Source organism: Novosphingobium sp. NPDC080210, assembly GCF_050281025.1.
Classification (GTDB): Bacteria; Pseudomonadota; Alphaproteobacteria; order Sphingomonadales; family Sphingomonadaceae; genus Novosphingobium.
In genome coordinates, this window is record NZ_JBNNWL010000004.1 from 167,751 (window position 1) to 281,605 (window position 113,855).

Below are 113,855 nucleotides of genomic sequence, written 5' to 3' on the forward strand. Positions count from 1 at the left end.
GCCGCTGACCGGCTATGACGATACCTTCTTCGGCTCACCCCGGATCAACCATTCGGAAGTGACCGCGCATCTGGTCCACGGGCGGATCGACCACGCCTTTTCGGACAGCCTGAAGGCCAACCTCAGCCTCCAATTTGCCGACTACGACAAGTTCTATGGCAACGTCTATGCCAGCAGCGCGGTCAGCGCGGCGAACACCGTTACGCTCGCCGGCTATGACAGCAGCACCGACCGCCAGAACCTGATTGGCCAGGGCAACCTGATCTGGACCGGCAATACCGGCAGCCTGGGCCACACCCTGCTGCTGGGCTTCGAAGCGGGCGATCAGTCGACTCTGGCGGACCGCCACACCGCGACTTTCCCCGCCGGTGCGACAGTGACCCTGGCCGAGCGGATCGTCGTCCCCGCCGTCGCATTCCCGACCACGCCGAACAGCAAGAGCCAGTCCGACGTGACCTTCTGGTCCGCCTATGCCCAGGACCAGATCGACCTGGGCGACCTCGTGAAGATCGTCGGCGGAATCCGCTTTGACCGCTTCACCATCAGCTCGACCAACCTGGTTTCGGGTTTCGCGGGCAAGCGCAGCGACAGCAAGTGGTCGCCGCGCCTGGGCCTGATCCTCAAGCCGCGCGAGAACGTCTCGCTCTACACCAGCTATGCCAAGAGCTTCCTGCCGCAATCGGGCGACCAGTTCGCCGTGCTTGACGCGACCAGCGCGGCACTCGCTCCCGAAGAGTTCCAGAACCTGGAAGCGGGCGTGAAGTGGGACATCACCGATGCCCTGGCCTTCACCGGAGCGGTTTACCGCCTGGACCGCAACAACACCCGCGCCACCGATCCGATCACCGGCAACACCGTGCTGAGCGGCAAGAGCCGGACCGAAGGGGTTGAATTCTCGCTGGTGGGCCGGGTTACGGACAGCCTTGACGTCTCGCTCGGCTATGCCCTGCAAGACGGCGAAATCCGCGCCACGACCACGGCGGCCCCGGCAGGCCGCAAGCTGGCGCAACTGCCGCGCCACCAGGCTTCGGCCTGGGCGCGCTACAACTTCTCGAAGTCGTTCGGACTGGGCCTGGGCGTGATCCACCAGTCCAGCCAGTTCGCCACGATCAGCAACCATGTGCGCCTGCCCGCCTTCACCCGGATCGACGCCGCCGCCTACTACGACCTGACCCGCGATGTGACCCTGCAGCTGAATGTCGAGAACCTGACCGACACGGACTATTTCCCGTCGGCCCATACCGACAACAACATCTCGACCGGCCGCCCGCTCAATGCAAAGCTGACGCTGCGGGTGAAGTTCTAAGCGCCGACGACCGCCTGGCTTGAGTCTGTCGGAGCTGGCTAAACCGCCTTCGACAAGCTCAGGCTGAGCGTAGTTTTTGAGTAGTTCGCAAACTCACGCCCGCTCAGGCTGAGCTTGTCGAAGCCGTTTTTGATGCCCATCCGCCTGGTTAGATTTCGCGCAGAGCGCGCAGAGAACGCCGAGGGATAGTCTCTGCGTCCTCTGCGCTCTCTGCGCGAACCCCATTACAGTTACAGTTCTTCAAAAACCCGACTCAAACCCCCGCTCAGGCTGAGCCTGTCGAAGCCGGTTCTCGCAAACCCCGTTCACCCTGAGGGCCGTCTCGAAGGCGCCCTTCCCTCAATCAGCCTTCAGCGCCGGAACCGCCTGCGCCGCGTCCTGCGGGGAAATGCCCGGTGCGGGGGCGGCGCTGATCGTTTCGATCCGGCGCATCACCCGCCCGGCGCGCTGGACCGCGCGGACCAGGCGGGGATAGACGCCGCAGCGGCACAGGTTGGGCACGGCAGCGGCAATGTCCTCTGCCGTGGGATCGGCATTGCGCGCCAGCAGGGCCGCTGCGGACATCGCGATGCCAGGGGTGCAGAACCCGCACTGGATCGCCTGCTCAGCCACCAGCGCCTGTTGCACCGGGTGTGAACGGTCCGGCGACAACCCTTCGATCGTGGTGACGCTCCGCCCCTCCACCTCGGCCAGGGTGACCAGGCACGACCGCAGCGCCTCGCCATCGATCAGGACCATGCAGGCCCCGCAATCGCCCGCACCGCAGCCATATTTGGTGCCGGTCAGGTTGGCCGCATCGCGCAGCGCCCACAGCAGCGGGGTCTGGCTATCAAGCTTGAACTCGACCGGGCGGCCGTTGACGGTGAGGCGGGGCACAGGTCAGCGCTGAATTAGTCGCGCCATGACCGGTCGACGCGGTCCACCGCCCGGACCCAGGCGTCAAAGTCCGCCGCGCCCGGCAGGGTTCCCGGCACGTTCGCCTGGCTCAGGTCGCGCTGGTGCACCGCAACAACCTCATCCGGCACGACCACCGGCTTGCCCGCCGCCATGGTGGCCAGCTGGATCTCGCAAGCGCGCTGCAGCGACCAGTGCGTGATGAAGATTTCCGGGATCGACCGGCCCAGGATTACCGGGCCGTGATTGCGCAGCATCAGGATGCGCTTGTCGCCCAGGTTCTTCAGCAGCCGCTCACCCTCTTCCTCGCGGACGGTGATGCCTTCGAAATCGTGATAGCCGATCCGGCCGACAAAGTTGCAGGCATAGAAATTGGTCGGTTGCAGCCCGCCTTCCAGGCTGCTGACCGCCATGGTCGCCGTGGTGTGGGTGTGGCAGATCGCATGGGCCCAGGGCACGTGAGCATGGAAATAGGAATGCTGCACGAACCCGGCCTTGTTCACCGGATAGGGGCTGCCATCCAGCGTGTTCCCCTCAATGTCGATCTTGACCAGGTTGCTGGCGCAGACTTCGGAATAGAGCAGCCCGAACGGGTTGATCAGGAACGCGCCTTCCTCACCCGGCACCTTGACCGAGATGTGATTGTAGATCGATTCCGACCAGCCAAGGTGATCGAACACGCGGTAACAGGCGGCCAGTTGCTGGCGGGCCTGCCACTCTTCCTCGCTGCAATCCAGGTTGCGGCTGTGGTTGCTCAACTTGGTGGCCATGGCGCTCTCCGATTTCGTTGTTTCGGAAGGCACCTTAGGCAAGTCAGCGGCCGAAGGAAATCCGCAATCCGGCCCAGACCGTGCGCGGCGCGGCCAGGTCGATGGAGCCGCCCTGGTTGCGCGTCACGATCCGCGCTTCGGTCAGGTTCTCGGCCCGCAGAACCAGGCTGGCACGCTCGCCCAGCGGCACAGTCGCCACGGCATCCAGCGTGGTCACCGCCGGCAAACGGTCGGTTTCCAGATCGTCCTCGAACTGCGCGCCGACATGGCGCAGCGTTGCCGCGACCAGCCACCCTTCGGCAGGACGCCAGGCCAGCGTGGTGCTGGCGGCGAACTTGGGCACCTGGGCCGGGCGCTTGCCATCCGGGCCAAGCGACGGGCCGCTGCCTTCCACTTGTGCGTCGATAAAGCTGGCCGCGCCGTCCCATTCGAACTGAGCTAGCTTTGCTTTGGCCAGCAGTTCCACACCCCGCGAATGGACCGCGTCGACATTGCGCCGCTGCCGCAGGTTGGTGCCGATGGTGACATTGGCAATCGCGCCCTTCACCTTGTTGTCAAAGGCAGTGGCGGAAAATTCCAGCCCGTCCAGCTTCAGGTCGAACCCGCCTTCAAATCCGAACAGCTCCTCGTTCTCCAGCGCGGCATTGGCCCGCGTGGTGACCGGAAAGACCACGAAGGGGCGGTAAAGCTCGTTCAAGGTTGGCTGGCGCAGCCCGTTGTAGATGGACCCGCGCAGCGCCAGCCCTTCGGCCAGGTCCATCAGGGCGCCGCCGCGCAGCGACAGGTCCCAGCCGGAGCGGTCGGCAAAGCGGGCTTCCGTCGTCACCACGCCAGCGGCGCTGGTCTCGATAAAGCGCCCGTCGCGCACCGACCACCGGTCCACCCGCGCCGATCCGGTCAGGCGCAGCGGGCCAAGCTGCCGGTCATGCTCGGCATAAAAGCCCAGATCGTCGTTGGTACCGCCCGCACGCCGCCGCGCCGTGACCGCGCCGGTTACTCCGCTGAAGGCCACTTCGCGCATCTCGCCGCTGGCCCGGCGCCAGTCCACGCCCAGCCGCAGCGAATGGGCCGCATCGACCGGCGGGCGCAGTTCGATCTTGCCGCCCAGCCCGGTCGAGGGAGTCGCCTGCTGGTCCAGCGTCTTGCGATAGGTGGTCGATGAAATGACCACGTTGGAATAGTCGCGCGCCTGGACATAGCCCAGAACGTCAAACTGCCACGCGCCCCGGCCTACCAGCCGCAGCGAGGCATCCTGCCCGCCCTGAAAACTGTCCGCCCCGGCAAAACGCAGGGTGCGGTGATCCTGAAAGACCAGGCCGCGCGCCTGCAATTCCACCTCCGGTGCAAGCGGCGCCACGCCGCGCAGCGAGGTCGACCAGCTATCGAACCGGGCCCGCACACTGGCTGGAACACGCTGCTCGACCGGCGTGGTCCAGAACCCCTGCCCGCGATCCCACCGCCCGCTGATCACGCCGTAACCCGCGCCAAGCTGCGGCGCCAAGGTGGCGGAAAGCTCGCTCTCGCCCCGGTCGTTCGCGATCAGCCGCGCTTCGCCCAGCGGCAGGTCGGCAGGATTGGCGCTGACCAGATCGACCGTGCCCGCCACGGCACCGGCCCCGAAGGCCCCCGTGCCGCCGCCGCGAATCACGCTGATCCGGCCCAGCCGATCCAGCGGCAGGGCGGAAAACGGCACATGGCCAAAGAACGGATCGGTGACCGGCACCCCGTCCAGCAGCACCAGGGTCCGGCTGGAGGCATTGCCCCCCAGCCCGCGCTGCGTAACCCCCTGCGCCGTGGGATTGGCCGAACGGCTGTCTGACCGGCGGAACTGCTGGAAACCCGCCGCCCCCGTCAGCACGTCCTCCAGCCGCCCCGAAGCGGACAGCGCACTGCGCTCCGCATCCAGCGTCACGACCGAATAGGCCTGGAGCAACGGCGAAGGATCGAGGCCCCGCCCAGTCACGACGATGTCCTGAGCAACCTGCGCGTCGTCCTTGTCCTGCGCCCAGGCAGGCGAAGACACCGCTGGCAGCGCCAGGGCAATCAGGGACCGGGAGAGGATGGCGCGGAAACGAAGCCGCTTAGATGCTAGTCTCACCTCCCCCTATCACCATGAAACGTACTTAATCGGAAGAGCAATTATTTGAACCATGGCACACTCGGTGCGCTGCACTTGACCCGCAGGAGTTCATGCCGAGCCGAGCACGCGTGCAAATCAAATTTTGCCTGCCAAGCATCTGAATTTTTGTATTTAAATTAGATCAGATTGCGCAAAATAAGTGCATCAAATGCGCTTCCCGGATGGTCGAAATGAAGAAACTCCTCATCGCCCTTTTGCTAGGGCTCGCAATTTTACCCTTCGCGGCCTCCGGACAAAGCCAAGGACAAGTAACATATCGAAAATGGGGAGTCTTCGGGGGCTATAAGGATAAGCAAACGGGACCGAATGCTTGGCGAGTTTGGACTGGCGTTAATGGTGCGGCCCCGGAAGGGAGTGCTTCTTGGATTGCACTCTACCGCGCTGCCGAACTGGCCAATCTGGCTGGCTTTCGTTTCTTTCAGATCGTCTATCAGAAGAGCCAGTTAACTTATCTGCGCATCGGAAATGGAGACTTTGATCTCACCGGGCCTGGAGGAGCTGAGCTTGAGATCATAGCAACAAATGACCCTGCGCCTCCGTCGATTTGCCGTGCTGCTAAACCTGAATACTGCATGACCCTGGATGCCAAAATGACAATGGATCAAATCGCTCCCCGTCTGAAGTTTCCGAAACGCAAATCAGACTAATATTGACGGGATACGGCCTTGCAATGAGGTCAGTAACTTGTTCTGATCACCGGCTTAAGGGCAGATGGCAAAAATAAGCAAATGCCCCCGCCTGCATTCAGGCAGCTTTATATGGGCGCAAGGAAGGGGTTGCGGCGTAGCTATCCGGAGCACCTGAAAGCATCCAATCAGCCCGCCAGGGAAACTCGCTGCGGAGTTGCACTAGTCACACGATTGCGCGGAAACATGCCTAGCGAAAAATCTAGGGAATGCACCTTAAGGAAGGTGGTGCCGCTTACGTGACTCGAACACGTGACCCCATCATTACGAATGATGTGCTCTACCAACTGAGCTAAAGCGGCATACCAATCAAGTTCTCTGGAGGCCCGAGCCGGAATCGAACCGGCGTAAACGGATTTGCAATCCGGTGCGTAACCACTCCGCCATCGGGCCTCTCAAGAGCGTGCGCCACTAGCTTAGCCTGCGCGGCGGTGCAACTCGATTCATGCTTGGCGGGCAAAGCGGACTTCGCGGCGGGTGGGATCGGCCGATTCCAGGCGGACGCGGATGCGGTCTCCGGGCTGGACGCGGTGGGCCGTGGTGCGGGCGACGACGGGCAGTTCGCACAGCTGGAAACGCGCGCCGCTTTCGCCCTGGTCGGTCACCACGGCTTCGAATTGCTCACCTTCGCGCCCGGTGAGGATCGCCGCTTCGGCCAGATCGACGACGGCACGCTCGATCTGGCTGCTGCGGGCCTGAGCGCGGTCCATCACCGGGCCGAGCCGCTGGAACGCAGAGGAGGCGCTTTCCGGCACCTCCTGCCCGTTCGCCACGGCCATGGCGGCGCGGATGACATAGCGGTCGGCCAGGCGGCGCAGCGGCGCGGTCATGTGGCAATAGGTGGCGGCCATGGCCGCGTGCCAGGGAATCACGCCAGGCTGATACGGTACATAGCTGGCTCCGTTGCCGGCGCGGCGCACCGCGAGCATGAAGGCGGCGGCGCGCGGGTCCGCCGGATCGAGCAGGCGCTCAAACTGGGCCAGGCTGGCTTCCTGCGGCCAGGCCAGGCCAAAGGCTTCGGCAGTATGGCGCAAGCGTCCTTCGGCCTCGCGGCTGGGACGCTCCATCACCCGGAACAGGCCGGTTCCGGCGCGGTGGAGCGCATCGGCCACGGCCAGGTTCGTTGCCAGCGACAGCGCGGCGTTGTGCCGTTCGGCCCAGGCCATCGGGCGCAGGCGCAAGGTGAAATGGCCCGACGAATCGCGCTCTACCTCCTGCTCCGGCGGATCGACGCGGGTCGCGCCGCGGGCATTGTCGGCTTCGGCCAGGCGGCGCGCGACTTCGCCGAACCCGGCGGGCAGGTCTTCTGGCCGGACCGCTTCATAGCCCAGCTTGGCGCGGCTGCGAATCACCGCGCGCTCCACCCGCTCCAGCACGGCCTTGCCGTTCGCGTCGATCCGGCTGGTGAACACCACTGCAGGGCGCGGACCATCGGGCAGCAGGCTCGCTGCGCTTTCACTCAGCGCGCGGGGATAGAGCGCGGCCTTGCCATCGGGCAGGTAAAGCGTCTCCCCCCGCGCCCAGGCTTCCTGGTCGACCGGATCGCCATCGGTCACGAACCAGTCGATATCGGCAATCGCATAGTGCAGCAGCCAGTCACCACCCGCTGGCTCCAGCGCAAAGGCCTGGTCGAGGTCGGTCGCGCTGGCGGGATCGAGCGTGACGAAGGGCATGGCGGTGCGGTCCGCATGGTCGCTCAGCGGCTTGCGCGCGGCTTGCGCTGCGGCGCTTTCAACCTGCGGCGGAAAGCCAGCAGGCACCCGGAATTGCGCGCGAATGGCGTCAAGTCCCTGGGCCAGCAGGCAATCGGGATCGCGGATCGCTTTCATCCCACAGGGCTAACCCGGTGACACGTGCTTGCCAAGCGGCGCGTCAGGCGGCACGAAGCGCGCAGATCACATTCCAGCGTGTTTCGCCCGGCTCGTTCCGGACGGCATGTTCCGGACAGGAGAGAGAAATTCCATGAAGACCCGCGCCGCAGTCGCCTTTGCCCCCAAGCAGCCGCTGGAAATTGTCGAGCTTGACCTGGAAGGCCCCAAGGCCGGTGAAGTTCTGGTCGAAATCATGGCGACCGGCGTGTGCCATACCGATGCCTACACCCTGGACGGGTTCGACAGCGAGGGCATCTTCCCTTCGGTTCTGGGCCACGAAGGTGCCGGGATCGTGCGCGAAGTCGGCGCGGGCGTGACCAGCGTGAAGCCGGGCGACCACGTGATCCCGCTCTACACCCCGGAATGCCGCCAGTGTAAGTCGTGCCTCAGCGGCAAGACCAACCTGTGCACCGCGATCCGCGCCACCCAGGGCAAGGGCCTGATGCCCGATGGCACCAGCCGGTTCAGCTACAAGGGGCAGACGATCTATCACTACATGGGCTGTTCGACTTTCTCGAACTTCACCGTGCTGCCGGAAATCGCCGTCGCCAAGATCCGCGAGGACGCGCCGTTCCAGACCAGCTGCTACATCGGCTGCGGGGTGACCACGGGCGTGGGTGCGGTGATCAACACGGCCAAGGTCCAGGTTGGCGACAACGTGGTGGTGTTCGGCCTGGGGGGCATCGGCCTGAACGTGATCCAGGGCGCGCGGCTGGCTGGCGCGAACAAGATCATCGGCGTCGACATCAATCCGGACCGCGAGGAATGGGGCCGCAAGTTCGGCATGACCGACTTCCTCAATACCCGGGGCATGAGCCGCGAGGACATCGTCGCCAAGATCGTGATGATGACCGACGACGGCGCGGACTATACCTTTGACGCGACCGGCAACACCGAAGTGATGCGCACCGCGCTGGAAGCCTGCCACCGCGGCTGGGGTACCTCGATCATCATCGGTGTGGCCGAAGCGGGCAAGGAAATCGCCACCCGCCCGTTCCAGCTGGTAACGGGGCGCAACTGGCGCGGCACGGCCTTCGGCGGGGCCAAGGGCCGCACCGACGTGCCGAAGATCGTCGACATGTATATGCAGGGCAAGATCGAGATCGACCCGATGATCACCCACGTCATGGGTCTGGAAGAGATCAACACCGCCTTCGACCTGATGCACGCGGGCAAGTCGATCCGCAGCGTGATCGTGTTCTGATCAGTGCAGTCATCCCGGCGCAGGCCGGGACCCGCGGCGCAGGCCGGGACCCGTTCTTGCGTCATCCCGGCGTAGGCCGGGACCCAGTCCTTTAAGCAAGCGCCGCCGCTTGCGGCGACCCATTGATCGGGCTGGGCCCCGGCCTTCGCCGGGGTGACGTAGGTTGTGTTTGCCGGGATGACGGGAAGGTAACGCGGGTTCAGCGCGCCGTTTACGGATCGACGTATTCGGCCTTGCGCTTCTGCATCTGGCTGGTGACGGCTTCGATCTGGTTGCGCGAACCGATCAGGGCCTGCTGCTCCACGCTTTCGGCCATCAGGATTTCATCGACGCCGACTTCGAGATAGCGGTTGAACAGCCGCTTGGCCGCGCGCTGGGCGTGGGGGTTGCGGTTGGCAATGTCTGCCGCGATTGCCGTGGCGCGGGCCAGGGGATCGCTGTCGACATAGGTGGCAAAGCCCAGTTCCTTCGCCTCCGCCCCGGAAAACTCGCGGTTGGTATAGGTCAGTTCGCGCAGCACGTCGTCGCGCACCAGGCCCTTCCACAGGGCATAGCCGCCCATGTCGGGAACCAGGCCCCACTTCAGTTCCATCACCGCCATGCGCGCCGCCGGATCGACCACGCGGATGTCCGCACCGCTGGCCACCTGCAAGCCGCCACCGAAGCAGACGCCGTGGACTGCCGCGATCACCGGCACCGGCAGCTTGCGCCATTGCATCGCGACCTGCTGGGCGTGGTTGGCATTGCCGTGGGTGCGATCGGTCAGCGGCACCCGGTCATGGCGGCCGGTATTGGCCATCGAGGTCAGGTCCAGGCCCGCGCAGAAGCTGCGCCCCTCGCCCGAAAGGACCACGGCGCGCAGGCCTTTCAGGTCGTGCAGCACGCGGCCCGCATCGATCAGGGCGGCGAACATGTCGGGATCGAGCGCGTTCATCTTGTCCGCGCGGATCAACCGCACCTGCGCTACGCCGTCTTCACCCAGCGTGATGCTGACCCGCCCTGCCGGGTTTACTTCCAATGCCATTCTCTCCGCTCCTGTTGTCCGCTCAATTACAGCGATGATGCCGCGACGGCGTATTCCTTGCCCATCCGCAGGTATCCGTCCAGACCCAAATCGTGCGCGCCGCCAATCGCGGGGCGGTGCAAGGGGGCCAGGCGATAGCCGCCTTCGGGCAGGGTTTCGATCAAGCCGTCGATCCCCGCCAGCCGCAGCTTGGCCCGCAGGCGGCTGACATGGACGGCCAGGCTGTTGGTCTCTGGCCGGAAGGACAGCCGCCACACGTCGCTCAGCAATTCGTGCGGCGTCACCGCCTCGCCCGGAGTGTCGGACAGCCGCCACAGCAGCGCGAATTCACGTGGGTGCAGGCCCAGGGCGCGGCCCGCGACAAAGCCCTCGCGCGCCAGCAGGTCGATCCGCAGCGCGCCGTAATGGCGATAGCGCGGCAGGGATTCGGCAAAATGCGCGAGGCGCTGGACGCGGTACTCCAGCTCTTCCAGCGAAGCGCCGAAATCGATCGCGTCGCCAAAGCCCATCCGCAGCATCCGCGCCCGCTCTGCCGAATCCGCCACCTCCAGCAGCATGATCCACTTGCGCTGCGGCAGGCTGCTGCCCGACAGGCTGAGCCACTGCGGCAAGGGCAACTGCCGCGGCAGGCCCAGCAGGACGTGGGCCGGATCGTGCGCCTGGCCGGTGCCCGACGACAAGTCACCGAGCAATTCCCAGCCCAGACGGCGCAAATCATAGTCGACGGGAACCGGTCCCGCCGAAAACCAGCGAAACTGCCGCACGGATGCCCTCTCAAAAGGCTAAACTGCCCTTGCGCCGCGCTGCACGCTTTGCAGCACCGGCGCAAGGAACCAAACCTTTAGAGTACAGTGACTTGCTTGTTAAGCCGCCGTCGTATTGACGCCCATCGATTGCAGATAGCGGCGGATATTGCGCGCCGCCTGGCGCAGGCGCTGCTCGTTTTCGACCATGGCGATGCGGACGAAACCTTCGCCGTCCTCGCCATAGCCGACCCCGGGAGCGACCGCGACTTCGGCATGGGTCAGCAGCTGCTTGGAAAATTCCAGGCTGCCCATGTCCTTCAGCGCAGGCGGGAGCGGTGCCCAGGCGAACATCGAGGCCTTGGGGCTGGGGATTTCCCACCCGGCGCGGCCAAAGCTTTCGACCATGACGTCACGGCGCTTCTGATAAAGCGTGCGGTTCGCCTCGACGATGTCCTGCGGGCCGTTCAGCGCGGCACAGGCTGCCGCCTGGATCGGGGTGAAAGCGCCGTAATCGAGATAGCTCTTCACCCGCTTCAGCGCGGCGATCAGGCGCGGGTTGCCCACGGCAAAGCCGACGCGCCAACCGGCCATCGAGAAGGTCTTGGACATCGAGGTGAATTCCACCGCCACGTCCTTGGCCCCCGGAACCTGCAGGATCGACGGAGTCGGGTTACCGTCGAAATAGAGCTCGGAATAGGCCAGGTCCGACAGGATCCAGACCTTGTTCTCCTTGGCCCAGGCGACCAGCCGCTCATAAAAGGCCAGGTCGACCGTTTCAGCAGTCGGGTTCGATGGATAGTTGACGATCAGGATCGACGGGCGCGGCACGGTGAAGGCCATGGCCCGCTCCAGCGAGGCGAAATAGGCCTCGTCCGGGGTAGTCGGGACCGAACGGATCGTCGCCCCGGCAATGATGAAGCCAAACGTATGGATCGGATAGCTGGGATTGGGCGCCAGCACCACGTCGCCCGGTGCGGTGATCGCGGTTGCCAGGCTGGCCAGGCCTTCCTTGCTGCCCATGGTCATGACCACTTCGGTTTCGGGATCGAGGTCCACGCCGAACCGGCGGCCATAGTAATTGGCCTGGGCCTTGCGCAGGCCGGGAATGCCCGACGATGCGGAATAGCCGTGCGCGTCCGGCTTTTGCGCCACTTCGCACAGCTTGTCGATCACGTGCTGGGGCGGCGGCAGGTCCGGGTTGCCCATGCCCAGGTCGATAATGTCCCGTCCGGCCGCTCGCGCCGCTGCCCGCATGCCGTTGACTTCGGCGATGACATAGGGCGGCAGTCGCTTGATGCGGTAGAATTCTTCGGACATGGGACCTTTCCTGGTTTGAGCGCGCATGGCCGCAGCGGGCGGCAGCGCGGGGGGCCTTATCGGGGATTGCGCGCGTTTGCGCCAGTATCTTTGCGAAAAATTGCGATGCGCGCAGCAAAAGCGCGCGCACCCGGCCCCGTCCTGTAACATTTCACCCTTATGCTGGGCACGGAATCTCGCTCCGCCCCTTTCAAGCCCTCGATTTACTGATACTATCCCGCCGCAAAGCACGCAGATGCAGGATGATATGACCCAGCCCAAGGACCCGATGGAATTGCTTGGCACCCTGCTGACCGCGCCGCAGCAGTTGTTCAGCCAGTTCACGCCCGATGCCCAGGCGATCGGCGCGCCCGACCTGGCGCAATGGGCCGACATTTCGCAGCGGCTCCAGGCCCTGTGGCTGGAATTCCAGAGCGAGCAGGCCACCGGAGTCATGGCCCAGCTTCCCGCCCTGATGGCCGACCCCGCCGGTTTCGCCGCAATCATGCAGGGCTGGCTGAAAGCCCTGCCGCTGACCAATCCCGATACCCAGAAGAAGCTGTGGGAAGACAGCCTGGCCCTGTGGGAGACGGTGCTGGGCCAGTACGGCATCGGCCCCAAGACCGCCCAGCCCGAATCCGATGAACCGCAACTGCCACGCAAGGACCGCCGCTTTGCCGATCCCAAATGGCGCGAGCAGCCGTTCTATGCCCTGGTCCACCAGACCTACCTGCTGCTGGCAGAGCAAGTCATGGCCATGGCCGAAGCGGCCAATCCCGGCGACCTGGCCAAGCACGAGCAACTGAAATTCGCCGCCCGTACGCTGGTCGAAGCACTCAGCCCCGCGCATTTCCCGATGCTCAACCCGCTGGTCATGGAAAAGGCGCTGGAGACCAAGGGCGAAAGCCTGGTCAAAGGGTTCGAACACTTGCTGGCCGATCTCAAGCGCGGGCAGCTGACCCACGTCGATCCGCAGGCCTTCCGCCTGGGCGAGAACCTGGCCACGACCCCCGGCAAGGTGGTGCACGAAACCCCTCTCTACCAGCTGATCCAGTACAGCCCGACGACCGACAGCGTGCTGGAAGTCCCGCTGGTGATCTTCCCGCCGTGGATCAACCGGTTCTACATCCTCGACCTCACCCCGCAGAAAAGCTTCATCCGCTGGGCGGCGGAACAGGGCCTCACCGTCTTTGTCGTCTCGTGGAAGTCGGCCGATGCCAGCATGGCGGACCTGGTCTGGGACGATTACATCCGCGCCCAGATCGACGCGATCGACACGGTCCGCGCGCGCCTGAAGGTCAAGGCCGTCCACGCCATCGGCTATTGCGTCGCTGGCACCACGCTCGCCGCCACGCTGGCCGTGCTGGCCCGGCGCGGGCAGGCGGACAAGGTGAAAAGCGCGACCTTCTTCACCGCCCAGGTCGATTTCGCCCAGGCGGGCGAACTGAAAGTGTTCATCGACGACCAGCAGCTTGAGGCGCTCGAAAAGCTGTCGGCAGAAACCGGCTATCTCGACGGGCGCTACATGGCCGCGACCTTCAACCTGCTGCGCGGCAATGACCTGATCTGGAACTACGTGGTCAACAACTACCTGCTCGGCGGCGACTATCCGGCCTTCGACCTGCTCCACTGGAACGGCGACGTGACCAACCTGCCGGCCAAATGGCACATGAGCTATCTGAAGGACCTCTACCGCAACAACAAGCTGGTCGTGCCCGAGGCGCTCAGCGCAGATGGCACCCCAATCGACCTGACCCGGATCGAAACCCCCGCCTTCATCCAGGCAGGCCGCGAAGACCACATCGCCCCCGCCGCCAGCGTCTGGCAACTGATGCACCACCTGCGCGGACCCAAGACTTTCCTGCTCGCCGGATCAGGCCACATCGCCGGCGTGGTCAACCCGCCCGCCGCTAAGAAATACCAGTACTGGACCAACCCCCAGCCGGTAGAAAGCTTCGCTGAATTCGTCGCCGGAGCCACCGAAACGCCGGGCAGCTGGTGGCCGCACTGGATCGACTGGATTCACGCGCAGGACAGCACGACCGTTCCGGCAAAGGGCAAACGCGTGCCGGGTGGCAAGGGCGACAAGGTGATCGAGGACGCCCCTGGCAGCTATGTGAAGGCGCGTTGATTCGGTGACCCGTCGGTTCGGTGCAGGCTGAGCAACCCGGCTTCGACAGGCTCAGCCTGAGCGGGGTGTTTGATCGCAGGGCTGGCCCCCAAAACCCGCTCACCCTGAGCTTGTCGAAGGGTGTCGCGTCATTCCCTAACGGCAGCGGGAATAGTTTCGCGCAGAGAGCGCAGAGAACGCGGAGCCCACACCCGTCACTCCGGCGCAGGCCGGAGCCCAGCCCCTATAGAAACGCCGCCGCGTGCGGCGACTTTGATGGCCGGACTAGGTCCCGGCCTTCGCCGGGATGACGCAGGGCAGCTTCGGTTACTGGCATCTCTGCGGCGTCTGCGTTCTCTGCGCGAACCGTTATCGGGCGGCGTGCAGATCAGGCTCCGCCCGGTTTTCCTACTCTGCCGCCGCCTGCTAAATTCGCGGCGGCTCTTTGCAATTGACGATCTCTCATGCCCGCTGTTCGCGCAGCGGAGACCTGCGCGCAGCGCTCTGCTTTTTTGTTCTCCCCGCGTGAACAATTTTACGAAAAGGCGCGGAAAGCCCAGCAATTCCTTCAGTTCTAGCCTGTTGGAAGAAGTGGACAGGGTGTCAACTGTGTCAACCTGGGCGTGCAAGCCAAAAACCCTCCGCGCCTCTCCTTTCTTCTCCGCGCCTTTGCGTGAACCCATCCGGCCAATCCGGCTTCGACAAGCTCAGCCCGAGCGGAGTGTATGGTGCGCTCCAAGCCCCGCTCACCCTGAACTTGTCGAAGGGTGTCGCTTCATGTCGGTACTTTGGCGGAAATTGTTTCGCGCAGAGGACGCAAAGACCCAAACCGTCACCCCGGCACAGGCCGGGGTGACGCGCCATTGATCAATCGACCGTGACAGTCACCGCGCGGCGGTTGCGGGCCCAGCTTTCCTCGTCGCTGCCCAAGGCGATCGGGCGTTCCTTGCCATAGGAAACCGTGGTGATGCGGCCGGCATCGACGCCCAGGCTGACCAGGTAGTTCTTGGCCGCATTGGCGCGGCGTTCACCCAGGGCGAGGTTGTATTCGCGGGTGCCGCGCTCGTCAGCATGGCCTTCGACCGTCAGGCGCTTGGCCGGATACTTCATCAGCCACTGGGCCTGCGCGGCGAGAGCGGCCTGGTCGGTCGAATCGATATTGAACTTGTCGGTATCGAAATAGATCGTGTCCTGGCCCATCATCTGCGCGACGAAATCGGCCTGGCTACCCGGGGTCGGTGCGCCAGAGGGGGCGGTTTCGGTCTGGCTGGGCGTGCCCGGATCGGGCGGCAGAACCTGCGGCGCCTTCTTGGCACAAGCGGAAACGGTAAGGCCTGCTGCGAGCAGCAAGGTCATGGTAAGGCGCTTGTTCATGGGCATCTCCTTCAACGTATGATCTTGGGTGACCCTGCCAGAGAGTCAACACAGGTTAGGGACGAAGCGGGCCCCAGGCGGGATCGCTGCCATCGACCGGGGTTTCCAGGCGGCGTTCGTTGCGCCCGGTCAGGTCGACCTGCCACAGCGAGGTCTTGCCGCTGGTCTTGGCCGTGCGGAAGAACTGGACCACGCGGCCATTGGGGGCCCAGGTGGGGGCCTCGTCCTGCCAGCTGTCCGTCAGGTACCGCAGGTTGCCGCCTGAAGGGTCCATCACTGCGATGCGCAGGTTGCCGACGATGTGGGTAAAGGCAATCTGGTCGCCGCGCGGGCTCCATTCCGGCGTGGCCGCGCGCCCGCCGAAAAAGCTGATCCGGCGCTGGTTGGTGCCATCGGCATTCATCACATAGACCTGCTGGCTGCCCGAACGGTCGCTTTCGAACACGATCCGGCTGCCATCGGGCGAGAATGAGCCGCCGATGTCGATCCCCGGCGCATCGGTCAGCTTGACCGGCGTGCCGCCAGCGGCGGGAATCTTGTAAATGTCGGTATTGCCGCCGGTGGCCATCGAATAGAGTACCCAGCGCCCATCGGGCGACCAGCGCGGCGCGAACAGCGGGTTGCTGGCGCTCAGCAACAGGCGCTGCGCCTTGGTCTGCGGGTCGATGATGTAAATCCGCGGCTGCCCGTTGGTATAGCTCAGATACATGATCTGCTTGTAATCGGGCGAATAGCGCGGGGTCAGCGCAATGGTCTGCCCCGTGGTCAGGAAGGTGTGGTTCGCTCCGTCCGAATCCATGATCGCCAGCCGCTTCATCCGGCGGTCCTTGGGGCCGGTTTCGGCGATATAGGCGATCCGGCTGTCAAAGAACGGGTTCTCGCCAGAGAGTGTGGAATAGACCAGGTCCGCGCACTTGTGCGCGGCGCGGCGCCAGTCGCCCGGAGCGACCGTCCAGCCGGCCTTCACCCGCTGCTGGCCCAGCGCCACGTCATAGAGATAGCAGCCCACGGTGATGTTGCCACCTGCCTCGGCGCGGACATAGCCCTGCACCAGCATGTCGGCCCCGCGCGCACGCCAGCCGCCATAGTCCGGCGCCTGCACCTGGGCCAGGGCCGGGCGCGGCAGGCTGCTGGGGCCGGTCGGCTGGAACAGGCCATTGTTGCGCAGGTCGGCAAAGATCACGTTGGCGACCGAAAAGCCCAGGGTCGAGGTGCTGCCCGCGCTGGTCTGGGTCGGCACATCGGCATTGGTGGCAAAGGCCGGAATGGCGATCTTGGCGTCGTTGTCCAGGCTGCCGACCACGTCTTCCTCAACCTCTTCGGGCTGGATCGTGGGGGCAGGCGCCGGTGCGGTCTGGGCGAGCAAGGCCGAGGCGGGCAAGACCGCCGCCAGCAAGAAGGGCATGATCTTCTTCATGGGGGCTTGTTCCTACTCTTTCCTGAAGTTGAGGCGGCGGTTCTTCCACTGGTCATGGAATTCCGGCGGGAGGCCCGCGAAAGGCGCGGCAAGGCGGATCGCGCGGACGGCGCAGTCCTTGAATGGCTTGACCTGCGGGCGGTTGGCCTCGGTCACGCCGGTAACGTCAAAGTCCTCGATGGACTGGACCCGTCCGGTCTTGTCCAGCGTGAAGCGCACCGAGGCACGCAGCTTGCCCACGTCCAGCCCGCTGACCGGGCAGGAATTCCATGGACCGCGCACCTTGGAATTGATCGAGGACGACCACGAGGCGACCTGCTGCGCCGAAGCCTGCGAGGCGGCGGGGGTCTGGTCGCGGCCCGTGATGCTGCCGCCGGGTATCCCCTTGGCAAAGGCCTGATCGAAACTGCTCGCCCCGGCTTTGGCGGGCGTCGCCTTGGCCTGGACTGCCTTGGTCGGCGCAGCCTTGGCCGGTTGCGGCTTGGCCTGCGGCTTTGGCGCGGGGGCCTTTTGCGGCGGCGCAGCGGCGGGTTTGGGAGCCGGTGCCTTTTGCGGTGCGGGAACTGGCGCGGGCTGCGGCTGCGGCTTCGGCACAGGCGGAGCCGGCACGGCTTCCTCAACCGGAGCTGGTTCGCCCAGTTCAGGGCCCTTGTCAGCCATCGGATCTGACTGCGGATTGGGCGCGGTCGACACCGGGCCCATTTCATCGCTCAGCGTCACGCTCACCCGGTCGACCGGCGGCAGCGGTTCGGGCGCAGGTGCAGTGACCAGCACCCAGACCAGCGCCACGTGGCCCAGGGCGGCAAGGCCCAGGCCCAACGCCTCCTCCCGCGAAAGCCCGGCCCGCGTCACACCTGTCCCCCAATGACGAGCGTTTTGAACATGATCACAGCGCTAGGGGCTTGGAACTGAACCTGTGGTGACCAGCGAAATCGCTGTGAAGCCAGCACGATTCAGTTCGCCCATGACCGCCATGACGCGCCCATAGTCCAGGTTGCGGTCGGCCCGCAGCACCACTTGCGGCGGCTTGCCATCGGGCGCGGGCGGCACTTCGGCGAGGCGCTGGGCAAAGGTGCCCGGCTCAAGCGGAGCATCGCCCAGGTAGATCACCCCATTGCCGTCCAGCGAAATGCTGATTTCCACCGGGTTCTGGTCCAGCGGCTTGGCATTGGCATCGGGCAGGTTGACCGGCACCCCGGCGCTCAGCATCGGGGCGGTGACCATGAAGATGATCAGCAGCACCAGCATGACGTCGACCAGCGGGGTGACGTTGATGTCCGCCATGGGCGCGCGGCCGCGCCGCTTGCTGCCTCGCGAGGAAGGAGAACCCATCGCCATCAGAGCGCGTCCAGCTCGCGGCTGAGGCTGGCGTGGAAGCGGTCGGCAAAGCGCTGCAGGCGCGCTTCAAGCTGGTCGACCCGGTGCGAAAAGCGGTTGTAGGCAATCACCGCCGGAATGGCCGCGAACAGGCCGATGGCCGTGGCGAACAGCGCTTCGGAAATGCCCGGAGCCACGACGGCGAGCGACGAGTTCTGCTGCTGCCCGATCTGGAAGAACGAGTTCATGATCCCCCAGACTGTCCCGAACAGCCCGACGAAGGGCGCGACGGAACCGACCGTGGCAAGGAAATTGAGCCGCTCGGAAAGCTGCTCCGCCTCTACCGCAATCGCGCTGTCCATGGCCTGGGCCAGCCGCTGGCGCGCGCCATCGCGGTCCAGGTTCTTGCCCTTGGTCGAGCGGCGCCATTCGGCAATCGCGGCAGCAGCCACGCGCGCGGAGGGAACATCGCCGCCGCCGCGCTGGGCCTGGAACGCGTCGATGTCCGACGCATTCCAGAAGTCCTGTTCATAGGACCGGCTCGCCGCGCTGAGCTTGCGATAGCGCAGGCTGAACCCGGCAATGATCGTCCAGACCCAGACCGAGGCCAGGACGAGGCCGGCCATCACCACCTGCACGACAATATCGGCCTGGAGGAACAGGGCCACCGGATCGAGATGCTTGGGCGCTGCCGCAGCGGCGGACAGCAGGGAAAGATCGGTCATGGGTTTCCTTCGGACAGGATCGGGGCAAAGGCCGCGCGCCAGCCATCGGGCATGCGGCGCGGTTTGCCTTGGGGAGAGACAAAGCCGACGCGGAAAGTCGCTTCGGCCAGCAGCAGGCCGTCTTCGCGCACCGCCTTCTGGTGCATCCGGCACGAAGCCGCACCCAGTTCGGTGCAGCGCGTTTCGATCACCACGCCGTCATCCAGCCGGGCCGGGGCGGCATAGCGGATCGCCAGGTCGGCCACGGCAAAGGCGCCAATTCCGGCTTCGTTCACCGCGCGCTGATCAATCCCCAGCAGGCGGACGAAATCGGACCGGGCGCGTTCGAACCAGCGCAGGTAATTGGCGTGATAGACCACGCCCGACAGGTCCGTATCCTCGAAATAGGCGCGCACGGCAAAGCGGTGCAGCGGACCGTCGATCTGGCCGGAGGGAAAGGCGGGCTGTGCCGTCATACCGAAACAGCCTTAGCAACAGCGCGAGTCGCAGGGCAAGGGGCAGCTATCCGCTTACCCCGCCTTGCGAACGGTTCGTCACCGCGCCAGCATCGGCCCCAACGGCCTGCCGGCAAAGACATGTACATGAAGATGCGGGACTTCCTGGTGCCCGTGCCCGCCGATGTTGGCGAGCAGGCGATAGCCCGGTTCGACCAGCCCAGCTTCGCGCGCGACATGGCCGACGGCACGGATGAAGCCCGCGATCTCTTCGGCAGGGGCCTTGGCCGAGAAATCGTCCCAGCTGACATATGGCCCCTTGGGGATCACCAGCACGTGCAGCGGCGCCTGCGGGTTGATGTCGTGGAAAGCCAGCGCCCATTCGTCTTCATAGACGGTCTTGTTCGGGATTTCCCCGCGCAGGATCTTCGCAAAGACGTTCTGGTCGTCATAGGGCTGGGTGGCGTCGATCGGCATTACTGACCTCTTGCTGCTTTCTCGGCGATGCCGCTGGTGCCTTCGCGGCGGTCCAGTTCGGCCATGACTTCGTCCAGCGCCACGCCCTTGGCATCGAGCAGGACGAGCAGGTGGAACAGGGTGTCCGCCGCTTCGCCGATCAGTTCCTCACGGCTGCCGGACAGGGCGGCGATCACGGTTTCGACCGCTTCCTCGCCCAGCTTGCGGGCGATGACGGGAACGCCGCGCGCATTCAGCTTGGCGACCCAGCTCGTTTCCGGGTCGGCACCGCGGCGAGCGGCAATCGTGGCGGCGAGGCGGGATAGCGTATCCATGTTGCGGCCATGCGGCTGGCCACCCGCAAGGTCAAGAGGCAGCGCGCCAGATCGGATATTGCACCAGCCGCCCCTGCACGCCCAGCAAGGCATCCGCCGCGCGCACCGGTTGCAGCGCGGCGATGATCGCGGGATCGGCGGCGTCCATCCCGCCGGTCAGCGCGCCGAAAGCGGGCAGGATCAGCTTGCGCTCGCTCGCCACGGCACAAGGCCGGATGATAGCGCGCCCGCGCGCCCTGACCTTCAGCTTGGGGTGGAAATGCCCGGACAGTTCGGGCCGCGTCTCGCCCTTCAGCGCCTCGTGCCGCAGCATCACGCCCGACACCTCGATCTCGTCCACCGCGGTACCTGCCGGGACAGCCCCCTGATCGTGGTTGCCAGACACCCAGACCCAGTCCGTCGCCCGCGTCAGCGCGTCGAGCATCCCCGCCGCGTGAGGCTCCAGCCGCTCGGCCCCGGCGCGGTCGTGGAAATTGTCGCCCAGGCAGAACACCCGCCGCGCCCCGGTCTGCCGGACGGCATCGGCCACCCGCGCCAGCGTTTCGCGGCTGTCATAGGGGGGCAGCATCTGGCCAAAGCGGGCGAAGAAGCTGGCTTTCTCCAGATGGAGGTCGGCCACCAGCAGCGCTCGTTCACGCGGCCAATAGACCGCCAGGCCGCCCGCCAGGGCCATTTCCTCACCAGCGAACGAAAAGGGAACCATGGCTTTCCCTTGCCGGATGCGGATTCGCTTGGCAAGGGCGGAGCATGACTGACTGGACCCCGATGACCGCCCGCGCCCGCGCCTGGTTTGAAAGCCTGCGCGACCGTATCTGTGCCGAGTTCGAGCAGATCGAGGCAGAGGCCGGCAGTCCCGCCCGTTTCGAATATCTCACCTGGAACCGCGAGGAGGAAGGCAATCCCAATCCCGGCGGCGGTACGCGCGGGGTGATGAAGGGCCGCATTTTCGAGAAGGTCGGCGTCAACGTCTCCACCGTCCACGGCCAGTTCGCGCCCGAATTCGCCAAGACGATCCACGGCGCGGACCAGGACAACCCCGGCTTTACCGCCACCGGCATCAGCCTGGTTGCCCATATGGCCAATCCGCACGTTCCCGCCGTGCACATGAACACCCGCTTCCTGACCACCAGCAAGGCCTGGTTCGGCGGCGGCGGCGACCTGAATCCGCCGATCCCCTATGCCGAGGATACGGCAGAGTTTCACGCGGCCTTCCAGGCGGCCTGCGATGCGCATGATCCGGCGTACTATCCGCGCTTCAAGCAGTGGGCCGACGAATATTTCTTCATCCCCCACCGCAATGTCGCGCGCGGCGTGGGCGGGATCTTCTACGACCACCTGGACTGCGCCGATGATGCGGCTTTCGAAGCCAACTTCGCCTTTACCCGCGACGTGGGAGAAGCGTTCCTCGAGGTGTTCCCGCGCCTGGTCCGCCGCCGCATGAACATGGCATTCACCGACCAGGACAAACGCCAGCAGCTGGAATGGCGGGGCCGCTATGCCGAATTCAACCTGGTCTATGACCGGGGCACGCTGTTCGGGCTGAAGACCGGCGGCAATGTCGATGCGATCCTGATGAGCCTGCCGCCCGAGGCGACCTGGAGCTGATCGGGCCGCGCGAACCTCTGGGACGGGCCTTTTTGCGCTTGCCCTAAACCCCGTTTGCCAGCCATTTAGGGCACAGATGCTACGCCAGTACGAACTTGTTGAGCGGGTGCTCGCCTACGATCCCGAAGCGGACGAGGCGATGCTGAACCGCGCCTATGTCTATACCGTGCAAAAGCATGGCACGCAAAAGCGCGCCAGCGGCGATCCCTATTTCTCGCACCCGGTCGAAGTGGCAGGCCTGATGACCGAGCTGAAGCTCGATCAGGAAACGATCATCACCGCCCTGCTGCACGACACGGTCGAAGATACCCTGGCCACGACCGAAGAGATCGAAAGGCTGTTCGGACCCGAAGTCGCGCGGCTGGTCGACGGGGTGACCAAGCTGTCCAAAATCGAGGCGATGAGCGAGAGCGAGCGCGCCGCCGAAAACCTGCGCAAGTTCCTGCTGGCGATGAGCGAGGACATCCGCGTCCTGCTGGTCAAGCTGGCTGACCGCCTGCACAACATGCGCACGCTGCACTTCATCAAGAGCGAGGAAAAGCGCCGCCGCATCGCCCGCGAAACGATGGATATCTATGCCCCGCTGGCCGAGCGCGTGGGCATGTACGAATATATGCGGGAAATGCAGTTGCTCGCCTTCGAGCAGCTGGAGCCGGAAGCCTATGCCATGATCACCGGTCGGCTCGCACAGATCCGCAGCAGCGAAGGCGGCCAGGTCGATGCCATTGCCCTGTCGATCAAGCAGGCCCTGGCCGAGGCCGGGTTGAAGGTCGAAGTGTCGGGCCGCGAAAAGCACCCCTATTCGATCTGGAAGAAGATGGCCGAACGGCACGTCAGCTTTGAACAGATCACCGACATCATGGCCTTCCGCGTCCTGACCGACACGACCGAGGACTGCTACCGGGCGCTGGGCATCCTGCACACGCACTGGCAAATGATTCCGGGCCGGTTCAAGGACTATATCTCGACCCCCAAGTCGAACGGCTATCGCAGCCTGCACACCAGCCTGATCTTCGAAAATTCAATGCGCATGGAAGTGCAGATCCGCACCCGCGAAATGCACGAATTGAACGAATTCGGGCTGGCCGCGCACTGGGCCTACAAGCAGGGCGACAAGCCCGATGGCCAGGTCGGCTGGCTGCGCGACCTGATCGAAATCGTCGATGCCAGCCACGATGCCGAGGAACTGCTCGAACATACCAAGCTGGCGATCTATCAGGACCGCATCTTCGCTTTCACGCCAAAGGGCGCGCTGCACCAGCTGCCCAAGGGCTCCACTCCGGTCGACTTTGCCTATTCGGTCCATTCGGACCTGGGCAACTTTGCCGTCGGGGCCAAGATCAACGGCCGTCACATGCCGCTGCGCACCCCGCTGAACAACGGCGACGTGGTGGAGATCATCAAGAGCAAGAGCGCGTCGCCCCAGCTGTCCTGGCTGGGCTTTGTCGTCACCGGCAAGGCCCGCGCCGCAATCCGCCGCGCCGTCCGCGCCAAGGAACGCGCCGAAGTGGCCGCGATTGGGCGCAAGCTGTTCGAACAGATTGCCGAACGCCTGCCCAGCAAGATCGGCAAGAAGGCGGTGAAGGACGCGGTCAAGCGCCTGGGCCTGGCTAGCGAGGAAGAGCTGATGGCCCAGATCGGCACGGCCAAGCTGGAAGACCGCGTGGTGATGGAAGCGCTGGTCCCAGGCTCCACTGCCGGACTGCCGGAACCGGAAAACTGGCCCAAGCAGGAACGCGCCATCTCGATCCGCGGCCTGACTGCGGGCATGGCTTTCCAGCTCGCCGATTGCTGCCACCCGGTCCCCGGCGACCGCATCGTCGGCATCCGCCAGGCAGGCAAGGGGATCGAGGTCCACGCGATCGACTGCATGACCCTGGCCAGCGGCGTCGATGCCGACTGGCTGGACTTATCCTGGGGTGAGCGCAGTTCGGGCGCGGTCGGGCGGCTGCGGCTGGTGCTCTACAACCGCCCCGGCACTCTGGCCGAAGCAACGGGTATCTTCGCGGGCAACCGCGCCAATATCGTGCAACTGGCGATGACGGGCCGTGACGAACTTTTCGGCAATTACGAAGTCGATCTGGAAGTCACCGACCTGGCCCACCTCACCCGCATCGTCAGCGCCCTGCGCGCCAGCGATGCCGTGGCCGAAGCGCAGCGGATCTAACGCCTAAACCTCAAGCACCACGGCGACCTGGTCCCCCTCGGCCAGGTCCTCCGCCTTGCGCACGCTGGCCTTGACCGGAAGCATCCAGCCCACTGTCTTGCTCGGGAAAAGCGAGGTGCGAAAGCGCGTGTCCCCGATCTGCGCCGTGACTTTCAGCGAACCGAAGCCGCCAATCGTCCGCTCCATCCGCCGCATCAGCGCCGTAGCCGAAAGCGCCTCCCCCGCTTCGCCATCAATCGTCAGGAAATGCCACGAGCCGCCATTCCCGCCAGTCCAGCGCCACAGCAGTCCGGTGTGCTTCAGAATCTCCCGCTCTCCCTGAGCTTGTCGAAGGGTCATATGGGTTCACACGAAGACATGAAGATGTAGCACCGAGCCGAAGGCTCTTTGATCCATCCACGCTGCGCCATCGGCGAGGTTCGCATGGATAGGCGGCTTCGCCGTTTGCAGAACCTCTTCATGTCTTCGTGTCTTCGTGTGAACCATCCTAAGGCACCCGCCGCACCGGAACGGGAACGTTGCAGATATCCGCGCCGCCCGCCGGACGGATGAAGAACGCATCGCGGCGGTTGGCCCGGGCGTCAGCGTAGCGCGCAAAGCTCCCGCTCTCGGTGGAGAGATATTCGTAAGCGGGCAGCCCCGGAACCTCCTCGCCCAAGCGGATCGACTTGATCCCGGTCCGCTGTTCCGGCTTTTCATAAAACCCCATTCCAGCCGTTCCGCGCGGCAGGCTGGACAAGTGTTCAATGCCCTCGATCACGCGGCCCACCAGCGCAATATTGCGGTCCAGATGGCGCGGCGCGTGGCCGATCACGACGTAAAGCTCTGCCCCGCTCCCGGTGTTGGGGGAGAGATCCCGGCCCACGCCCACCATGCCATAGCAGTGGACCGGCCACTGGCTGGTGCGGTCATAACCAACGGGCCAACCGTCACGGTGGTAAAGACCCGGAGCATAAGCATCGCCCCGATGCCCCCGGCCCGCCGCCTCCGCGCGCTCATAAAGATCGCCAGCCGGTGAAACGTATTCGCTTTCGGGCGGCGACGCCAAACCGGCCGGCAGCGGCTTTGCCTTGGCGGCATCCTCGGCATTCCCGTCGCCCCATTGGACGACGTAATTGTCCTGGACCCGGTTGATGCTCAGCCCGTCCCACCAATGGGCGGCAGCCAGCTTGCGGATATTGCCGGTCCAACCGGTGCTGAACGGCGGCGGCATCAACTGGATCACCACCCGCCGCTCCGCGCCCTGGGCGTCAGGGACCAGGTCCATGACCAGCAGGTCCGCCGGCGCAATCGCGATCCAGTCCGCCTTTGGCGCAGCGGCGACTATCTCGCCCGGAGCAAGCGGGGATGGCTTGTTCTGGCCGGCAACCAGCCTGGCCGAAGCCTGTGCCTGGACGGGAGACGCCTGACCCACCGGGATCAGGGCAAGGGCAACAAGGGGGAGAAGCTTCTTCATGCCCCGCACAGTGCCAGCCGCGCGCCCGATGTCAAACCGCCGTCACGCCTCTTCTTCCAGCGCGTCGATGTCCTCGTCCGACAGGCCGAAGTGGTGCCCGACCTCGTGGATCACGACGTGGGCGACCAAATGCTCCAGCGTTTCATCCCCGCGCGCGATCCATTCGTCCAGGATCGGAGAGCGGAACAGCCGGATCCGGTCGGGCATGGTGCCCGATGCGTTGTGCTTTTCCCCCACCGGCACGCCTTCGTAGATTCCGGTCAGTTCGAACGGATCGGCAATGCCCATGGCCGCCAGTGTTTCTTCGTCAGCGAAATCCTCGACCATCAGCACAAGCCCCTCCAGATGCGCGGCAAACGGCTCCGGCAACCGCTGCAAGGCCGCTCGGGCCAGGGCTTCGATCTCGATCAGCGACGGGGCAAGGCCAATGGTCCGGGTCATGCCGGAGAACATAGTCGCAAAGCCGACGCCCGCAACGCTTGCACGATCGCCCGCCGGGCGCTAGGGCGCGCTCTTCCAGTGCACGCGGAGCGGTGGCCGAGTGGTCGAAGGCGCTCGCCTGGAAAGTGAGTATACGTCAAAAGCGTATCGAGGGTTCGAATCCCTCCCGCTCCGCCATTTAAACCATTGGAATCATTCTATTCTTTGGGTTTGGCGCAAAAAATCCCCTGCATTTCAAGGGTTGTAGGTAGCAACCTCTCCACTGCCCATCTGCGGCGTAGGGGCATCTTTGCTCTCTTAGGCCCGATATTCTCCAAAGCTCTCGACCGGACCTGTTTTAGTGGATGAGCATATCGGCTTGGAAATGCGTGCTTTTTTAACAGTGCCGAAATGGCCGTTGGATGCTGGTAGAACCTCAAGATTCTACTCGGATCGAACCCGCCAGAACCCCGAAACGACGAAGGCGGCAGAGTTGAACTCCGCCGCCTTTCGTTTTGCCAGGGCTTGGTGTGGATGCTGCTCAGGGCTCGAGATTGACCGGCAGCTTGATCTTGGGCTTCCGCTGCTGCGAAGCCATGGAGAGGTTCACCTTTGCCGAGATCACCCTGATGGTCGCTGTCCGATGGTGGAAGGCCTTAAAAGCCGAAGCAATCGCCGGGTCGGCGAAGGTAGTGGTTGTCTGCTGGTTCTGCGGCGCCGTTAGGATGCCGGTCGGGATCACTTCGTGCCAGCCGCGCGCTTCGCGGAACATCGCGATCAACGTGCCAAACGGCCAGTGGGCATGGTCGAGATGGGCTTCGTCGATCGTGATCAACTGCCCGGTGATGTCACAGGGCACCCGTCCCTGTGCATCCCCATGCGACTTGAAATGGCGCAGCTTGGCAGCGCGCAGATCGCTGGCGACCACGCCGCGGCAGGCATCTGCGAACTCCTGCGATTGCGGCTTGGGTTTTGCGCTGATCGCCGTCGGGAAGCTGAAGTCGGTCCATGAACCGTCAGCCCGCTCCACCCAGAACCCCGGGGTCGCAAATCCGGCTCCGAAGTTGAGCCGCCTTTCGAAGCGAACAATGCCCGTGCCGATTTTCGACGGGGTATCCGTGATAGCGTCATCATAGCGCTCCAGCAGCGCGACAAGGCCGCTGTGGTGCGCAGCATCGATAATTTCGTCCCCGTCTGCATAAGCATGCAGGATCCCCCTGAAGTGCACTGTGGCAGCCTTCTGGCTCAAAAACTCGCGTCCGTTACTCAGCTTCACAGCTTTGGCCATGCTTATACCTCCATTGAAAAATGCCGGCGCTGCGATGCCCACTCTACGGGGAACGGCTCGGCCAGCGTGGTCAGATTGATCCCTTGGCCCTGTCGGCCGTCGAGGATCGCGTCGATGATGTCCGGGGCGAGCAGCGTCATGCGAAGTACCCGGGTCAGGTAGCTCATCCCGATGTTCTCCTTCTCGGCCAGTTCAGTGACCGAGGAGTACGCGCCCTTTTCCAACAAGCGCTTCCAGCGGAAGGCTCTGGCCAACGCCTTGACCACGGTGTTATCCATGCGGGACCGCTGCAACTGACCGCCCGGAGGCAGCACCATTTCCTTACGGCCACCCCGTTTCCTGATCTGGAAAGGAATATGGATCGTGACGGTCTGGGTTTCGCTGGAGGCCCTCATGCTGCCGCCTCCAGTGCGGGGGCCCGCAGTTCGCGGACCAGGGTGCCAATGCCATCAACCCGGACCTTTACATCGAGGCCCGCGCTGCCAACGATGACCTTGTCGATCAGCAGCTGAACAATGCGCGCCTGTTCGGCCGGAAATAGCTCCTCCCAAAGCGGATCAAGGCTCGTAAGTGCCTCCCGGGCCTCTTCCTCCGGTACGGTGGGGCAATTCTTGACTGCGCTTTTCCAAGCCCCCACGATTGCTTCGGGTTGGCGAAATACGGACCGAAGCTGCTCGACCACCGTGCCTTCAACTTCCGCTGCCGAGATGCGGCCCATTGTGCATGCCCCCGCGCCTTGCCGAAGCAAGGTCTGGCTGACGTAATAGCGGTAAAGCTTGCCGTTCTTGCGCGTGTGGCTCGGTGAAAACGCAGCCCCATTTGACCCCCAGAGCAGCCCCTTCAGCAACGCAGGGGTGTTAGCGCGCGAGCGATTGGCACGAACGCGGGGGCTCTCCTTGAGGATAGTGCGAACGGCATACCAGAGCTCGCGATCAATGATTGCGTCATGCTCCCCAGGATAGCTCGTGCCCTTGTGGACTGCTTCGCCGAGATAGGCCCGGTTGTTCAGCATGCGATAGAGGAAGCCCTTGGTGATCGGCTTTCCCTGGCGGGTCGTAATGCCGCGCTGAGCGAGTTCGCGCAGAAGGGTTGTGCCTGATCCAATCTCGACGAACCGCTTGAAGATGAACCGGACGTTCGCCGCGGCATCATCGTTCACGATCAGCTTGCGGGCCTTCACATCGTAACCCATCGGCGGCACCCCGCCCATGAAGATCCCTTTGGCGCGGCTAGCGGCGAACTTGTCGCGGATGCGCTCAGCGGTGACCTCGCGTTCGAACTGGGCGAATGACAGCAAGACATTGAGCGTCAGCCGGCCCATGCTGGTGGTGGTGTTGAACGACTGGGTGACCGAGACGAACGTCACCTGATTGCGGTCGAACACCTCAACCAGCTTTGCGAAGTCCATAAGCGAGCGCGACAGACGGTCGATCTTGTAGACCACGACCACATCGACCAGCCCATCTTCGATGTCAGCTAGCAGGCGCTGCAGCGCGGGGCGCTCCAGCGTGCCGCCGGAAATCCCGCCGTCATCATAGTGATCCCGGACGGGGACCCAACCTTCCGAACGCTGGCTGGCGATGTAGGCTTCGCAGGCTTCGCGCTGGGCATCGAGCGAGTTGAACTCCTGCTCGAGTCCTTCTTCGGACGACTTGCGGGTATAAACTGCGCAGCGCAGCTTGCTGATGCTAGTGTTGTTCATGCTGCCCTCCGGTTGTCCTTGAGGCCGAAGAAGACCCACCCGTTCCAGCGCGACCCAGTGATTGCGCGGGCAATTGCAGAGAGTGACTGGAAAGGGCGGCCCTGCCATTCGAAGCCGTCCAGGGTGACGGTGACGGTGTGCTCGACACCTTGCCATTCGCGGATCAGCCTGGTGCCGACGATCGGCTTAAGGTTGGCCCGCACGCGACGCGTGGTGATATTGCCGCCATCAAGCTGCTCACCCAGCTGCTGGAGCCGCTTCACCGTTGCGGGTTTCAGTCCACCGTAAGCCAGTTCCTGCACGCGGTAGGCCAAGCGGCTCTCAAGGTAGCGCCGGTTGAAGGCGGGCGGCTCCTCGCAGAACAATTCACGCCACTGCGCTTTGAGCTCGGCGATCGAGGCAGCCTTCAAGGCAGCCAGTCGGGTAAGGACGGGATCAGTCTTCATTGTGCGGTTCTCCGGTTGTTGCACCGGCACTACCGCTCTGTTCGGGCGTGAAGTGTAGCGGAATTTCTCTATCTTCTTCAGATAGTTGGAGGCGCTTACGCTCATGCAGGCGGACAAGGCCTGCACCGAGTAGCGCGTACAATTCCGCGCGCCGGGCTGCCGGGGTCATCTGGTCAGGGTGGAGCGGATTTGGGCGCTTCACTTGGGGTTCTCCGTCTATCGCTCGACAGGATCGAGCGGTGGTGCTGAGACGGAAAAGCCAGTTGGCCTCGGCCAACGGGACAGGGGCAACAGGTCGAAAGGCCAGCACGTAATGTAGCCCAGCCCGCTGACCTTCAAACCTGCACAGACCTCGGGAATGGAAGGATGGTTGCGGCTTGGCCAATCTGCAGAACCTCAACGGAAGCGCGACCCGGGCTGTCCGCAGGCCACCGAAAAATTGCTGTAATCAAGATACAGCGCGTTTAGCATTGACAAGACCGGCGATTCGGAAATATCTCTCTGTACATAGCTCTACAGCAGGATTTGAAATGCGCCTCATTGACCTTTGCCATTTTCAAACTGGGTTCACGGCGCGTCGCCGGCTCGAGCCTTCGTTTGGCGACGGCCAGCTCGCGCTGCAGCTTCGAGACCTCCGCGAAGATGGCTCGATTGATATGCAAGGTCTTCAGCGGTTTGATTTAGGCCTTCTGCCGGCTCGGTATGCGGTCAAGCCGGGGGATGTTGTCTTTCGCTCGCGGGGGCAGTCGACCATTGCTTATTTGGTGCCTGAGGTGATGACTGAGCCCGTCGTGGCTCTTCTTCCCCTGATCATCCTTCGCCCGCGACCGGAAATCGTGACGCCTGAGTATCTCGTTTGGGTGATCAACCAGCCGGGCGCCCAGCGTCAGATCGATGCTGAAGCTCAGGGCACAAGTTTGCGTATGATCCCTAAAACCAGCCTCGAAGGAATTCTGGTGCCCGTCCCTGATCTCGGCACCCAGCGTCTAGTGGTTGAAGTAGCACGACTATCCGCGAGGGAAACTTCGCTGCTTCGCGACCTCGCCGACATCACAAAGATCCACACAAGCCAGGTTCTCGCTAGCCTGGTCCAGACTGGCGCCAAGCTTAAAGGAGCCCACCAATGACCGATCAACTGACCCAACAGCAGGTCAACCAGACTGCCTGGGCTGCCTGCGATACCTTCCGCGGCGTCGTCGATGCCGGGCAGTATAAAGACTACATCCTCGTGATGCTGTTCCTGAAGTACATCTCGGACCTCTGGAACGATCACGTTGACACCTACCGTAAGCAGTTCGGTGACGACGAGGCGCGCATCCGCCGCCGGCTGGAACGCGAGCGCTTTGTCCTGCCCGAGGGGGCCAGCTTCTATGACCTCTACGACAGGCGCAACGAGGCCAATATCGGCGAGCTGATCAACATTGCGCTCGAGAAGATCGAGGATACCAACCGCAGCAAGCTTGAAGGCGTCTTCCGCAACATCGACTTCAACTCAGAAGCTAACCTCGGCAAAGTCAAGGATCGCAATCGGCGACTCAAGAACCTGTTGGAGGACTTTGCCAAGCCGGCGCTCGACTTGCGCCCGTCTCGGGTGACCGAGGACATCATCGGTGAATGCTACATCTACCTGATTTCCCGCTTTGCCTCGGATGCGGGTAAGAAGGCCGGTGAATTCTACACGCCCACGGCCGTCTCTGGCCTGCTCGCTAAGCTGGCCGGCGCGAAGGCCGGAGACACTATCTGTGACCCGGCTTGCGGATCTGGCTCGCTGCTGATCCAGGCAGCGCAGGAAGTGGGCTCGGACAACTTCGCCCTGTTCGGGCAGGAAGTGAACGGCGCTACATGGGCGCTCGCCCGCATGAACATGTTCCTGCATTCCAAGGATGCCGCGCGCATCGAATGGTGTGACACGCTGAACAGCCCCGCGCTCGTTGAGGGCGATCATCTCATGAAGTTCGACGTCGTCGTCGCCAACCCGCCATTTAGTCTCGACAAGTGGGGTGCCGAGCATGCCGACAGCGATCAGTTCAATCGCTACTGGCGCGGCATTCCGCCCAAGTCGAAGGGCGATTACGCCTTCATCACGCACATGATCGAGATCGCCAAGCGGCAGAGCGGGCGCGTGGCAGTGATCGTGCCGCACGGCGTGCTCTTCCGCGGCGCAGCAGAGGGGCGGATCCGTCAGGCCCTCATCGAGGAAAACCTGCTCGATGCGGTGATCGGCTTGCCTGCCAACCTGTTCACCACCACTGGCATTCCGGTTGCCATCCTGATCTTTGACCGGTCGCGCGAGCAAGGCGGGGCGAACGAAGCGCGCAAGGACGTGCTGTTCATCGACGCGAGCAAAGAGTTCACGCCGGGCAAGACCCAGAACGTGATGAGCGAAGAGCACATCGCAAAGGTTCTGGAAACCTACTGCAACCGGACGGAAATCGAGAAGTATTCCCACCTCGCCGCGCCGGCGGAGATTGCCGAGAACGACTTTAACCTCAACATCCCGCGCTATGTCGACACCTTCGAGGCCGAAGAGGAAATCGACGTTGCGGCCCTGCAGCAGGACATCAACCGCATCGAGGCCGAACTGATCGAGGTGCGCGCGAAGATGGCCAGCTATCTGAAGGAGCTTGGCGTCGATGTCTGAGGGTGATCTGATCCTTTACACCACCGTTGACGGGGCCGCGCAGATCCAGCTTCGTGCGGTGAATGGCACGGCCTGGCTGACCCAGCGCCAGATGGCCGACTTGTTCGACAAAGATGTACGCACCATCAACGAGCACATCCAGAATGTGTTTGCCGACGGTGAGTGCGATCCAGTGGCAACCATCCGGAAATTCCGGATAGTTCAAACCGAGGGCGCACGCGAGGTTTCACGCGAGGTTGATGCCTATAACCTCGATGTGATCCTGTCCGTCGGCTACCGCGTGCGCTCGCCGCGCGGCACCCAGTTCCGCCGCTGGGCAACGACGGTCCTGCGGGAATACCTGATCAAGGGCTTCGTCATGGACGACGCGCGGCTGAAGGATTCCGCTTACGACTATTTCGACGAGCTGCTGGAACGCATTCGCGATATCCGGGCGTCGGAAGCGCGGTTTTACCAGAAGATCCGCGATATCTTGGCGCTGAGCGAGGATTACGATCCCAAATCGGGCGCCGCGCAGGAATTTTACGCGACGATCCAGAACAAGATGCTGTTCGCGGTTGCCGGTGGCACCGCGGCCGAACTGATCAAGTCTCGCGCCAACCCCGATGCGCCCAACATGGGGCTGACAACCTGGAAGGGCGCCGTCGTGCGAAAGGGCGACGTCACCACCGCCAAGAACTATTTGGGCGAAGCGGAAATCAAGGAACTCAACCTGATCGTCACCATGTTCCTTGATACGGCGGAACTACGCGCCAGCCGGCGGCAGACGATGCGGCTGGCGGAATGGGAAGGCGTGCTCGATACCTTCATCACGTCCAACGAGCTGCCGCTGCTGCGCAATGCCGGCAGTATCTCGGCGAAGAAGGCCGAGCAGATTGCCCATGCGCGCTATGCGGAATTCGAGGGCAAGCGCCGGGAGTCCGAGCAGCTCGCCGCACAGCAGACCGATGATCTGGCCGAGCTGGAGCGGATTGCTAAGGCCTCCAAGGGACGGAAGAAGGGGGCCGGAAATGCCTGAGCAACGAAACGAAAAATCGGCGTTTACCCGATCTCTTTTTGATGGCGACTTGCCAAGGGACTGGCAACTTGTGCCGGTGGGAGCCGCATTGCTTGGCACACAGTACGGTCTAAGCGAACCCGGCGATGCGGAAGGCAACACTCCTATTGTGGGGATGAGCGACCTGAAGGGCGGATATGTTAATCTGACGGATTTGGCTACTGTGGATGACGCTGGAAACGATTGGACAGGCATGCAGCTTCGGCAGGGGGATTTGCTCCTCAACCGAACAAACAGCCCGGATCTCGTCGGTAAGGTCGGAATTGTCAGGGAAGACACGCAGGCAGTTTTTGCGTCCTACCTGGTCAGGCTCAATGTTGACCGGAAGCAGGCTGAACCTGAATTCGTAAACTTCTGGCTGAATACAACCATCGCGCAAACAGCGCTCAAGCGCCTTTCAACTCGCGGTGTGAGCCAAGCGAACATCAATCCCACGGAGTTCCGCAAGCACTGTCCACTGCCACTCCCCCCACTTCCTGAACAGCGCAAGATCGCCGAAATCCTGCGCACATGGGACGAGGCGATCGAGAAGCTGGAGGCGCTGCGGGCGGCGAAGTTGCAGCGGCATCGCGCTCTGACACATTCACTTGTCTTCGGGACACGGCAACTCGACCGATTTCACACAACGGACGAAGTAACGCCACGCCGATGGTTTACACTTCCTGCGTCCTGGACGTCTAAGCCCATCGGCAAGCTGGCCAAGGAGATTTCCGAACGCAACGCAGACGGAACGGCACATGAGGTCCTGTCATGCTCAAAATACGAAGGGTTCGTCCGTTCGCTTGAGTATTTCAAGAAGCAGGTCTTCAGCGCTGATCTTTCGGGCTACAAGAAGATCTGGCGCGGCGATTTCGGCTTTCCCAGCAACCATGTCGAGGAAGGCTCGATCGGACTTCAGAACCTGACCGATGTGGGCGTCGTCAGCCCGATCTACACAGTTTTCCGTTTCGCATCCGACAAAGTCGATAATGCTTATGCCTATGCCGTCCTCAAGACCGGCCTCTATCGGCACATCTTTGAGGTCAGCACCAGCGCATCGGTCGACCGGCGCGGCAGTCTGCGCTGGAGCGAATTCTCGAAATTGCCCTTCCCGCTGCCTCCGTTGGCCGAACAGCAAGCCATCGCGGAGGTGCTGGGTACCGCACAGAGCGACCTCGACGCCCTGAACAACGAAATTAATCTCCTCACCCGCCAGAAGCGCGGCCTGATGCAGAAGCTCCTGACGGGCGAATGGCGTGTGCAACTGGAGGAAGCCGCATGAGCTTCAACGCCGCCGAGAAGTTCCAGTCGCAGATCCCGGCGCTGCAAATGCTGGTTGCGCTGGGCTTTCAGCCGCTGAGCCAGGCCGAGGCGCTGCGTCTGCGCGGGGGGCGGCTGCGCAATGTCGTGCTCGACGATATCCTTGTCGAAAACCTGATGCGCATCAACCGCTTCACCCACAAAGGCCGCGAGTACCCCTTCGATCTGGAAGACGCGCACGAGGCGATGCGCAAGCTGAAGCCGACGCCGGACCGGCTGAAGGGCCTGCGCGGCACCAACCAGGATATCTACGATACGCTGGTGCTCGGCACGACGATTACCAAGACGATCGACGGGGATTCGAAGAGCTATTCCTTCCGCTTCATCGACTGGGGCACGCCCGCCAACAACGCGTTCCACGTGACGGCCGAATTCGCGGTTGAGCGGACGGGCAGCACCCAGACGAAGCGCTGCGATATCGTCGCCTTCGTGAACGGTATTCCGGTGCTGGTGATCGAAAACAAACGCCCCACGGAAAGCCTGAAAAAGGCCGGCAGCCAGCTGATCGGTTATCAGAGCGAAAACCGGATCCCGCAGCTGTTCCACTTCGCTCAGCTGCTCCTGACGATGAACCGGGTGGAGGCGCGCTATGCCACCGTCGGCACACCGCAGAAGTTCTGGGGAACCTGGCGGGATGAGGAGGACACGGACGAGTGGATCGAACCGCGCGCCAACCGCCCGCTGACTGCGTCCGAGAAAGACGCGATCTTTTCCGGCGATTTCGCCGATGCGCGCCGTTACTTTGATGCGATGGCCGCGGAAGGGCCGCGCGCCATTTCTCCGCAGGACCGGGCGATCCATGCCCTGTGCCGGCCGGAACGCCTGCTCGACCTGATCCGCCGCTTCACGGTGTTTGATGGCGGCGTGCGCAAGGTGGCGCGGCACCAGCAGTTCTTCGGCATCCGCAAGGCGGTGGAGCGGGTCAAGCAAGTCGATGTCAACGGCGCCCGCAAGGGCGGCGTGATCTGGCACACGCAAGGGTCAGGCAAATCGCTGACCATGGTCATGCTCGGCCGTTCGCTGGCGCTCGACAAGGATATTCGCAACCCGCGGATCATCATCGTCACCGACCGTGACGACCTCGACAAGCAGATCAAGGACACGTTCCGGTCCTGCGACATGGAGCCTGTGCGGGCGACGACCGGCGCCAATCTGCTGGAACTGATCGAGTACAAGGCCGGCCTGATCACGACGATCATCAACAAGTTCGACACGGCCCTACGCAACAGCGCGCGCGCCGATGACGATGCCAATATCTTCGTCCTGGTCGATGAAAGCCACCGCACCCAGACCGGGAAATACGGCGGCCACAGCCAGTTCGCGACCAAGATGCGGCGGCTGCTTCCCCGTGCCTGCTACCTTGGCTTCACCGGCACGCCGCTACTGAAGAAGGAAAAGAACACGCTTTCGACCTTTGGCGGGCTGATCCACAAATACGCCATCAACGAGGCCGTGGCCGACGAGGCTGTCGTCCCGCTGCTTTACGAAGGCCGAATGGTCGAACAGCAGATCTCCGGCACCGTCATCGACAAATGGTTCGAGAAGATCAGCGAAGGCTTGACCGACAAGCAGAAGGCAGACCTCAAGCAGAAGTTCTCGCGCATGGATGCACTGGCCAAGACCGGCCAGGCGATCCGGGCAAAGGCGTTCGATATCTCCGAACACTACCGGCAGCACTGGCAGGGCACCGGGTTCAAGGCCCAGCTGGTCGCGCCGTCCAAGGCCGCGGCCATCCGATTCAAGGAGATGCTGGACGAGATTGGCCACGTCACCAGCGAAATCATCATGTCGCCCCCCAACGACAACGAGGGCAACGAGGAGGTCGACAAGGAATCCAAGGATCTGGTCCGGAAATTCTGGGACCAGATGATGGCGAGGTTCAAGACCGAGGAAGAGTACAACCGGCAAATCATCGATGCGTTCAAGGGCTCGGGCGATCCAGAAATCCTGATTGTCGTGTCGAAGCTGCTGACCGGTTTCGACGCCCCCCGGAACACGGTCCTTTATGTGTGCAAGTCATTGAAGGAGCATAATCTCCTCCAGGCTATCGCGCGCGTGAACCGGTTGTATGAAGATGACGGGGTCGAGAAGCAGTTCGGTTTCATCATCGATTATGAAGGCCTTCTCGGCGAGCTCGATAGCGCGTTGACCACCTACAGCGCGTTTGAGGGTTATGATGCCGGCGACCTCGTCGGGACTGTCCACGATGTCCGGGAGGAAATCCGCAAGCTGCCGCAGCTGCATGACCAGCTCTGGGACATCTTCAAGTCCGTTCGCAACAAGAAGGACATGGAGGAATTCGAGCAGCTTCTGGGCGATGAAGCCATCCGGCACGATTTCTATGAACGGCTGAAGGCGTTCAGCCGCTGTCTGCACATCTCGATGTCATCCGACAAATTCCTCGACGTATTTGACGAGGCCAAGGTCGAGACGATGAAACGGGACTGGAAGCGGTTCTCCGAGCTCAAGCGATCGGTCCAGCTGCGGTACCAGGAAGTCGTCGACATCAAGGAGTTCGAACCCAAGATCCAGAAGCTGCTCGACGATCATGTGGTGGCATTGCCGGCCGAGACCATCATCGAAGTCGTCAACATCAATGACCCGGACGCGCTCAAGGCCGTGGTCGAAGAAACCGGAGTGTCGGAAGGCTCCAAGGCCGACCGCATTGCCAGCGCCACTCGCCGGACGATCACGGAAAAAATGGAGGAGGATCCGGCCTTCTACATGCAGTTTTCCGAGCTGCTGGAAGAGACGATCCGCGCTTACCGGGAAAAGCGTCTGTCCGAACGAGACTACCTGAATGGTGTCATCGATCTTGCCAGCAAGGTTGCTCGCAAGGATCGCGGGCAGCACATGCCAGACGCGGTCAAAGGCAATGATGACGGTCAGGCCTTCTTCGGCCTTCTCGATGGCAGCCTGACAACCCAGGCTGGCGAACCGGTCGAGCGCGAGGACACTGCCCAGGTGGCACTCGACATCATTGGGATCATCAAGGCGCACCACATTGTGGGCGTGTGGTCCAACGAGGTTGCTCAGAACAACATGCGCAACGCTATCGACGACTATTTCTTCGACGTCTTGCGTGACGAAAAGGGTGTCGGCGTCCCCGTTGAGATGCTGGATGACCTTGAGCAGAAGATCATGGATTTGGCCCGGGCGAGGTTTCCGTGACGCAGCCTGAGCATCTCAGCCTGATGTATGGTGAAGACCGGATCGATTACCAGGTTATCCGAAGGGCGCGTAAAACGCTCGAGATTGCGGTCGAGCCGGACGCGTCCGTGGTTATTGCCGCCCCGGAAGATGCGAGCCTCGAAGCGATCGAGGCCAAGTTGCGGAAACGGGCAGCTTGGGTGACACGTCAGCAGCGCTTCTTTGCCCAATTCCTTCCCCGTGTCCCACCGCGGGAGTTCGTGCCTGGCGAGACGCATCTGTATCTCGGACGGCAATACCGGCTGAAGGTCGTCCCGCACGTGCAACAGGCCGTCAAACTGATCCGCGGCTATTTCGTGGTGCAAACGCACAGGCCGCTCAGTCCCGATGTCACGCAGGAATTGGTCGAGGCGTGGTACCGCGAACGGGCGCATGTCAAATTTGCAGAGAGGATCGAGGTGAACCTCAAGCGATTTGCGGATGGAGAGCAGCGCCGACCCAAGGGACTAATCATCCGTCAGCTTAAGCAGCGCTGGGGATCCATGTCACCAGGATCCCGTCTCATGCTGAATCGCCGCCTGATCGAGGCTCCGATCGACGCGATCGATTACGTCATCACCCACGAACTTTGCCACGTCACCGAACCGCATCATGGTGCCGCTTTTTACGATCTGCTCGAGCGAGCAATGCCGGACTGGGAGCGCCGAAAGCTGCGGCTGGAGCGGGCGATGGCCTGATTTTGAAAGGAACCAGATTTGACGCGCTACACCCTCAGATCGGCGCCCGAAGCATCTCGACTTCTTGCCGATGCGCCGATTTCTACCCTTGTTGATTTTCTGCAGGCCGATTACTTCGACGAGGTTTTTGGCGGCAAGATGACATTGAATGTCTTGGCTGACGCTGATGAAAATGCATGCCAAGTTGAAGTGAGTGGGCGTCTACAGCAACTGGCTGCTGACCGACTGCAACATATCGAAGCGCAAGCTCGCCGTGTCACTGCAATCGCTCAGCCTAACGCAGACCTCCTGCTCAGGAAATTGGTCGAGGCAAATCCGAGCAAAACGTTGAGGGACTTCCCATCGCAACGGGACGAAATCGCACGCAGTCTATGGTGTTATGTCAACGCCCCTCTTCTCTTCGCCAATGCGGAGAGGGCCGTGCAGATGCATCACTATCGCGATTTCAAGAAGCTCTACGAAGCCTATGAACTCGAAAATCCCGTGCCCATCACGGCTGACCGTATTGATGGTCAGAAGCTGGGCGAAGAGATAGCAGCGAAGTTGCATCTGGATGATGTCTGCCAAGTCGATGCGGTCGACCTACCGACTGCGGACGGGGGTGCGCAGGCCATCATGATCGTCATCACTTCTGCTGGAGCATTTTCCAGCCAGAAGGCAGTTCAAGGGCGCAAGCTGACGACGCTGTACTACCGTCCCCCGAACGAAGCGGTGCTTGTTTACACCCCAGTAAACGGCACCATTGAGTCTTGCACACCAGATCCTCTCGTGCGCCGCCAAATGGCTCAGATTTTCGCTGGGGTTTCCCTCGGCCAAGACGTTTCGCATAAACCGCTGACCTGGAAAACATACGATCTGGGTCGTTTTCGGAAGTCGCTCAAACTCCCGATCCCAGTCGGGATGGGTGACCGGGTTCAAAAGGTCTGCTTGACCGAGGTCCAGGTTACCCTTGCAACATGGAAGCAGCGGCTTTCGCTCAAGGTTACAGCGGACGACGATATCGAGGAAATGGCTCGAAAGGCTCTGGGCTCGGTACACAATCTTTCTCTCGGCGGGATGCTTGGACGGGTCGAATTCTATGTGAAGTTCACGCCGCCTGGCGCGACAAAGCCTAAGACGCTGTCCTTCACAATTTCCGGCCGCAATCGCTGTAGCCTGCAGAGCGAGCGGGATCCTGAGAAACGGGCCCTTGGCTTCAAGCTGCTTGAAGAGTGGGGAATTCTCACACGGCTTCGCAACATGACGGTGGACGAGCAAGTCGATGCGCTGCCATTTTTGCTAATGATCTACGACTTGCCGGAGAAAGAATTTTCAGGCGCATTGATCGTTGATTACCGCCAGGACGCAAAACAACTCGAGACAAGCGGGTATATCGTCAGGCGCAGCCCTGAAGGGATTGTCCTCTTCCAGGACGACGAACTGGGTCTGCATGAAGCCGCCATTGCACCTTCGGGCGTCCAAGGTCAGGCAACTATGCAGCCAGCCCAGGATGTCGATGGGGCTCGCGTCTCGTCGGAGGATATCTCCAGGTTCAGCCCTCAGTTGGATTTTATTCGCCAGACAATCGAAGGTTCGCTGTCCGCGCTCGTGCGTCATGGGAAAACCCAAGTTCTGAATGACCATCTTGCTCACTTGGGAGACATTGAAATCGGCGGTCAGAGGGTTCCCGCCTACCTTGCGCGGGGGCTTGCGGACGACAAGGTCCTTGAAAAAGTGGACCGCGAGATTCGAGGGCAAAACGCGTCCACAAGGGGCATTATCTTCGCCCCAGTCTGCGCGCGGCTTCCATTTCTGGGGGCACATGTTGTGCTCTCAATCGCCGAGCTTCTGCCAGATGTTGGCGGCGGTGTAATCGATGTCTCTGTGATCGAAACTCGCTACACTGCCGGGCTGGCAGGGGCTGCGGCTGGCGCCATGGTAGAACTCATCAAATCGGGCGACGGAGGCGCCACCCTCTACATTCCCGGCAAACATCCGTGGCCAGTCGTCGGCGAAAAACGGGTGAAGATCATTGAAAAGCTGCTTCGTTGCCATTTGGCAGATCAGCCGATCAAGACTGGGGACCTGTTCAAAGACACGGGGTCAGGTCACTTCAGTCAGGCCTTCAGCGACGATTGGCCAACCATGAAGGACACGATTGTCTGTTCTCCGCGGCATGGGCTTTGGCAGATTTGCACGCACAAAACGCACGAACTCAATTCTAACTCAGTTTCGGACTCTGACGAACTCTGATTCGTGACGTCATTGGGTGTGCTCCCTGAAACGAGGAGCACCCCGATGACGACTCCCTACCACTCCCATCGCGCGGCCACTCAGAGCCGCCACACCGGAACTTCCACTTCTCCCACTGAACGCGAATGGCGCTGCACCAGTTGCGCCAAGCTGCTCGGCGTTTGCCGTGAAGGCCAGATGCACCTGCGCTTTGCAAGGGGCCACGAATATCTCGTCGGCTTCCCGGTGGTTTCTACCTGCCGCGGTTGCGGGTCGCTGAACAAAGTGACCGGTCCCGCGCTGCGCTGACGCGCAACGAACTCTCCCAAATCCCAAAAACGCAGAGGCGCGCGACGCCCTGACCTGGCCGGAACGAGGCGCTGGACGCCCGGCCGCAAGGCAGGCGTCCAATGTCCTTCACGTGGCACGATTTCCACGAGAATCTCATGCATTCTACTTCCACCCTCAACTTCCAGCGCGGCTTCGCCTCTGTGCGTGCCAGCCACCGCACGTTGACCAGTTTTGCGGACCCGGCGGCATTGCTGGACCACCTGCATCGCGGCGATGTGCCCTCGGACAGGACCAACGCCATCCTGACGGGGCTGATCGAGAGCGCGAAATCGAACGATCGCGCCGGCGACTGCGCGCTCACCCTCATGCTGCTAGCGCTGTGGCCGGGGCTCGACGGTGTATTCCGCCGGTCGCGCGGCCGCCGCCTCGGACATGGCGACGAAATTGCCTCTGAGATCCTCGCACGGGCTACCCAGTCAATCCGTGAATTGGACCTCGATCGCGTAAATTGGGTTGCAGCGACCATCCTCAAGAACGTCGAACGCGACGTACTTCGTGCGCACAAGCGGGAGACCAGCCGTCAACTCGTGCAGGACGAGTTCGACCCTGATCTGCACGGCGGCATCGCTGACTTCGTTGATCCCGACCTGTCGCCGGAACGGCTGCTGGCGGAGCTGACCAGCCTCATCGGCGTGGATGCCGAACTTGTCCTGCACGTGGTGATCGATGGCTTCACGCAAGGAGAGGCCGGCAAGGAAATCGGCCTGTCAGAACCTGCTGCCCGCAAGCGGTTCCAGCGCGCCCTGAAGCGTCTTCGGGAACACGCCGAAGAAAAATCCTGAACCCATTGTCCCGCCCGGTGCGCCTGGTTGGCCTTTCAACTTTGGACGCACCGAGCGTCTTTCAAAACAAGGAAGTCCCAGTTGATGAGCGATACGACTGCCATCCCGACTGAGCCTCTGAAGCGGATCCCTGGCCTTTTTCGTCGCTGGGAGTTGCCGGAAATCTTCGAGGTCCAGCGCCGGTATCACATCGAAGAAGCCGGCAACCACGCCGACGGCACGCCGCTGTTGGCCGTCTACTCCAGCGAGCCTGAGGTCGATGCCCAGGCCAGCGATTTCCGCGAATGAAAGGTCTCGCCATGTTGTTCCCGAACCCGATCGCGCGTCTGCGCAAAGCCCACTACACCCTTGAAGACCTGCCCGATGCAGTCACCTTTCCGAAGCACCCGGCACGCGTAAGCGATGATCCGCTGCCGCTCGAAAACGCAACCGTCGACGACATTGCCTTTGCCATTGTCGCTGCCGACCAGGAAAGCATCGCTGCTTCCAACCGCGCCTCGGCCCTGAAGCGCCTTTACAAGATGGCCCGCGAAGCCGGCGCCATCGGTATCGATCCGGCCGTGAAGTCGGCCCTCAAGGGGAGTGCGAGCTGATGGCTATCTCGCTTGCCTCCCTGCAGACGTCGAGCACGCTGCGTCCGCCCCGTATCCTTATGCATGGCGTTCACGGCGTCGGTAAGACGACGTTCGCTGCCGGTGCCGATGCTCCGGTCGTGATCATGACCGAGGACGGTCTTGGCATGCTGAAGGTGCCGCATTTCCCGCTCGCCACCAGCTATGCTGATGTCGTTGATGCGCTCGACGCCCTGCTGAGCGAAGAGCACACCTATAGCACGGTCGTTATTGACAGTGTCGACTGGCTTGAACCGCTGGTCTGGGCTGAGACCTGCCGCCGCAACGGCTGGGCCTCGATCGAAGCCCCGGGCTTCGGCAAGGGCTATGCTGAGGCGCTGACGGTCTGGCGCGAATATCTCGATCGCCTGAATGCTCTGCGTGATCGCCGCGGCATGGCCGTGGTCCAGATCGCGCATACCGACATCAAGCGTTTCGATAGCCCAGAGCACGAGCCCTACGACCGCTACGTCATCAAGCTCCAGGCCCGCGCTGCGGCCCTGCTGCAAGAGCACTGCGATGTCGTGCTTTTTGCCAACTACCGCATGTCCATCACGAAGGCGGACGTTGGCTTTAACAAGAAGGTAGCTCGGGCACTCGGCTCCGGTGAGCGCGTCCTGCACACCGCCGAACGTCCGGCCTTCCTTGCCAAGAACCGCTACGGCCTGCCCGACACGCTTCCGCTCGACTGGAAGGCCTTCGTCGCGGCCATGCCTCAGCCCGAACAGTCCTGATCCGGAGTATTTTCCATGGCACGTTTTGATACCGCCTTCGATGCGACCGGCATCGAACCCACCACCGGCTACGATGTTCTTCCCGCCGGCAAGTACCGCGCCCAGATCGTCGAGAGCGAAATGCGCGTCACCCGCAACGGCATGGGCCAGTTCCTCTGGCTGATGCTCGACATCATCGAGGGCCAGTACCAGGGCCGTAAGCTGTTCGACCAGCTCAACCTTGTGAACTCGAACCCCCAGACGGTTGAGATTGCTCAGCGCACGCTGTCGGCCATCTGCCACGCCACCGGCAAGCTCCAGGTCAACGACAGCGTCGATCTGCACCTAGTGCCGATGACAATCCAGGTCGGCGTGAAGCCACCCAAGGACGGCTATTCGGAGAAAAACACCATCCGTTACCTCGTCCCGGAAAAGGCTCCGGTAGCACCTGCCTATCAGGCCGCGCCCGTCGCCTCGCAGCCTCCGGCCGCTCCGGCTGCTGCCCCCTGGAACCGTAACGGCTGACCCCTGCAGGCCGCTGCGGGAAATCGCGGCGGCCTCAGCCAAGACAAAGAGACTGACCATGACTGAACCGCTCAACGCGGCCCCTGCGGCCGCGGACACCCCCGGCTTGCCTGAAAAACAGCGTCGCCTGATCGAACTCGACGACGCCATCGCCAAGATCCGCACCCAGATCGCAACCGCCGATCTGACCCGCCAGACGCAGGGGAAACCCATTGACCCCGTCTGGTTCAATCGCGCCCGCACCGCGCAGCGCCACCTCTACCGCGAACGGGCTGAACTGCTTGCCGATGGCAGCGGCTGGCACCGCCGCAACAAGGTCAAGGACGCGCTGATCGACATCCTGCGCGCCCGCCATGATCCCGAACTCTGGGCTGATCTGGTCGCAGAAGCGCGGGCCCGCAGCGAAGCGGAGGATCTGTAATGGCAGAACTTCCCACCCCGCCGACGCCCACCCTGGCGGCAATCTATGCCGCATACGAAAACCGCCAAGGTGACGGCTTTCGTGAGCATCTTGGTGCTTCGCTGATCGGCAAGTCCTGCGGCCGCGCGCTGTGGTTCGATTTCCGCTGGGTCACGCCTTCGCGCTTTTCGGGCCGCATGCTTCGCCTGTTCGAAACCGGGCAGCGCGAAGAAGACCGGATCGTCGCCAACCTGCGATCGACCGGTGCCACGGTGCTGGAAGTCGATCCCGAAACCGGCCGCCAGTTCCGGGTCGAGGCCCATGGCGGACACTTCGGTGGCTCGCTTGATGGCGTCGCCCTTGGCCTGCGGGAGGCACCGAAGACCTGGCACGTCGTCGAGTTCAAGACCCATTCGATCAAGAGCTTTGCCGACCTAGTTGCCAAGGGCGTCGAGAAATCGAAGCCCCAGCACGCGGCCCAGATGCAGATCTACATGCACCTGACCGGGCTGACCCGGGCCATGTACGTCGCGGTCTGCAAGGACACAGACGCGCTCCATATTGAGCGGATCGAGGCCGATCCTGAAGCTGCGACCCGGCTGCTCGACAAGGCCAAACGCACCATCGAGGCCCAGCATCCACCAGCACGGATCAGCGATGATCCGACCTGGTTCGAGTGCCGCATGTGCTCGCACCATGCTGCCTGCCACGCCGGAGAAGCGGCCGCGGTGAACTGCCGGACCTGCCTGCATTCCACGCCCGTAGACGGCGGTTGGCACTGTGCTCGCCATGATCGCAGGCTTGATGCCCAGGACCAGCGCCGCGCCTGCGCCCGCCATCTCTTCATCCCTGATCTCGTCCCCGGAACCGTCACCGACGCCGGCGAGGATTTCGTCGCCTATCGCATGGCCGACGGCTCCGACTGGCTGAACGACGCCCGCCAGAAGGAGGACGCAAATGCTTAAGCTCCGCCCCTATCAGCAGTCGGCGATCGCCGCGATCTACAGCTATTTTGAAGACAAGCACGGCAACCCCCTGGTGGTCATCCCGACCGCTGGCGGAAAAAGTCTGGTCATGGCCTCGTTCATCGACGGGGTGCTCAAGGCTTGGCCCGACCAGCGTATTCTGGTCGTGACCCATGTCCGCGAGCTTATCGCTCAAAATCATGCCGAGATGCTGGGCCTGTGGCCGCAAGCCCCTGCCGGGATCTACTCAGCTGGCCTCGGCCGCCGTGATGCCGAAGCGCGCATCCTGTTTGCCGGGATCCAGTCAATCCACCGCCGGCCTGCGGAAATCGGCCACTGCGATCTGATCCTGATCGACGAAGCCCACCTGATCCCGGGCAAAGCCAGCACGATGTACCGCAAATTCCTTGATGCGATGAAGGGGATCAATCCGAAGCTGAAGGTAATCGGGCTGACAGCCACGCCATATCGCCTCGATTCCGGAATGCTCCACGAAGGCGAAAACGCGCTGTTCACAGACATCGCATACGAGGTGTCGGTCCGGGATCTGATCATGGCAGGCTACCTCAGTCCGCTGATGTCCAAGCAACCGCAGACCAAGCTTGATGTGACCGGTGTCGGCTCGCGTGGGGGCGAGTTTATCGCTCGTGATCTTGAGAAGGCGGTCGACCAGGACGCAATCACCAAGGCTGCAGTCGGTGAGATTATCGCCTACGGTAAGGACCGGAAGTCGTGGCTGGCCTTCTGCTCGGGCGTCAGTCACGCGACCCACGTTGCCGAGGAATTTCGCCGCTGCGGGATCAGCTGCGCCACGATCTTCGGCGATACCCCAAAGGACGAGCGCGACCGCATCATTGCAGAGTTCAAGGCCGGCAAGATCCGCGCGCTGGCATCGATGGGAGTGCTGACCACCGGCTTCAACGCCCCCGCAGTGGACCTGATCGCCATGCTGCGTCCGACCAAGTCGGCAGGGCTTTACGTCCAGATGGCTGGGCGCGGCACACGGCTGGCGCAAGGCAAGGACAACTGCCTCGTCTTGGACTTCGCCGGCAACGTGAAATGTCACGGTCCGATCGACCTCGTCAAGCCGAAGCGGCCAGGTTCGGGCGATGGTGATGCGCCGGTCAAGCTCTGCCCCGAGTGCGACAGCATCGTGGCCGCTGCAGCGCTGGAATGTCCGGATTGCGGTTACGTTTTCCCGGCCCGCAAGGTGAAACTGGCGCCAACGGCATCGACACTTGCCGTGCTTTCGTCAGGCAAGCCCAAGCGTCCGGAATGGCTGCAGGTCTCCAACGTCACCTACCAGCGCCATGAAAAGCCGGGCGGACGCCCTTCGCTTAAGGTCACCTATCAGTGCGGCCTTGGTTGGCACCACGAGTGGATCTGTCTCGAGCATACCGGCTACCCCCGCACCAAAGCCGAGGCATGGTGGCGTGAACGGGCGCCGGGCATTCCGGTGCCACGCTCGGTCTATGCGGCTCTGCAGCTAGTCCACCGTCTGCGCCGCCCCAGCCACATCGCTGTGCGCCCGTCAGGCAACTACACCGAAATCACTAGGGCAAGGTTCGACACATGCCATACGCCAACCCCGGGCTCTGCTCGGTCTGCAATCGCGAACCCCGCGGCTTCGGCTGGTTCGTCCCGCACTACCGGGTCTCCGATCCCCGCCGGGACGAAAGCCGGAAGTATCTTTGCAGCCGTGTCTGCCAGGAACTCTGTCACCGGAGGCAGGGCATGATCAACACCAGCCGCAATGAACAGGCCGCCATGGTGCGCGGCGGGCAAGCCGGTGGGCGCTATCTCGAACAGATCGGTAAAACCGACCTTGTGGTGCTGACCGACGCGGAGTGGTCCGCCTTCGTCGAGCATCTGATCACCGGGTACTGCGACCACCTTCGCGAGCTTGTTGCTGACCTGTCGGAGTGCCCCTTCTGATGAGCACGTCCTACATGGCGCGCCATGGCTCGCGCCTTCTGGCCAACGGCTATACGATCCTGCCGATCGCGCCCGGCGGCAAGAAGCCGGGCCGATACCAGCGCGGTGCGTGGGTCGATTACCCCGAATGGAACCGCCACGCGGAGCGGCCAACGACCGAGGTCGAGGTTGCGACATGGTCCGGCTGGCCGGATTGCGGCATCGGTATTGTCGGCGGCGGCGTGGCTGCCGTCGATATCGACATCCTGTCGGATCCGGACCTGGCGTTCCGAATTGAGCAGCTGGCACGCGCCCGGCTTGGCGACACCCCGGCGCTGCGCATCGGCAGGGCGCCGAAACGCCTTCTGGTCTACCGCACCAGCTCCCCGTTCCGCGGCATTCGCCGGGCTCCGCTGGAGGTCTTGTGTCTGGGCCAGCAGTTCGTCGCTTACGCCGACCACCCGGATACCGGCCAGCCCTATGCATGGCCCGAGGAAGGCCTGTCCGAACTCGATCTGGACAGCTTGCCAATCATCGATGCGGACATGGCCGCGGCTTTCATGGAAGAGGCGCTGGCTCTGGTCCCGACTGAACTGCGACCATCCAGTCTGACCTCGGTTTCTGCCTGCGCCCCGGCGGCTCCGGCGCACGCACAGGCCGGGACAAAAGACGCGATCGCTGCCGCGCTCCAGCATCTGCCCAACAGCGATCTCGATTACGACAGCTGGGTGCGGATCGGCATGGCGATCAAGGGCGCGCTTGGGGAGGATGGAAAGGACCTGTTCACGGCGTGGTCTGACCAGGCCGCCAAGAACGTTGAGACCACAACCGATAAGGCCTGGGCCAGCTTCCGCCCGGACCGCATTGGCGCTGGGTCCATCTACCACCTCGCCATGGAGCGCGGCTGGAAGCCAGATCCCGGCATGGTTCTCGACGGCAGCCAGCCCAATGATGAAAACCACCCGGCTTCAGGCCTGCTGGCCCGGCTCGATGTGACGGCAGATACCGATGCAGAGACTGCGCCCGCAAGCTTCAACCTCACGATCCCGGGTGGGCTGGTCGGCAAGCTGACCGATTACATGCTGTCGACCGCTCGTCGCCCCCAGCCGCTGTTGTCGCTTGGCGCCAGCCTTTGCGCGATCGGCGCGCTTATGGGGCGGCTTTACCGCACGGAGAGCAACCTGCGCTCGAACCTCTATGTGGTCGGGATCGCGGACAGCGGATCGGGCAAGAACCATTCGCGCGAGATCATCAACGAGGTGCTGTTCGAGGCTGGCCTCGCGAACCATCTCGGCGGCAACAAGATCGCGTCCGGCGCCGGGCTGCTGACCGCCTTGCACCGTCAGCCGGCGATCCTGTTCCAGATCGACGAGTTCGGCATGTTCCTGTCGGCAGCGGCAGACCGCAAACGCAGCCCGCGCCATATTACCGAAATCCTCGACAATATGACCGAGCTCTACACCTCGGCCGGCGGGATCTTCCTGGGTGCGGAATACGCCAATCGTGACGGTACCAATGAGCGACGCGACATCGTCCAGCCTTGCCTATGCGTCTACGGCACGACGACCCCCATGCATTTCTGGGGCGCTCTGCAAGGGGCCAATGTGGTGGACGGCTCACTCGCCCGCTTCTTGATCCTGCCTAGTGACGAGGACTATCCCGACGAAAACGTCGCCGTCGGGCTTCGCACCCCGCCACCAGACCTGATCGTGGGCCTCCAGCTGCTGGCGTCAGGCCCCGGACAGCAGCGCGGCAATCTGGCGGGCGCCACCTCTGGCCCGCAGACCGCCGTCGTGCTGACCACGGTGCCGATGTCCGATGAGGCTCGCGATCGCTTCAAGGCGCTGAGCGAGGAGCTTACGGGCGAATTGCGGGCGGCTGCGGGCACGGCCTTTACAGCCATCCTTGCGCGCATCGGTGAGATCGCCCTGAAGCTCGCGCTGATCGTGGCGGTGGGCAAAGATCCGGTGTCTCCCGTCATCACGATCGATGACGCGGACTGGGCCATCGCTTTCGTGCGTCACTATGCGCAGCGGGCAATGGAGGCAGTGGAGCGCCATGTCGCTGATACCGAGACCGAGGCCCACCTGAAACGGCTGCGTGAAATCATCCGTGCAGCCGGCGCCAAGGGCATCACCAAGTCTGAACTGACGCGCGGCTCCCAGTGGCTCAAATCCCGGGACCGCGACGATATCATCCAGACGCTGATCGAGAGTGGTGATGTGACGACGGGTATGCGCAGTTCGGCCACCAGGCAGGCCATGGTCTACCGACTGGCGCGCTGGTCGGGCAATTGGCGGGACGCGAGTGGCAAAACGGTCGAGCCGCAACGTGCTGGACCTGGATGACCCCTTCCATCGAAGGGTGGTCCTTCAAGGAGGTGAAATTCGTCACAAGCAGGATTTTTAGGCATATCGCAATGAATATAAACGATAAATCTGAACAACCGAGAATGTTCAATCTTTCAAGGGGAGCTTTATATATCCCCTCGTGTACGCGCGCGTCTAAAAGGTAGAGAGGTATACCCCTAAAAAAATAATAATAATTGAAAGATTATATATTACCTCGGCTACTCAGGGGGTTGGCGGCTCCGATGTTTCAATCGGACCGCATGAAACCTCATAAAGATTTCGGGTGGAGAAGTCCGCCCCAATGACGACCTGACCAGACCCGCTTCGGGTTCGGGCGAGCTGCCAGCCTTCACCGGCCCACTGCCTCGCCCCGACCGCCCCACACGAAGAGGAGGTCGTCATGACCCTGCCTGAATTGCAGGCCGTTGCCTGCCCCAATCCAGCTCAAGCCAATGTTGGCGAAATCGTCCGTCGCGGAGCCATTCTTGCCCTCGACCTCGGCACCAGCGCCGGGTGGGCGCTTCGGTCGCCTGATGGCCACATCAGCACCGGGACAGTGTCACTGAAGCACACCCGCTATGACGGCGGTGGCATGCGCTACCTGCGCTTTCGGCGCTGGCTCGAGCAGCTCGATATCGATGCCGGCCCGATCGAGGCGATCTACTTCGAAGAGGTCCGTCGTCACGTCGGCACCGATGCAGCGCACGTCTATGGCGGCCTGCTGGGGATGCTGACCTCGTGGTGCGAAGAGCATCTGGTCGCCTACCAGGGCGTACCCGTCGGCACGATCAAGCGGTTCATTGCCGGCAAGGGCAATGCCGACAAGGCGGCTGTCATCGCGGCCGTTCAAGCCAAGGGATTCGCTCCCGCCGACGATAACGAGGCCGATGCCATCGCCATCCTGCTCTGGGCCATCGAGACCCGCGGAGGTGTCCGGTGAGCGCGGTCGGTTTCCTGAAGCGCGTGGCGCAGGTGCTTGAAGAGCGTGGCGCTGCCTACGGCGATCCCAAAGCTCAGATGGAGGCCATTGCCCAGCGCTGGTCGATCACCCTCGGCACGCCCGTGACGGCACAGCAGGTCGCTCTGTGCATGATCGACCTGAAGCTGGCGCGGCTCGCCCACGATCCGGGCTATGCCGATGGCCCGATCGATGTGATCGGCTATGCGGCGCTCATCCCGGAGATCATCCGTGGCTCACGGTCGTAAGCGCAAGGCGGGCCGCCGCCACCCATGCGGCAAGCTGGTCCAGCCGGGCAAGGCTGAGACCCTGCGCGAAGTGACCGCGACCGTGCTTGAGGCACGCCAACGCCAGTATGGTGTGAGCGCGCGGCAGGCAAAGGACGAGCGCCTCGGCTCCGCAATCGGGCGGCTGGCATTCGCTGGCAAGATCACCCCGGAGCAGCTGGCAGCAGCGGAGCTCTATGGTGATCTCATGGCCCGCAACCGGGCGGTCATGGGGCTGCCGCCACTCCACCCGCATTCAGCGGGAGGTCTGCTGCTGGATGAAGGGATCTTCGGGCGCAGCGTCACGGAATACGACCCGGACTACGTAGCCAAGATCCGCAAGAGGGCAGCGGCCACGATCCTGATGCTCCGGGCTGCCGACAGCGATGCCGTGGCTGCGACGGGCCGGCGCCCGAGTGTCCTGGTTCATGCTGTGGTTTGCTACGAGGCCGACGCTTCGGCTTGGGGCGATGCTGACATTCGGAATCTGGGGCACGGGCTCGAAGCGCTGGTTTCCCTGTTCGGGATCAACGCTTCTTGCAAGATTTAGTGGTTTGCACTAAATTGATGCTCATGGAACGCGCAATCAGTGCCAGCGACGCCAATCAGCACTTCTCGGAGATGCTCCGCGATGTGCAGGAAGGCGAGAGTTATGTGGTCATGTCCCGGGGACGTCCTGTCGCCCGGGTCGTGCCCATCGACCGTGACCGTCAGCGCCGTTCAGTCGGCGCGCTGCTGGAGTTCGTCCAAAAGCTTCCCCACCGTCATGCCGGTGCCTGGACCCGCGACGACCTCTACAGCTGATGTTCCGCATCGCGCTCGATACCAACGTCCTCGCCTATCTTGCAGGCGTGGACCGTTCGCCGCAGGACGGCGCGAAGATCGATGCAACGCGCGATCTGATCGCCCGGCTCAACGATCAGGCAACGCTGATCGCACCAGTGCAGGCGCTGGGTGAACTGTTCGTGGTGCTCTCCCGCGCCGGTGTCAGTGCTGACGAGGCGCGCACCATCCTGCTCGAATACAGCCAGTCGCTTGAGACGGCGGACAGCAGCACGGTGACCATGGCGTCGGCTCTCGACCTCGTTGTCGACCACCGCCTGCAATACTGGGATGCGCTGATCCTGTCGGCATCCGCCGAGGCAGGCGCGACGCTCGTGCTGAGCGAGGACATGCAGGACGGATTTGTCTGGCGGGGTCTGACCGTCGTGAACCCTTATGCGGCCAACATGCACCGTAAGCTGGTGGCGGTGATCCAACCCGCCAAATAACGGAATGGTTCGACGCCAGTCTCTCCCGCCTATCATCTGAATAACAACCTGTTACTAAAAGATAAAAGATCAATTTTGCATTGACGAGGGCATTGCTCTCATGTAGATGTTTCCGAAATGTAGAGATGCGAGTTGCGCCCGGGGCCGAGAGGCTTTCCGGGCGTTTCTCGTTGCAGGCGTTGCGCGATGGCTGAACGACTTCGGGGACGCCAGGGCGTTGCGCAGCGTCTGCGCCGATTAAGGGCTGAGCCACTCTGTCGCGATTGCGCCTCCTTCGGGATTGTCCGCGAGGCGACCGTACCTGATCACATCGTGCCGCTGGCCCATGGCGGATTGGACGAGGACAGCAACATCCGCTGCCTGTGTGCCGAGTGCCATGCGAAGCGGACTGCCGAACAATTCGGCAAACGCAAGACCGTCACCGTGGGCCCCGACGGATGGCCGATCGGCTGATCCTAGTTCCCGCGCATAACGCGGGACCAACTCTGAGACAGACAGGGAGGCCGCCATGGCGCAACTCGCTTCGGCGGGCCCGGTCCCTTTGTGTCAGATCTGTTCGCAGCCAATCGCAAGACGGATCCGCAAGTCGCGGGACAGTGGACGGTGCTGCTCTCGGGCCTGTGGGTTTGAGATGATGCGGCGTGAGCGCTCTGCCTCACGAGCGGACAGGCTGGCTCGCCTTGCCGAAATCAGGAAGGCCAGGCGCCAACGCAAGTGCATTGAATGCGGCGGAGTGTTCGAAGCGCAGGCAAGTGCGAAATTTTGCTCCCACCAGTGCTCGGCGCGCAGCAAAGCCGCACAAAAGGCAGAACGTGCCTGTCAGGAGTGCGGAAGCAAGTTCCTGCCGGCGTACGGAGACAAGCGGCGCAACTTCTGTTCGGAATTTTGCGCCAATCGCCATTTCAAACGCGTCACCAAGGGCGTTGCCCGCGCGAAATCCTATGGTGCGCAGTCCGAAGCGATCAATCCTATTGCGGTCATGGAGCGCGACGGATGGACCTGCCACATCTGCGGCGAGGACGCACCTCGGGAACTGCGTGGTACAATGCGCTGGAACGCTCCTGAACTTGATCATATCATCCCGTTGTCTGCTGGCGGGTCGCATACTTACGACAACGTCGCCTGCGCCCACCGCTCCTGCAATCTGGACAAGGGAGATGCGCTGCCGCCCGGATGGGCCGAACCCCAGCGCGTCTGGGTGCACCGAGGTTCGGGGGGGATCGCATAGTTTGGCACCTGCCAGGCGGACACCGCGCCTGGGCCAAAATTCACGCAACCGCGAGTTAGCGACCGGGGGTCAGAAACCGGAAAGTCTCAGAATTCGGTCTATTTGAGTTGCTATCGTCTCCGAACAGAGCGGTAGTCGCTTCACGAACACGGAGCGATGCAGATGACGACCCCGACCCTTCCGACCGCCAACGAAGCCTGGGGCTTTTATGGGACCGCCAGCGGCTTTGCGGATGCGACTAAAGCATGGGCGATTGCCTTCCCGGCAGTCCTTGCGGCAACCGAAGGCACGGCCGAGGGAGTTCGGGATTTTCTTGATAGCCGCCATGGCCGCCACTTCGCTGATGACGTGCATAACGGGGTTCACGCCGGTCTCGACCTGAGGGCAGCGATCGAAGCGGTGATCACCCGCTGGATGGGTTGGACCATCAACAGGGAGACTAGCCGCGAGATCGCGATGCCCAAGGGGCTGCCCTACCTAAAGGGCTTCGTGCTCTATTTCAGCCTGCAGGCGCAGGCGGCATGACCAGCAAGATCCGCCTTGCGATCCGCACGCTACCCGAAAACTTCGATCGCAGCCGGATCGTCACGGTGATCGAAACGATCGAACAGGAACTTTACGATGGCGGTGTTTACGCCAGCGCGACCGCCGATAGCTTCACCATCGAGATCACGGTCCGGACCGATCAGCTGCTCGACACTGCCAAGGTGCTCACTGAGCTAGAACTGATCTGACGCTCGGGCGATAGCCCGGGGTTCCACCTGATCCGACAATCTGACCAAGCGCCGCGAGCCATAAGGCTACCGCGGCCGAAACCGCTTCAAGGACATCTATGGTTCAGGACTGGCCGGCCCAGAGCAGCGAGCTCTGGCCGATAGAGAAGATCACGCCCTATGCGCGCAACTCCCGCACGCACTCGGATGAGCAGGTCGCCCAGATCGCGGCCTCAATCCGCGAATGGGGCTGGACCAATCCGATCCTCGTCGATGAAGATGGCGGCCTGATCGCTGGTCATGGCCGTCTGCTTGCTGCGCGAAAGCTGGGCTTGACCCAGATCCCGACCATGGTCGCCAAGGGCTGGAGTGAAGCCCAGAAGAAGGCCTACGTCATCGCGGATAACAAGCTGGCGCTGAACGCTGGATGGGACCTCGAACTGCTCGCGGTTGAACTTGGCGATTTGCAGGGCTTCGACTTCGATCTGCTGCTGACTGGGTTCTCGGATGACGAGCTGTCGAAGCTGCTGGCCGAGAAAACGGAAGGCAATACCGATCCCGACGAGATCCCGGAGGCGCCGATCAACCCCATCGCTAAGCCTGGCGACGTCTGGCTGCTCGGTAAGCACCGGCTGGTCTGCGGCGACAGCACCGATGCTGACACCGTCGCAAAGGCGCTTAACGGCGTCTCGCCCCACCTGATGGTGACCGATCCGCCCTACGGCGTTGAATACGACCCGGCCTGGCGTGAGAAGGCTGGCGTCGCCGCTTCCGGCACCGCCAAGGGCAAGGTGCTGAACGACGACAAGGCTGACTGGCGCGAGGCCTGGGCATTGTTCCCGGGCGACGTTGCCTATGTCTGGCATGCAGGCCTGTTCGCCGGTGTTGTGGGCGAAAGCCTCGCCGCCTGCGATCTTCATCTGCGCTCCCAGATCATCTGGGACAAGGGCCAGTTGGTCCTCTCGCGCGGCGATTATCATTGGGAGCACGAGCCCTGCTGGTATGCTGTGAAAAAGGGCGCAAAGGGTCACTGGGCCGGCGACCGCAAGCAGACGACCGTCTGGCATATCGCCAAGCCCAAGAAGAACGAGACGGGTCACGGAACGCAAAAGCCGGTCGAGTGCATGAAGCGCCCGATCGAGAACAACTCCAGCCCAGGCCAAGCGGTCTATGAGCCTTTCTCTGGTTCGGGCACCACTATCATCGCCGGCGAGATGACCGGCCGCGCAGTGCATGCCATCGAGCTTAACCCCGCTTACATCGATGTCGCCGTTAAGCGCTGGCAAGATTTTACCGGCAAGACTGCTACCCTCGAAGGCGATGGCCGGACCTTCAATGAAATAGCTGGGATCGTCAGCAGCGATGACCCCGCCAGTACCGATCCCATCTCAGAGCCCAGCCACCCCTGACCATCGCGCAAGAGATATCGCCAGATTTCGGCGACACGCACCAAGCCGCAGTTCGTGCCCCACCGGCACCGCCTTCAGAGCGGCACTCCATTGCCGGACCGCTTACCAGAATATGCCCTTCACGCGACACGCCAACCGGGCGGCCGATCAGCCTGACCAGCGCATCTCGAGCTTCTTCCGCTGAGGCACGCGGGCATGGCTGATTGGATCTGCAGCTACCGTCGCTTTCACGCGCAGCGATGCCGGACAGGCGGATACGCGGACCTTCGGCGCACCAGACCGGCCCATCGCCGTCCCAGACCCGGGTCGGCGTGCAAGTAAACGTCGTCCCTTGCGGTGCAATCACTGCGGCAACGGCCATGATCAGAAATTCAAATATCGTCTTGTCCTCGGATTTGGGAGGCTTGGAACCGGTCAGGCGCGAGACATAGAGGAAGGCGCTCGGCCATGAAACCCGGAACGAAACCCAAGCCGACCCATCTGAAGCTGGTCACGGGTAATCCAGGCAAGAGGACACTGAACCGCAAGGAGGCCAAGACCAAGGCAGCGATCCCGGCGCCGCCGGCCCATCTCACCGCCGATGCGGTCGAGGAATGGAGCCGGGTAGCAACCGAGCTCTTCAACCTTGGGATCCTCTCCGAGATCGACCGAGCGGCGCTAGCCGCCTACGCAATGGCCTATGGCCGCTGGGTCCAGGCTGAACGCGCCATCGCGAAGATGGCCGAGAAGGACCAGCTGACCGGCGGTCTCATGATCAAGACATCGAACGGCAACGCGATCCAGAATCCTCTGGTGGGGACCGCCAACAAGGCGGCGGCGGACATGATGCGCTACGCCGCAGAATTCGGGATGACGCCCAGTGCCAGGAGCAGGATCTCGGCCGAGCCGCCGCAAGAAAGCGGCGACCCCGCCGACCGGTTTTTCGCCTGACCGCACGCTGGCTTATGCCGAGGCCGTGGTGTTGGGCGAGATTGTTGCCGGGCCACATGTTCGGAATGCCTGCCGTCGGCACATCGCCGACCTGAAGCGCAAGGACGGTATCTGGTTCGACCACGATGCGGCCGATCACGCCTTTGCCTTTTTCGAGGAGGTGCTGAAGCTTTCTGAAGGCCAGTTCGAGGGGCAACCCTTCGAGCTCCAGCCGAGCCAGGCTTTCATCATTGGCTCATTGTTCGGCTGGAAACGCAAGGATGGCAGGCGCCGGTTCCGCCGGGCTTACATCGAGCAAGGCAAAGGTAACGGCAAATCACCCATCGCCGGCGGCATCGGCATCTATGGGATGACGGCCTGCAAGGAGGCAGGCGCCCAGATCTACGCGGCGGCCGCCAAGAAGGAGCAGGCGAACATCCTGTTCCGTGACGCGGTCAAGATGGTGCGGCAATCGCCGGCCTTGGACCGGAGGCTCAACTTCTCGGGCGGGCCAGGGCGCGAGTTTAATATCGCGCATCTGGCGAGCGGCAGCTTCTTTCGCCCGGTGTCGCGCGATACGGGAAAGACGGGTTCGGGCCCGCGGCCCTACTTTGTGCTGGCGGACGAGGTCCACGAGCTGCCCGACCGCTCGATCATCGAGATGCTGGAACGCGGCTTCAAGTTTCGCCGTGATCCGCTGCTGTTCATGATCACCAACTCGGGCTCGGACCGCAATTCCGTCGCATGGGAGGAACACGAACACGCCATTCGGGTGGCGGCTGGCAATCCCGATGCGGTGACCGACCCGACCTTTCTGGGTCAGGTCATCGACGACACCACGTTCAGCTACGTCTGCGCACTCGACGAGGGTGACGATCCGCTGACTGACCCCAGCTGCTGGATCAAGGCGAACCCGCTGCTGGGCGTTACGATCACCGAGCAGTACCTCAGCGAAGTCGTAGCCCAGGCCAAGGCAATCCCGGGACAGCTCAACGGGATTTTGCGGCTCCACTTCTGCGTCTGGACTGATGCCGAAACCGCCTGGATGGCGCGGGCAACGCTCGAGCCGCTGCTGGCGGAGTTCGAGCCGAAGCATGGCCAGCCCGTCTGGCTAGGTCTCGATCTAAGTCAGAACCGGGATTTGACCGCACTCGCGGCAGTTCAGAAAAACGGAGAGAAGGATGGCAAACCCTGCTTTGATGCCTGGGTGGAAGTCTGGACGCCGGGCGACACTCTCGCTGCCCGTAGCTTGCGGGATAAACAGCCTTACGACCTCTGGGTCGCCGACGGGTTTCTGAACGCGCCAGCCGGCGAGAACATCAGCTTTCGCCATGTGGCGCAGGCTCTGGCCGAGATGGCTTCGGACTACCGGGTCGAGGCGGTCGCATACGACCGCTACGCCTTTCGCCGGTTCGAGGAAGAAGTTGCTGAACTTGGGCTCGATCTGACCTTTGTCGAGCACCCACAGGGAGGCACCAAGCGGGCCAAACCAGCAAGCGAACTGACCGAAGGTCTGTGGATGCCGGGTTCGCTCCGGCACCTGGAAGAACTGATCCTTGAGGGCCGCATCCGCCTGAAGCGCAATCCAGTCCTCATTTCCGCAATGATGTCGGCGGTCACCGAGACCGATCGCTGGGACAACAAGTGGCTCTCCAAGCAGCGGGCCATCAACAAGATCGACGCAGCCGTCGCGCTGTGCATGGCAGTGGGGGCGGCAATGGCGGGCGACACCAGCGGCTCCATTGACGACTGGCTGAAGAGCCTCACGTCATGAACCTCTTTCAAAAGGCGCTCGGCTACATCGCGCGCTCCATCGGCCTCACCGATCCTCGGCTGGTGCAGGCGGTAGGCGGTCGCACAACCACCACCGGCGAAGTGGTCTCGACCAGCTCGGTCCTAGGGCTCGCGTCCGCCTGGGCCTGCATCAACCTGCTGGCCGGCACGATCGCTTCGCTGCCGCTCATGGTCTACCGGACCCGAGGTGGCGCGCGGACGGTCGCGACTGACCATCCGCTCTACCGCATCCTGCACGACAGCCCCAATGCCGACCAGACCGCGGTCGATTTCTGGGAGTTCATCTGCGCCTGCATTGAGCTCAACGGCAACGCCTATGCCGAGATCATCCGCGGTAGCAACGGCCGGGTAGTGGCGTTGAGTGTGCCGATCGCGCCGGAACTGATGACAGTGCGCCGTCTGCGCGACGGCAGCCTCGAGTATGAGTGGTCGGACAACGGCGTCCGGTCGGTGGTCGGCCAAGACAACATGCTTCACATCCGGGGCTTCGGCGGCAATCCGCTGGGCGGGCTCTCGACCCTCTCGTTTGGCCGGCAAACCTTCGGGCTCGCCCAAGCGATCGAGCGGGCCTCGGGGGACACGTTCCGCAACGGGGTGCGGCCCTCGGGTCTTTTAAAGACCGCCGACACGCTTACCCTCGACCAGCGGAAGATGGCCGAGGAACTGCTGCAGGAGAAGTTTGCCGGCGCGATCAATGCCGGGCGGCCCATGCTGCTCGATCGCGGGATGGACTGGGTCCAGCTCTCGATCAGCCCGGAAGATGCCCAGATGCTGCAAAGCCGGGCTTTCTCGGTCGAGGAAGTCTGCCGCTTCTTTGGTGTGCCGCCTTTCATGGTAGGTCACACGGAGAAGACGACCAGCTGGGGAACCGGCCTCGAGCAGCAGACGCTGGGGTTTCAGAAGTTCACGTTGCGTCGGCGGCTCAAACGCATCGAGCAGGCATTGGCGAAACAGCTGCTCTCCCCGGCTGACCGTCAGGCTGGCCTCGTCATTGAATTTAACCTCGAAGGCCTGCTTCGCGGCGACAGCAGCGCGCGTGCCTCCTTCTACCAGCAGATGCTGTCCAATGGCGTAATGACCATCAACGAGGTTCGCGCCCTAGAAAACCTGCCACCTGTCGAAGGCGGCGATGTCCCCCGAATGCAGATGCAGAATGTGCCCATTACGCAGGCCGGCACGAGCGTTCTGCCTGCGCTGCCGCCTGCAGATCCCGGAGCTACCCCATGAACCATCTCGATTTCGTCCTCGACACCAAGGCCGTCACGGAAGACGGACAGATCGAGGGGCTCGCGGCTGGTTACGGCAATGTCGATGCAGGCGGCGATGTCATTGTGCCCGGCGCGCTCGCCCGGTCCCTTAAAGGCCGCAAGTCGGTGCCGATGCTGATGTATCACGACCAGACCCGCCCGGCAGGCGTCTGGACCGACTTTGCCGAAAGCCGCGACGGCCTCGTCGTCAAAGGCCAGATCTCTCTGTCTTCCCGCGCTGGCCAGGAAGCCCATGCCCTAGTGCGCGACGGTGCGATCGGCGGCCTCTCGATTGGCTACCGGACCATTCGTGAGCAGCTGGTCGGCAAGACCCGGCAACTGCTCGAACTTGCCCTTTACGAAGTGAGCCTTGTCACCATCCCGATGAACGAGCGCGCGGTCATTACCAGCGTCAAATCGATCGTCGAGGATGGACGGCTCCCGACCTTGCCCGAATTTGAGAATTTCCTGCGTGAGGCAGGGTTCTCGAAAAGCCAGGCCACCGCAATCGCGGGCAAAGGCTTGGCGCCGCTGTTCCGGAGTGAGTCTGGCAGCACCCCTTCCGACTTCCTGTCGGCTTTGCAGGCGCAGCTTCGCACCTGAACCCACTCCCACACAGGACAACTATCATGAGCGATCAGAAGACCGCCGAGCAGCTTGCCGGCGAAGTGAAAGGCGTGCTCGATGCGCGCCTTGGTGAAGTCAAATCGACCCTTGATGCCAAGCACTCTGAACTGCGCGGTATTCTCGATGCCCGCCACGACGAGATCAAATCCGATCTCGAGGGCAAGCACGACAAGGTGAAGGCTCTTGCCGAAGAAGCGCTGGGCAAAGCGCAGCGCGGCGAAGACCTCTCCAACGCCACCAAGGAACTGGCAGACGAAGCGCTGACTGCGCTCAATGAAGCCAAGGCCCGGCTCGATGAAGTCGAGCAGAAGCTTGCCCGCCGCGTGGCCGACGATGCCCTGCCGGAGTTCAAGACCATCGGCGAACAGGTCGTGGCTGATGAATCCATCAAGGCCTTCCTTGGCAACAACACGGTTCGAGGCCGCGCCAGCGTGGAGGTGAAAGCGATCATTTCTGCGCTCACCACCGATGCTAATGGTTCGGCCGGCGACCTTATTGTCCCTGACCGCGCCCCTGGCATTATCATGCCCGGCCAGCGCCGTCTGACGGTGCGTGATCTGCTGACCCCGGGGCGGACGGCCAGCAATTCGGTGCAGTACGTCAAGGAAACGGGCTACGCCAATTCGGCCGCGACCGTTTCGGAAACCACGGGCCCGGCCAAACCGCAGTCCGACATCAAGTTTGATGTTCTGACCAGCAACGTCACCACCATCGCCCACTGGGTTCTGGCGACCCGCCAGATCCTCGACGATGTGCCGATGCTCCAGTCCTATATCGACGGTCGCCTGCGCTACGGTCTGGCACTGGTTGAAGAAAACCAGCTGCTTAATGGCAGCGGCACGGGCACGGATCTGGCAGGCATTTACACGCAGGCAACCGCGTTCACCCCGCCGATAACCATCCCGGCGACGGTGACCCGGATCGATGTGCTGCGTCTTGCCATGCTTCAGACCGCGCTGTCCGAACTCATGTCCACCGGAGTGGTGCTGCACCCGGCAGACTGGGCTGCGATCGAGCTCCTCAAGGACGGCCAAGGCCAGTTCATCGTGGGCAACCCGCAAGGGACGATCACGCCCACGCTCTGGGGTCAGCCGGTGGTGTCGACCCAGTCAATGGCGACGGGCAAGTTCCTGACCGGTGCCTTCCAGCTTGGCGCGCAGATCTTTGACCGCATGGATGCTGTAGTCGAGATCTCGACCGAGGATGACCAGAATTTCCGCAAGAACCTGGTCACGGTGCTTGCCGAAGAGCGTCTCGCGCTCGCGGTCTACCGCCCAGAGGCCTTCGTGAAGGGTGACTTCACGGCGGCGGCAACGGCGGCGACCAAGGTCTGATGAATGGTGAAGGGCTGGCCTCAGGGTCAGCCCTTCCAACTTGCCAAGGAGAAAGCCCATGCATTTGCAGGCACTCGATACCATTCACGTGAGCTCGGTGAGCTCGGAAAACATAACCACCGGTCAGCACTTCGAGATCGATGACCTTGCGGGTAAAAGCCTGATTGAGCGCGGTCTTGCCATCGAAGTTGATGGGCCCCCGACCGCCAAGGCTGAACCGGCTCCTGAGCCTGATGCCCCGGAAACCAATGAAGCAGCCGAACAGCCGCCGATTGCCAACAACGCCGGCGCCAACACGCGCACCAAGGTCGGCTAATGTCCGAGATCGTCACGCTCGAGCCCCCTCAGGACCGAGCCGTGACGCTCGAGGAAGCACGCCAGCAATTGCGTCTTGATGGACGCGACGAGGATCTGCTGCTGGGCGCGAAGCTCGATGCTGCCCAGGCCGAACTGGAACTGCTGACCGGGCTCAAGCTTTGTCAGCAGACCCTCGAACTGCTGCTGGAAGGCTGGCCGCAGGAGATCATCGTCCCGGTCCGACCGGTGACTGTTGCCGAGATCCGTTACACAGCGGCAAATGGCGTGGAGGTAACCCTGCCCGAAGGCGATTATGTTGCCCGGCGGCGCAATGGGTTCACCCGTATCCGTCCGGCTTCTGGCAAAGTGTGGCCTCAATTGGCTGATGACGGCTTGATCCGCATCACTTTGTCGGCCGGGCTTGCCGATACCGACCCCGATCTCCAGATCGCCCGTGCTGCAATCCTCGTCAAAACCGCATCAATGTTTGAAAACCGTGAAGGAGCGCCCTGTCTCGCCTTCGATACGCTGGTGGGTCAGCTCCAATGCCGCTGGATCTAGCCTCTAAGTTAGACACCCGGATCCGCATCGAGCGCAAGGTGGTAAGTCAAGACCCACAATACGGCACCGAGCAGGTTACCTGGGCCGAATTTGCCTGCGTCTGGGCCGAAGTGAAGGACATTCTGCCCTCTCGGGCCGAGCGTCTCGCCGACAGTATCCAGATCGGCCGCCGTCCGACCCGCATCCGCATCCGGTATCTTCCGGGATTGGCCGCAGACATGCGGATCATCATCGATAATCGCACCCACCAGATCATTTCCGGCCCGGCAATGCTGGGGCGCCGAGAGGCCATGGAGATCATAGCCGAAGAACTCTCAACGGAAGGAGCGGCGCTATGACCATCAGGCTCAAGGGCGGTCCCGAACTGCTGCGTCTGCTCGATGAACTGCCCAAAAACCTCGAGCGCAACGTTATCCGCGGCGGTCTGCGGGCCGGGGCCAAGGTCATTCAGCAGCAGGCCAAGGCCAATGTCCCAGTTCGCACCGGCAAGCTCAAGAAAGCGATAGGGATCGGCACCCGAACCGACGGATCGAAGCTCTCGTCCTACGTCAAACTGCGCGGGAGCGGCTCTTATCTCGGCCTCTTCGTCGAATATGGCGTTGCGCCCCACCTGATCTCGGTGTCCGAGGCCGACAAGCCGGTGCGTCAGACCCGGCATGGCCCTCGTGCGGTCTCGATAGGCACGATGAACAAGATGCTGAAGCGCGGCAGCCTCAAGATCGGCGAGAACTTCGTCGGGCCCGTCGTCATGCACCCCGGGCACGCACCTAGGCCGTTTCTGCGCCCGGCGCTCGACCAGAAGGCGGAAGAAGCCGTCAATGCAATGGGCGCTTACATCGCCCACCGCGTCCAGATTGGCGATCTTCGTGCCCCGACCCTTGAGGTCGATGACGAATGAACGGGGTCATTGTCGTCCGCTCGCTCCTGGTGGCCGACACCGGGCTGACGGCGCTCGTCACGGAGGCAAGGATCGCGGCTGGTAGCCTGCCGCAAGGCACAGAGCTCCCAGCAATCTCGCTGATCTCGGTCAGCAGCGTTGATCGCAATATCCCCGCACCGGGCTCAAAGCGCCGGGTCACCGAGCGGGTCCAGGTGACTGTGCTGGCGCGCACCTATCCCGAAACCAAGTCCATTCTTGCCGCCATCCGCAGGGCTGCCGCCGACCAGATGCCTGCAATCGACGGGCTTACCGACGTCACCGTGCACACCGATTCCGCCGGGCCTGACTTCCTCGACGAGGAGACCGGCATCCACATGCAAAGCCAAGATTTCCGCGTTGCATTCAACGAGGCGCGTTGAGGCCTCACCTTCACAAGGACCTAGACTATGACCGTTCGGACTTCCGCTGGCACCACTCTGAAGGTGTCGGCCTCTACCCCTGCGACCTTTGATGCCACCGGATATAATGCGCTGACCATGACGACGGTCGGCGAAGTCTCCGACCTCGGTGAGTTCGGCCGCGAGTTCAATCTTGTGACCTTTAACCCAGTCGGCAGCCGCGGCGTCGTCAAGAAGAAGGGCAGCTTTAACCAGGGCACGATGCAGATCCAGCTTGGTCTCGACACTGATGATGCTGGCCAGATCCTGCTGAAATCCGCCTCGATCTCGGATGCCGATCACAGCTTCCTCGTCACCACCCAGAACGGCGACAAGTACTACTTCCAGGCGCAGGTCATGAGCTTCAAGGTCAACGTGGGTTCGGTCGATCAGATCACGACCGCTACGGTGGCACTCGAGCTCACCACCAATTCCGCCGGTGTGGGCATCGTTGAAGTTCTCGCTCCCTGATCCCTGACACCCTGACGGAGATATCCCATGTTTGACATCACCACACTTGCCGCGACCGACACCTCGACCCTCGAACTGGTCGGCGGCGACGATGCCCCGCTTTTCGATGAAAAGGGCAAACGCCTCTCGATCACGGTCTATGGACCGGGCTCGAAGGTCTACCAGCGCGCGCAGGCCCGTCAGCAGAACCAGCTGATGGACAAGATCAAGAAGCGTGGGAAGATGGACCAATCGGCCGAGGAAAAGCTCGCCGAACAGTCTGATTTCCTCGCTGCCTGCACGGTCAGCTTCAACGGATTTACCTATCCGCCCGCTGATGGGCTCGAAGGCCAAGAACTGTTCCGCAAGGCCTATGCCGATCCATCGATCGGGTTCATTGCGACGCAAGTTGCCGCCCACATCAACGACTGGGCAAATTTTACGAAGAGCTCGGCCGAGAGCTGAGCCTTTACGTCCGCCAACTGGCGTGGCTCGGCACGGCGCCCAAGCCGCGCTCCAACAAGCATACCAAGCCGGACACTGACGCTGAGCCGCTGACCCGGCTGCAGCGGATGACGATCGATGACATAGCCCCTGATTTCCCAACAATTCGCACCCCATGGGTAATCGACTGGCTGATGGAAGTCGGACCGACTGATCCCGGCGCGATGGGCGCAGTGCCCGTCTCATGGGGCTCCATTGAACACTGGCAGCACTGCATGGGGCATGACCTGCCGCCGTGGGTCGTCAGACTGCTGCGCCGCCTATCAGTCGAGTTCGTCGCAGAAACCGTCCGCGCCCGCGAACCTGACTGTCCGCCGCCCTGGACGGCCACCTCCAGCCTCAACCGGGATGAAGTCTCCCGGAAGGTCACCAATGCCTTCCGGGCGATGATGCTGTCGAAGGGAGAACAGCCGTGAAGGCAGGAACCCTCGAGATTGAGATGATCACCAATGTCGCGCGTCTCCAAAAGGAGATGGCCGACATGAAGCGCACGGTGGCAGGCGCGATGGGCGATGTCGCGGACTCCGCTGCCCGGGCAGACAAAGCGCTGAACGCAGTTGGCGGCGGCGGAGTTACCCGCATGGGCGGCTCGGCAAAGCTTGCCGGGCATCACGTCCAGAACCTCGTCTATCAGCTCAATGACATGGTGGTCGGCCTGTTCTCCGGACAGAAGCCGATGACCGTGTTCATGCAGCAGGGTAGCCAGATCGGGCAGATCGCCATGCAGGCCGGTGTCGGGATCGGCGGCATGGCGCGGGCGCTGGTGGGTCTCGCGGCAAGTTCGGCCGCTGCCGCGCTCACCAATCCCTATCTGCTGGCTGCAGCGGCCGCTGCCGCTCTGGCCTTCGGCGCATTCAAGATGTTCCAGTCGAGCGTCAAGCAGACCGGCGAGCTCGACAAATACGCCCAGAGCCTCGGTCTCACCAAGAAGGAGATGGAGAAGCTGGGCCCAGTCGGGATCACCGTCGGCGACACCATGAAGGGTCTCTGGAAGACCGTTTCCGACGGGCTCAGTCTCGGCTCGGTGTTCTCGACCCTCACGGACTGGGCGGTGACCGCTTTCGATGCCGTGATGCAGGTGAGCAAATACGCCATCGCTTTCATCTATGCAGGCTGGGTCGGCGGGTTCAACGCGATCAAGATTATCTGGTCATCGCTGCCGGGTGTGATCAGCGAGGCTGCCGTTGGCGCTGCAAACCTGACGATCAGCGGCGTCGAATTCATGGCAAACAAGGCGATCGCCGCGATCAACTGGCTGGTCGACCGCGTGAACCCGCTGCTCGACCGGGTCGGCCTCTCCTCGATCTCGCGGATCGAGAGCGTTGCTCTGCCACGCATGGAAAACAGCTTTGCTGGTTCCACTTCGCGCATGGGCGCCCAGGTGCGCGGCGAATTCGCCTCTGCCTTTGGCGATGCCATGTCGATGATGGGCAGCTTCTCGGCCAAGTGGCGCGAGAATACCATCGCGGCGGCCAAGGCGCGGCTCGCTGCGAAGGCGGACGAAATCCGCGGCGACAAGACCGACAAGGCTGCCAAAGGTCCCAAGACGACCGAGGCAGAAAAGGCGCTCAAGGCAGCCCAAGACTTTGCCCGCAATCTCGAGATCGAGACGGCCAAGATCGGCAAGACCCCGATTGAGATCAAGCGCATGGAAGTCGCGATGGCGGCCCTGAAAGCCCCGACCGACGAAGCTCGTCTTGCCATCCTACAGGCTGGCGAAGCCTGGGAGCAGGCAACCAAGGCGCAGGCTGAGAAAGAGTTCATCCGCAACAGCGTTGCCCCGCTCGAACTGCAGGTCGCGATGCTGGACAAGTCGACCAAGGCGCAGGCGCTCGCCAATCTGGAAGCCGAGAAAGAGCAGATCGTCCTCGAGCGCGGGGCCGCCGCCTGGGAGCGATACCGGGCCGCCAAGACAGCGCTCATCGAGGCGGATTTCGCGCAGAAGGGCCAGGAGGACTATCTCAAGAGCCTCGAGGATATGGTTTCGGCAACCGAACAAGCCGCGCGCGGCATGGCCGATGCATTCGGCTCGGTCGGCGGTGCTATCGGCGGCATCACTGTCGAGATCACCCGCTTTGCCTCCGAGCAGGTAGCTGCCGCCAAGCGCGTGGCCGATGCGGAACGCGAATACGGCAAGACCTCGTTCCAGTATGCCGATGCACGCACCGCGCAGGCCTCGGCCGAAATCAACCACTATGGCAACCTCGCTTCGGCCGCGAAGGGGTTCTTCAAGGAGGGTTCCGACGGCTACAAAGCGCTGCTCGCCGCCGAGAAGGTGTTCCGCGCTTTCGAACTGGCCATCGCCATCAAGAATGCAGCGGTGAAAATCGGGCTCATCGGCGCGCAGACCGCGGCCAAGGTCACCAGCGATACCGCCATGGCCGCCTCCGACACGGCACGTGCCGGGGTCGAACAGGGCAACTCGATCATCACGACCGGCATCAAGGCGGTCGAAGCAGTGGTGAACGCGATCCGCTCGCTGCCGTTCCCGCTCAACATTGCCGCAGGCGCCATCACGGCCGGTGTCATCGCCTCGCTGGGTGTTGCGATCGGCGGTGCATTCGGCGGCTCGCAGAAGCTGCCCGCAGCCAATGAAGGGACCGGGACTGTCTTCGGCGATGCCAGCGCCAAGTCCGAGAGCATCGCCAAGTCACTCGATCACCTGCGCGAGGTCGATACCCTGACCATGCGATACTCGGCTGCCATGCTGGCCGCCTTGAAGAACATCGAGGCCAATATCGGCGGGCTCACCAACCTCATCATCCGCACCGGCGGGATCGAAGCTTCGGCAGCGGGAGTTCAGACCGGCACAAAGCTGACGGGCCTGCTGGGCGCGACCACCTCAGTGCTGACCAGCGTCTCGAACTTCGTGGGCTCCAAGACCGGATCGCTGATTGGTGCAGGCATTGGCATGGCTATCGCCGGGCCTATTGGCGCGGCGATAGGGTTTCTTGGCGTCAAGCTGCTCGGCGGCCTTGGCAAGGTGCTTGGTAGCATCGTCAATGCGCTTTTCGGCACCAAAACCAGCATTGTCGGTCAGGGCATCTATGGCGGAGCGCAGTCGCTAGGCTCGATCCTCTCGGGCGGCTTCGATGCGAGCTATTACTCCGACATCAAGAAGACGAAGAAGTTCTTCGGGATCAGCGTCGGCTCAAGCTATTCGACCCAGTATTCTGCGGCGAGCGCGGAACTGGAGCAGCAGTTTGGCCTTATCTTCCTGGGCTTCTACGACGCCATCTCGGCAGCGGCAGGCCCGCTGGGCCTCTCGCTCGACGAGGTACAGGCACGGTTAAACGGCTTCGTCATCGACATCGGCAAGATTGATCTGAAGGGCCTGACCGGTGACCAGATCCAGGAGAAGCTGACCGCGATCTTCGGTGCGGCCGCCGACAATCTCGCCCGCTATGCCGTGCCCGGCCTCGAGCAGTTCCAGAAGGTCGGCGAAGGCTACTTCGAAACGCTGGTCCGTGTGGCTTCCAGCATCGAGGCGGTAACCTCGTCGCTGAGCCTGCTGGGCACCTCGGTTGAGGGGCTTTCACTCTCGGCTAAGGTGAACCTCTTTGACCTGTTCGGCTCGGCTAGCGACATGGCCTCCGCCACCGGTGACTATTTCTCGCTGTTCTACACCAAGGCTGAACAGGCAGCTGCCCGGACGGCGCAGGTGGCTAAGATCTTCGAGAGCCTTGGCCTGACCCTGCCTGACAGCATCACGGGTTTCCGAGCGCTGGTCGAGGCGCAGGATCTCACCACCGAGGCGGGCCGCGCAGCTTATGTTGCGCTGATCCAGCTTGCGCCGGCCTTTGCCGAAGTGATTGGCGCGGCGCAGGATGCGGCAAGTGCGGCCGCCATTGCGGACGAACGCCTGTCGCTCGAACGCCAACTGCTTGAGTTGCAGGGCGATACGGCTGCGCTACGGGCGTTGGATCTGGCTCAGCTTGATGCGTCCAACCAGGCGCTGCAGCAGCAGATCTGGGCGCTCCAGGATCAGCAAAAGGCGGCCGATGAAGCGGCCGCCGCTGCGGAGAAACTCCGCTCAGCATGGAGCCAGATCACCGACAGCCTGCTTTCCGAGGTCGCGCGTATCCGCGGAACCATGGATGGCGGGACCAAGAGCTACGCCCAAGCGCTCACCGAGTTCAATGCGGCAACCCTTGCGGCACGAGCCGGTGATCAGGAGGCGGCCAAGTCGCTCCCGGGCCTCAGTCAGAACCTTTTGACTGTTGCCGCTGATGCTGCGACCTCGGCGCAGGATCTGGCCCGCATTCAGGGCCAGACGGCGGCCAGCCTTGAGCAGACTGTGGCGATCATCAATGCCATGGCGGGTCTCAGCACAGACACGGCAACCGCTGCGGCCGCTGCTTCAACTTCACCCAGTTGGTGGGAGCAGTTTGCGAGTACCCAGACCGCGACAGCGACGTCTGCCGCCAATGACAGCGCGACCGTGCTGATCGATGGGCTCGCAGCACTCAAACAGGAGCTCTCGGATCTGCGCGACGAGCAGCGGATTGCGTCGGCAACTATTGCCTCGGGCACGAGCAAGACCGCTCGTATCCTTGAGCGGGTGACGCCGGATGGCGACGCGCTGGCGGTGAGGACGGCGGCATGAAGCTCATCCGTCCGACCACGCTGACGGATGCGATGCTCACCAGCAGCACTGCGCCCGAGAACGACTACGCGGTGTGGAGTTCAGGCACGGCCTATGCAGTTGGTGCCCGGGTCATCCTGACCTCGACGCATCGCAAGTATGAGGCCTTGGCAGCTTCCACCGGCGTAAACCCGGCGAGCGATCCGACCAAATGGCTGGATCTCGGACCGACAAACCGCTGGGCCATGTTCGATGCGCGCGTGGGTACGGCCACAACCCGCACCAGTAACTTGCAGGTGGTTCTCGCGCCCGGCGCAACCGACGGTGTGGCGCTGATTGATACCGATGCCGAAAGCGCGACCGTCTCGCTCACGGTTTCCGGCACGCAGCTTTATTCGAAGTCTCAGAGCTTCAATGTCGGCGGCACCGCCATCGACAACTGGTTCAGCTGGTTCTTCGAGCCGGTTGGCCGCAAATCCAGCCTGCTGTTCCTCGATGTACCGGTCTACGAGGCAGGCGTCCTCACTGTCACCGTTGCCCGCGACAACCCGGCAGATATCGTCTCCTGCGGCACGCTGCTGGTCGGCCGCCAGTTTACGATTGGCGATACCGAGCATGGCGCGGACATCGGGATCATCGACTACTCCCGAAAGGAGACCGACCAGTTCGGGGTGACATCGGTGGTCGAGCGCGCCTTTGCCAAGCGCATGACCGCCCGAGTGGTCATGCAGACCAGCGCCATTGACGATGTCCACCGCAACCTTGCCGCGCTGCGGGCAAGCCCGGTCCTGTGGATCGGTTCGGAGAGCTTCGAGAGCCTCACCGTCTACGGCTTCTACAAAGAATTCTCGATCGACCTTGCCTATCCGACGGTCAGCTACTGCAGCCTGACCATCGAAGGGCTCACCTGATCCACCCCGAGGGGTAATTTCATGCCTATCACAGCATTGCCCACGCCGCCGTCCCGGACGGACGCGGCGAACTTCTCTGCGCGTGCGGACGCCTTCCTCGGCGCGCTGCCGACCTTCGGCACCGAAGCCAATGCTCTGGCGGTCGAGGTCAACGGTTACGCGACCAACGCGGCCGCCAGCGCCTCAACGGCGGTCAACGCGCCGGGCACCAGCGCCACCAGCACCACCTCGCTCGCCATCGGCACCGGCTCCAAATCCCTGACCGTCCAGACTGGGAAGGCCTTCGTCGTTGGCCAATGGGTGACCATAACCAGCACGGCGACGCCGACCAACTGGATGCATGGCCAAATCACCGCCTACACCAGCGGCACTGGTGCGCTCGTCGTGAATGTGGCGATGGTGGGTGGCAGTGGCACGATAGCATCCTGGACTGTGGCGCTCTCCGCGCCTTCGGTTTCCGGCAATGCCGTGCTTACCACCAGCTCCTATGCAGATCCCGCCTGGCTAACCTCACTGTCCGGCGGCAAAATTACGGGCACGGTAGCCGTGGCCAATGGCGGAACCGGCGCACCCGATGCGCCAACCGCTCGCAGCAATCTGGGGCTGGTCATCGGCAGTGATGTCCAGGGTTATAGCGCCAATCTCGCCTCCTGGTCCGGCAGGTCGGTTCCCACCGGTGCAGTTGTCGGGACGACAGATAGCCAGACGCTTTCCAACAAGACGATCTCGGGTGCGGCCAGCGGCTCCTCCGTCAATGATGCGGGCGGTTCGGCCTGGGCGATCGGTTTTCGCGAAGTACCTCAGAATACCCAGAGCGCGTCCTACCAGCTGGTCGCGGCTGACAATGGCAAGCACATCTATTCGCTCAATTCCGCAGCCCAGACCATCACTGTGCCCCCAAATGGCACTGTCGGCTTCCCGCTCGGAACAACCGTCACCATCGTCAACAATGGCGGCGCTGCCATCACGATCGCGCAGGGTTCCGGCGTGACCCTCTGCCAAGCCGGCACCACCAGCACGGGCAACAGGACGCTCGCCGTGCGCGGCCTGGCCACGCTGATCAAGGTCGAAGCCAACGTCTGGTTCGTTTCCGGCACGGGGATTAGCTGATGTCCGGCGTGCTTGGGGTCTTACTCGGATCAGGAGGCGACGAGCGGCAGATCGATCTGCCCGTCAACTACTACTCGTGGGGCGACAAATACAGCGCCGGAGAACAGTATGGCGCTGATGGCGGTTATTTCACGTCACTTGGTGGCGGGGCTTTCATGCCTGCCACTTGGCAAGGTCGCGTTATCCGCGCGATTGCCCATGAGTATGATTTTTACGCCGCTTCGTCGCGGACGCTGATCGGTCTCGACGGATACGGTTTGACGCCCGAGCCCAGCCGTTTGCGCATCAACGGTACGGTCTATCTCTTGAGCGCAGGCTCGGTTTCCTGGGCGACCTACGTCACCGGGATCACCTTCAGTCCATCGCCAACCAACACTATCAACTGGACGTCGCATGGGCTTGCAGTCGGCGATCCGATCCAGTTCTATTGCAGCGGCGGCATGCCCAGCGGACTGACTGCGTTCACCATCTACTATGTCCAGTCGGTGGTCAGTGCGAGCGCGTTCAAGATCGCGGCCACTCCCGGCGGGGCGGCGCTCAGCTTCACAGGCTCGGGCTCTGGCACGCGCTACGGCTACAAGAACCCGATCACAGCTTATCAAGCCAACGGTACGCTGAGCGGCAACGTCTTTGCCTGCATGCTGCCGCGCACCGCCACGATCACCATCGCCACTCCGGCGACGGTCACTTCAGCAGGTCACGGACTGACAAACGGCAAGCGGGTCCAGTTCACGACCTCCGGAGCGCTTCCGGCCGGAATCTTCGCCAACACAACCTACTTCGTCGTCAACGCCGCGACCGACACGTTCAACCTCTCCGCGACCCAGGGTGGCGCCGCGATCAGCACATCGGGCGGCCAGTCCGGCAGCCATGTTGTGCGCGAGGTTGTCTCGGTCACGGTCAGCTAGAGGAAAACAGGACATGCAGGCAGATCGCAGGCCGACGGTCACCGACGAGGTGATCGCGATCAACGACGACCTCGAGATCAACTACGGGGTGTTCAAGAACGACTTCACTTTTCGCCGGCCAGCAAACTCGTGGAGGCTTTGGCCGATGCTGGACTTTGTGCCGCCCCGTCTCAATGCCACCATCGCCGAGATGCACGAGGCTGGTGTCGCTTGGACCCTGTGCGAGCATGTGTCGATCTGCATCAACGGATGGGCCGAATACGTGTTCGAAGGGCCGGATGGCCCTATCACGCAAGCCTGGACGCCCGGCTGCCACAACGTCGAGAACGGCGGCGGTTATCTGCCTGCCGGCGAGTTCACCCGCCACTTCCACGACGACTTCACGCTGTGCTGCGTGGTGCAGAAATTGAAGCGGTCGCCGGGTGTTCAGTACCGTTTGGAGGTGCTGACTGAGCCTCACGTGCTAAGCGAGCCCGCGCTGTTCGTCCACTACGCCACCGGCCCACGCCAGCGGGAGACCGACTTCAATCCGATGCCGGGCCACGCTGTCGATCTCGCGCCCGGTGACATCGCCATCATCGGCTCGATCCGCTGAGACCTCCCATGCCCGAACAAGACCCCGCCGTGGAAATGGCACTGATCCGTGCTGACCTCGAAGCCGTCCAGGCGGAGCTCAAGGCCGTGCGCAAGGAACTGAAAGACCTGCTTGACGCCTGGAACACGGCCACCGGCGTTGTGCGCTTCGTCAAATGGCTATCGACCCTGGTTGCGGCGATCGCGGTGATCACTGCCGCCTTCAAAGGCTTCTCAGGCCGCTAACCTCCCAAAGGAGAGAACCCATGAACCCGCTACCGCCAGCCTATAGCTGGCTCGATGACTTGCATCCTCTGCCCAAAATGGTGGCGGAGGCCCGAAAGCTTTACGGCACTGTCGAGGCGCAGGGCTCCGCCGATAATCCGGTGATCCTCAGCTGGGCCAAGGAACTGGGGCTCGCCAAGGTCTACAACCATGACGAGATCCCCTGGTGTGGCCTCTTCGCTGCCATCGTCGCCAAGCGTGCAGGAAAGGCGCTGCCAAGCCAGCCACTTTGGGCGAGGAGCTGGGTCAACTTCGGCAAGGACGGGAGCGCAAAGCCGCAGCTCGGCGATGTGCTCGTGTTCCGGCGTGGTGAGGTCTCCGGCCATGTCGGGCTCTACATCGGCGACGACTATGGGGCTTTTCATGTGCTTGGCGGAAACCAGTCCGACGGCGTGACCATCACCCGCATTGCCAAGGATCGCTGCATCGCGGTCCGCCGTCCCGTCTACAAGGCTGCACCCGCAACAGCAAAGCCAGTAGAACTGGCAGCAACCGGTGCGCTCTCCACCAACGAAGCCTGACCCAACCATCCGTTGCACATTGCAGATGGATCATCCCGCCCGCCTTTTGGCGGGTTTTTTATTGGAGAAGTGACATGGAAGATCTCAAACCCTGGTGGACCTCGAAGGCTATCTGGACCGGCGTCATTGGCAGCCTCTGGGGCTTTGCCGGTACGCTCGGTATCCTGCCCGCTGGGCTGGATCAGGCTGACGTCCTGACTGTGGTCCTAGCGCTGACCGGTATCGGCGGCGTTCTGTTCCGCAAGACGGCGACTGCCCGCATCGGTTGACCTCAATGGCGGGAGCTGCGGCTCCCGCCACTCTCCTTTCCAATCAGGTGCAGGCATGACCAGGCTGACCATTCGCCGGGGCGGCACCAAGCGCGTGCGCGCCACCTTTTTTGCCGACCAGAGCGCGGGGCTAGCTCGTGATCTTTCCGGGCTCACGCTCATGGTCATCGATCAGAGCCCGAACATTGCGCCGCCCGCACTTTCAATCCTGACCCCAGCTTCGGGCGGGCAAATCGAAGTGCTGTGGAGCGACGAGCAGACTGCGTCACTTGCGCCCGGAGCTGGCAAGGTCTGGCTGACGCTGGGCTTTGAGAATGACAGCGGGGAGCGTGAGGTCCTTCCGACCCTCACGTTTGATGTTGAATGACGGCCGCGCTTCAAATCGTCGAGGCGGTCCAGACCATCCTCGTCGAGAGCGACGGCACGAGCATCACCCTCGATGTCTCGAACGCCGGGATCTCCGGCCCACGCGGGCTCACCGGACCACAGGGGCCTCCGGGTCCACCCGGGCCGCTGAGTGCGCTGACCGATCTCAGCGATGTCGATCTCGCCACGCCCGAGGGCGGCGACGTCCTCACCTACTCATCCCCCACCAACACATGGATCAACGAGAAAGCGACCAGACTGGTCGACGGAGGTAATTTCTGATGGCCAATACCCTGCGCATCAAGCGGCGGGCTGCAGGCGGTGCGGCCGGCGCTCCGGCTTCGCTTGCCAATGCTGAACTCGCGTTCAACGAACAGGACAACACCCTCTATTACGGCACCGGCACCGGCGGCGCTGGCGGCACCGCGACCTCGGTCATCGCGATCGGCGGCTCGGGGGCTTTCGTGGCAACGACTGGCGCCCAGACCATCGCCGGAGCCAAGACCTTCAGCTCGACGATCTCGGGCTCGATTGATGGCAATGCAGGAACGGCTACCAAGCTGGCCACAGCGCGCACTTTCACAATCACGGGTGACGGCACCGGGTCTGCGACCTTTGATGGTTCGGCCAATGCGGGAATTGCGCTGACCCTAGCCAGCTCGGGCGTGACAGCGGGCAGTTATGGCTCGGCTACGCAGGTTGGTCAGGTCACAGTCGATGCCAAGGGGCGCGTGACGGCCGCCAGTAATGTTGCGATCACGTTCCCGGTGACTTCGGTTGCTGGCCGGACGGGCGCAATCACGCTCTCGACCAGCGATGTTGCGGAAGGCACCAACCTCTACTTCACTGATGCCAGGGTGCGGGCGAACCGGCTCGACCAGTTGGCTGCCCCCACGGCTGCCGTTGCGCTAAACAGTCAGCGCATCACGGGTCTCGCTGATCCAACAGCGGCGCAGGATGCTGCCACCAAGAACTACGTCGATCTTACCGTCCAAGGTCTTGACCCTAAGGCCTCGGTCAAGGCGGCGTCGACGGCCAACATCGCATCGCTCTCCGGGACGATGACGATCGACGGCGTAGCGCTCGCGGCCGGCGACCGCGTACTCGTGAAGGACCAGACGACGACTTCGGCAAATGGTGTCTATGTCGTGGCGGCCGGCGCCTGGGCTCGTTCCGAAGACCTCTCGACCTGGGCAGAGCATGTCGCAGCCTATCTGTTCGTTGAGCAGGGCACGGTGAACGCAGACGTTGGCTTCCTGTGCACAGTGGATGCGGGCGGCACGCTCGGGACGACTGCGATCACCTTTGTCCAGTTCAACGGCGCCGGGCAGATCGTTGCCGGTGCGGGTCTCACCAAGACTGGCAATACGATTGATGTGGGTGCCGGAACTGGCATCTCTGTGGCAGCCGACAGCGTGGGCCTCAGCGGTCAAGCGCTGGCGCTGCATAGCCTTGCTACCAGCGGCCTCGTTACCCGCACAGCTGCCGACACGTTCGCGGGGCGGACTATTGCGGCCGGCTCGACCAAAATTGCTGTCACCAATGGTGATGGCGTTGCCGGCAATCCGACCGTGGACGTGAACGAAGCCAACCTGACCCTCAGCAACCTCGGCGGCACGCTCGGCGTGGCAAAGGGCGGCACTGGTGCGACGACGCTCACCGGCTATATCAAGGGCAACGGAACTGCCGCATTCACCGCCTCGGCCACCATCCCCAACACCGATATCTCTGGCCTCGGCACAATGTCCACGCAGGCGGCCAATAACGTCGCGATCACCGGTGGCTCGATCGATGGCGTGACGCTGGATGGTGGAACCTTCTGATGGCGAGCACCATCCTGCTTAAACGATCATCGACCGCATCCAGCGTCCCTGCGGCCGCTTCGCTTCAGGCGGGCGAACTCGCGGTCAACCTGGCCGACCAGAAACTCTATTCGAAGACCGCAGGCGGCACCGTCGTGCAGGTAGGCTTTGGCAATCTGACCTCTGCCATGGTGACGACTGCGCTCGGCTTTACTCCCTACAATTCGACCAATCCCAGCGGCTACATCACAAGCAGTGGATCGATCACCGGCTCGTCAGGATCCTGCACTGGCAATGCCGCGACAGCGACCAAGTGGGCGACCGGGCGTACCATTGCGCTGACCGGAGATGTGACCGGCACCAGCGTCGCCTTTGACGGATCTGCGGCCCTCTCGTTCGCGACAACGCTGGCGAACTCAGGCGTCACCGCCGGAACCTACACCAAAGTCACAGTCGATGCCAAAGGTCGGGTCACGACCGGCGCTTCGCTCGCATCTTCAGATGTGACCGGAGCCCTCGGTTTAACCCCGGCCAACAAGGCCGGTGAGAGCTTCACAGGCTCGATTTCAGTGAGCGGGACGATCACCGCGACCGGCGACATTACCGCCTATTCCGATGAAACGATCAAGAGCGACATCAGGACCATCTCGGGCGCTCTGGATCTCGTCGCCAGCATGCGTGGGGTCACCTTTACCCGAAATGACACTGGGCTGCGCGGTGTCGGCGTAGTTGCCCAGGAACTGGCTGCAGTCGTCCCGGAGGCAGTGCTCGCCCACGATGATGGACTGCTCTCGGTTGCCTATGGCAATCTGGTCGGTGTCCTGATTGAGGCCGTGAAGGACCTTGCTGGCAAGGTCGAGCGCCTTGAGGGCAGAACGTGACCCTCCAGTCCTCAGGGGCGATTTCGCTCGGCAATGTAGCAACTGAGCTTGGCCGCATATCAGGCACGACGACCTCACTGGGGGAAGCGGCCGTGCGCAGCCTAGCAGGCGTGGCCTCGGGCCCAATTTCGCTGTCCAGCCTTTACGGTAAGTCCAGCGAAAGCTTCTGGCATGCGAGCCTCGGCGCGTCGGCCTTCAACTACCGGATGCTTGGCACCGACAGCAGCGGCAACGTCTATGCATGTGCCAGCACGGTCGTCTTCAAATGGAGCCGAGACGGCGCTCTGCTCTGGGCGAAGTCGCTGTCGGGCCCGTTTTTCAGCGGCGGCTGCATTGACAGCAGTGGCAATGTCTACCTCGCCGGGGGCTTCTACTCGAGTAACTACTACACCTATTTGGCGAAGCTCGACACCAATGGCGCCACCCAGTGGCAACGCAGCCTGAACGGGTCTGCCCAGGAATATTGGTACAACGCTGCGGTCGATGCATCAGGCAATGTCTATGTCCTGGGCTATACCAACTCGAGCGGCGGCTCGGGCGGATACGACCAGTACATTGCCAAATACAACAGCCTCGGAACGCTGCAGTGGCAGCGATCAAACGGCGGCTCCAGTGACGAAGTCGCGACCCAAATTGCGGTCAGCCCGGACGGCGGCCTGCTGGCGCTATCCGGCTACACACTGACCTCGACATCGGGTGGCTACGACGCACTCATCACCGTGATCTCGACCGCAACGCCTGCGCTGAGTTGGCAGCGTTCGATTGGCAGCACGGCATATGACTATGGCTACGGAGTCGCATTCGACAGCGCCAACAACATCTACTGGGTCGCCAATATCAATGGGGCTCCGTCGCTGCTCAAAATCAGCTCCGGTGCGGCGGTGCAGTGGCAGCTTGCCCTTCCGACAACCTATGGCACCGATGGGTCGGTGCAACTTGATCCGTCCGGCAACGTCTGGGTCCTTTCGGGCGGCTTTGGCACGGCTGCGATTTACAAATTCGACAGCGCCGGTTCGCTGCTTCTCGCCCGATCAGTGGTCCTGGATACGGCCACCAATTACGCCAACTCGTTCGGCTTTGGTGGTTTGGCGGTCACCTCCGCGTTCATTGTTTTTCCCTTCTACTCTGCCCTCGACTTCTCGCCTTACGGCTACACCGATATCTGCGGCGCCATCGTCAAAGTTCCGCCAGATGGCAGCAAGATGGGCACCTGGTCTGTGCCTGGCAATGGCTCAATCCAAGGTGTCACTTACAGTGCATGGTCGCCATCGATCGGGGCTTCCTATTGGGGCCTGACCTATCGGGCGTTCAGTTTTGTCGCGCGCACGCTCACCGGCGGTATTCCAGGATATGCGGCCAGCGCGGTCACTTACAGCAACACCGCGACGAATATCTGAGGCGTCCCAATGATCATTTCACATGACCGGAAAACCTTGTTTATCGGGGTCCCAAAGAATGGGTCACAGACTGCGCGTGCCGTGCTGGGACCGCTAGGCGTCGATCTGGTTGGGGAGATGGGGCGGCATCCAACGGTGCCGGAAGCGATCCGTTTGGCCGAGGCTCGGTTCCCGGGTGAGGTGATCGCCCCAACCGCCATTTATGCGTTCTGGCGGGATCCTGTTGAAAGGTTCTATTCGGCGTTAGAATTCCACAAGCGCCGCCTACCGAACTCGTTCATTCAGCTGTTTCCAGAGCGGTTTGTCGGTATCGAGCCGCACCCGCGATGGTTCGAAACTGATCCCGAGGCAATTACTCAAGATTTGCGCACGGTCATCGACAGCATTCTGCCGCTCGACATCCTTGCGGCATTGCCGCCGCCTTCTGTCCCGGGCGGCCTATCCCGGCCAAGGGCAGGCAATCTCAGTTTCTATAGGTCGCAGGCGGAATGGCTGGATAGCGCCGCTGTGACCATTTTGTCTTTTGCGGACTACGAGGCCGGGCTTAGGGCGATTGTTGATTTGTTTGGTGGGGATGGCGCATCGGTGGCGATCCCGCAGATCAATGCAGCGGCGTGCCAGATGCCCGATCTTAGCATCGCGGAAACAGAGTTGATTCTGGCCTACTACGGTGAAACCACGATCTAAGAGGGCAATTTCTAATAACAATTTGGTCGCGAGGTTACTTAATTGCGTCTTGATCCGGCAAAAGCATTATCTCGCTACGGATGCCCGGCCGGGTCATCATGTCGGCAACGGTCTGCAAACTCTGCGACATTGCTTCTATGAGATCCACTTCTAAGGCCTGCATCTGCGAGATATCAACTCCAGGCGGCCCCAACGCGTCCGAGCGACCTAACGTATTCAACAGTTGGAGCACCTCCCAGTCCCGAAGAACATGAATTTGAGCTGCACTATCGCGCCAAGCACCCAGAATAATTCGGGTAACCGAGTGGTCCTGGCCAGTGACCTGATCCTCTACCGAGGCTATAAGCAGTGGCGCGGTTAATCGCATGCAGGTCGCCAATGCTGATTGCAGGCTTTCCCCTTCCTTCAGCGCTCGGTCGAAAAGTGTGTGACCCACGCCAACAAGACGGGTTGGGCCTTCGCCGGCGGCCAAGCGAGCATTACGATCGAACAGCAGCCCCTTGTATCGATCCTGCATGGCGTAATCTTCATCGGCCCATTTCTCGGGTGTCAGAACGTCTAAGCCTTCGTCTCGCCGGAACACGCGTCGCCCCTTCGACTCCATCATCATCGAGAAGAATCTCTCGAGATCAGGCAGATCAACCTGCGGAAGATTTCTTCCAACTTGGGCGAAGTCGAAGCGAGTGACATTGCCAAGCATGGTCTTGACCTTATCGACTAGGTCTTCTCCGCCAATCGTAGCAGATTCCCGGTCGAACCACCGATCAAGGCTTTCTCGCGGCTGGGTCTGGCCTACAGCAAAAATCTTCTCAAAAGCGTTTGGACCAGTCATGCCAATGACGAGCTGGCTGATGTCTTCTCGCTCATCCATTGCCTCGTCCAAGGTGCGCTGGATTCGCTCGAGCTTGGCGTTCAGGAGGTCCCAAATGCGCGCCTCCACCGTGTCTGGGTTCCTCAGTATGAACACTTGAACCGGCCTTGTCTGACCGTAGCGCGACAAGCGGCCGACACGCTGATGAAGCCGCATGGGATTCCAGGGCATGTCGACATGAATGAGCGTCGCGCAGCGCTCCTGAAGATCGATCCCTTCGCCCGCTGCCTCGGTTGAAACCAGAAAGCGGATCGTGCCTTGGTTGAAGGCTTCCGCTGCCGCATCGCGCGACCAACTTTTCGGGCCCCGCGAACCGTCCGCCTTGGTGACTTCGTCCAAGCGTTCATCACCGTTGATGAAGCCGCAGCAACCGTGACCAAATCGAGCATGCAGGGCATCAACGACGAGAGCCTGGGTTGCTTTGTATTCGGTGAAGAGCAGCACTGGCTCGCCGGTGGGCAAATCGATCTCGATCAGGTCGACCAGTCGCTCGATTTTGCGCTCATGCTGAATGGGTTCAGCCAACTCAAGCAGCTCATCCAGCCGAGCGATCTCGCCCTCCATCAGTTCGGCGAGCATCTTGCCCCACGCCTCTTCATCTGCCCGGGCACGGTCATCCAATGTCTCGTCGTCATCACCCTCCGTTATGGCTACCGAAGGTGTACGAGCCTGCTCAGCAACATCTGCCAGTTTCGCGCGGCGTTTGGTCAAAGCGCTTCGGATCGCAGCAATCGAACTCGCCGCTAGCTTCTGCAGTGCAATGAGTAAGAGCATCCTTGCGGATTGGGCCCGCCCATCGAGGGTCGATGCATATGCTCGCCCATCGATGATGAAGGCACTTAACGTTTCGTAGAATGCGCTTTCCGCAGCGCTAAAGGCGTACTCCCTTGTTTGCACTGTGACCGGCGTGAAAAGGCGGTTGCCTTTGAGATCGGTAACGGTCGCCTTGTTATTACGGATCATCACATCTGGAAGCTTGGCCAGTTGCTCGTCGATGTCATGCTCAGGTCCGAACTGATCCGGATCGAGGAGGCTCAGCAATGACAGAAAGCCGAAGTCCTTGCCCCGATGTGGTGTGCCCGTGAACAGAAGAAGAGAACGGATTCTGTGCCGTTCCTCCAGCGCGCGAAGGAGCTGAAAGGAAAGGGTCTCTCCCGTGCGTTCATCCGCGTGCAAATGATGCGCCTCATCGACCACGACCGCGTCCCAAGGATCGGCCGCAAGAAACCGGCTGCCTTCAGCCCGTCCGTCTGCGACTTCCCGGCGCAGTGTGTGGACCGACGCGACCACCATGTTTGCCGTATCCCAGAAATCCACAGCAGGTGTATCAACGGAGCGATCGTAGACCTGCAGGCGGATATCAAACATCTGCCGCAGGCGTTTCTGCCATTGAGGCACTAGCTTTGCTGGTGCCAATACCAGCAGGCGACGAATTTGCGCCCGAGCAACCAGAGGCATGAGCACCAGACCAGCCTCGATCGTTTTGCCCAACCCCACGTCATCGGCCACCAACCAGCGGAACGGGAAAGTTCGGTTAACCTTGTGACAGACCCAGAGTTGATGCGGGAGCAGCTGGACGCGTGATCGAGAAAATACCCCCCACTGATCGTTAACGGACCGGATTGCCATGGCGCTGGCGCGCATCAAAGCCTCGGCACTGTCGTCAAATGTCCCGGTCGACAGCGCTTGATCTAGCGACCGAGCAAGCGTCAGTTCTGTGCGAAGAACCTGCTGGATCGTCGCGCCGAAACGAGCAACGACGAATTCTCCCGTATCGGCAATAACTTGCCCCACGCCGTGGCGTGGGTGAGTCACTTTTGCGTCAGCGGCCAATCTTTCAGGCATCGTCATCTTCTGCATCGTCCCAATTGTTGTCTGGCCATTCGTCGACGTCTGCATCGTGAAGGATCGACACGAGGTCATCGCGGTGCTTGGCAAGTGTGATCACGTGCAATGGCAAATCACCATCGCCATCGAAATGAGCGGCATCACCAATGCGACGCTCTACCGCTCCATAAAGGGCGCGTCCCTCGTCGATGCCACGCTCAAACTGGCCCATGCCGAGCGTGTAAGCGAGGCGGCGGACCCGTTCCGCCGCGCTCCAGCCATAAGGCATGATCAGCTCGAATTGCGCCTGCGAATAGATACCTTTGCGGCCCAATTCGCGCACAAGCCAGTTCGCACCAATGCCAAGCGATCTTGCTAGAGGGGCTGCTTCAATGCCCATACGAGCGGCGACGTGAGAGAATGCCGGTCGCAAATGTCCGCGCAGGCTCACGTCACCCTCTTGGGCAATCACCGCGGGCAATTTGCGGAATAGTCTCTGGTAGCTTTCGAGATGCCGCGCGATCATGCACAGATCAGGAAGGCATCTGCGCCACATCAGGTAGTTTTCATCGGCATCTGGATCGCTCCAGGCTCGGAGGCGCTCGACAAAAGGCCTCAGCTCCTCGTCACAAGGGTCGATCGTCGCGAGTTCGTGCCACCAGCCTTCTTGGATTGCCTTGGTAACAAACTGCCGGGATTGAGACGGCTTAATCCTCCCCAGTGTCTGGAAGGTTGCGAGGGAAAGCATGGTGAACCAGGCGGGCTTATCTCCGTCAACGAGGGCTTCTGAGGCAAAATCTTCAGGATACACCGCTCGATCATAGGCAGCCCGCAAATCCCCATGATTGTCACGCCACCATTGTGCGATCCTTGAGAGCGCCTGCGCAGCGTCAGGTTGCCAGGGGCTGATTGGATCGACCGGTGTTGAAGGGAGGCCGAATGAATACCCTAGTTTGGCGAGCAACCGGTTCTTCTCGTCTTGCCTCAGCCCGGCCAGCAGAGGGGAGTTGGCGAGTTCGTCGACATTGGGAAGCCACTTTGCCGCGCTCGCCAATAGAGCGACAGTCCGATCATCCGCACCGACCAGATAACGAATGAAGGCTTGCTGGCGTGCGGCGCTGTCACCGGCAGTCTCAGCCCATTTGGCGATGGGTAGCTGACCTGCCTGTTCACGGGCGAAGGCAGCGAGCTCAAAGGCGGCGCCTACGTACTCTGATGAAAGCCGGCCCGAAGGTGGAGCGAATGCAGCCCGGCCTTGTTCATCGTTGTCGCCCAGCGGAAACGCTAGAAGACGGATCTGCTGCCAACTTCCATCTTCGGCAAGCCAGAACCGCTCACGCAGTAACTTGCGGAATTCTGATTGTTCCTCACCGGTCATCGCCTGCGAAACTGCTTCCTCGCAAAGACAGGAAATGCGTTCCGCCAGCCCAGGATCTATGCCCTCGGCTCCAGCAAGGTTTTCGGCCAAGGTGACGACATCCAGTCGTTGACCCGAAGGCAGCCCGACAGCTTTCAGAAGCTGCCCTGTTTCCTCGGTGACAACTGCATTCTTGAATTCCACTTCGGCGAGCAAATTCGAGATCGCAGCTTGAGCATCGCGATCGGCAAGCGCTCCCGACAAGCGCCATTTGACATCAGCCGCGCGCGTTGCACCGCCGAAAGCCAGCGGCACCACGGGGCGCTCCGCCCATAGCCTCGCAAGCCCTTGGCCTGACTTGTGTAGTGACTGTTCGGACCCCTGGCTTGCCAGATCTTGTGCAAAAAGCTGCACCAGCTTGAGCCAAAAATTGCCCCGTCCTTCCGGATCGAGACCTGTCGCTCGCGCGAAGCTTGACCAGTCAGCAAGACAATGGTCGTAAAAAGCGATGAGCCGTGGCCCAAGAGCAATGCCAAGCCGGGCAAATCGGCTATCCTTCTCATCGGCCGTGCCAGACAATTGGGTCCGCCCCGGATCAACCGGAAAGCGGCCTTCCAGAAGCCAGGCCCCCCGGCGACGTTCACCAACGAGCGGGACAAGGTGCCAAAACTGCGGCACATCATGCGGAAACGAGTAGGGCCCATTACGTCCGAAGGGCAGAAAGAGCCGGAAATCGCTCCCTAAATCGAAGCGCAATACGTGGCGAGTAGCATCGATTTTCAGCCAACTGACGCCATCGACTAGAGGATGCTCCTCATGTCGGAACACGGTCTCACCGTCTGGAGCCACCACCTCGATGGATGCTTCCTGACCGAGTGCCGCCAAGAAGGGAGCCGCATCCCGAAACGCTTCCCATGCCTCAAGCGCATCTTCTGATCGGCCCGGAGCAACCGGAAGTTCGATGAGGGTCGCTTTGCGCCCCTTGTCATGGAATGGGGTGACCGTCCTGCTTCCCCCTGCCCAATCGGCAGGGATCATCCCTCCCAAGATCCGGATAGCTATGCCTCCGCTGGCCAGGCGAACTTCGTCGGCGAGCATATGCACGGTCTTGAATCCAAGGCCGAAGCGACCGGTTACCCGATCTCCATCTTTGGCAGAGTGATTGATGGCGAGCATATTCGAAAGGTCCCGTCGGTGCCCTTCTTCCTCTGCCTTGCGTGGATCACTCCCTGGTTGATTGATGGGGCGCCCCCAATGGATCACTCGCAAACAAGTGATCATTTGATCGTCATTGTAGATCGCTTCTACCCGGAAGCGTCCTATACCGTGCCATTGCGCCTGGGCATCGACAGCATTCTGGTACAGTTCGAAAACCACGCGATGCGGAGCATAGCCCATCTCATCGATCTTCTGGCGGGTGGCTTCGAGAAGCTCTCTCGCCCCGTCGTCCGACTGCGCGGCTGCCCAAAGAGCGTTGCGCGCCTTGTCCCGGTCGCGTGGTGCGTCGCGATGATAATCATTCAATGCCGCGCGCATTACGGGCCCGGCCTTGATACCAGCCAGGCGATCATGAAGCACCTCCTGCAATTCTTCACAGGTGTCTGCGAGCGTGCGCTGATCGCTTGTAAAATAGCTGTCCAAGAGCTCCGACAATGCCGTCTTGTGACGTTCGAAGCCTAGCATGAGAGCCGGAGCTAGTTTTTTGACGAACTGATCCAACAACAGCCGCGCCTCGGCTTCATCGGATGGCGATACCGGTCCGATCACGAGGTCATAGACGTGTCGATAGCCATATTCGTCGCGCTCAATTCCTCTCTGGATACAATCCAGCAGCAGCGCATCGTCTTTGCCAGACAGCGGAACGGTGCAGTCCGTGCCAGCAGCTGACCTCACTGTAACTAGCCCCTGTTCCGGTAGCTCGACTGCGAAACGCAGTTCAGCAAGCCGGTCCAAATTGGCACGGGTCAATCCACGGTTTTCGTCGGCCAAATTGTCGAGATCATCGCAAATGCGGTGGAATGATCGCTGACCTTCCCATCTGGCTGCGAGCGACTGGATCCTGTCATCACGACCAAGCATCGCCAGAGCTAGCAGAATCCCATCATGCACATCGTACTGGCTGAGTGGAGTGAAGGCGCGCTCGATACTCTCGAGCCAGTCCGCCTTCGCAGACTTACTGACTGGAGTGGTTTCTGTCTTTTGATCGTCGGGCTGTTCCAGTTTGCCCGCATAATCGTGTGCGAGGAGCGTCGCAGGGTCGATGCCTGCTGCACCTAGCGCAACCCTGTCTGCCCTGCTGAATGCACCTACTTCGGTCGGCACAAGGAGATCGGGAGGAAGATAGCTGGAGGCATGCGTCAAAGCACGCAGATTTCGGGCAAATGTTGAGCGGTAAAGGCGCCGTGCTGCTTCGGCATTCGTGCCGAGCCCGCCCAGAGCAGCCATTGCATTCATTTGAGCAACGGTGTCGGCAAGAGAGGGCGCGATCAAAACTTCCGCCATTCCCGCAATGACCTCATTGGCCACGCCGTCGCGAAGAGCCGCAGAGATCAGAGGCCACGCTTCTGCCTCAAGGCCAACATTCGATGCCGCCAGCTTCGCTAGCTCATCTAGGTGCTCGACGACATCAAAGCAAAGGCCGGTGGCTCCGTGGTCAGCGGCAAGGCGGGCGGCAAGGAGAAATGACTGGGATCGATCGGGTCTTAGCCTCGCCAAGTGCCGCTGCACACTTTCTTCGCGAAGGGAGCCTGGAAGCATGCTGGCGAACAGAAGTCCGCCTTGGTCGATAATTAGTTCCTCAAGCGCATGTTCAGCATCCAGAGGCAGGTCGAGTACTTTGGTCGGTGCCCAAGCATTCCCGCCCGCAGCAATCCAGGCGGTCTCCTGAAGATTTTCTATCAGATCATCAGGCAGTTGCTCGATTTTGCTCAATGCTGCAGCAATTTCCGAGGTGAACTGATGGGGATTCGGCGCGGACAATGCTGTGCGGATGGCGGCTTCAGGCCCCCAGCGCCCGATAAGCCTGTTTTGAACCGCCGCGGCTAAAGGATCGCCCCAAAGCTCGACCAGACGGGTAAATGGCAACAGCGCAGGTGCAACATCCGAAACACGACCACTGAACAGATCAGTGGCCGGAAGAAGGGGGCCATGCTGGTCGGATCGGTGCAAGGGCAGCGATTTCAAAATAGCGTCATCGATCCCTGACTTGAGCAATGCCATAGCCTTGGTGTCGTCCATCGGCGGCATGGTGCCGGCACACTGCGCATCGCGAAGCCACGCGCCTAATTCGGCAAGATCGATCCGTCGCAGGCCAATGTGATCGCGCAATGCCTTTTTCAATTCCGCAGCAGTCGCGGAAGCTACGAGGCGATCTTCCCTGTCCTGCAACAGCGCCAAGACTAGATCATCGAGTATCCCACCGAGCTCATCGAGCTCGATCAGATTGACGTGCGAAGGCACAGCCTGATCTCGCGCAACAAGGCGCCGTAACTCCTCGCGTGGAGCATCAGCACCGAGCAGTTCAGCAAGCTCGCCACACTTGCCAGGATCCCCGAAGCGTTCAACCTGCCGCAAGGCTGCCAGGAGGCAATCGGCCTTCTTGGCCGATGCCAAATCCCCCAAACCGCCATCCTTCAATGTAACACGGTAAATTGGGGGTGACAGGACTGCGCCAGCAAGCACGACCAGCTCCCGATTTGGTGCCGCATCGAACAGCAAACCCTTGCGCTTCAATCCCGCGATGGCGCCCAAAGATAGCCGCACTTCCTCTTCGGCTTGCATCATGCGCGCCGGAATAACCTGCAATTCGCTACCCCGACGATCCGCCGCCAATGCGTCGAGCGATGGACCGTTTCTCAAGAGATGCGATATCAGCGTCGAAGCTTCCTGCGCTACGGTTCCTCGAGATGACAAAAAGGGTTCGGCGGCGGTCAACAGTTCGATTGTTTCGTTCAGCCCCAATTGCCGGGACATCACCCCACCCTGGTCCGACCATGCAGCTTTAACCGGAATGCTACCTCCAGCGGCAGCCAATGCGTTTAGGAGCTCACGATTTTCTACGCTCGGCGGAAGAACAAAGATGCGATCCTGCGGGAGGCGTCGGACAAGCGGCCTTAGCTTCTCAGCAGTAGCGAAATTTTGCTCAACCATGGCGATGGCGCTGCGGCAAGTTTCGACCAACGCCATCCGTGTTGCTTCGCCAGGCTGCGCGCCCTCGAACACTGTCGCCAGCGTTTCGGCGATCTGCCCTTTTTGGAAGGTAGCTGGGCCGGCGAGGCGCACCAGGTCAGCGAGCTGCGCATCAGGCCAGTGTGGATCAGCATCAGCCAAAACCGTGCCGAACGCCAAAACGATGCCGTTTTCGCTGCACCACTCCTCGAGTCTAGGAAAAGCGGCCTTGAGTCGGGCAATCGAGGTTGCATCGCCTCTCGGCACCGGACGAAGCGACTCACCGGCGCAAACCCGCCAGCTTTCCGCCTTGTCGCCCGGCCAGCACCGGGCAAAAGCCTTTCCCTGGCAAGCTTCCACACGGTGCTCATTCCACCATCGCGTACGCTGTAATGCTCGGATCAGCGCATGACGCTCTGCATCGCTGGGTAAGCTGGGCAAGGTATCTGCAATCGCATCGAGCAGCAGCGGCAGCGCCGCCTCGCGGCGGAGCGCCTGGTTCCAACGGGTTTCGATATGATCGTCTTCACGCAGTTTTCGCCGGTCGCTCGACACAAAGAAATAGCCGTGCACGAGCAGATCGATATTGTCCGTTCCGCGTTCGAGTGGTTCGGCAAACAGAGGTTCACCTAGCGGCAAGTAAACAGCGTGGCGCAACCGCAAGTGGCCTATACCTTCACGGGCAGCAGATCGGCACAGGATTACTGCACCATGCGGATTCGCCTTGGGCGGAATGAGCTTACCGTGGATGTCGAACACCTTGTCCCATCCATCGGCCGTCAACAGTCGCGCCGCTTGTCCATCATGCTTCCATTGCTGGCGTCCGCTGAACGAGAGCTCGAAGCCAACTCCCTCGACGCTACCGTCAATGCTCGGGGCCCCGCTCTCCACACCCGGGCCAGATAAGCGCCGAGCACCGCTACGCAGGGAGATCCTGCGCACCTCGCCCGCGACTGGCATGATCTCCACGCTCTCCAGATTGCGGAGGCAGCACAATGTCGCGGCTAATTCCTCACCATCGAGGATATCTGAGATCGCGCCGTCGGGGTGCCAGTTCGTATCTGACAGGCACAGAGCAGCCCCGGGACGCAGATGTGGGGTGCGCAGCGGCAGGAACAGCGCCATGCCCCGTTCCATGCCGAGTGCCGCTGCCTTATCGAGTAGCATCTTCGCTTCGGTGGCAGAAATTTGAGGCCAGTCGCTATGTGCCGCATTGGCTTCAGCAACCTGTTCCCATGGGTTCATGATCAGCGTTTGTGGTCGGCCATCGCGATCCTCCACCCGGCCAAGCGCAATGAATGCGTCGCACAGATGATAGACTGATTTTTGTCCTAGACCGAACCGCCCTACTGCCGATCGTTCATCCGCTTTGCTCCCACCGCTGGCGCGGGTGATCGCGTCCATATGCCGGGCAAGGACGGGGCCATCATTTGCGACAATCAGCCCAGGGGTTCGCAGAAGTGGGTTAGTCGCTTCAGCGAACCCAGCGTGACCGGCCACGACCATCCGGCGAGCACTCGCGTCTTCGGCGTTCTGGAGTAGCTCCTTAAAGATCGTAAAGCCCGAGGCATATCCCTCACGAAGGATCTGCTGCAGTCGAAGAATATCGCTTTCCGCCGAATGGACTAAACCACTAGACTTGATTTGAATATCGGCCACACTTAAATCAGCCACCTGTGACCTCCACGCGCTTAATCCCCATTAACAAGGTTGTTTTTCTCTCTGCGCGATCTCGGTCAGTGGATTTCGACAAGTTCGTTGCCTATTCAATTTACGACGATAGTCGTTTCGGATCTTAAGTTTATTCAAATTTTTTTTTGCTGTTCAGGCGTGAACCATAATAGTCGGCCAACTTCACGGCAAGGCAGGCCATGATTGCGCCCTCTTAGGCAGAAGGTCCCGCAACGCGGCTGGTTCTATGACTTCAACCTGATCGCCCCAACTGAGGAGGTGCCAAGCCATTTCAAGCAGCCCGCCGGCTCGGAAACGAACTACTAGCTTTCCATCGGCCTCATCCTCGACGGATTGGCTGTGGTGGAAGACGAAGCTTCGAGCCAGCGGAGCAGCCTCAGCCGAAAACCGCCAAACGACGTCCACGGGTTCTTCCTCAAAGACGCCAAAGCTGTGAGAAACGAACTCCTTCAGGCTGAAGCTAGGATCTCGCTCAAAGCCATCCGTCTCGAGCTTCAACTTGCTGATGGACGGTAAGCTGAAAAATTTAGGTTTTAGTGCCCCCTCCTGAAGGGCAACCAGGTAATGTCGATGGCCATACAGGAAGCCCAAAGGCGCAACTGTTCGGCGGGTGGATGACCTTCCACTGCGCGAAGCATAGTCGAAAGAGACCTTACGGCACGACTTGATCGCAGTCCTCAGCCCATCGAAAATGCTCGGGGAGATATGGGGGCGAGGTCCAGCTCGGTGCGCTAGGCCTTCTGCCTCGGTGAGCGCCTCGAGGTCGGGTTCGATGTGATTGAGGGCTCCCCCTTCAATCAGGTTTCGGATCTTCGCGGCTACACCTCGCAGGTCTTGAGAGTGAACAGGAAGATTCGCCCGTTCCATCGCAGCGGCGGCGATTTCGATGCTGGCGAGGTCATCTGATGTTATCTCTGCAAAACTCTGAGCTACGCCAGGGCTAAGGCGCCAGCGCTTGGTTCGCTCCCCAGTAGGAACCTCAGTCGCATTGGGGAAAGCGCGCATCACGGCATCACGCATTCGGATTGCCGTTCGCCGGCTGACGTCGAATTTTTCCTCGATATCAGCGATAGTGAGGCCGCCGCGCGCTGCCTGCATTTCTAAGGCAAGTTGGATAAGCCTTTCGGCCCGACTGTAGCGCATGTGTCCCCCTTTGACCTCTCTACCTAGCAAGGTCGTTCGTTCGGGGGCACCCTATAATCGATCAGGCGTGTCCCGCTTTGACATACAGCAAGCGCATCCTAGCCTGAACTGTACGTTCTCTGGGACCAATACTCAATCTCCAGGTGTTACCCACTCGAGCTTTGCCTTATGCATTTTAGCCACGATATGCCCCCCTGAAAATTCATTATATTCAGGTATTTGCCAAAAGATTAGCTCGATATCCGCCCCACTCTCAAGGCCTGCGAGGTAATCATACAATGCACCGATCTTATCGAACGACCTGCCATTCACGTACTTCAAGCGGTTGGCTGCTCGAACGTCAGACGCGCCAAGGTCGCTATCAGTGTCGATGTCTACTACGACGAAATGTCCAGCTGGGTCGACTTCCGCATTATCGACACGCCAAGGTTCGCTAACAATCACCCCTGAGATGTTGAGGGCTCGAGCCGATAGCGGGCTGGGAATAATTCGGACGGATGATTGGACTTCGAGTTCAACACCCGCGCGGCTAACTTTGACACTTACGGGCTCAACAGTTCCGCGAAGTTGATCGACCATCTGCGAGTAGGTTCGGATGGGGCCTGAGCCGTTTATGCCAACAATCCTGTCTCCGGGCCTGAAACCTTCGGCGGTGGAGGATACGCTGGCTACCGTGGGTTCTAGGCCATTCCTGCTGGTGGCAATGTCTATGGGAAGCATTCTGGTGTTCGCATCCTTACCTTGTCGGAGCAATTCCAGGATGTGGCAAATGGGCGGCATTGGCTGAGCCAAGCCGACTGCCGTCGCATTCTTGTCCTCTGAATCTTTGTAGCTGTGGGAGCTGACGCCAACGACTTTGCCGTCAGAGACGCGGATCAACGGACCACCTGAATTCCCGTGATTGATGGAGGCATCCGTCTGAACGAGCCTCTGAGGTGAGAACCAGGAGATGCCAGAGACAATGCCCCGTGATGCTGTGAAGTCGAGTCCCCAGGGGTGCCCGTATGCAAAAACAGATGCCCCCTCGTTAGGCGGGCCTGAGCACTCTAATTGTGCGACAGCTGCCGAGGCCGGGATCTGATCCACCGGTATTGAGAGCACAGCCATATCCATAAAGGTATCAACGTAAATGCGCTTGGCAGGTATCGGCTTGCCATCCTTGAATGTCAGCGTGATCTTGCCGGGCGATCTAGACGCCACATGGGCATTGGTCAGAAACCAGCCGCGTTGCTTGTCGATCAGGAAACCTGTGCCGGAATAATCTCCACGATTATCCGCATTAAGACCGATCTTCGTTTGAACATTGACCTTGACGGTATACCGAACCGCCTCCGCCAAAACCTCTTCTGGTGTTGGAGCCGCGCCGCGAGCATCGGCCAGCGTAGGTAAAACGAATGCAGCGCAACCAGATAACAACAAAAGCTTCAGTCGCGAACCGGCTAGCACAATGGGCATTCATCAATCTCACTTAATGTTTGTTCGCTGCGATGCCGCGAAATGTTGCAGGCCGCAATGGCCGCATGGCCTTTGAGTGTCCTCTAATGGCATTGGTTGTGGGTGAATGACATATGGATGCTGGCCAGGGACATGGGGATGTCCTTTTCACGCGAGGCTTGCGCAAGCGGTCTGAGTGAGAGAAATGCTCCGAAGCATTTCGAGGAAGCGCATGGGGCAAGGTCAACGTCAGGAAGTGGGAGGTGATAGCACCTTTACCCACTTGAAGGAGAAGCAGAGGGCCATTCGTGGCAGTTTTCCTGAGGACCTGGGTTTGCGGGTGCATAGAGCGCTAAGCTGGCTCGGCCGCGCAGAAGCTGAAACCAACGATCCCGACATTCGATTCATTCTGCTTTGGATTGGTTTCAACGCCGCCTACGCTGCGGACATTGAGCGTGACACCGAGAGCGAACGAGGCGTCTTTCAGACCTTTTTTGAGGCGGTTGTTCGGCTTGATTCTGACGATAGGCTCTACCGAGCAGTCTGGCAGAGATTTCCTCAAGAAATCAGACTTCTACTCGCAAATCGTCACATCTTCTTGGCTTTTTGGAAGCACCAGAACGGTGTGCCAGGGTATGAAGATTGGGCTGATCGCATGTCCACAAGTCAGCGTGCGATTAATGGTGCGATCGCGCGCAAAGACACCGCTAAGATACTGTCGGTCCTTTTTGATCGGCTATATGTCTTACGAAACCAACTGATCCATGGTGGCGCGACGTGGAACAGTAGTGTCAACAGGTCACAGGTTAAGGATGGAGCGGCGCTCTTAGGGGTTTTGTTGCCGATTTTTATCGACATCCTAATGGATAATCCGAGCCATGAGTGGGGCAGACCATATTACCCTGTCGTTGATTAGGCCGGTTTGCGCCGCGCTCAGAGGCTCATCGAGAGATGCAGCTCTGGTAGAGCGCAAAGCACATTTACCAAGCGGATCTGTTCAACGGTCTCGCACTTGGTTTCACGAAGTCGCGGAGAGCCAAACACAAGCGCCAATGCTCTCGCACGCGAAACTGCTACGTTGATCCGATTGCGTGAGAGTAAGAAATCAAGGCCACGAGGAACCTCGTCGGCAGAAGATGCAGTCATGGACACAAGGCATGCAGCCGCCTCCTGCCCTTGAAACTTGTCGACCGTCCCGACCCTTACGCCAGTGGGTAAGGCTTCGCAAAGCGCCAGAACCTGAGCGTTATAGGGGGCTACCACTATGATGTCTTTTTCGACGAGCGGTCGGCTTGCTCCATCAGAGGATGTCCAATTTCTGCCTAGCAGCGCGTCAATCGCGGCTCTTATTGCTCTAACTTCAGCGTCAGCCACTTGGGCGTTTCCAGCGTGTTGCACGGGGACCCAATAAGCCCCAGCCGATGGCAGCCCCGGTGCATCAATGGTCTGAAGTTGGGTTGCTTCATGACTAAGTAGGCGGCTTTCATACACCTGCTCCGAAATGAAAGCGCAGACTTTGGGGTGCATGCGCCTCGTGATCGGAAGGAAGATCCCCGCGTCCTCAGGCACAGTTGCGTGATGCCCCAACAGCCACTCAAGACATGAGCGATTTGCAGGTTCCGGGTGTGAGCCTTGGATGACCATCGGCAATTGCTGTGGATCGCCGACTAGCACGATGTTTCTTGCAATGCGTCCCATTGCGAGCAGGTTGGCAAGTGACACCTGTCCAGCCTCATCGACAAAGAGCCAATCAAATTTTTGGACGTTTTGTTCGCGCGCGAAAAAGAAGGCTGTTCCACCTACCAGCTGGGATGAAGCCAACGCGGCATCGTCATTGTTGGTGGGGCAAGCAACTGGGCCGTTCTTTGGGTAATCCATTTCACCGGCGTCCGAAACCTTGTGAGCGACCGTGAACGGAAAGTCGGATCCTTCCCAAGCCGAAAGGCATCCGCTGATGACGTTACGGATCGCCTCATGGGCCTGCGATGCCACGGCAACCCTCTTTCCTTGCCTCAACAGAGCCAGGATTGCCCGAGCGGTGACATATGTTTTCCCTGTCCCCGGGGGTCCTTGGATTGGGAGAATTGTTCCGTCCATTTTGAGAACAGCATCAACCACCCCCGTTACGAGATCCCCCCCTTGAAGGATGGGGCCACCGGCCTGCCCGGCTAGGCGAGGTGGATTTCGAGCAAGCAGATCATCAAGCGCGGCATAAGACCTGGGGCCACACTGATCTCGCACGACATCAAGGACAGCTGCGCTGATCGTCGATGTATCAAGCGGGGTATCAGGATGAAGGTGCAATTCATCTCGCAGCACAGCGGAGTTAGCAGCGCCTATCTTGAGGGTCACGAGGCTTTCGGCTTTATCAATGGCCTCGACAGTCACCGACCGAATGCTGCCATCTTCACCCTGAACGCTCGCCTTCTTGCCAGGCCGTAGCTTCGTTTGTTGTGGCGGATATTCATAAGTACGGGCCACAGACCTCTTGATCGTCCATGGATCGTTCACAGCTACTAAGGACGCGAGCGCGTCAAAATCCTCAATGAGCTCGTTTTCATCGCGATCGAAGCTGTCGAAAATTGCCCACCAAGCCGGTTTCAGCTCACGATCATGGAAACGAGCTAAGCTGAACAGGACGTCCCGGCGCTCCTCGTCCAGGCCAGACTGAGCAAGAAGATCCTCAAGCTGCGCAATCTGCACCAGCTTTTCCTCTTCTTTTTCATTGACCTCAGAAACGGTGATCGGTGCCGTGGCCTGAGCAATAGAAGCCCCGTGGCGCAATGTTACGAGCCAATTCCGAAGCTGCTCTGTCGAGACGCAGTCTACGCGATTGTAATCGGCTATCTCATCTAAGATTGCCTGATCCCCACTCTCCCGCCACTTTTCGTAGGCAACCACGGAGCCGCCAGCAGTCTTGACCTCGCCCTCCCGCTCAATCCCGTAAAACACTTCAAGTGCCTTAATTGAGTATGAAGGTTCGGAGGTGACAATGGCCCCTCGAACGACGGAATAAAGATCGACGAACCGCCCCTCACGGAGCCATTGGTCACGTAATGCCTCTCCCACCCCATAGCGCGAGGTCAGGCGCCTTAACGCGGTGATTTCATATGGGGCGTAATGATAAATCCTGGCCGCAGGGTATCGCGACAAATGGTCCTCAAAGAAATCAAATAGCTCGCGGAGAGCTTGCTCCTCTTGGACATGATCGTGGGCCCAAAAAGTCGTGAATTGGCCTTCGCACCAGACGCCGTGCAGATATTCGAGCCCGCCCTCGAAATGAGGATCACCTTCGATATCGTAGAAAAGGTCTCCAGGCTGAGGATCGGGCATTAGCTCAAAGCCCTTACCGGCTTGGGCAGGCCGCAACTCGACCGTGGGGTCTCCATTCTTTCGATCATGCTGCAGGCGAGCCTGGCTTTGCAGCTTCTGGTAGGTGTCTCGAGCGATGCCTTTTACAGGTTGGGCTGACTGCGCCAGATCGGCCATCGTCTTTATACCGGCTGCCTCCAGTTTGATTACCTGCCCGCGGGTAATCCCTGCAACCTGGAATAGGCTGTCTTCCTTTTCCCATTGCGCCCCGCAGTGATCCCGCCATCTGCAAAGGTCACAGTCCCGACACGGCATGGGGCGCGTTGGCTCAGGATTGGCAACAAAGAGCTCAAGACGCTCTCTAGCCATTCTTGCATACGCGTTGAATTCGCTCAGCCGAAGAGTGGCACGGTCCCCGTTCCCCAACTCGACATGAGCGCTTTCAGGTTCGCAGCCCTGGATGTCGGCGAGAAGATCGGAGTAGAGCGCGAGCTGAAGCACATGGCTGGGATGAGGTTTGCGCTTAAGCTTGGTGTCAGCGACCTCGTAGCTGAATGCTCCGAGGTCTGATTGCCGATCGACCCTCTCTAAAAAATCTGACCAGCCACCCCAGTTGCCGGAGAGCAATGCGCCTTGAAAAACCACGTCCGCGCCCTGAGCGAGCAGTTCTCTGGTCAGATTCGCATTTTCAGTCAGATCCCCGCGGTCTATCTCCAGTACCTTCAGGCCGCGGGCTTTTAGCGCCTCCAGGTGAGCTTTTTCGTGCGCGTCGCCGCGGGCCTGCAGCAATGCGGCGTCGTCACTGTCTTCGCACGGATTAAGCCCAACAGCGCCATTCATATACTGAAGGTCGAGATATGTCGCGTGAGAGCAGCCCATGAAGCGCATGAGATCGGTAGCCGATAAAAGGATCCTTCCCTCAAAACGCCTCATTCATTCCCCCTCAAGCAGTTAAGTTACGAGATATTCAGTTCTGGTCGGTCGCGCAAATAAGAGAGACCTCACAGACACCACATAAAATGTCAGCCCCCTCTTCGGCCCATGCACGCGTAGTGCAGCCTGAACACTCGTAGCGTAATTTGCGTTTTCCCGTCCTTGGCTTTGGCGCAAAAACGACAGGCTTTCCGTCGACCTCCTGCGGCAAACCCTCCAAGGGTGAAGCAGAGAACTCCATCTGCACTCCAGCGTCAGCCAAAGATGCTTGATACTGCTGAATTCGTTCTGGTGGCTGTGGCAGATGACGGTCAAGCCACGGCAGCTCGAACCCTTCAGCTGTCAGTTGCCTGCAGCTATGGAGAAACGGACCAGACGGTATGATGTAGTCGGACATGGCGTGACCCGTCTCACGACCGCCAGGAAGGCCTGTATGCGAAGGCTGCAATCCAACTGCAATCATCTTGTCCGCCCACTGGCGATTGTGAGGATTTGAGCGGCTTGGCTTGCCATTCTGGTGCTGCCAGACGTGGACCATCTCATGGACTAACGTTGCCATAGCGGACTCGACGGGCTGGATTGTGAAGTATCCAGGGTGAAGGCCAAGTTCACCAATCAATTCGCCGCCTGGTGCTATGAAACGCTGAGCGTGGTGGTAACCGTGATGGCGGTTGCTTGATCGAACCGTCATCAGGCATTGGCCTAGAGTCCCCTCGAACAGCGTCCGGTTAAAGTGGTCGAAGGCAGTCTGAAGCTGCTGATAAAAATAGAGCGTGGGCGTCTGAACTGTAACGGGTCTGGCAAGCATGCTGTGTGGGATCTCGTGGCGTGCGAATCTCTAATGATCGCGCACGGACCTTACCCTCTTTGAGTGTCAGAAGAGGTCATTCTGGCATTCAAGTGGGTGAGGCCCAAGCTGGTCTCATCTCAACCATGTCCCCAAATGGCATTCTTGAACGCACTGGAGCATCAGTGCCAGTCCGGGTCACAGCAGCCAGGTCGCGAAGTTTGAAGTGTCCTTCGCTGGCATCGCTGCACCTTAAGGCAAATCCAGCCACGAGATGATTCGTGGTCCCACTTCACTTTTCTTCATGGGGATCCTTATGAACTTTCGCATTTTCAGTGCGGCGTTGTGCGCGCCGGTAGCCCTTATTGTCTCAAGCCCGGCCAGCGCTGAGGGGTTTGAGGGATTTCGTGTTGACCTACACGGTGGATACGATGCCGTTTCAAGCGTCTACACAGTCGATGGAGCAACTGCTGGTGTGGGCATCGGCTACGACGTGCCAGTGGGGGAGAGCGTGATTGTCGGTGTGGAAGCCAATCTGGACTATTCGTCCGCAAAGGATGAAGGCGTCTATTTTGGTGTAGCGTATTCTCAGGTTGCTCGCCGTGACATCGAGCTTTCCGCGCGCCTTGGCGTTCAGCTCGGAAAGACGACCCTAGGCTACCTCAAGGCTGGCTACAGCAATGCTGGGTACGAAGGCGCAGCTGCTGGCTATGGCCTGTGGGCTTACGAGAAGGGCACTAGCGACGGCATCCGTCTCGGCGCCGGTCTCGAACAGCGAATTGCCGAGAAGTGGTTCGTCAAAGGCGAATATCGCTACACCCGTTATGGCTCTGACGATGTGAACCGTAACCAAGCCATTTTCGGCGTCGGCTACCGCTTCTGACACCCCAGCCTCCTGGGGTGTTTATAGGCACCCCTGGGGGCTTTCTCCCTAAAGAAGGCTTTCCTCATGAAAATCGATCGCTTCGCTCTGGCTGTAATTGTTGCAGCCGTCAGTCACCAGGCCAGTGCTCAGACCACGCCTGCTGCTCCTTCCGCGCAAACGGTAACGGCCCTACAGACCGTTTCGCGAGCACTGCCTGCTAGCACTTTGATCTCAGTTACCCCTGATGCCGAGATTTCATCAAAGCATGTCGAGGTCGGCCAAAAGGTCGGCTTCACAGTCGTCAACGACATTACTGATGGCGGTGTCGTTGTTATCCCTCGTGGCTCGCAGGTCGTTGCCACCGTGACCTGGAAGACCGGCAAAGCCGTTGGAGGCAAGTCAGGTAAGTTTGAGGTGACGTTCGAGAAGGTGAACGTTCGAGGGCGCGACTATGCGATGCGCGGCGTCCATCGCCAGGAGGGCAAAGGGAACACGGTCGCGGCGGTATTCGCGACATGGCTCGTCAGCGGTCGCTCTGCGGTTATGCAGCCCGGACAGTTCGTCAACGCCTTTACGGCTGAAGCAATCCCATACTGATTATGATGATGGGGAGGCGTGCCACATAGCTGGCACGCCTTCATTAACGGCAAAAGCAGAAGATTTATTTGGGTTCTGACGCGAGGCTATGTAGTGCAGAGAGCACTTCGTTGGCCTCGGAAATTTTCCAATCCAATATTTCTAGAGCTTCAGCCACCGAGCTATGAGACAGTTCCGTCACGTATGCAGTTTCTTCATTATTCCACTGGTCTAGCGGCCCAAGCAACCACTCACCATCGTGGCCTTCGATGGGCCGCCCATTGAACTCTGCAGGAAGCACAAGATCGCCTTTGGCATCTCGAAATTCAGGCAAGGGTTCGCCATCGTCATCGAACCACTCTCCCGGAATGTAATCGACGATTTCGTAAATGCAGACACCCAGGACAAATCCGTCATTTGCCGGTTTGGCGCAGAGATACTCTGTCCACGTATCCGCCATGGTGCCCTGCTCACGCGAGAGAATTTTGCTCCACGTCATGTCATCTACCTAGTCGTTGTAATTGTCGAAGAAAGGTCGAAAAATCCTTGGCAGGTCGAGTCCAAGCATCCCTTCGATCTCAGCTTCGAACTGTTTTCTCGATCAATTGCTCCAAGCGGTCCAGCCGCTCCCAGCGGTAAAGCTCCGGCGACTTCCAGCGACCGAAGTGACCGAGCGCTGCTGTCCCGGTGTAAATCGGGCGAAGCAGAACAAGCTCTTTGATGATGCCCGCCGGCGTAAGATCCCAAATGTCAGTCACCGCCGCTGCAATCTCTATGTCGGCGACCACCCCAGTGCCGTAAGTTTCCACGCTTACCGATACCGGTTCAGCCACACCGATAGCGTAGGCCAGTTGCACAGTGCAGCGCTTAGCCAACCCAGCCGCGACAATGTTCTTTGCCACATGGCGTGCCGCGTAGGCTGCAGAGCGGTCAACCTTGGTGGGGTCCTTACCGGAAAAGGCGCCGCCCCCATGAGCGCATGCCCCGCCGTAGGTGTCGACGATTATCTTTCTACCCGTAAGACCTGTGTCGCCCTTGGGACCACCCACAGTGAAGGGGCCAGCGGGATTGAGAAACGCCTTGAAGCTATCAGTGCGCATGCTGAGCGGGATCACATGATCGAGCACCTCGGCGGCGAGGTATTCCCGGACTTCTTTGATCGAGATGTCCGGCCGATGTTGCCAGGACAGCACGGCGGTATCGATCCCAACGGGAACGCCATCAACGTAGCGGACAGTCACCTGGGCCTTGCCGTCGGGTTTCAACACACCGCTGCCAGGAACAATCAGGGTGCTTGCCCTTTGGATCAAATCCGTGGCTAGGGACCAAGCTAGGGGTGTCAGGGCCTCGGTCTCGTTCACAGCATGACCGAACATTAGGCCCTGATCACCAGCACCCGTCGTTTCGCCTCCATCGACACCTGCCTGGATCTCTGGGCTTTGGTGATTGAAGCGAACCTCGACCTCGCAGGTGGCGGGATCAATATCGTACTGATCGGAACCGTAACCAATCTGCCGGAGCGCCTCGCGGACGATCCCGGGAGCGGCAGCGCGAACGGCTTTGAAATCTTCCACCCTCTCAGTTCGAAACTCGCCGGCAACGATGATCTTGTCGTTGGCCGCAAAGGTCTCGCAGGCGACGCGGGCGTTACGGTCCCGCTCCAGGAATGCGTCGAGAACAGCGTCGGAAATCCGATCGCAAAGCTTATCGGGGTGTCCCGCAGACACAGATTCCGACGTAAACAGGCCATTGAAAACAGACATGGAAAGTCTCCATTTTTAGCCATTTCGACGACGTCGGGGGTGGCAATCAGGAACAAATCCCCCCAGCCCGTGGGTGGGCCAGCCCTATTTCAGAAAATCAGCGGAGCACGATTAACTCGGGCGTTCCGCTAGCATCGAACCATACGATCGCGTTTTGCTGATACTTGCGTCCCAGTTCACACGCCTGCTCCCGACTGATGCCAATCGCCGCATAGCTGGCCTCAGCGGGCCAGCTGGGGTCTTCGCCCTGACCGGCTCCTTCAAAAACGGAAGCACCGAGCTTGAGGAGATCTTTTCGCAGCTCGCCTTGGCGGACAGCGTTTTCGGCTGCCGGGAGTTGGACGCTGAGCGGATTTTCAGCAGTGATAAAGGCGCCGCCGGATGCTCCGGCGGCACCGACCAGCTGAGCTGCGGCCCTCGAAGGCTCGCCAATTCTCAGCACGATTTCGCCGCTGTCCGCGAATGCGCGATATTGCGTGCGCTTGTAGGCCTCAATCAGTTCTGCCGGCACTTCAGAAACAGACATAAAAAAACCCTCCTTACGGAGGGTCGACACGGCTTCCGCTTCGTTGCTCCGAAGAGCCACATCTGCTTTCGCAAAACCACCTTGCCCGGATCGGCAGGTTGGCGTGGGTGTCGACCCAACTCTTGATGACGCATTTTTGTTAACTGTTCCGCGCGGCTGATGCAAGAGGTTGCAAACCCGGATCAGTCCCCGTGAAAGTTCTGGCCACCCACGAAAGCGGCTAACTCCTGATCTGTGTAATCCTCTAGCCGCCTACCTTCAGGCACCCAGCTGTCCACGAACAACCCCTCTTCGACCGCAGCTTTCATTGCAGCTTCAGGAGTTAGAAATAGGCCAAACCACTCGAACTCCCAGCCACCTTGTCCGCAGCAGTATGACTTTGCGGCCAAGACTGCTTTGTTGCCGAGCTGATCCGAGATCGGGTACCCTTCTAGGTATGGCCCGTAAAACTCAGACCTGGCACTTTCGACTTCCAAACGTGCGTAAGCTGCACGGTGCGCATCAGTAATTGGCTGTTCCGGCTCGATATCGAGACGATCTCTAACTTCTGTGTCTTCGGCTTCTAGGGAATGCATTGTCCCCAGCGCGGCATCCCCAAACTCGTAAAATGCAGAAGCGCCATCCTCATCCAGCCAGCCCTCTATTTCCTCCTCAGCTGATGGGTCCGCCACGCCCTTATAAAGGCTGCTAATCGCCGCGTCGCGCGCGCTCCATAAGGATTGAGGGAGAGGAAGTTCACTAGACATACGTAAGCCAATCTTTGAACCGAAAGTCACCTACATCTATGGAGCGGCTCCAGTTTTCACGCAACGGGCTGGCTTTCTAGATGTGTCAATTGAGGTCACAACTCCTCCTACCCTAGTTGACGCTCGGCCTGAATTCAGCCCAAGTAATGACAAATTAGAGATGCGCTAAGCGACATTGTTGGCTCGGCCGCAAATGTCTCACGGAGAGATGGGCAGTGAGCCATCATGACGGGACAGTATATTACCTCCCTGGTCGCGGGGGCAGGGTTGATGAGGGGCTTGGTTTAGCTCTCCAAAGGCGTGGGCTTACCGTCTACGGCCAGCACCTGTTCGGAGAGTTCCAGCGCCTGATCTTTTCGGATCAGATCCAGGTGATCGCCGAGGATCTCAAACACGAGTTCTGGAGCGAAAATGGGTTAGTCGTGGCGAACTCCTTTGGAGCCTACCTTTTCCTGCATGCGCAAACACTGCTGGAACCATTTCCAGGCAAAGTCCTACTGCTCTCTCCTATTATTGGGGCCACTGCTGCCCCTGGGAATGGGCTACGGTTCTCTCCGCCATTCGCCGACCGGCTCCTCCAACTTGCGCAAGGCGGCGAACTTACCAAACCATCCCGCTGCGAAATTCACGTTGGAGAATCCGATTGGCAGAGCGAACCTGCAAAAGTCGGCCGCTTAGGCGAACTTGCCGGGATCCCGGTAACGGTCGTGCCCGGAGGCGGCCACATGCTCGATAAAGGCTACGTGTCAGACCTGCTTGATCGCTGGCTCCCAGCTCCTATGACCTAGGCACATCAATCGTCCGCTACCAACTGCTCGAAGATCTCACAGGTCTTGGGCCTGGAAGGTCGGGGGCGAGCGTCACGGGCTTTCCTATAGTGATGTCAGATGAACCAACGAGCTGTGCTCCGGTTTTATCTGCGAATGTCTCCGCGATGGATTTCACGCCGGCCAATGCAGCGCTACCTAGCAGAGCTTCTAGGTCCTTTGCATAGTAATCAAACCACGGAAGCCCTGCCGCAGTGTAGTCCTTCGCCGTGAGGGGCTCGTTTTGAGCCGCCTCACCGGTAACTGCCGTCCAGTCCTTCGCATGGATAAGCGAAACGAACACACGTTCCGTCGTATCCCAATCCCAATCCTCGAGATTGAAAGCGTCCTCATAGATCTCCTGGTGCATTCGCCCTCCAGCCCCCAAGCCCATCTCGACGCTTTCGCAACACCTGCTCAGACATGCGTCCATCAGCATCGCAGGCCCACTTGCCGCCTTGATCCTTTTCCAGACCGACGCCTTGAGTGGTGTGACCGATATTTGAACGCCCCCCCACTCACTAGCTTGTGTAAGCTGCTCTTCAACCGAATAGCCATCGCCAAGGGGCATAGCGACGAATTGGCGGATCACGCCTTTCTCGATTGCAAAACCGTCAAGCCATGGCTGGGATGGGGATACGACATAGTCCTGAGGGTCGCGATGGAGGCCTGGGCGCCAACTTTCACCTGACACCGCGTTGATTTTGCCCGCTGCAATTTTGACCGCAACCGGAAGACCAAAGCCGGTCTCCATGGAGTTGCCATCAGACCATTCTGGGCCATCGTTGTTGAAGCTCATCCACATGGCCTCGGCTTGCCACATTGGCATGATCACCCCGCCGCGATCCAAGGTGTGGGCGGGCAGATTTTTAGCGTAGTCCTCAACATGACGCAGTGGGAACGTGCCCAAGCCCGGCGGCAAAAAGTAAGTTTGCTCGGTGTCCGGAATACGCAACGTGCGCATGAAGCTTATCGAAAACTGCGCGTCCGGTTCAATGCTCGGGAAGCGGAAAATCAGGTCATCATCCTCAAGGGTTGGCATCGGACTTCCTTTCACCATTGCCCGTCACGCACATCCCGCACGATCTTGAGCACCGCTTGGTCAGGCATGGATTTGATTGAGCGGATCAGATCCGCGAAAAGTTTGGGGCGAGAGAGAATCGCCTGTCGGAGGTCGGCTGATATCTTTCCGGCCATAGCCAGCAGGACATCGGCATCTTCTCCGAGCTCATACGCCAGCTTGAGTAGTGTATCCTCACCTGGCGGCGCGACCTCGTCACGCTCAACACGGGAGAGATATGCAGGCGTTACGCCACAGCGCATGGCTAACTGGCGCAACGTGAACGCTCGATCATCCACCGCCAGTGCTTCGCGCTTCTGACGCAGGTAATCACCTAGCGAGGCGCTTTTTGAACTGTTGAGCAAGTGTTGCATGTTGCCTGACTAGGCAACACCTTTATCCACGTCAAGGTTTGTGCACCCAGTCCGCTGACGGCGTATGCCAAATGGGGACATTGTTGATTGCACTCAAACGGGCTGGGCCGCAAAACAGCGCCTTAACCTTACCCAACGCTATTGAGCACAAAGCCGTTCGCAGCCAGACTCAGGCGGATAGATCAACCTCGAATCAAGACCTCGAGTGATCTGAATGAATACGTGAGGGCAAGAGTGACGGGTTATAGCATCAATTGGAACCCGCTGGTTCGCAGGGATTTTGAAGGTTTCAAAAAGCTTGCGATGGAGATTGAGGACCCCAGTGCGCGCGAGAAGGCACTTCTTAAAGCCGGTGGGCTGATCGATGCGCTGATGGGTGAGTTGGTGAGGATCGGCTATTTCACCGACCCCGAAAGCGTCAATTATGCCATTGAGAAATATAAAGCGGCTATTGATGACGGGCTTGAGCTAGAGCTCAGAAAAAAACTCTTCCAAGAGATTTCGACCTTCACTCAATATTTCGAAGACTGCACAGCTCTAACATATGTGCCTTTCGTCCTGGGAGATGCGGATCGCGGCATAGTCTCCACGGCCACACTTGATTACGTCAGTGTGGCAAAAATCGAGGAAGGCGCCGACCCGATGCTCGTTCCTCGTCATGTTGTCCGCATGATCGAGGGTAAGCTTCCGGTTAACCGAGGGGCTGCGTTTGGCGGTCTTTTGAGCACGGGAGACCCAAGAGTTTGCTCGGGCCTGCTTTGGGACCTGCGGCACCAGCTCTCTGAAGATGAAATCAATGAGGCCTGCCTTTGCCACACCGGCTTTATTGGTAGTGCAGCGGTTGAGTTCTACCTAAAATGGCTCGAAGAAATTGTTCATACGGGGCAGGATGAACTGTTCGGCAAACTGGCTTCGGGCTTGGCCCTGTTACGCCGAAACGTTCAAACGGAGTTTGTGTTCACGGGGCAGCGGCCATTTCCTTATGCCAGCGTACAGGGCGAGGAACTTTTGGCCATTCTGAAGCCCGTGCCAATTGACGATTTCACGCGTCAAATTGCCTCCCGAATGCTTCATCTTGGTAGTCTTGAGCACGAACCCAGGGTTATGCCTGAAGTGCTCCGAATTTGGAGTATATGCACTCTGCCTGATGCCAAAGGCATTCTGATAAGCGACGACCTGACTGAAAGGTGTTGGGAGCTTATTAAGGGGCCGAGGAAGTCCGACCCGAATGTAAACGAAGCGCTTTGCGAGATTATCGATGCCTCGATAGGCATCAGTGGCGATTTTTCCCTAGCTTCCAAAATCGGTGAAGAAATCACCAAACGTGGGGTACCCGCCATCTGGGAGTTCGTGTTTTCTCGAGGGGAAGCCGCAATCACGAACCAACGTTGCGACGGGCCTAACGGAGCAACTTGGGGCCAAATCATCGCGATGCCGGTGGTATGTGATACTGAGACTAGCGACGAGCAGATCGTCGAAATTTGCCAGGCAATCCCACCACTTCCGGATGGTCAGGAGTTCAAGTTCTGTCCAGTGATCATGACGTGGTCCAACCTCAACAGGATTGCCTCCACTCGCCTTCTCCACGCTATGCTGCAAAAGTGGCGGACTGACGAAGATAAGCCGGCAGTGGAAGCTGATATCACAATGTATGCCGCAGCCACCCGTGAGGAGACGGCTCTTGATGAGGTAGTGTTTCAGCGGAGTCAGATTTCTAAATTGCGCTTCCTTGTCGGCTATCGCTTTGAGACTGAGGACTTCCCGGATTACCCTCAGGATCAGAAAGTCGAGTGGTCTTCTCAAGCCAACGAAACACTGCAGTCGGCGTGTGGAGACAAAACCATTGGGGTTAGGTCTCCTCGTCCCCTCGGGTATGCGCTGTATACCGCTCAGAGCGTAATGACTGAGTTAAACGCTAAAGCTGCTGTCTGGATTGCAGAACGTTACCACTCTCCTGTGGCGCAGGATAAATTTGGGATCCGCCTGGCAGCATATGGCAACCTATACACGGGGCTAGCAGATTGCTTTGAGGCAACGGCCTATGATTTGGAAAATGGCGAGACCATTTTTCGTCGAGAGATTCCGATCGTTCTCCCGAGCGTCAGGCCGCACTGGAAGCAAGAGCTAGACCATCTTAGGGTCAATTTGGAAGCTGGTGGCTGCCCTTACGTGGCGGTCGCGCCCATCCTTCAGAGCATTTATCTAAACGACCGGATTTTCGAGGAAACAAAGTGCGTCAAGGTTACTCTTGGCGCCCCGACATCTCTGGGTGACCAGGCTGAGGACGGCCTTCCATTTGAGAACATTTCAGAAATCGCTGAGGAAAAGCAACGTTGGCACACGGAGGGAGAACGTCTCCATGTTGATGCTGAGGCGTTTAAATTAGCATGCGCAGGGCAGCTCGGGCTCGATATCCAAACCGTCCGAGCATCAGGCGAATTCGCGCTCATCAAGGGACGCTGGTTTCCGACAATTCTCATTTTTCTGCGTAATGCCAAGGCCGCAGATGGTTCGCCCATAGATTGGCCGCTGGATGCCACGTTAGTCGATACCGCAGTTAGAGCCGCTGCAGCCGAGACCGGCCGCCGCTGGGCCCATTGGACTTTTGGCGGTGTTCCAGAAGAAGCCGAGGAGGTCGATGTCGAGGCCGTTTACAAGTTGGCACTCAATGATGACCTGGCAGCGCAGGTGCAGCTGGCCCAAATCCTTTACCGAGGCGATAAGGTCGAGCGAAACTTGAGCACTGCTCTGCAATGGTTTCGTAAAGCCGCCTCTCAAGGCCATGGCGAGTCCCAAGCAATGGTCGCCTACATGTTGGATGAAGGCCTCGGATGCGCTCAGAATGAGGTTGAAGGTCTGCACTGGCATCGATTGGCAGCAGAGAATGGTTCTGCCTATTCGCAGAGGAAGTTGGCTGCTGCATACGAAGCTGGGGAATTGCTCCGGCAGGACTATGAAGAGGCGGCGAAGTGGTACAGATTAGCTGCTGACCAAGGGTCTCCCGACGCCCAATTTTCCTTAGGATGGCTTCTGTACTCCGGGAATGGCGTGCCCCAAAATCTCGAAGAGGCAGCAGAGTATTTCGAGCGGTCGGCCCTCCAGGGTAATGCCGCTGCTCAGTATAACATTGCGGCGATGTACGGCCATGGCGAGCACGCACCCGTTGATCGTGTTAAGTCATATGCTTGGCTCCGATTGGCAGCCGAGCAGGAATATGAAGGGGCAGAAGGCGGGATCGAGGAAATTTGTAGCAGGATGTCTGCCGATGAGATGGCAAAAGGGAAGGAACTTGCCAAAGAGCTAGCGGCAACGATTGGGGCTCAGCGATAGATCCAATGATGTTCCCGAGTGGGGTGCATGCACACGCTCAATCAGACTGAGACATCCCTAGCGGCACTTCTAGTTTGGCCGCACATGGACTACCTGACGCTATGCCAATCGGGGACATGCGTTATTGTGCTGGCCACAGCTTTAATCTCGACAACCTAGGCTGAATTCCCTCATTAATCTCTGGCACGGCAGGCAAGCTATTTGCCTGGTATAACGCTCGGGGGGATGATGTTCGGTCTATTCAAAAAGAAGCCAAAGACCCTTTTAGATCAGTTCATCGTGGCAGCTTACGGGGATCGCCCTCCCAAAGCGCGCAGGGCCGACCTCGGGATGGCAGTAGATTTGGCTCATAGTGCCCTCTTGATGGGCGCGGTTGAAAAATCTGAAATTTCCGACATTGCGAGAGGGCTGTTTGAGGGGGAAATCCCCTATTCTACCCATGATCTGGCACTCGCAACGGCTCTAAACTTTTTCAAGCGCCCCGAATTAAGGGGCGACTTGGAGACCGCTCAGCTCATGGCGCGCTTAACCGCACTCGAATGGCTGCAGGAGGGTAAGGTCGTACCACTTCTGATGAAGTCCTTCGAAGACACGCTGTATAAAGCTTTCAAATAACCCCGGGCTTGCCGAACACTTCATGCCCAGGCCTGGGCGATCAGTAGCGCTAGGACGATCAGGGTAAACCACGGCCACGGTGTCGCCCATGGGGACTGGACCTTCACGCTCTCAAGCCGCGCTATCGACGCTTGAACGGCCGCCTGCTGAAAATGCAGATCCTTGATCGCAGCCTTCATCACGTCAGTCTCGACGTAGGTAGATGCGTCGTCTGCCAGAAGCTCGACCTCTTCCAGCAGCCGAAGCACTTCGCGGAGGCGTGGCAGTGCGTTCGGATCAGGCGTGCCGAGCAACGCCATGGCCTCTTGATGCTTGCTCTTGGCTAGCGTCAGCATGTGGCTGATGTGTTCAACAGCAGCGTCAGGCAGGTCTGGATCGGCAGCGTCCATGGGCTACTCTTACCCCATCTTCGCGGCAGGGATATCCCCCCACCGGTGTCAAACGGCGTTCAAAAGGGACCCCCGATCGGCGTCGAAGAGGGACCCCCTTTTCAGATAATATGATGCTGGTTTGTTGAAGATGGCCTTGCGCTGCGTGCGGCGGAGGGCGGGCGTAGCCCGACCGGAGGCGCGCGCAGCGCAAGATAGATTTTTGAAGGCGCCGAAGGTGGCTGTCAGCTGCGGTTTTTGAAGCGCCAGCTGTCGTTGCCCGTCTCGACGATATCGCAGTGGTGGGTGACGCGGTCGAGCAGCGCCGTGGTCATCTTGGGATCGCCGAACACGGTCGGCCATTCGCCGAAGGCGAGGTTCGTGGTGATGATGACGCTGGTCCGCTCATAAAGCTTGCTGATGAGGTGGAACAGCAACTGCCCTCCCGAGCGGGCGAACGGCAGATAACCGAGCTCGTCGAGAACGATCAGGTCGAGCCGCGACAGCTGCGCCGCCAGGGTCCCGCCTTTGCCGATCCGGGTCTCCTCTTCGAGGCGTGTCACCAGACCACGCTGACCACGGCACGGACTGATGAACTCGCCATCATTGATCAGGTTCTGCAGGGCGAGATCCACCTGCCCCCCCATGCATGCACCGTTGTTCAGGTCCAAGCCCTGCCGCGCCTGTCGAACGGCAAATATGATTTTAAGGCGATGGACGGTCTCGCGCCATCCCGCGAAAAAGCGCCGTCATTCGAGGCGATGTTCGAAGGGTTCAACAACGAACCGTTCAGCCTCCGTAAGCTAACCGCCTTCCTGGGCCTCGCCTCGCGACGGATTGCGCACCATTGCGCGGACATTCTCCTTCTCGACGTCGCGGCCACCAGCATCTTCGAAATCTTCGAGGAGTTTGGCACGGAGAGCCCAGATAGGATCGGGCGAGAGACAAGGTTTATCGACATCTCAACGGACTCGCTCTCGTTCGTTAATGCCAGCATCGCACTGGAAGGATATCTCGGCTTCATCCCCCCGCGCTGGGATCAACTCTCGCTTGCCGAACTGGAGGAACTCAAACATGTCGCCCATGTTTAAGACGCGGCGCATGGAGGCAGGAGTCGTCCTGCGTGCGGCGGCGATATCCCTCGTGGCGCTGAACCATGCCAACCCCGATATCGACCAGGTTTTGGGATTTAACTTCTCGGGTGGCATGAGCGTCCTGATGGCGCTCTCCGGCTATTTTTTTGCGAAGTTCGTGCTTGACGCTCCCTCGCTCCCACAGATGCGGCATCGATTGATCGGCTTCGGGCGATCCATCCTGCTACCCAGCTTCTTCATGGTCTTATTCTTCTTCATCATCTTACGTAAATTCGATGTTTTAGAATTATTGTTTATCCGAAACCTCTTCACGGACGGTCGAATATCCAAGTTTCCGACCTGGTATCCGCAGGTCATGATGCAGATCCTGATCGTCGTCTACATCCTGTCCTACATCGGTCTCATCCGGAATTTCGGTCGGAAGCTACTCCCTTATTCCGTCGTTTTGCTGTTTGTCGCATCCGTGTTGCTACGATTTTATCTGGACAACTATTCAGATGGTCTGGACCATCCTACACTGCCCTACTCCCGGTTCTGGAATTTTTGCCTCGGCTGGTGCTTCTACTTCTTTGCCGATCCCTCAAGGACTCCGAAAGGAAACAGGGTCGCGATGGCTGCCCTGGCGATTGCCAGCAGCTTCCTCGTTTACGGGGCCGCCAAACTACCTGCCTACTGCCTCATTGCGGGGACCCTTATTTTCCTCTTTGTAAGGGACATCGCAGTCCCCGCCATCCTGCACAAGCTCATCACGATCGTCGCCATGGCAAACCTCCATATCTTTCTCTGGCACCGCTTCTTCTTCGAGATTTACGAGGACATCATGCATGTCACCGCCCAAGGTGGGTTCGGCATGTGGCTATTCGGAATGTCGGCAAGCGTCGTTCTGTGGATTGGGTGGGAGGCGGCAGTCCGAACGGCGAGGGAGTTCGCATTGGCATCAACCTCCCTGAAATCGAAAGTTATTCCTTCCGTCCGAAGCCATACTCTCCCGGCAAGCTAGGGCAGGAATTAAGTGAAATGCGACCAAATTTAACAAATGATTGCTGAGATGTTTTTCTTTTGATACAAAGAACATGAATGCACCTTGGCAGAAGGTACGCGTCTCATGACAGACGGGAATTTTGATGTACCTGTTACAGGAACGCCCGTCATTCTATACGAGCTAAATGAGGTATCCTGGCAAGTTGTTGATTGGTACATTGGAAGAAATCCTCATGGGAACTTCGCGAATATTTTAGGCATGTCGAGATCCTACACCACTGTTACGACAGATGTGGGGGAACTTCATCCCTGGGTAACGTGGCCGACATTGCATCGGGGGGTGGACAATCGCAGCCATGGAATTGAGTTCCTTAATCAGGATCTGACGAGAGCGAGCGAATTCCCGCCTGTGTGGGAGACCGCCGCCAAAGCCGGGAAGCGGGTCGGTGTTTTTGCAAGCCTGCAATCCTATCCTCCCCCGCCCGACGACGCGTACGCCTTCTACATCCCCGACACTTTCGCGCCGCAGCCGGGCACGATCCCGCCCGAATGCAGGCCGTTCCAGATGCTCAACCTTCGCCAGACAGCACTGGATGGGGGGATCGTCTCCGACGTGAAACCGAGCAGAGAGCTCGCAACACTGATGCTCGGCCTGGTTCGGATCGGCTTGTCTTTGTCGACCGTTCTCGCTCTCGCGCGGCAGGTCATTCTTGAAAAGATCAATCCACTTTACAAGTCGCGTCGCTCGATCATGCAGGCGCCGATCGCCTTTGATGTCTTTAAGCATCTTCTGCATCGGACCAAACCGGAGTTCACGACGTTCTTCACCAATCATGTCGCGGGCATGATGCATCGATATTGGAAGCATGCTTTCCCGGAGGAATTCCAATACACTTTGACCTCCGATGAAGACAGGTTGAAGGCGAAGAATATACAGCGGGCGATGGATGTCGCGGATTATCAGCTAGGTTATCTGCTTGACTATATCACCCGGACTGATGGAACCTTGATCGTCGCGAGCAGCATGGGACAGGAAGCCGTTTTCCGCTCCGGCGGCGATCAGGCCCGCATCATCGACGTTCCAGCCTTCGTCCGGGCAATCGGGTTTAGCGGAGATTATCGTTCGAACCTCGCAATGCACCCGGATTTCAATTTCGAGTTCGACACGCCGGAGGATGCGGGGCGTTTCGCGTCGCTGGTGGAAGCTGCGACATTCGCCGGAGGAAGACGCCTCTGTTACAAGGTCAACCTTGTAAACAGGACCCTGAATTTCGGATTGGCGCAGCCGCCGGAAGGCATGGACAATTATGTGGAACGCCCCTCCGGCGGCGGCGTGAAGGAGAGGATTTCCTTTGCGGAGGCCGGGATCAAGCGATTCAAGCGCGACGTCGGCACGGGATATCACCAGCCCCGCGGCATCCTCCTTTGGCACCGGCCGGGAGAGGCGAGCGACGCTTCGAGGGAAGTCATCCAGAGTACTGCTGTGCGGGCCATGATCCTTTCCGCTCTCGGCATCGCTGTGGAGCCAAAGTCTCCGCTTCCCTCCGATAGAAACCCCACCCGCAACGAGGCCGAACAAGTGGATGCGTCCTGACCGTCCGCTCTGACAATGAGATGCGATGTGGATGTCATCATTGGTCCTTGCATCTTGTCAGCCGACCATGGGACGGTCTCAACGCTGGAAGCCGCATGGTCCCGGATCCACGGTTCATACGAAAATGTCGAACAGCGATAAGGGCAGCGGCGCTATACGGCCTGCGCGCTGCGGGTAATGCACCCAGCTTGCGCGCCATGGCTTAGCGCTCCAAATGGCTTTCAACCGGAAGTCCAGCGCACGATGTCCGCCTTCTCTATCTCCAAGGCATCAGGCAGGATCCGTGGATCGGTGATGGTCAATTTATTTCGATACCGTGATGATATGACTCTTAGAACCGCCTTCCGCGCGTGAAGGTGCCTCCGACCGTGCGTTCAGCGGGGCTGTTCATCAGCCAGTCCGCACACTGATAAAAAGGGGCTTGGCAAAGGGCGAGATCGCGATGTGCAAGTCGGCACCGCCGTCTACGCATCAGGCTTCATCCATCGCAGGTCTGCGACCGTAGTCACTCAGACGTCATGGTCCCGGTCTAACGGCGCACCGCGGTGCAGCGTAAATGCGCGCGCCATTTCCCTTCAGATTTCGCATTATGAGGAGTGCATCGTGCGTACCACCGTCAGAGCTCGCTATGAGCTGGCCCAGGAAGATGACATCCGCGATGAGTTGACCCGCTTTGTCGCCCGGCGACTGCGCAATGGCAATGACGAAGAAGATATCGTGCAGGAGACATATCTGCGCATCTACCGGTACCGGCAGACCGGCACGATCGCCAATCTCAAGGCTTTTTGTTTTTCTGTCGCGCAGAACCTGATCAACGATCATTTCCGCCGTCTTTCGCGCATGCCTGCCACTTGCCCCATAGAGGAAGATTTTATCTGCCCCATGCCGCGCATTGATGAGGCCTTGCTTCATCGCGAGCGGGTGGAGGCGATCGTCGCCATCCTGAAGAACATGCCGCCGCTCAGACGGGAAATCTTCCTCCGCCGTCGACTGGACGATCATCCACCCGCGGTTATCGCCACCGACCTAGACATGCGGCAATCGGCGGTGGAAAAGCATGTCTTCCGTGCGCACAGCGACATAAGACAGGGTCTCGCCAAGCGGAAACTGACCGGTTGGAGCAGGATCTAGCCATGCGTGACGACAGCCTATCGCGAAGCGACGCCCCCATCGATGAATTGGCGCTCAAGGAAGCGCTAACGCGCGTCCATGACGGCGGGCGCCTGTCCAATGATGATATCCGCAAGATGCGCGCCAGCCGGAAGGCAGCCATAGCGGGCGGCCTCGGCGCGGTCGTTCTGGCCATCACCGGCCTCACCATCTTTCGGTCGCCGGTCAATACGGCCGCGGAGTTCAGCACGAAGCCCGGAGAGCGGCGTGACGTCCGGCTGGAAGACGGGTCGTTCGTGCAACTCAGCGGCGCAAGCCATCTGACTGTCACCATAACGAGCCGGGGCCGCTACGCCCGTCTGATCGCAGGGGAAGCGCGGTTCGACATCGCGCACGATGCCAGCCGCCCCTTCATCGCCCATGCCGGCCGAGCCGAGGCGCAGGTGCTGGGACGGTGTTCGACCTTAACGTAACATCCGCCAGCACCAGTCTCGCCGTGGCGCGCGGAGCGGTTCTGTTGAAGCCGGTCGGGTCGCCCCAGGCGGTCACTGTGCGTGCCGGTTGGCAGAGCCTCGTCCACGACACCACCGTCGACCGCCCCAAGCCGTTCGACGCCTCCCGTCCCGACTGGCGGGAAGGATGGATCGATACTGACGGCATGACGCTCGGCACGCTGGTCGAAATTCTGAACCGGCAGGGCGGGATCGTCATCAGTGCTCCGCCAGCGGCGCTGGCGGCGATCCCGATCATGGGGCGCTTTCGAACGGATCGGCCGGCCGCACTCCTCTCCGTCATCGGCAAGGCGAACGGCTTCGATGTACGGGCCGATCAGGGAATCTTGCGCTTCCACAAGGCATTATAAGAAAATTCTGCCTGCCAGACTATGGGCTGAAAAAACAGTGTCCGGCTTTGGCGATCCCCGCGTCTTTCGAAGGAGAGCACATGATGGTGCTCGCAAGGGGATACGACATGGGGTCTCACATTTCTCACCGTGCATTGCACGTCGCCATCGCCATTGCCGCCACGGCGGCGCCCTGTTCAGCGCATGCGGAAGCGGGGAGCTTTGCCAAAAGCTTCCAGTTCGCCATTCCGCCCGGAAATCTGTCCGCCGCCCTGTCGGCGTTTTCCGCAACGACCGGGCTTCAGGTCGTCGCCTCGTCCGGGGACGTCGGCTCCCATATGAGCGCCGGCATATCGGGCAAGTACAAGGCGTCCGATGCCATCGCCCGCCTCCTCGCCAAGTCGGGCTACACCGCCAGCCTGGTCGGCGACATGGTCGTTCTGCAGCAGGCCACGGCGTCGCCGCGCGCGATGCCGATCGCCCTGCAGAGCGCCGGCGGCGCCGGCACGTCCCGCCCCGACGCTGACGAGAGCGAAGCGGCGGAAGGCGATCGGGACATCATCGTCACGGCGGAGCGTCGCGAGCAGCGCCTGGTCGACGTCCCCGTCGCCCTGTCGGCCTTCGGCGGCGAGCAGCTCCGCAATCGCGGCGCCGACCGCCTTGTCGACCTGGCGAGCCAGACGCCCGGCGTCCTCGCCACGGTGCAGGTGTCGGGTGGTGACATGCCGACCTTCACCATCCGCGGCGTTGGCTTTGACGATTTGCGCCCCAACGGCAATCCTGCAACTTCGCTCAACATCGACGGCATCTACCAGGGGTCGGCCATCCTCGCGACCGGCCAATTTTTCGATATCGAGCGGGTGGAGATCCTGAAGGGGCCGCAGGGAACCCTCTATGGACAGAATTCGACCGCAGGTGCGATCAACATCCTGTCCCGCCGTCCGGGCGACAAGCTGAACGGCTATGTCAGCACCGAACTGGCGACCTTCGGCACGGCCCGCATGGAGGGCGCGGTCGGCGGCCCGATCTCGCCGATCGTCAGCGCCCGTATCGCCGCGCTATACACCAGGACGGACGGCTACATGACGGACATCGGCAATGCCAATGCCGTCGCGACCTTCAGGCCGCCTGCCGGCATCCCGCCGCTGCCCGTTACCGGCATGAACCGTGACGTCGCACGATCCGAAAGCATCGCCGGCCGCGCCATCATAGAGATCAACCCGTCCGACCGGACCGAAATATTCCTGAAGGTCAACGGTACGAAGCAGACCGGCGGGGCATTGCAGCCCAGCCGCAACGTCACCCAGAACGGCTTCGCCCCGAACGCGCGATATGAAGTCGATTCGGACGTGCCGACAAAGCTGAACGTTTCCGGCTATGGTATCACCGGCAGTCTGCAGCAGAGCGTCGGTGACGATTACACCTTCGTCCTGACAGGCGGATACAGCCATGTCTCGCACCTCGCGATCTACAATGGGGACGGGGTGCCTATCCGTTTGATCAATATCCTCTACGGCGACAAAGACGATCAGGAATATGCCGAGATTCGGTTCCAGAAGAACGACACGTCGCGGTTCAGCTGGATCGTGGGCGCGACGGCATTTCAC

General features: G+C 60.8%; 111 protein-coding genes, 3 tRNA genes, 1 pseudogene and 1 riboswitch (2 of these 116 cut by a window edge). Of the genes and pseudogenes, 75 read left to right on the forward strand and 40 right to left on the reverse strand.

Features of this window, described 5'->3' with window-relative positions:
* On the forward strand, positions 1–1,306 hold the 3' portion of the coding sequence (locus tag ACQKOE_RS12540) for a TonB-dependent receptor (protein WP_427513082.1). It extends 785 nt beyond the left edge of the window; the window shows 1,306 of its 2,091 coding nt (coding positions 786–2,091); its start codon lies off the left edge, out of view; the stop codon is at positions 1,304–1,306.
* A gap of 339 nt (positions 1,307–1,645) precedes the next feature.
* Here the strand turns inward: ACQKOE_RS12540 and ACQKOE_RS12545 are convergent, their stop codons facing one another.
* The 3 genes from ACQKOE_RS12545 to ACQKOE_RS12555 are packed head-to-tail and all read right to left on the reverse strand — an operon-like array spanning position 1,646 to position 4,993.
* Complete coding sequence (locus ACQKOE_RS12545) at positions 1,646–2,182, reverse strand: (2Fe-2S)-binding protein (RefSeq protein WP_374588754.1); 537 nt, start codon at positions 2,180–2,182, stop codon at positions 1,646–1,648.
* Between the two features lie 14 nt (positions 2,183–2,196).
* Positions 2,197–2,970, reverse strand: a complete 774-nt coding sequence (locus ACQKOE_RS12550; protein ID WP_374588756.1) for a class II aldolase/adducin family protein — start codon at positions 2,968–2,970, stop codon at positions 2,197–2,199.
* A gap of 43 nt (positions 2,971–3,013) precedes the next feature.
* Positions 3,014–4,993 carry a TonB-dependent receptor gene (locus ACQKOE_RS12555; protein WP_427513083.1) on the reverse strand — a complete coding sequence of 660 codons (1,980 nt, stop codon included), beginning with the start codon at positions 4,991–4,993 and terminating at the stop codon, positions 3,014–3,016.
* Positions 4,994–5,271: 278 nt separating this feature from the next.
* Here ACQKOE_RS12555 and ACQKOE_RS12560 point away from each other — a divergent pair, with 278 nt between their 5' ends.
* On the forward strand, positions 5,272–5,757 hold the full coding sequence (locus ACQKOE_RS12560; RefSeq protein WP_427513084.1) for a hypothetical protein: 486 nt from the start codon (positions 5,272–5,274) through the stop codon (positions 5,755–5,757).
* A 265-nt stretch (positions 5,758–6,022) separates the two neighbouring features.
* On the opposite strand, the gene ACQKOE_RS12565 is transcribed toward ACQKOE_RS12560, so the two are convergent.
* The 3 genes from ACQKOE_RS12565 to ACQKOE_RS12575 all read right to left on the reverse strand — a co-directional run bounded on the left by ACQKOE_RS12565 (position 6,023) and on the right by ACQKOE_RS12575 (position 7,625).
* Positions 6,023–6,098, reverse strand: a tRNA-Thr gene (locus ACQKOE_RS12565).
* A 17-nt stretch (positions 6,099–6,115) separates the two neighbouring features.
* A tRNA-Cys gene (locus tag ACQKOE_RS12570) sits at positions 6,116–6,189 on the reverse strand.
* A gap of 50 nt (positions 6,190–6,239) precedes the next feature.
* Positions 6,240–7,625, reverse strand: a complete 1,386-nt coding sequence (locus tag ACQKOE_RS12575) for an RNB domain-containing ribonuclease (protein WP_427513085.1) — start codon at positions 7,623–7,625, stop codon at positions 6,240–6,242.
* A gap of 133 nt (positions 7,626–7,758) precedes the next feature.
* On the opposite strand from ACQKOE_RS12575, the gene ACQKOE_RS12580 reads away from it, so the two are divergent.
* Entirely contained in the window at positions 7,759–8,871 is a 1,113-nt protein-coding gene (locus tag ACQKOE_RS12580) for an S-(hydroxymethyl)glutathione dehydrogenase/class III alcohol dehydrogenase (protein WP_427513086.1), read from the forward strand.
* A gap of 211 nt (positions 8,872–9,082) precedes the next feature.
* On the opposite strand, the gene ACQKOE_RS12585 is transcribed toward ACQKOE_RS12580, so the two are convergent.
* The 3 genes from ACQKOE_RS12585 to ACQKOE_RS12595 form a co-directional block, all read right to left on the reverse strand.
* Positions 9,083–9,895: a crotonase/enoyl-CoA hydratase family protein gene (locus tag ACQKOE_RS12585; protein ID WP_427513087.1), complete on the reverse strand. Its 813-nt coding sequence runs from the start codon at positions 9,893–9,895 to the stop codon at positions 9,083–9,085.
* 26 nt (positions 9,896–9,921) lie between these two features.
* Positions 9,922–10,659 carry a winged helix-turn-helix domain-containing protein gene (locus ACQKOE_RS12590; RefSeq protein ID WP_427513088.1) on the reverse strand — a complete coding sequence of 246 codons (738 nt, stop codon included), beginning with the start codon at positions 10,657–10,659 and terminating at the stop codon, positions 9,922–9,924.
* A 99-nt stretch (positions 10,660–10,758) separates the two neighbouring features.
* On the reverse strand, positions 10,759–11,958 hold the full coding sequence (locus tag ACQKOE_RS12595; RefSeq protein ID WP_374588768.1) for an LL-diaminopimelate aminotransferase: 1,200 nt from the start codon (positions 11,956–11,958) through the stop codon (positions 10,759–10,761).
* A 247-nt stretch (positions 11,959–12,205) separates the two neighbouring features.
* On the opposite strand from ACQKOE_RS12595, the gene ACQKOE_RS12600 reads away from it, so the two are divergent.
* Positions 12,206–14,068, forward strand: coding sequence for a PHA/PHB synthase family protein (locus tag ACQKOE_RS12600; RefSeq protein ID WP_427513089.1), 1,863 nt, complete (start codon positions 12,206–12,208; stop codon positions 14,066–14,068).
* A gap of 846 nt (positions 14,069–14,914) precedes the next feature.
* On the opposite strand, the gene pal is transcribed toward ACQKOE_RS12600, so the two are convergent.
* The 9 genes from pal to pdeM all read right to left on the reverse strand — a co-directional run bounded on the left by pal (position 14,915) and on the right by pdeM (position 20,808).
* Complete coding sequence (gene pal / locus ACQKOE_RS12605) at positions 14,915–15,421, reverse strand: peptidoglycan-associated lipoprotein Pal (protein ID WP_427513090.1); 507 nt, start codon at positions 15,419–15,421, stop codon at positions 14,915–14,917.
* 55 nt (positions 15,422–15,476) lie between these two features.
* Positions 15,477–16,838: a Tol-Pal system beta propeller repeat protein TolB gene (gene tolB / locus ACQKOE_RS12610; RefSeq protein WP_427513091.1), complete on the reverse strand. Its 1,362-nt coding sequence runs from the start codon at positions 16,836–16,838 to the stop codon at positions 15,477–15,479.
* Between the two features lie 12 nt (positions 16,839–16,850).
* Positions 16,851–17,657 (reverse strand): cell envelope biogenesis protein TolA, encoded by an 807-nt coding sequence (locus ACQKOE_RS12615; RefSeq protein ID WP_427513092.1) that lies wholly within the window; start codon positions 17,655–17,657, stop codon positions 16,851–16,853.
* A 75-nt stretch (positions 17,658–17,732) separates the two neighbouring features.
* Positions 17,733–18,176, reverse strand: coding sequence for an ExbD/TolR family protein (locus ACQKOE_RS12620; RefSeq protein ID WP_427513093.1), 444 nt, complete (start codon positions 18,174–18,176; stop codon positions 17,733–17,735).
* A complete protein-coding gene (tolQ, locus tag ACQKOE_RS12625; RefSeq protein WP_427513094.1) occupies positions 18,176–18,880 on the reverse strand; it encodes a protein TolQ in 705 nt (234 codons plus the stop codon). The genes ACQKOE_RS12620 and tolQ overlap by 1 nt, the downstream gene beginning before the upstream one ends.
* Complete coding sequence (locus ACQKOE_RS12630; RefSeq protein WP_427513095.1) at positions 18,877–19,335, reverse strand: YbgC/FadM family acyl-CoA thioesterase; 459 nt, start codon at positions 19,333–19,335, stop codon at positions 18,877–18,879. Before ACQKOE_RS12630 ends, tolQ begins: the two co-directional genes overlap by 4 nt.
* A 78-nt stretch (positions 19,336–19,413) precedes the next feature.
* Entirely contained in the window at positions 19,414–19,791 is a 378-nt protein-coding gene (locus ACQKOE_RS12635) for a histidine triad nucleotide-binding protein (RefSeq protein ID WP_427513096.1), read from the reverse strand.
* Positions 19,791–20,105, reverse strand: a complete 315-nt coding sequence (locus tag ACQKOE_RS12640) for a phosphoribosyl-ATP diphosphatase (protein WP_374589816.1) — start codon at positions 20,103–20,105, stop codon at positions 19,791–19,793. The genes ACQKOE_RS12635 and ACQKOE_RS12640 overlap by 1 nt, the downstream gene beginning before the upstream one ends.
* 31 nt (positions 20,106–20,136) lie before the next feature.
* Positions 20,137–20,808 carry a ligase-associated DNA damage response endonuclease PdeM gene (gene pdeM / locus ACQKOE_RS12645; protein WP_427513097.1) on the reverse strand — a complete coding sequence of 224 codons (672 nt, stop codon included), beginning with the start codon at positions 20,806–20,808 and terminating at the stop codon, positions 20,137–20,139.
* A gap of 44 nt (positions 20,809–20,852) precedes the next feature.
* Here pdeM and hemF point away from each other — a divergent pair, with 44 nt between their 5' ends.
* Together hemF and ACQKOE_RS12655 are read left to right on the forward strand one after the other, a co-directional pair.
* Positions 20,853–21,710 (forward strand): oxygen-dependent coproporphyrinogen oxidase, encoded by an 858-nt coding sequence (gene hemF / locus ACQKOE_RS12650; RefSeq protein ID WP_427513098.1) that lies wholly within the window; start codon positions 20,853–20,855, stop codon positions 21,708–21,710.
* Between the two features lie 76 nt (positions 21,711–21,786).
* Entirely contained in the window at positions 21,787–23,877 is a 2,091-nt protein-coding gene (locus ACQKOE_RS12655) for a RelA/SpoT family protein (RefSeq protein ID WP_427513099.1), read from the forward strand.
* Between the two features lie 3 nt (positions 23,878–23,880).
* On the opposite strand, the gene ACQKOE_RS12660 is transcribed toward ACQKOE_RS12655, so the two are convergent.
* From ACQKOE_RS12660 to ACQKOE_RS12670, 3 genes are all read right to left on the reverse strand, one after another.
* Entirely contained in the window at positions 23,881–24,216 is a 336-nt protein-coding gene (locus tag ACQKOE_RS12660) for a DUF1905 domain-containing protein (protein ID WP_427513100.1), read from the reverse strand.
* Positions 24,217–24,364: 148 nt separating this feature from the next.
* Positions 24,365–25,333: a peptidylprolyl isomerase gene (locus tag ACQKOE_RS12665; RefSeq protein WP_427513101.1), complete on the reverse strand. Its 969-nt coding sequence runs from the start codon at positions 25,331–25,333 to the stop codon at positions 24,365–24,367.
* A gap of 42 nt (positions 25,334–25,375) precedes the next feature.
* Positions 25,376–25,774 (reverse strand): metallopeptidase family protein, encoded by a 399-nt coding sequence (locus ACQKOE_RS12670; protein ID WP_427513102.1) that lies wholly within the window; start codon positions 25,772–25,774, stop codon positions 25,376–25,378.
* A gap of 86 nt (positions 25,775–25,860) precedes the next feature.
* Here ACQKOE_RS12670 and ACQKOE_RS12675 point away from each other — a divergent pair.
* Positions 25,861–25,951, forward strand: a tRNA-Ser gene (locus ACQKOE_RS12675).
* A 343-nt stretch (positions 25,952–26,294) separates the two neighbouring features.
* On the opposite strand, the gene ACQKOE_RS12680 is transcribed toward ACQKOE_RS12675, so the two are convergent.
* From ACQKOE_RS12680 to ACQKOE_RS12695, 4 genes are read right to left on the reverse strand one after another with little or no spacing between them, the layout of a single operon-like run.
* Entirely contained in the window at positions 26,295–27,041 is a 747-nt protein-coding gene (locus ACQKOE_RS12680; RefSeq protein WP_427513103.1) for a DUF3223 domain-containing protein, read from the reverse strand.
* A gap of 2 nt (positions 27,042–27,043) precedes the next feature.
* Positions 27,044–27,436, reverse strand: coding sequence for a hypothetical protein (locus ACQKOE_RS12685; RefSeq protein ID WP_427513104.1), 393 nt, complete (start codon positions 27,434–27,436; stop codon positions 27,044–27,046).
* Positions 27,433–28,743, reverse strand: coding sequence for a recombinase family protein (locus ACQKOE_RS12690; protein WP_427513105.1), 1,311 nt, complete (start codon positions 28,741–28,743; stop codon positions 27,433–27,435). The genes ACQKOE_RS12685 and ACQKOE_RS12690 overlap by 4 nt, the downstream gene beginning before the upstream one ends.
* Entirely contained in the window at positions 28,740–29,294 is a 555-nt protein-coding gene (locus tag ACQKOE_RS12695; protein ID WP_427513106.1) for a DUF2924 domain-containing protein, read from the reverse strand. Before ACQKOE_RS12695 ends, ACQKOE_RS12690 begins: the two co-directional genes overlap by 4 nt.
* Before the next feature lie 425 nt (positions 29,295–29,719).
* Here ACQKOE_RS12695 and ACQKOE_RS12700 point away from each other — a divergent pair, with 425 nt between their 5' ends.
* The 28 genes from ACQKOE_RS12700 to ACQKOE_RS12835 all read left to right on the forward strand — a co-directional run bounded on the left by ACQKOE_RS12700 (position 29,720) and on the right by ACQKOE_RS12835 (position 54,741).
* Complete coding sequence (locus ACQKOE_RS12700) at positions 29,720–30,316, forward strand: hypothetical protein (RefSeq protein WP_427513107.1); 597 nt, start codon at positions 29,720–29,722, stop codon at positions 30,314–30,316.
* On the forward strand, positions 30,313–31,830 hold the full coding sequence (locus tag ACQKOE_RS12705; protein WP_427513108.1) for a type I restriction-modification system subunit M: 1,518 nt from the start codon (positions 30,313–30,315) through the stop codon (positions 31,828–31,830). The genes ACQKOE_RS12700 and ACQKOE_RS12705 overlap by 4 nt, the downstream gene beginning before the upstream one ends.
* A 58-nt stretch (positions 31,831–31,888) precedes the next feature.
* Positions 31,889–32,848 carry a virulence RhuM family protein gene (locus ACQKOE_RS12710; RefSeq protein WP_427513109.1) on the forward strand — a complete coding sequence of 320 codons (960 nt, stop codon included), beginning with the start codon at positions 31,889–31,891 and terminating at the stop codon, positions 32,846–32,848.
* On the forward strand, positions 32,841–34,148 hold the full coding sequence (locus ACQKOE_RS12715; RefSeq protein ID WP_427513110.1) for a restriction endonuclease subunit S: 1,308 nt from the start codon (positions 32,841–32,843) through the stop codon (positions 34,146–34,148). Before ACQKOE_RS12710 ends, ACQKOE_RS12715 begins: the two co-directional genes overlap by 8 nt.
* The gene (locus tag ACQKOE_RS12720) at positions 34,145–37,357 is read left to right on the forward strand and encodes a type I restriction endonuclease subunit R (RefSeq protein ID WP_427513111.1); all 3,213 of its coding nucleotides are present in this window, start codon (positions 34,145–34,147) and stop codon (positions 37,355–37,357) included. Before ACQKOE_RS12715 ends, ACQKOE_RS12720 begins: the two co-directional genes overlap by 4 nt.
* On the forward strand, positions 37,354–38,073 hold the full coding sequence (locus tag ACQKOE_RS12725; protein WP_427513112.1) for a M48 family metallopeptidase: 720 nt from the start codon (positions 37,354–37,356) through the stop codon (positions 38,071–38,073). The genes ACQKOE_RS12720 and ACQKOE_RS12725 overlap by 4 nt, the downstream gene beginning before the upstream one ends.
* Before the next feature lie 18 nt (positions 38,074–38,091).
* Positions 38,092–40,305: a hypothetical protein gene (locus ACQKOE_RS12730; protein WP_427513113.1), complete on the forward strand. Its 2,214-nt coding sequence runs from the start codon at positions 38,092–38,094 to the stop codon at positions 40,303–40,305.
* 45 nt (positions 40,306–40,350) lie between these two features.
* Complete coding sequence (locus ACQKOE_RS12735) at positions 40,351–40,593, forward strand: hypothetical protein (RefSeq protein ID WP_427513114.1); 243 nt, start codon at positions 40,351–40,353, stop codon at positions 40,591–40,593.
* Between the two features lie 101 nt (positions 40,594–40,694).
* Positions 40,695–41,417, forward strand: a complete 723-nt coding sequence (locus ACQKOE_RS12740; RefSeq protein ID WP_427513115.1) for an RNA polymerase sigma factor — start codon at positions 40,695–40,697, stop codon at positions 41,415–41,417.
* 84 nt (positions 41,418–41,501) lie between these two features.
* Positions 41,502–41,705: a hypothetical protein gene (locus ACQKOE_RS12745; protein ID WP_427513116.1), complete on the forward strand. Its 204-nt coding sequence runs from the start codon at positions 41,502–41,504 to the stop codon at positions 41,703–41,705.
* 11 nt (positions 41,706–41,716) lie between these two features.
* Entirely contained in the window at positions 41,717–42,010 is a 294-nt protein-coding gene (locus tag ACQKOE_RS12750) for a hypothetical protein (protein ID WP_427513117.1), read from the forward strand.
* Positions 42,010–42,762 (forward strand): ATP-binding protein, encoded by a 753-nt coding sequence (locus ACQKOE_RS12755; RefSeq protein WP_427513118.1) that lies wholly within the window; start codon positions 42,010–42,012, stop codon positions 42,760–42,762. Before ACQKOE_RS12750 ends, ACQKOE_RS12755 begins: the two co-directional genes overlap by 1 nt.
* Before the next feature lie 15 nt (positions 42,763–42,777).
* Positions 42,778–43,266, forward strand: a complete 489-nt coding sequence (locus tag ACQKOE_RS12760) for a DUF669 domain-containing protein (RefSeq protein ID WP_427513119.1) — start codon at positions 42,778–42,780, stop codon at positions 43,264–43,266.
* A gap of 58 nt (positions 43,267–43,324) precedes the next feature.
* On the forward strand, positions 43,325–43,687 hold the full coding sequence (locus ACQKOE_RS12765) for a hypothetical protein (RefSeq protein ID WP_427513120.1): 363 nt from the start codon (positions 43,325–43,327) through the stop codon (positions 43,685–43,687).
* Positions 43,687–44,631: a hypothetical protein gene (locus tag ACQKOE_RS12770; protein WP_427513121.1), complete on the forward strand. Its 945-nt coding sequence runs from the start codon at positions 43,687–43,689 to the stop codon at positions 44,629–44,631. Before ACQKOE_RS12765 ends, ACQKOE_RS12770 begins: the two co-directional genes overlap by 1 nt.
* Positions 44,624–46,369: a DEAD/DEAH box helicase gene (locus tag ACQKOE_RS12775; RefSeq protein ID WP_427513122.1), complete on the forward strand. Its 1,746-nt coding sequence runs from the start codon at positions 44,624–44,626 to the stop codon at positions 46,367–46,369. The genes ACQKOE_RS12770 and ACQKOE_RS12775 overlap by 8 nt, the downstream gene beginning before the upstream one ends.
* On the forward strand, positions 46,366–46,566 hold the full coding sequence (locus ACQKOE_RS12780) for a DUF6511 domain-containing protein (protein ID WP_427513123.1): 201 nt from the start codon (positions 46,366–46,368) through the stop codon (positions 46,564–46,566). The genes ACQKOE_RS12775 and ACQKOE_RS12780 overlap by 4 nt, the downstream gene beginning before the upstream one ends.
* Positions 46,566–48,893, forward strand: coding sequence for a PriCT-2 domain-containing protein (locus ACQKOE_RS12785; RefSeq protein WP_427513124.1), 2,328 nt, complete (start codon positions 46,566–46,568; stop codon positions 48,891–48,893). The genes ACQKOE_RS12780 and ACQKOE_RS12785 overlap by 1 nt, the downstream gene beginning before the upstream one ends.
* 403 nt (positions 48,894–49,296) lie before the next feature.
* Entirely contained in the window at positions 49,297–49,836 is a 540-nt protein-coding gene (locus ACQKOE_RS12790; RefSeq protein ID WP_427513125.1) for a crossover junction endodeoxyribonuclease RuvC, read from the forward strand.
* Positions 49,833–50,102: a DUF6378 domain-containing protein gene (locus ACQKOE_RS12795; protein ID WP_427513126.1), complete on the forward strand. Its 270-nt coding sequence runs from the start codon at positions 49,833–49,835 to the stop codon at positions 50,100–50,102. Before ACQKOE_RS12790 ends, ACQKOE_RS12795 begins: the two co-directional genes overlap by 4 nt.
* Entirely contained in the window at positions 50,086–50,670 is a 585-nt protein-coding gene (locus ACQKOE_RS12800; RefSeq protein WP_427513127.1) for a hypothetical protein, read from the forward strand. The genes ACQKOE_RS12795 and ACQKOE_RS12800 overlap by 17 nt, the downstream gene beginning before the upstream one ends.
* Positions 50,671–50,693: 23 nt before the next feature.
* A complete protein-coding gene (locus ACQKOE_RS12805) occupies positions 50,694–50,924 on the forward strand; it encodes a type II toxin-antitoxin system Phd/YefM family antitoxin (RefSeq protein ID WP_307750756.1) in 231 nt (76 codons plus the stop codon).
* Complete coding sequence (locus tag ACQKOE_RS12810; protein ID WP_427513128.1) at positions 50,924–51,391, forward strand: PIN domain-containing protein; 468 nt, start codon at positions 50,924–50,926, stop codon at positions 51,389–51,391. The genes ACQKOE_RS12805 and ACQKOE_RS12810 overlap by 1 nt, the downstream gene beginning before the upstream one ends.
* Positions 51,392–51,577: 186 nt before the next feature.
* A complete protein-coding gene (locus tag ACQKOE_RS12815; RefSeq protein ID WP_427513129.1) occupies positions 51,578–51,844 on the forward strand; it encodes an HNH endonuclease in 267 nt (88 codons plus the stop codon).
* 280 nt (positions 51,845–52,124) lie between these two features.
* Positions 52,125–52,619, forward strand: coding sequence for an HNH endonuclease (locus tag ACQKOE_RS12820; RefSeq protein ID WP_427513130.1), 495 nt, complete (start codon positions 52,125–52,127; stop codon positions 52,617–52,619).
* A 162-nt stretch (positions 52,620–52,781) separates the two neighbouring features.
* The gene (locus ACQKOE_RS12825) at positions 52,782–53,144 is read left to right on the forward strand and encodes a hypothetical protein (protein WP_427513131.1); all 363 of its coding nucleotides are present in this window, start codon (positions 52,782–52,784) and stop codon (positions 53,142–53,144) included.
* Entirely contained in the window at positions 53,141–53,353 is a 213-nt protein-coding gene (locus ACQKOE_RS12830; protein ID WP_427513132.1) for a hypothetical protein, read from the forward strand. Before ACQKOE_RS12825 ends, ACQKOE_RS12830 begins: the two co-directional genes overlap by 4 nt.
* 98 nt (positions 53,354–53,451) lie before the next feature.
* Positions 53,452–54,741 carry a site-specific DNA-methyltransferase gene (locus ACQKOE_RS12835; protein ID WP_427513133.1) on the forward strand — a complete coding sequence of 430 codons (1,290 nt, stop codon included), beginning with the start codon at positions 53,452–53,454 and terminating at the stop codon, positions 54,739–54,741.
* On the opposite strand, the gene ACQKOE_RS12840 is transcribed toward ACQKOE_RS12835, so the two are convergent.
* Positions 54,686–55,102, reverse strand: a complete 417-nt coding sequence (locus ACQKOE_RS12840; protein ID WP_427513134.1) for a thermonuclease family protein — start codon at positions 55,100–55,102, stop codon at positions 54,686–54,688. The genes ACQKOE_RS12835 and ACQKOE_RS12840 overlap by 56 nt on opposite strands.
* An 86-nt stretch (positions 55,103–55,188) precedes the next feature.
* Between ACQKOE_RS12840 and ACQKOE_RS12845 the strand changes: the two genes are divergently transcribed.
* The 27 genes from ACQKOE_RS12845 (at position 55,189) to ACQKOE_RS12975 (ending at position 78,076) form a co-directional block, all read left to right on the forward strand.
* Positions 55,189–55,671 carry a phage terminase small subunit P27 family gene (locus tag ACQKOE_RS12845; protein WP_427513135.1) on the forward strand — a complete coding sequence of 161 codons (483 nt, stop codon included), beginning with the start codon at positions 55,189–55,191 and terminating at the stop codon, positions 55,669–55,671.
* Between the two features lie 31 nt (positions 55,672–55,702).
* A complete protein-coding gene (locus ACQKOE_RS12850) occupies positions 55,703–57,424 on the forward strand; it encodes a terminase large subunit (protein WP_427513136.1) in 1,722 nt (573 codons plus the stop codon).
* Positions 57,421–58,671 (forward strand): phage portal protein, encoded by a 1,251-nt coding sequence (locus ACQKOE_RS12855; protein WP_427513137.1) that lies wholly within the window; start codon positions 57,421–57,423, stop codon positions 58,669–58,671. Before ACQKOE_RS12850 ends, ACQKOE_RS12855 begins: the two co-directional genes overlap by 4 nt.
* Complete coding sequence (locus tag ACQKOE_RS12860) at positions 58,668–59,294, forward strand: HK97 family phage prohead protease (protein ID WP_427513138.1); 627 nt, start codon at positions 58,668–58,670, stop codon at positions 59,292–59,294. Before ACQKOE_RS12855 ends, ACQKOE_RS12860 begins: the two co-directional genes overlap by 4 nt.
* 26 nt (positions 59,295–59,320) lie before the next feature.
* Positions 59,321–60,652 (forward strand): phage major capsid protein, encoded by a 1,332-nt coding sequence (locus tag ACQKOE_RS12865; RefSeq protein WP_427513139.1) that lies wholly within the window; start codon positions 59,321–59,323, stop codon positions 60,650–60,652.
* Between the two features lie 58 nt (positions 60,653–60,710).
* On the forward strand, positions 60,711–60,968 hold the full coding sequence (locus tag ACQKOE_RS12870) for a hypothetical protein (RefSeq protein WP_427513140.1): 258 nt from the start codon (positions 60,711–60,713) through the stop codon (positions 60,966–60,968).
* Positions 60,968–61,510 carry a head-tail connector protein gene (locus ACQKOE_RS12875; protein ID WP_427513141.1) on the forward strand — a complete coding sequence of 181 codons (543 nt, stop codon included), beginning with the start codon at positions 60,968–60,970 and terminating at the stop codon, positions 61,508–61,510. The genes ACQKOE_RS12870 and ACQKOE_RS12875 overlap by 1 nt, the downstream gene beginning before the upstream one ends.
* Positions 61,495–61,848 carry a phage head closure protein gene (locus ACQKOE_RS12880; RefSeq protein ID WP_427513142.1) on the forward strand — a complete coding sequence of 118 codons (354 nt, stop codon included), beginning with the start codon at positions 61,495–61,497 and terminating at the stop codon, positions 61,846–61,848. The genes ACQKOE_RS12875 and ACQKOE_RS12880 overlap by 16 nt, the downstream gene beginning before the upstream one ends.
* Entirely contained in the window at positions 61,845–62,408 is a 564-nt protein-coding gene (locus tag ACQKOE_RS12885) for an HK97-gp10 family putative phage morphogenesis protein (RefSeq protein WP_427513143.1), read from the forward strand. The genes ACQKOE_RS12880 and ACQKOE_RS12885 overlap by 4 nt, the downstream gene beginning before the upstream one ends.
* A complete protein-coding gene (gene gp17, locus ACQKOE_RS12890; protein ID WP_427513144.1) occupies positions 62,405–62,809 on the forward strand; it encodes a tail completion protein gp17 in 405 nt (134 codons plus the stop codon). The genes ACQKOE_RS12885 and gp17 overlap by 4 nt, the downstream gene beginning before the upstream one ends.
* A gap of 27 nt (positions 62,810–62,836) precedes the next feature.
* Complete coding sequence (locus tag ACQKOE_RS12895; protein ID WP_427513145.1) at positions 62,837–63,298, forward strand: hypothetical protein; 462 nt, start codon at positions 62,837–62,839, stop codon at positions 63,296–63,298.
* A gap of 27 nt (positions 63,299–63,325) precedes the next feature.
* Positions 63,326–63,742, forward strand: a complete 417-nt coding sequence (locus ACQKOE_RS12900; protein WP_427513146.1) for a hypothetical protein — start codon at positions 63,326–63,328, stop codon at positions 63,740–63,742.
* A gap of 107 nt (positions 63,743–63,849) precedes the next feature.
* A complete protein-coding gene (locus tag ACQKOE_RS12905) occupies positions 63,850–64,197 on the forward strand; it encodes a phage tail assembly chaperone (protein WP_427513147.1) in 348 nt (115 codons plus the stop codon).
* Complete coding sequence (locus ACQKOE_RS12910) at positions 64,194–68,387, forward strand: phage tail length tape measure family protein (RefSeq protein ID WP_427513148.1); 4,194 nt, start codon at positions 64,194–64,196, stop codon at positions 68,385–68,387. The genes ACQKOE_RS12905 and ACQKOE_RS12910 overlap by 4 nt, the downstream gene beginning before the upstream one ends.
* Complete coding sequence (locus tag ACQKOE_RS12915) at positions 68,384–69,277, forward strand: hypothetical protein (protein WP_427513149.1); 894 nt, start codon at positions 68,384–68,386, stop codon at positions 69,275–69,277. Before ACQKOE_RS12910 ends, ACQKOE_RS12915 begins: the two co-directional genes overlap by 4 nt.
* 21 nt (positions 69,278–69,298) lie before the next feature.
* Positions 69,299–70,387, forward strand: a complete 1,089-nt coding sequence (locus ACQKOE_RS12920; protein WP_427513150.1) for a hypothetical protein — start codon at positions 69,299–69,301, stop codon at positions 70,385–70,387.
* Between the two features lie 8 nt (positions 70,388–70,395).
* Complete coding sequence (locus tag ACQKOE_RS12925; RefSeq protein ID WP_427513151.1) at positions 70,396–71,295, forward strand: hypothetical protein; 900 nt, start codon at positions 70,396–70,398, stop codon at positions 71,293–71,295.
* 13 nt (positions 71,296–71,308) lie between these two features.
* A complete protein-coding gene (locus ACQKOE_RS12930; RefSeq protein WP_427513152.1) occupies positions 71,309–71,890 on the forward strand; it encodes a hypothetical protein in 582 nt (193 codons plus the stop codon).
* A gap of 8 nt (positions 71,891–71,898) precedes the next feature.
* Positions 71,899–72,114, forward strand: a complete 216-nt coding sequence (locus ACQKOE_RS12935) for a hypothetical protein (RefSeq protein WP_069309505.1) — start codon at positions 71,899–71,901, stop codon at positions 72,112–72,114.
* A 20-nt stretch (positions 72,115–72,134) separates the two neighbouring features.
* Positions 72,135–72,674, forward strand: coding sequence for a TIGR02594 family protein (locus ACQKOE_RS12940; protein ID WP_427513153.1), 540 nt, complete (start codon positions 72,135–72,137; stop codon positions 72,672–72,674).
* 74 nt (positions 72,675–72,748) lie between these two features.
* Positions 72,749–72,943, forward strand: coding sequence for a hypothetical protein (locus ACQKOE_RS12945; RefSeq protein WP_427513154.1), 195 nt, complete (start codon positions 72,749–72,751; stop codon positions 72,941–72,943).
* Between the two features lie 55 nt (positions 72,944–72,998).
* Complete coding sequence (locus tag ACQKOE_RS12950) at positions 72,999–73,310, forward strand: hypothetical protein (RefSeq protein ID WP_427513155.1); 312 nt, start codon at positions 72,999–73,001, stop codon at positions 73,308–73,310.
* Positions 73,307–73,591, forward strand: coding sequence for a hypothetical protein (locus ACQKOE_RS12955; protein WP_427513156.1), 285 nt, complete (start codon positions 73,307–73,309; stop codon positions 73,589–73,591). Before ACQKOE_RS12950 ends, ACQKOE_RS12955 begins: the two co-directional genes overlap by 4 nt.
* On the forward strand, positions 73,591–75,132 hold the full coding sequence (locus ACQKOE_RS12960) for a hypothetical protein (protein ID WP_427513157.1): 1,542 nt from the start codon (positions 73,591–73,593) through the stop codon (positions 75,130–75,132). The genes ACQKOE_RS12955 and ACQKOE_RS12960 overlap by 1 nt, the downstream gene beginning before the upstream one ends.
* Positions 75,132–75,992: a tail fiber domain-containing protein gene (locus tag ACQKOE_RS12965; RefSeq protein ID WP_427513158.1), complete on the forward strand. Its 861-nt coding sequence runs from the start codon at positions 75,132–75,134 to the stop codon at positions 75,990–75,992. Before ACQKOE_RS12960 ends, ACQKOE_RS12965 begins: the two co-directional genes overlap by 1 nt.
* Entirely contained in the window at positions 75,989–77,389 is a 1,401-nt protein-coding gene (locus tag ACQKOE_RS12970; protein ID WP_427513159.1) for a hypothetical protein, read from the forward strand. Before ACQKOE_RS12965 ends, ACQKOE_RS12970 begins: the two co-directional genes overlap by 4 nt.
* Before the next feature lie 9 nt (positions 77,390–77,398).
* A complete protein-coding gene (locus tag ACQKOE_RS12975) occupies positions 77,399–78,076 on the forward strand; it encodes a hypothetical protein (protein ID WP_427513160.1) in 678 nt (225 codons plus the stop codon).
* A 34-nt stretch (positions 78,077–78,110) separates the two neighbouring features.
* On the opposite strand, the gene ACQKOE_RS12980 is transcribed toward ACQKOE_RS12975, so the two are convergent.
* The 4 genes from ACQKOE_RS12980 to ACQKOE_RS12995 form a co-directional block, all read right to left on the reverse strand.
* Complete coding sequence (locus ACQKOE_RS12980) at positions 78,111–80,846, reverse strand: DEAD/DEAH box helicase (protein ID WP_427513161.1); 2,736 nt, start codon at positions 80,844–80,846, stop codon at positions 78,111–78,113.
* Positions 80,785–87,972 carry a sacsin N-terminal ATP-binding-like domain-containing protein gene (locus ACQKOE_RS12985; protein ID WP_427513162.1) on the reverse strand — a complete coding sequence of 2,396 codons (7,188 nt, stop codon included), beginning with the start codon at positions 87,970–87,972 and terminating at the stop codon, positions 80,785–80,787. The genes ACQKOE_RS12980 and ACQKOE_RS12985 overlap by 62 nt, the downstream gene beginning before the upstream one ends.
* A gap of 180 nt (positions 87,973–88,152) precedes the next feature.
* A complete protein-coding gene (locus ACQKOE_RS12990; protein WP_427513163.1) occupies positions 88,153–89,133 on the reverse strand; it encodes a helix-turn-helix transcriptional regulator in 981 nt (326 codons plus the stop codon).
* A gap of 132 nt (positions 89,134–89,265) precedes the next feature.
* Complete coding sequence (locus ACQKOE_RS12995) at positions 89,266–90,588, reverse strand: S1C family serine protease (protein ID WP_427513164.1); 1,323 nt, start codon at positions 90,586–90,588, stop codon at positions 89,266–89,268.
* 184 nt (positions 90,589–90,772) lie between these two features.
* Here ACQKOE_RS12995 and ACQKOE_RS13000 point away from each other — a divergent pair, with 184 nt between their 5' ends.
* On the forward strand, positions 90,773–91,483 hold the full coding sequence (locus ACQKOE_RS13000; RefSeq protein WP_427513218.1) for a hypothetical protein: 711 nt from the start codon (positions 90,773–90,775) through the stop codon (positions 91,481–91,483).
* Positions 91,484–91,500: 17 nt separating this feature from the next.
* On the opposite strand, the gene ACQKOE_RS13005 is transcribed toward ACQKOE_RS13000, so the two are convergent.
* Positions 91,501–94,812, reverse strand: coding sequence for a TM0106 family RecB-like putative nuclease (locus ACQKOE_RS13005; protein ID WP_427513165.1), 3,312 nt, complete (start codon positions 94,810–94,812; stop codon positions 91,501–91,503).
* A gap of 34 nt (positions 94,813–94,846) precedes the next feature.
* Entirely contained in the window at positions 94,847–95,620 is a 774-nt protein-coding gene (locus ACQKOE_RS13010; protein ID WP_427513166.1) for a SprT-like domain-containing protein, read from the reverse strand.
* Between the two features lie 295 nt (positions 95,621–95,915).
* On the opposite strand from ACQKOE_RS13010, the gene ACQKOE_RS13015 reads away from it, so the two are divergent.
* The gene (locus ACQKOE_RS13015; protein ID WP_427513167.1) at positions 95,916–96,482 is read left to right on the forward strand and encodes an outer membrane protein; all 567 of its coding nucleotides are present in this window, start codon (positions 95,916–95,918) and stop codon (positions 96,480–96,482) included.
* 66 nt (positions 96,483–96,548) lie between these two features.
* Positions 96,549–97,061, forward strand: coding sequence for a hypothetical protein (locus ACQKOE_RS13020; protein ID WP_427513168.1), 513 nt, complete (start codon positions 96,549–96,551; stop codon positions 97,059–97,061).
* Positions 97,062–97,125: 64 nt separating this feature from the next.
* Here ACQKOE_RS13020 and ACQKOE_RS13025 read toward each other — a convergent pair whose 3' ends face one another.
* The 4 genes from ACQKOE_RS13025 to ACQKOE_RS13040 form a co-directional block, all read right to left on the reverse strand.
* A complete protein-coding gene (locus tag ACQKOE_RS13025) occupies positions 97,126–97,539 on the reverse strand; it encodes a hypothetical protein (RefSeq protein ID WP_427513169.1) in 414 nt (137 codons plus the stop codon).
* Positions 97,540–97,618: 79 nt separating this feature from the next.
* Positions 97,619–98,803, reverse strand: coding sequence for a methionine adenosyltransferase (gene metK, locus ACQKOE_RS13030; RefSeq protein ID WP_427513170.1), 1,185 nt, complete (start codon positions 98,801–98,803; stop codon positions 97,619–97,621).
* A 97-nt stretch (positions 98,804–98,900) separates the two neighbouring features.
* Positions 98,901–99,329, reverse strand: coding sequence for a DUF3293 domain-containing protein (locus ACQKOE_RS13035; RefSeq protein ID WP_427513171.1), 429 nt, complete (start codon positions 99,327–99,329; stop codon positions 98,901–98,903).
* 29 nt (positions 99,330–99,358) lie between these two features.
* A riboswitch (SAM-I-IV-variant riboswitch) is annotated at positions 99,359–99,463 on the reverse strand.
* A gap of 48 nt (positions 99,464–99,511) precedes the next feature.
* The gene (locus ACQKOE_RS13040; protein ID WP_427513172.1) at positions 99,512–100,075 is read right to left on the reverse strand and encodes a hypothetical protein; all 564 of its coding nucleotides are present in this window, start codon (positions 100,073–100,075) and stop codon (positions 99,512–99,514) included.
* A 215-nt stretch (positions 100,076–100,290) separates the two neighbouring features.
* Here ACQKOE_RS13040 and ACQKOE_RS13045 point away from each other — a divergent pair, with 215 nt between their 5' ends.
* Positions 100,291–100,863, forward strand: coding sequence for a hypothetical protein (locus ACQKOE_RS13045; RefSeq protein WP_427513173.1), 573 nt, complete (start codon positions 100,291–100,293; stop codon positions 100,861–100,863).
* A 16-nt stretch (positions 100,864–100,879) separates the two neighbouring features.
* On the opposite strand, the gene ACQKOE_RS13050 is transcribed toward ACQKOE_RS13045, so the two are convergent.
* Together ACQKOE_RS13050 and ACQKOE_RS13055 are read right to left on the reverse strand one after the other, a co-directional pair.
* The gene (locus tag ACQKOE_RS13050; protein ID WP_427513174.1) at positions 100,880–101,923 is read right to left on the reverse strand and encodes a hypothetical protein; all 1,044 of its coding nucleotides are present in this window, start codon (positions 101,921–101,923) and stop codon (positions 100,880–100,882) included.
* An 11-nt stretch (positions 101,924–101,934) separates the two neighbouring features.
* Positions 101,935–102,315 (reverse strand): helix-turn-helix domain-containing protein, encoded by a 381-nt coding sequence (locus tag ACQKOE_RS13055; protein WP_427513175.1) that lies wholly within the window; start codon positions 102,313–102,315, stop codon positions 101,935–101,937.
* Between the two features lie 234 nt (positions 102,316–102,549).
* On the opposite strand from ACQKOE_RS13055, the gene ACQKOE_RS13060 reads away from it, so the two are divergent.
* Together ACQKOE_RS13060 and ACQKOE_RS13065 are read left to right on the forward strand one after the other, a co-directional pair.
* Positions 102,550–105,645, forward strand: a complete 3,096-nt coding sequence (locus tag ACQKOE_RS13060) for a tetratricopeptide repeat protein (protein ID WP_427513176.1) — start codon at positions 102,550–102,552, stop codon at positions 105,643–105,645.
* A 228-nt stretch (positions 105,646–105,873) separates the two neighbouring features.
* Positions 105,874–106,260 (forward strand): hypothetical protein, encoded by a 387-nt coding sequence (locus ACQKOE_RS13065; RefSeq protein WP_427513177.1) that lies wholly within the window; start codon positions 105,874–105,876, stop codon positions 106,258–106,260.
* A 20-nt stretch (positions 106,261–106,280) separates the two neighbouring features.
* On the opposite strand, the gene ACQKOE_RS13070 is transcribed toward ACQKOE_RS13065, so the two are convergent.
* Positions 106,281–106,649: a hypothetical protein gene (locus ACQKOE_RS13070; RefSeq protein WP_427513178.1), complete on the reverse strand. Its 369-nt coding sequence runs from the start codon at positions 106,647–106,649 to the stop codon at positions 106,281–106,283.
* A 224-nt stretch (positions 106,650–106,873) separates the two neighbouring features.
* A pseudogene (locus ACQKOE_RS13075) lies at positions 106,874–107,194 on the reverse strand (ATP-binding protein); the annotation flags it as partial.
* 147 nt (positions 107,195–107,341) lie between these two features.
* Between ACQKOE_RS13075 and ACQKOE_RS13080 the strand changes: the two are divergent.
* From ACQKOE_RS13080 to ACQKOE_RS13110, 7 genes are all read left to right on the forward strand, one after another.
* Positions 107,342–107,719, forward strand: coding sequence for a hypothetical protein (locus tag ACQKOE_RS13080; RefSeq protein WP_036527606.1), 378 nt, complete (start codon positions 107,342–107,344; stop codon positions 107,717–107,719).
* Positions 107,703–108,722 carry an acyltransferase family protein gene (locus tag ACQKOE_RS13085; protein ID WP_036527609.1) on the forward strand — a complete coding sequence of 340 codons (1,020 nt, stop codon included), beginning with the start codon at positions 107,703–107,705 and terminating at the stop codon, positions 108,720–108,722. The genes ACQKOE_RS13080 and ACQKOE_RS13085 overlap by 17 nt, the downstream gene beginning before the upstream one ends.
* Positions 108,723–108,827: 105 nt before the next feature.
* Positions 108,828–110,297, forward strand: coding sequence for a hypothetical protein (locus ACQKOE_RS13090; protein ID WP_228168185.1), 1,470 nt, complete (start codon positions 108,828–108,830; stop codon positions 110,295–110,297).
* A 603-nt stretch (positions 110,298–110,900) separates the two neighbouring features.
* Positions 110,901–111,428 (forward strand): RNA polymerase sigma factor, encoded by a 528-nt coding sequence (locus ACQKOE_RS13095; RefSeq protein WP_051586981.1) that lies wholly within the window; start codon positions 110,901–110,903, stop codon positions 111,426–111,428.
* Between the two features lie 2 nt (positions 111,429–111,430).
* Positions 111,431–111,880, forward strand: coding sequence for a FecR domain-containing protein (locus tag ACQKOE_RS13100; protein ID WP_036527613.1), 450 nt, complete (start codon positions 111,431–111,433; stop codon positions 111,878–111,880).
* Complete coding sequence (locus ACQKOE_RS13105; RefSeq protein ID WP_155986352.1) at positions 111,862–112,269, forward strand: hypothetical protein; 408 nt, start codon at positions 111,862–111,864, stop codon at positions 112,267–112,269. Before ACQKOE_RS13100 ends, ACQKOE_RS13105 begins: the two co-directional genes overlap by 19 nt.
* Positions 112,270–112,349: 80 nt before the next feature.
* Positions 112,350–113,855 carry the 5' portion of a TonB-dependent receptor gene (locus ACQKOE_RS13110; RefSeq protein WP_427513179.1) on the forward strand. 1,065 nt of this gene lie beyond the right edge of the window, so 1,506 of the gene's 2,571 nt are visible here — the first part of the coding sequence; the start codon lies at positions 112,350–112,352; its stop codon lies off the right edge, out of view.

Bases quoted from the DNA above. Each gene is read 5' to 3' on its own strand.
- ACQKOE_RS12550 (WP_374588756.1), bottom strand. From the start codon at position 2,970: ATGGCCACCAAGTTGAGCAACCACAGCCGCAACCTGGATTGCAGCGAG.
- ACQKOE_RS12560 (WP_427513084.1), top strand. From the start codon at position 5,272: ATGGTCGAAATGAAGAAACTCCTCATCGCCCTTTTGCTAGGGCTCGCA.
- ACQKOE_RS12575 (WP_427513085.1), bottom strand. From the start codon at position 7,625: ATGAAAGCGATCCGCGATCCCGATTGCCTGCTGGCCCAGGGACTTGAC.
- ACQKOE_RS12580 (WP_427513086.1), top strand. From the start codon at position 7,759: ATGAAGACCCGCGCCGCAGTCGCCTTTGCCCCCAAGCAGCCGCTGGAA.
- ACQKOE_RS12585 (WP_427513087.1), bottom strand. From the start codon at position 9,895: ATGGCATTGGAAGTAAACCCGGCAGGGCGGGTCAGCATCACGCTGGGT.
- ACQKOE_RS12595 (WP_374588768.1), bottom strand. From the start codon at position 11,958: ATGTCCGAAGAATTCTACCGCATCAAGCGACTGCCGCCCTATGTCATC.
- ACQKOE_RS12600 (WP_427513089.1), top strand. From the start codon at position 12,206: ATGACCCAGCCCAAGGACCCGATGGAATTGCTTGGCACCCTGCTGACC.
- pal (WP_427513090.1), bottom strand. From the start codon at position 15,421: ATGAACAAGCGCCTTACCATGACCTTGCTGCTCGCAGCAGGCCTTACC.
- tolB (WP_427513091.1), bottom strand. From the start codon at position 16,838: ATGAAGAAGATCATGCCCTTCTTGCTGGCGGCGGTCTTGCCCGCCTCG.
- ACQKOE_RS12620 (WP_427513093.1), bottom strand. From the start codon at position 18,176: ATGGCGATGGGTTCTCCTTCCTCGCGAGGCAGCAAGCGGCGCGGCCGC.
- tolQ (WP_427513094.1), bottom strand. From the start codon at position 18,880: ATGACCGATCTTTCCCTGCTGTCCGCCGCTGCGGCAGCGCCCAAGCAT.
- ACQKOE_RS12630 (WP_427513095.1), bottom strand. From the start codon at position 19,335: ATGACGGCACAGCCCGCCTTTCCCTCCGGCCAGATCGACGGTCCGCTG.
- ACQKOE_RS12635 (WP_427513096.1), bottom strand. From the start codon at position 19,791: ATGCCGATCGACGCCACCCAGCCCTATGACGACCAGAACGTCTTTGCG.
- ACQKOE_RS12640 (WP_374589816.1), bottom strand. From the start codon at position 20,105: ATGGATACGCTATCCCGCCTCGCCGCCACGATTGCCGCTCGCCGCGGT.
- pdeM (WP_427513097.1), bottom strand. From the start codon at position 20,808: ATGGTTCCCTTTTCGTTCGCTGGTGAGGAAATGGCCCTGGCGGGCGGC.
- hemF (WP_427513098.1), top strand. From the start codon at position 20,853: ATGACTGACTGGACCCCGATGACCGCCCGCGCCCGCGCCTGGTTTGAA.
- ACQKOE_RS12655 (WP_427513099.1), top strand. From the start codon at position 21,787: ATGCTACGCCAGTACGAACTTGTTGAGCGGGTGCTCGCCTACGATCCC.
- ACQKOE_RS12660 (WP_427513100.1), bottom strand. From the start codon at position 24,216: ATGACCCTTCGACAAGCTCAGGGAGAGCGGGAGATTCTGAAGCACACC.
- ACQKOE_RS12665 (WP_427513101.1), bottom strand. From the start codon at position 25,333: ATGAAGAAGCTTCTCCCCCTTGTTGCCCTTGCCCTGATCCCGGTGGGT.
- ACQKOE_RS12670 (WP_427513102.1), bottom strand. From the start codon at position 25,774: ATGACCCGGACCATTGGCCTTGCCCCGTCGCTGATCGAGATCGAAGCC.
- ACQKOE_RS12680 (WP_427513103.1), bottom strand. From the start codon at position 27,041: ATGGCCAAAGCTGTGAAGCTGAGTAACGGACGCGAGTTTTTGAGCCAG.
- ACQKOE_RS12685 (WP_427513104.1), bottom strand. From the start codon at position 27,436: ATGAGGGCCTCCAGCGAAACCCAGACCGTCACGATCCATATTCCTTTC.
- ACQKOE_RS12690 (WP_427513105.1), bottom strand. From the start codon at position 28,743: ATGAACAACACTAGCATCAGCAAGCTGCGCTGCGCAGTTTATACCCGC.
- ACQKOE_RS12695 (WP_427513106.1), bottom strand. From the start codon at position 29,294: ATGAGCGTAAGCGCCTCCAACTATCTGAAGAAGATAGAGAAATTCCGC.
- ACQKOE_RS12700 (WP_427513107.1), top strand. From the start codon at position 29,720: ATGCGCCTCATTGACCTTTGCCATTTTCAAACTGGGTTCACGGCGCGT.
- ACQKOE_RS12705 (WP_427513108.1), top strand. From the start codon at position 30,313: ATGACCGATCAACTGACCCAACAGCAGGTCAACCAGACTGCCTGGGCT.
- ACQKOE_RS12715 (WP_427513110.1), top strand. From the start codon at position 32,841: ATGCCTGAGCAACGAAACGAAAAATCGGCGTTTACCCGATCTCTTTTT.
- ACQKOE_RS12720 (WP_427513111.1), top strand. From the start codon at position 34,145: ATGAGCTTCAACGCCGCCGAGAAGTTCCAGTCGCAGATCCCGGCGCTG.
- ACQKOE_RS12735 (WP_427513114.1), top strand. From the start codon at position 40,351: ATGACGACTCCCTACCACTCCCATCGCGCGGCCACTCAGAGCCGCCAC.
- ACQKOE_RS12740 (WP_427513115.1), top strand. From the start codon at position 40,695: ATGTCCTTCACGTGGCACGATTTCCACGAGAATCTCATGCATTCTACT.
- ACQKOE_RS12745 (WP_427513116.1), top strand. From the start codon at position 41,502: ATGAGCGATACGACTGCCATCCCGACTGAGCCTCTGAAGCGGATCCCT.
- ACQKOE_RS12750 (WP_427513117.1), top strand. From the start codon at position 41,717: ATGTTGTTCCCGAACCCGATCGCGCGTCTGCGCAAAGCCCACTACACC.
- ACQKOE_RS12755 (WP_427513118.1), top strand. From the start codon at position 42,010: ATGGCTATCTCGCTTGCCTCCCTGCAGACGTCGAGCACGCTGCGTCCG.
- ACQKOE_RS12760 (WP_427513119.1), top strand. From the start codon at position 42,778: ATGGCACGTTTTGATACCGCCTTCGATGCGACCGGCATCGAACCCACC.
- ACQKOE_RS12765 (WP_427513120.1), top strand. From the start codon at position 43,325: ATGACTGAACCGCTCAACGCGGCCCCTGCGGCCGCGGACACCCCCGGC.
- ACQKOE_RS12770 (WP_427513121.1), top strand. From the start codon at position 43,687: ATGGCAGAACTTCCCACCCCGCCGACGCCCACCCTGGCGGCAATCTAT.
- ACQKOE_RS12775 (WP_427513122.1), top strand. From the start codon at position 44,624: ATGCTTAAGCTCCGCCCCTATCAGCAGTCGGCGATCGCCGCGATCTAC.
- ACQKOE_RS12780 (WP_427513123.1), top strand. From the start codon at position 46,366: ATGATCAACACCAGCCGCAATGAACAGGCCGCCATGGTGCGCGGCGGG.
- ACQKOE_RS12785 (WP_427513124.1), top strand. From the start codon at position 46,566: ATGAGCACGTCCTACATGGCGCGCCATGGCTCGCGCCTTCTGGCCAAC.
- ACQKOE_RS12790 (WP_427513125.1), top strand. From the start codon at position 49,297: ATGACCCTGCCTGAATTGCAGGCCGTTGCCTGCCCCAATCCAGCTCAA.
- ACQKOE_RS12805 (WP_307750756.1), top strand. From the start codon at position 50,694: ATGGAACGCGCAATCAGTGCCAGCGACGCCAATCAGCACTTCTCGGAG.
- ACQKOE_RS12810 (WP_427513128.1), top strand. From the start codon at position 50,924: ATGTTCCGCATCGCGCTCGATACCAACGTCCTCGCCTATCTTGCAGGC.
- ACQKOE_RS12815 (WP_427513129.1), top strand. From the start codon at position 51,578: ATGGCTGAACGACTTCGGGGACGCCAGGGCGTTGCGCAGCGTCTGCGC.
- ACQKOE_RS12825 (WP_427513131.1), top strand. From the start codon at position 52,782: ATGACGACCCCGACCCTTCCGACCGCCAACGAAGCCTGGGGCTTTTAT.
- ACQKOE_RS12830 (WP_427513132.1), top strand. From the start codon at position 53,141: ATGACCAGCAAGATCCGCCTTGCGATCCGCACGCTACCCGAAAACTTC.
- ACQKOE_RS12835 (WP_427513133.1), top strand. From the start codon at position 53,452: ATGGTTCAGGACTGGCCGGCCCAGAGCAGCGAGCTCTGGCCGATAGAG.
- ACQKOE_RS12840 (WP_427513134.1), bottom strand. From the start codon at position 55,102: ATGGCCGTTGCCGCAGTGATTGCACCGCAAGGGACGACGTTTACTTGC.
- ACQKOE_RS12845 (WP_427513135.1), top strand. From the start codon at position 55,189: ATGAAACCCGGAACGAAACCCAAGCCGACCCATCTGAAGCTGGTCACG.
- ACQKOE_RS12855 (WP_427513137.1), top strand. From the start codon at position 57,421: ATGAACCTCTTTCAAAAGGCGCTCGGCTACATCGCGCGCTCCATCGGC.
- ACQKOE_RS12860 (WP_427513138.1), top strand. From the start codon at position 58,668: ATGAACCATCTCGATTTCGTCCTCGACACCAAGGCCGTCACGGAAGAC.
- ACQKOE_RS12865 (WP_427513139.1), top strand. From the start codon at position 59,321: ATGAGCGATCAGAAGACCGCCGAGCAGCTTGCCGGCGAAGTGAAAGGC.
- ACQKOE_RS12870 (WP_427513140.1), top strand. From the start codon at position 60,711: ATGCATTTGCAGGCACTCGATACCATTCACGTGAGCTCGGTGAGCTCG.
- ACQKOE_RS12875 (WP_427513141.1), top strand. From the start codon at position 60,968: ATGTCCGAGATCGTCACGCTCGAGCCCCCTCAGGACCGAGCCGTGACG.
- ACQKOE_RS12880 (WP_427513142.1), top strand. From the start codon at position 61,495: ATGCCGCTGGATCTAGCCTCTAAGTTAGACACCCGGATCCGCATCGAG.
- ACQKOE_RS12885 (WP_427513143.1), top strand. From the start codon at position 61,845: ATGACCATCAGGCTCAAGGGCGGTCCCGAACTGCTGCGTCTGCTCGAT.
- gp17 (WP_427513144.1), top strand. From the start codon at position 62,405: ATGAACGGGGTCATTGTCGTCCGCTCGCTCCTGGTGGCCGACACCGGG.
- ACQKOE_RS12895 (WP_427513145.1), top strand. From the start codon at position 62,837: ATGACCGTTCGGACTTCCGCTGGCACCACTCTGAAGGTGTCGGCCTCT.
- ACQKOE_RS12900 (WP_427513146.1), top strand. From the start codon at position 63,326: ATGTTTGACATCACCACACTTGCCGCGACCGACACCTCGACCCTCGAA.
- ACQKOE_RS12905 (WP_427513147.1), top strand. From the start codon at position 63,850: ATGACGATCGATGACATAGCCCCTGATTTCCCAACAATTCGCACCCCA.
- ACQKOE_RS12915 (WP_427513149.1), top strand. From the start codon at position 68,384: ATGAAGCTCATCCGTCCGACCACGCTGACGGATGCGATGCTCACCAGC.
- ACQKOE_RS12920 (WP_427513150.1), top strand. From the start codon at position 69,299: ATGCCTATCACAGCATTGCCCACGCCGCCGTCCCGGACGGACGCGGCG.
- ACQKOE_RS12930 (WP_427513152.1), top strand. From the start codon at position 71,309: ATGCAGGCAGATCGCAGGCCGACGGTCACCGACGAGGTGATCGCGATC.
- ACQKOE_RS12935 (WP_069309505.1), top strand. From the start codon at position 71,899: ATGCCCGAACAAGACCCCGCCGTGGAAATGGCACTGATCCGTGCTGAC.
- ACQKOE_RS12940 (WP_427513153.1), top strand. From the start codon at position 72,135: ATGAACCCGCTACCGCCAGCCTATAGCTGGCTCGATGACTTGCATCCT.
- ACQKOE_RS12945 (WP_427513154.1), top strand. From the start codon at position 72,749: ATGGAAGATCTCAAACCCTGGTGGACCTCGAAGGCTATCTGGACCGGC.
- ACQKOE_RS12950 (WP_427513155.1), top strand. From the start codon at position 72,999: ATGACCAGGCTGACCATTCGCCGGGGCGGCACCAAGCGCGTGCGCGCC.
- ACQKOE_RS12955 (WP_427513156.1), top strand. From the start codon at position 73,307: ATGACGGCCGCGCTTCAAATCGTCGAGGCGGTCCAGACCATCCTCGTC.
- ACQKOE_RS12960 (WP_427513157.1), top strand. From the start codon at position 73,591: ATGGCCAATACCCTGCGCATCAAGCGGCGGGCTGCAGGCGGTGCGGCC.
- ACQKOE_RS12965 (WP_427513158.1), top strand. From the start codon at position 75,132: ATGGCGAGCACCATCCTGCTTAAACGATCATCGACCGCATCCAGCGTC.
- ACQKOE_RS12975 (WP_427513160.1), top strand. From the start codon at position 77,399: ATGATCATTTCACATGACCGGAAAACCTTGTTTATCGGGGTCCCAAAG.
- ACQKOE_RS12980 (WP_427513161.1), bottom strand. From the start codon at position 80,846: ATGCAGACGTCGACGAATGGCCAGACAACAATTGGGACGATGCAGAAG.
- ACQKOE_RS12990 (WP_427513163.1), bottom strand. From the start codon at position 89,133: ATGCGCTACAGTCGGGCCGAAAGGCTTATCCAACTTGCCTTAGAAATG.
- ACQKOE_RS12995 (WP_427513164.1), bottom strand. From the start codon at position 90,588: ATGCCCATTGTGCTAGCCGGTTCGCGACTGAAGCTTTTGTTGTTATCT.
- ACQKOE_RS13000 (WP_427513218.1), top strand. From the start codon at position 90,773: ATGCTCCGAAGCATTTCGAGGAAGCGCATGGGGCAAGGTCAACGTCAG.
- ACQKOE_RS13005 (WP_427513165.1), bottom strand. From the start codon at position 94,812: ATGAGGCGTTTTGAGGGAAGGATCCTTTTATCGGCTACCGATCTCATG.
- ACQKOE_RS13010 (WP_427513166.1), bottom strand. From the start codon at position 95,620: ATGCTTGCCAGACCCGTTACAGTTCAGACGCCCACGCTCTATTTTTAT.
- ACQKOE_RS13015 (WP_427513167.1), top strand. From the start codon at position 95,916: ATGAACTTTCGCATTTTCAGTGCGGCGTTGTGCGCGCCGGTAGCCCTT.
- ACQKOE_RS13020 (WP_427513168.1), top strand. From the start codon at position 96,549: ATGAAAATCGATCGCTTCGCTCTGGCTGTAATTGTTGCAGCCGTCAGT.
- ACQKOE_RS13025 (WP_427513169.1), bottom strand. From the start codon at position 97,539: ATGACGTGGAGCAAAATTCTCTCGCGTGAGCAGGGCACCATGGCGGAT.
- metK (WP_427513170.1), bottom strand. From the start codon at position 98,803: ATGTCTGTTTTCAATGGCCTGTTTACGTCGGAATCTGTGTCTGCGGGA.
- ACQKOE_RS13035 (WP_427513171.1), bottom strand. From the start codon at position 99,329: ATGTCTGTTTCTGAAGTGCCGGCAGAACTGATTGAGGCCTACAAGCGC.
- ACQKOE_RS13040 (WP_427513172.1), bottom strand. From the start codon at position 100,075: ATGTCTAGTGAACTTCCTCTCCCTCAATCCTTATGGAGCGCGCGCGAC.
- ACQKOE_RS13050 (WP_427513174.1), bottom strand. From the start codon at position 101,923: ATGCCAACCCTTGAGGATGATGACCTGATTTTCCGCTTCCCGAGCATT.
- ACQKOE_RS13055 (WP_427513175.1), bottom strand. From the start codon at position 102,315: ATGCAACACTTGCTCAACAGTTCAAAAAGCGCCTCGCTAGGTGATTAC.
- ACQKOE_RS13065 (WP_427513177.1), top strand. From the start codon at position 105,874: ATGTTCGGTCTATTCAAAAAGAAGCCAAAGACCCTTTTAGATCAGTTC.
- ACQKOE_RS13070 (WP_427513178.1), bottom strand. From the start codon at position 106,649: ATGGACGCTGCCGATCCAGACCTGCCTGACGCTGCTGTTGAACACATC.
- ACQKOE_RS13080 (WP_036527606.1), top strand. From the start codon at position 107,342: ATGGACGGTCTCGCGCCATCCCGCGAAAAAGCGCCGTCATTCGAGGCG.
- ACQKOE_RS13085 (WP_036527609.1), top strand. From the start codon at position 107,703: ATGTCGCCCATGTTTAAGACGCGGCGCATGGAGGCAGGAGTCGTCCTG.
- ACQKOE_RS13090 (WP_228168185.1), top strand. From the start codon at position 108,828: ATGACAGACGGGAATTTTGATGTACCTGTTACAGGAACGCCCGTCATT.
- ACQKOE_RS13100 (WP_036527613.1), top strand. From the start codon at position 111,431: ATGCGTGACGACAGCCTATCGCGAAGCGACGCCCCCATCGATGAATTG.